The sequence below is a fragment of the Marivita sp. S0852 genome (assembly GCF_046591575.1).
In the GTDB taxonomy this organism is placed as follows: Bacteria; Pseudomonadota; Alphaproteobacteria; order Rhodobacterales; family Rhodobacteraceae; genus Marivita.
Genome location: NZ_JBIQWA010000006.1, coordinates 112717 through 216108, shown reverse-complemented (window position 1 = coordinate 216108; position 103392 = coordinate 112717). Strand labels below are relative to the sequence as shown.

General features: G+C 61.5%; 98 protein-coding genes, 2 pseudogenes and 2 riboswitches (1 of these 102 only partly in view). Of the genes and pseudogenes, 48 read left to right on the top strand and 52 right to left on the bottom strand.

Annotated features, from left to right (window positions below; translation table 11 throughout):
• The 17 genes from ACG74X_RS15170 to ACG74X_RS15090 all read left to right on the top strand — a co-directional run.
• On the top strand, window positions 1–289 hold a 289-nt coding region (locus ACG74X_RS15170), incomplete at its 5' end, for a group III truncated hemoglobin (protein WP_411235927.1).
• Between the two features lie 24 nt (window positions 290–313).
• Window positions 314–868, top strand: coding sequence for a DUF2478 domain-containing protein (locus ACG74X_RS15165; protein ID WP_411235925.1), 555 nt, complete (start codon window positions 314–316; stop codon window positions 866–868).
• A gap of 45 nt (window positions 869–913) precedes the next feature.
• Window positions 914–1402 carry a hemerythrin domain-containing protein gene (locus ACG74X_RS15160; RefSeq protein ID WP_411235924.1) on the top strand — a complete coding sequence of 163 codons (489 nt, stop codon included), beginning with the start codon at window positions 914–916 and terminating at the stop codon, window positions 1400–1402.
• Window positions 1403–1569: 167 nt separating this feature from the next.
• On the top strand, window positions 1570–1959 hold the full coding sequence (locus ACG74X_RS15155; RefSeq protein WP_411235923.1) for a hypothetical protein: 390 nt from the start codon (window positions 1570–1572) through the stop codon (window positions 1957–1959).
• The gene (locus ACG74X_RS15150) at window positions 1956–4157 is read left to right on the top strand and encodes a 4Fe-4S binding protein (RefSeq protein WP_411235922.1); all 2202 of its coding nucleotides are present in this window, start codon (window positions 1956–1958) and stop codon (window positions 4155–4157) included. Before ACG74X_RS15155 ends, ACG74X_RS15150 begins: the two co-directional genes overlap by 4 nt.
• Window positions 4158–4168: 11 nt before the next feature.
• Complete coding sequence (gene nosZ, locus ACG74X_RS15145; protein ID WP_411235921.1) at window positions 4169–6109, top strand: TAT-dependent nitrous-oxide reductase; 1941 nt, start codon at window positions 4169–4171, stop codon at window positions 6107–6109.
• Window positions 6110–6112: 3 nt separating this feature from the next.
• Window positions 6113–7444 (top strand): nitrous oxide reductase family maturation protein NosD, encoded by a 1332-nt coding sequence (locus ACG74X_RS15140; protein ID WP_411235920.1) that lies wholly within the window; start codon window positions 6113–6115, stop codon window positions 7442–7444.
• The gene (locus ACG74X_RS15135; RefSeq protein ID WP_411235918.1) at window positions 7410–8306 is read left to right on the top strand and encodes an ABC transporter ATP-binding protein; all 897 of its coding nucleotides are present in this window, start codon (window positions 7410–7412) and stop codon (window positions 8304–8306) included. The genes ACG74X_RS15140 and ACG74X_RS15135 overlap by 35 nt, the downstream gene beginning before the upstream one ends.
• Window positions 8303–9127: an ABC transporter permease gene (locus tag ACG74X_RS15130; RefSeq protein WP_411235916.1), complete on the top strand. Its 825-nt coding sequence runs from the start codon at window positions 8303–8305 to the stop codon at window positions 9125–9127. Before ACG74X_RS15135 ends, ACG74X_RS15130 begins: the two co-directional genes overlap by 4 nt.
• Entirely contained in the window at window positions 9124–9693 is a 570-nt protein-coding gene (locus ACG74X_RS15125) for a nitrous oxide reductase accessory protein NosL (protein ID WP_411235914.1), read from the top strand. Before ACG74X_RS15130 ends, ACG74X_RS15125 begins: the two co-directional genes overlap by 4 nt.
• A 1-nt stretch (window position 9694) precedes the next feature.
• On the top strand, window positions 9695–10615 hold the full coding sequence (locus ACG74X_RS15120) for an FAD:protein FMN transferase (protein WP_411235913.1): 921 nt from the start codon (window positions 9695–9697) through the stop codon (window positions 10613–10615).
• A gap of 124 nt (window positions 10616–10739) precedes the next feature.
• On the top strand, window positions 10740–11999 hold the full coding sequence (gene mtnK, locus ACG74X_RS15115; protein WP_411235911.1) for an S-methyl-5-thioribose kinase: 1260 nt from the start codon (window positions 10740–10742) through the stop codon (window positions 11997–11999).
• On the top strand, window positions 11996–13099 hold the full coding sequence (gene mtnA / locus ACG74X_RS15110) for an S-methyl-5-thioribose-1-phosphate isomerase (RefSeq protein WP_411235909.1): 1104 nt from the start codon (window positions 11996–11998) through the stop codon (window positions 13097–13099). Before mtnK ends, mtnA begins: the two co-directional genes overlap by 4 nt.
• Window positions 13100–13123: 24 nt before the next feature.
• On the top strand, window positions 13124–14101 hold the full coding sequence (locus ACG74X_RS15105) for a sugar-binding transcriptional regulator (protein WP_411235908.1): 978 nt from the start codon (window positions 13124–13126) through the stop codon (window positions 14099–14101).
• Window positions 14098–14778, top strand: coding sequence for a class II aldolase/adducin family protein (locus ACG74X_RS15100; protein WP_411235907.1), 681 nt, complete (start codon window positions 14098–14100; stop codon window positions 14776–14778). Before ACG74X_RS15105 ends, ACG74X_RS15100 begins: the two co-directional genes overlap by 4 nt.
• Window positions 14779–14793: 15 nt before the next feature.
• Window positions 14794–15873 carry an aldo/keto reductase gene (locus ACG74X_RS15095; protein WP_411235906.1) on the top strand — a complete coding sequence of 360 codons (1080 nt, stop codon included), beginning with the start codon at window positions 14794–14796 and terminating at the stop codon, window positions 15871–15873.
• Window positions 15874–15892: 19 nt separating this feature from the next.
• Complete coding sequence (locus ACG74X_RS15090) at window positions 15893–16048, top strand: hypothetical protein (RefSeq protein WP_411235905.1); 156 nt, start codon at window positions 15893–15895, stop codon at window positions 16046–16048.
• Window positions 16049–16087: 39 nt separating this feature from the next.
• Here ACG74X_RS15090 and ACG74X_RS15085 read toward each other — a convergent pair whose 3' ends face one another.
• From ACG74X_RS15085 to ACG74X_RS15060, 6 genes are all read right to left on the bottom strand, one after another.
• On the bottom strand, window positions 16088–16687 hold the full coding sequence (locus ACG74X_RS15085) for a dihydroxyacetone kinase subunit L (protein ID WP_411235904.1): 600 nt from the start codon (window positions 16685–16687) through the stop codon (window positions 16088–16090).
• Window positions 16684–17685: a dihydroxyacetone kinase subunit DhaK gene (locus ACG74X_RS15080; RefSeq protein ID WP_411235902.1), complete on the bottom strand. Its 1002-nt coding sequence runs from the start codon at window positions 17683–17685 to the stop codon at window positions 16684–16686. Before ACG74X_RS15080 ends, ACG74X_RS15085 begins: the two co-directional genes overlap by 4 nt.
• Window positions 17686–17715: 30 nt before the next feature.
• A complete protein-coding gene (locus ACG74X_RS15075; protein ID WP_411235900.1) occupies window positions 17716–18729 on the bottom strand; it encodes an ABC transporter permease in 1014 nt (337 codons plus the stop codon).
• A gap of 7 nt (window positions 18730–18736) precedes the next feature.
• The gene (locus ACG74X_RS15070) at window positions 18737–19738 is read right to left on the bottom strand and encodes an ABC transporter permease (RefSeq protein ID WP_411235899.1); all 1002 of its coding nucleotides are present in this window, start codon (window positions 19736–19738) and stop codon (window positions 18737–18739) included.
• Window positions 19735–21231 (bottom strand): sugar ABC transporter ATP-binding protein, encoded by a 1497-nt coding sequence (locus ACG74X_RS15065; RefSeq protein WP_411235897.1) that lies wholly within the window; start codon window positions 21229–21231, stop codon window positions 19735–19737. Before ACG74X_RS15065 ends, ACG74X_RS15070 begins: the two co-directional genes overlap by 4 nt.
• Window positions 21232–21300: 69 nt before the next feature.
• Window positions 21301–22290 (bottom strand): autoinducer 2 ABC transporter substrate-binding protein, encoded by a 990-nt coding sequence (locus ACG74X_RS15060; protein ID WP_411235896.1) that lies wholly within the window; start codon window positions 22288–22290, stop codon window positions 21301–21303.
• A 226-nt stretch (window positions 22291–22516) separates the two neighbouring features.
• Here ACG74X_RS15060 and ACG74X_RS15055 point away from each other — a divergent pair, with 226 nt between their 5' ends.
• The 6 genes from ACG74X_RS15055 to ACG74X_RS15030 are packed head-to-tail and all read left to right on the top strand — an operon-like array spanning window position 22517 to window position 29110.
• A complete protein-coding gene (locus ACG74X_RS15055) occupies window positions 22517–23491 on the top strand; it encodes a sugar-binding transcriptional regulator (protein ID WP_411235895.1) in 975 nt (324 codons plus the stop codon).
• A 35-nt stretch (window positions 23492–23526) separates the two neighbouring features.
• Complete coding sequence (locus tag ACG74X_RS15050) at window positions 23527–24339, top strand: sugar phosphate isomerase/epimerase family protein (protein WP_411235894.1); 813 nt, start codon at window positions 23527–23529, stop codon at window positions 24337–24339.
• 15 nt (window positions 24340–24354) lie between these two features.
• The gene (locus ACG74X_RS15045; RefSeq protein WP_411235892.1) at window positions 24355–25368 is read left to right on the top strand and encodes a thiamine pyrophosphate-dependent dehydrogenase E1 component subunit alpha; all 1014 of its coding nucleotides are present in this window, start codon (window positions 24355–24357) and stop codon (window positions 25366–25368) included.
• A gap of 5 nt (window positions 25369–25373) precedes the next feature.
• Window positions 25374–26357: an alpha-ketoacid dehydrogenase subunit beta gene (locus ACG74X_RS15040; RefSeq protein WP_411235890.1), complete on the top strand. Its 984-nt coding sequence runs from the start codon at window positions 25374–25376 to the stop codon at window positions 26355–26357.
• Window positions 26354–27592, top strand: coding sequence for an acetoin dehydrogenase dihydrolipoyllysine-residue acetyltransferase subunit (locus tag ACG74X_RS15035; RefSeq protein ID WP_411235889.1), 1239 nt, complete (start codon window positions 26354–26356; stop codon window positions 27590–27592). The genes ACG74X_RS15040 and ACG74X_RS15035 overlap by 4 nt, the downstream gene beginning before the upstream one ends.
• A 21-nt stretch (window positions 27593–27613) precedes the next feature.
• Window positions 27614–29110 carry an FGGY-family carbohydrate kinase gene (locus tag ACG74X_RS15030; protein ID WP_411235888.1) on the top strand — a complete coding sequence of 499 codons (1497 nt, stop codon included), beginning with the start codon at window positions 27614–27616 and terminating at the stop codon, window positions 29108–29110.
• A gap of 37 nt (window positions 29111–29147) precedes the next feature.
• On the opposite strand, the gene ACG74X_RS15025 is transcribed toward ACG74X_RS15030, so the two are convergent.
• Window positions 29148–29957: an IclR family transcriptional regulator gene (locus ACG74X_RS15025; RefSeq protein ID WP_411235886.1), complete on the bottom strand. Its 810-nt coding sequence runs from the start codon at window positions 29955–29957 to the stop codon at window positions 29148–29150.
• Window positions 29958–30080: 123 nt separating this feature from the next.
• On the opposite strand from ACG74X_RS15025, the gene ACG74X_RS15020 reads away from it, so the two are divergent.
• The 8 genes from ACG74X_RS15020 (at window position 30081) to ACG74X_RS14985 (ending at window position 40774) form a co-directional block, all read left to right on the top strand.
• Window positions 30081–31628 carry a M81 family metallopeptidase gene (locus ACG74X_RS15020; protein WP_411235884.1) on the top strand — a complete coding sequence of 516 codons (1548 nt, stop codon included), beginning with the start codon at window positions 30081–30083 and terminating at the stop codon, window positions 31626–31628.
• Window positions 31629–31663: 35 nt separating this feature from the next.
• Complete coding sequence (locus tag ACG74X_RS15015) at window positions 31664–33274, top strand: ABC transporter substrate-binding protein (RefSeq protein WP_411235882.1); 1611 nt, start codon at window positions 31664–31666, stop codon at window positions 33272–33274.
• A gap of 61 nt (window positions 33275–33335) precedes the next feature.
• Window positions 33336–34277, top strand: coding sequence for an ABC transporter permease (locus ACG74X_RS15010; protein WP_411235880.1), 942 nt, complete (start codon window positions 33336–33338; stop codon window positions 34275–34277).
• Complete coding sequence (locus ACG74X_RS15005) at window positions 34277–35164, top strand: ABC transporter permease (protein WP_411235879.1); 888 nt, start codon at window positions 34277–34279, stop codon at window positions 35162–35164. Before ACG74X_RS15010 ends, ACG74X_RS15005 begins: the two co-directional genes overlap by 1 nt.
• 1 nt (window position 35165) lies before the next feature.
• Window positions 35166–36851, top strand: coding sequence for an ABC transporter ATP-binding protein (locus ACG74X_RS15000; protein ID WP_411235878.1), 1686 nt, complete (start codon window positions 35166–35168; stop codon window positions 36849–36851).
• Entirely contained in the window at window positions 36848–38020 is a 1173-nt protein-coding gene (locus ACG74X_RS14995) for a M20 aminoacylase family protein (protein WP_411235877.1), read from the top strand. The genes ACG74X_RS15000 and ACG74X_RS14995 overlap by 4 nt, the downstream gene beginning before the upstream one ends.
• A 43-nt stretch (window positions 38021–38063) precedes the next feature.
• Window positions 38064–39203 carry a M20/M25/M40 family metallo-hydrolase gene (locus ACG74X_RS14990; RefSeq protein ID WP_411235875.1) on the top strand — a complete coding sequence of 380 codons (1140 nt, stop codon included), beginning with the start codon at window positions 38064–38066 and terminating at the stop codon, window positions 39201–39203.
• Window positions 39203–40774 carry a gamma-glutamyltransferase gene (locus tag ACG74X_RS14985; protein WP_411235873.1) on the top strand — a complete coding sequence of 524 codons (1572 nt, stop codon included), beginning with the start codon at window positions 39203–39205 and terminating at the stop codon, window positions 40772–40774. The genes ACG74X_RS14990 and ACG74X_RS14985 overlap by 1 nt, the downstream gene beginning before the upstream one ends.
• Before the next feature lie 48 nt (window positions 40775–40822).
• Here the strand turns inward: ACG74X_RS14985 and ACG74X_RS14980 are convergent, their stop codons facing one another.
• The 8 genes and pseudogenes from ACG74X_RS14980 to ACG74X_RS14945 form a co-directional block, all read right to left on the bottom strand.
• Window positions 40823–41986, bottom strand: coding sequence for an iron-containing alcohol dehydrogenase (locus ACG74X_RS14980; protein ID WP_411235871.1), 1164 nt, complete (start codon window positions 41984–41986; stop codon window positions 40823–40825).
• 92 nt (window positions 41987–42078) lie between these two features.
• Complete coding sequence (locus ACG74X_RS14975) at window positions 42079–43803, bottom strand: extracellular solute-binding protein (protein WP_411235870.1); 1725 nt, start codon at window positions 43801–43803, stop codon at window positions 42079–42081.
• 74 nt (window positions 43804–43877) lie between these two features.
• A complete protein-coding gene (locus tag ACG74X_RS14970) occupies window positions 43878–44150 on the bottom strand; it encodes a DUF2160 domain-containing protein (protein ID WP_411235869.1) in 273 nt (90 codons plus the stop codon).
• A gap of 115 nt (window positions 44151–44265) precedes the next feature.
• A complete protein-coding gene (locus ACG74X_RS14965) occupies window positions 44266–45072 on the bottom strand; it encodes a carbohydrate ABC transporter permease (protein WP_411235934.1) in 807 nt (268 codons plus the stop codon).
• Window positions 45073–45119: 47 nt separating this feature from the next.
• On the bottom strand, window positions 45120–45995 hold the full coding sequence (locus tag ACG74X_RS14960; RefSeq protein ID WP_411235868.1) for a carbohydrate ABC transporter permease: 876 nt from the start codon (window positions 45993–45995) through the stop codon (window positions 45120–45122).
• A complete protein-coding gene (locus ACG74X_RS14955; protein ID WP_411235867.1) occupies window positions 45995–47083 on the bottom strand; it encodes an ABC transporter ATP-binding protein in 1089 nt (362 codons plus the stop codon). Before ACG74X_RS14955 ends, ACG74X_RS14960 begins: the two co-directional genes overlap by 1 nt.
• A gap of 10 nt (window positions 47084–47093) precedes the next feature.
• Entirely contained in the window at window positions 47094–48182 is a 1089-nt protein-coding gene (locus tag ACG74X_RS14950) for an ABC transporter ATP-binding protein (protein WP_411235865.1), read from the bottom strand.
• Between the two features lie 692 nt (window positions 48183–48874).
• A pseudogene (locus tag ACG74X_RS14945) lies at window positions 48875–49210 on the bottom strand (response regulator); the annotation flags it as partial.
• A gap of 174 nt (window positions 49211–49384) precedes the next feature.
• Here ACG74X_RS14945 and ACG74X_RS14940 point away from each other — a divergent pair.
• The 5 genes and pseudogenes from ACG74X_RS14940 to ACG74X_RS14920 all read left to right on the top strand — a co-directional run bounded on the left by ACG74X_RS14940 (window position 49385) and on the right by ACG74X_RS14920 (window position 52684).
• Window positions 49385–49774 carry a PepSY domain-containing protein gene (locus tag ACG74X_RS14940; RefSeq protein ID WP_411235864.1) on the top strand — a complete coding sequence of 130 codons (390 nt, stop codon included), beginning with the start codon at window positions 49385–49387 and terminating at the stop codon, window positions 49772–49774.
• Between the two features lie 265 nt (window positions 49775–50039).
• Window positions 50040–50510 (top strand): DUF2271 domain-containing protein, encoded by a 471-nt coding sequence (locus tag ACG74X_RS14935; RefSeq protein ID WP_411235863.1) that lies wholly within the window; start codon window positions 50040–50042, stop codon window positions 50508–50510.
• 22 nt (window positions 50511–50532) lie between these two features.
• Window positions 50533–51732 (top strand): annotated as a pseudogene (locus ACG74X_RS14930) (PepSY-associated TM helix domain-containing protein).
• Entirely contained in the window at window positions 51729–51860 is a 132-nt protein-coding gene (locus tag ACG74X_RS14925) for a hypothetical protein (protein ID WP_411235862.1), read from the top strand. Before ACG74X_RS14930 ends, ACG74X_RS14925 begins: the two are co-directional and overlap by 4 nt.
• A 68-nt stretch (window positions 51861–51928) precedes the next feature.
• Entirely contained in the window at window positions 51929–52684 is a 756-nt protein-coding gene (locus tag ACG74X_RS14920; RefSeq protein ID WP_411235861.1) for a hypothetical protein, read from the top strand.
• Window positions 52685–52808: 124 nt separating this feature from the next.
• Here ACG74X_RS14920 and cobF read toward each other — a convergent pair whose 3' ends face one another.
• From cobF to cbiE, 6 genes are all read right to left on the bottom strand, one after another.
• Complete coding sequence (cobF, locus tag ACG74X_RS14915) at window positions 52809–53549, bottom strand: precorrin-6A synthase (deacetylating) (protein WP_411235859.1); 741 nt, start codon at window positions 53547–53549, stop codon at window positions 52809–52811.
• Between the two features lie 46 nt (window positions 53550–53595).
• Window positions 53596–54276: an energy-coupling factor ABC transporter permease gene (locus ACG74X_RS14910; RefSeq protein WP_411235858.1), complete on the bottom strand. Its 681-nt coding sequence runs from the start codon at window positions 54274–54276 to the stop codon at window positions 53596–53598.
• A gap of 54 nt (window positions 54277–54330) precedes the next feature.
• A riboswitch (cobalamin riboswitch) is annotated at window positions 54331–54511 on the bottom strand.
• A gap of 83 nt (window positions 54512–54594) precedes the next feature.
• A complete protein-coding gene (locus tag ACG74X_RS14905) occupies window positions 54595–55908 on the bottom strand; it encodes a cobyrinate a,c-diamide synthase (protein WP_411235857.1) in 1314 nt (437 codons plus the stop codon).
• On the bottom strand, window positions 55901–56695 hold the full coding sequence (gene cobM / locus ACG74X_RS14900) for a precorrin-4 C(11)-methyltransferase (RefSeq protein ID WP_411235856.1): 795 nt from the start codon (window positions 56693–56695) through the stop codon (window positions 55901–55903). The genes ACG74X_RS14905 and cobM overlap by 8 nt, the downstream gene beginning before the upstream one ends.
• A complete protein-coding gene (locus ACG74X_RS14895) occupies window positions 56692–57075 on the bottom strand; it encodes a cobalamin biosynthesis protein (RefSeq protein WP_411235855.1) in 384 nt (127 codons plus the stop codon). Before ACG74X_RS14895 ends, cobM begins: the two co-directional genes overlap by 4 nt.
• Complete coding sequence (cbiE, locus tag ACG74X_RS14890; protein WP_411235854.1) at window positions 57057–58256, bottom strand: precorrin-6y C5,15-methyltransferase (decarboxylating) subunit CbiE; 1200 nt, start codon at window positions 58254–58256, stop codon at window positions 57057–57059. Before cbiE ends, ACG74X_RS14895 begins: the two co-directional genes overlap by 19 nt.
• Between cbiE and ACG74X_RS14885 the strand changes: the two genes are divergently transcribed.
• A complete protein-coding gene (locus tag ACG74X_RS14885) occupies window positions 58255–59010 on the top strand; it encodes a cobalt-precorrin-6A reductase (protein ID WP_411235853.1) in 756 nt (251 codons plus the stop codon). The two genes, cbiE and ACG74X_RS14885, sit on opposite strands and share 2 nt — an antisense overlap.
• Here the strand turns inward: ACG74X_RS14885 and cobJ are convergent.
• From cobJ to ACG74X_RS14835, 10 genes are all read right to left on the bottom strand, one after another.
• Window positions 58983–59735 (bottom strand): precorrin-3B C(17)-methyltransferase, encoded by a 753-nt coding sequence (gene cobJ / locus ACG74X_RS14880; RefSeq protein WP_411235852.1) that lies wholly within the window; start codon window positions 59733–59735, stop codon window positions 58983–58985. The two genes, ACG74X_RS14885 and cobJ, sit on opposite strands and share 28 nt — an antisense overlap.
• Window positions 59732–60463, bottom strand: coding sequence for a precorrin-2 C(20)-methyltransferase (gene cobI, locus ACG74X_RS14875; RefSeq protein WP_411235851.1), 732 nt, complete (start codon window positions 60461–60463; stop codon window positions 59732–59734). The genes cobJ and cobI overlap by 4 nt, the downstream gene beginning before the upstream one ends.
• Window positions 60460–61089 (bottom strand): precorrin-8X methylmutase, encoded by a 630-nt coding sequence (locus ACG74X_RS14870; RefSeq protein WP_411235850.1) that lies wholly within the window; start codon window positions 61087–61089, stop codon window positions 60460–60462. The genes cobI and ACG74X_RS14870 overlap by 4 nt, the downstream gene beginning before the upstream one ends.
• Window positions 61086–62216 carry a precorrin-3B synthase gene (gene cobG, locus ACG74X_RS14865; RefSeq protein ID WP_411235849.1) on the bottom strand — a complete coding sequence of 377 codons (1131 nt, stop codon included), beginning with the start codon at window positions 62214–62216 and terminating at the stop codon, window positions 61086–61088. The genes ACG74X_RS14870 and cobG overlap by 4 nt, the downstream gene beginning before the upstream one ends.
• Window positions 62213–65518, bottom strand: coding sequence for a cobaltochelatase subunit CobN (cobN, locus tag ACG74X_RS14860; RefSeq protein WP_411235848.1), 3306 nt, complete (start codon window positions 65516–65518; stop codon window positions 62213–62215). The genes cobG and cobN overlap by 4 nt, the downstream gene beginning before the upstream one ends.
• Window positions 65519–65523: 5 nt before the next feature.
• Window positions 65524–66582 (bottom strand): cobalamin biosynthesis protein CobW, encoded by a 1059-nt coding sequence (gene cobW / locus ACG74X_RS14855; protein ID WP_411235847.1) that lies wholly within the window; start codon window positions 66580–66582, stop codon window positions 65524–65526.
• 1 nt (window position 66583) lies between these two features.
• On the bottom strand, window positions 66584–66970 hold the full coding sequence (locus ACG74X_RS14850) for a DUF1636 family protein (protein WP_411235846.1): 387 nt from the start codon (window positions 66968–66970) through the stop codon (window positions 66584–66586).
• Window positions 66971–67062: 92 nt separating this feature from the next.
• Window positions 67063–67270: riboswitch (cobalamin riboswitch) on the bottom strand.
• Window positions 67271–67317: 47 nt separating this feature from the next.
• Entirely contained in the window at window positions 67318–69231 is a 1914-nt protein-coding gene (locus ACG74X_RS14845; RefSeq protein ID WP_411235845.1) for a TRAP transporter permease, read from the bottom strand.
• Between the two features lie 67 nt (window positions 69232–69298).
• Entirely contained in the window at window positions 69299–70264 is a 966-nt protein-coding gene (locus ACG74X_RS14840) for a TAXI family TRAP transporter solute-binding subunit (protein ID WP_411235843.1), read from the bottom strand.
• Window positions 70265–70379: 115 nt separating this feature from the next.
• Window positions 70380–71393, bottom strand: a complete 1014-nt coding sequence (locus ACG74X_RS14835; RefSeq protein ID WP_411235842.1) for a LacI family DNA-binding transcriptional regulator — start codon at window positions 71391–71393, stop codon at window positions 70380–70382.
• Window positions 71394–71526: 133 nt separating this feature from the next.
• Here ACG74X_RS14835 and ACG74X_RS14830 point away from each other — a divergent pair, with 133 nt between their 5' ends.
• From ACG74X_RS14830 to ACG74X_RS14795, 8 genes are all read left to right on the top strand, one after another.
• Window positions 71527–72717, top strand: coding sequence for an ABC transporter substrate-binding protein (locus tag ACG74X_RS14830; protein ID WP_411235841.1), 1191 nt, complete (start codon window positions 71527–71529; stop codon window positions 72715–72717).
• A 12-nt stretch (window positions 72718–72729) separates the two neighbouring features.
• The gene (locus tag ACG74X_RS14825) at window positions 72730–73623 is read left to right on the top strand and encodes a branched-chain amino acid ABC transporter permease (protein ID WP_411235839.1); all 894 of its coding nucleotides are present in this window, start codon (window positions 72730–72732) and stop codon (window positions 73621–73623) included.
• Window positions 73620–74528 carry a branched-chain amino acid ABC transporter permease gene (locus ACG74X_RS14820; protein ID WP_411235838.1) on the top strand — a complete coding sequence of 303 codons (909 nt, stop codon included), beginning with the start codon at window positions 73620–73622 and terminating at the stop codon, window positions 74526–74528. Before ACG74X_RS14825 ends, ACG74X_RS14820 begins: the two co-directional genes overlap by 4 nt.
• Window positions 74521–75264 (top strand): ABC transporter ATP-binding protein, encoded by a 744-nt coding sequence (locus ACG74X_RS14815; RefSeq protein ID WP_411235837.1) that lies wholly within the window; start codon window positions 74521–74523, stop codon window positions 75262–75264. The genes ACG74X_RS14820 and ACG74X_RS14815 overlap by 8 nt, the downstream gene beginning before the upstream one ends.
• Window positions 75254–75973, top strand: a complete 720-nt coding sequence (locus ACG74X_RS14810) for an ABC transporter ATP-binding protein (protein WP_411235836.1) — start codon at window positions 75254–75256, stop codon at window positions 75971–75973. The genes ACG74X_RS14815 and ACG74X_RS14810 overlap by 11 nt, the downstream gene beginning before the upstream one ends.
• Window positions 75970–76746 carry an N-acyl homoserine lactonase family protein gene (locus tag ACG74X_RS14805; RefSeq protein ID WP_411235835.1) on the top strand — a complete coding sequence of 259 codons (777 nt, stop codon included), beginning with the start codon at window positions 75970–75972 and terminating at the stop codon, window positions 76744–76746. Before ACG74X_RS14810 ends, ACG74X_RS14805 begins: the two co-directional genes overlap by 4 nt.
• A 2-nt stretch (window positions 76747–76748) precedes the next feature.
• Window positions 76749–77651, top strand: coding sequence for an SMP-30/gluconolactonase/LRE family protein (locus tag ACG74X_RS14800; protein WP_411235833.1), 903 nt, complete (start codon window positions 76749–76751; stop codon window positions 77649–77651).
• Window positions 77652–77787: 136 nt separating this feature from the next.
• Entirely contained in the window at window positions 77788–79254 is a 1467-nt protein-coding gene (locus ACG74X_RS14795; RefSeq protein ID WP_411235832.1) for an MFS transporter, read from the top strand.
• Window positions 79255–79335: 81 nt separating this feature from the next.
• Here ACG74X_RS14795 and ACG74X_RS14790 read toward each other — a convergent pair whose 3' ends face one another.
• From ACG74X_RS14790 to ACG74X_RS14725, 14 genes are all read right to left on the bottom strand, one after another.
• On the bottom strand, window positions 79336–80196 hold the full coding sequence (locus ACG74X_RS14790) for a patatin-like phospholipase family protein (protein ID WP_411235831.1): 861 nt from the start codon (window positions 80194–80196) through the stop codon (window positions 79336–79338).
• A gap of 156 nt (window positions 80197–80352) precedes the next feature.
• Window positions 80353–80574, bottom strand: a complete 222-nt coding sequence (locus tag ACG74X_RS14785; RefSeq protein ID WP_411235830.1) for a hypothetical protein — start codon at window positions 80572–80574, stop codon at window positions 80353–80355.
• A gap of 19 nt (window positions 80575–80593) precedes the next feature.
• Entirely contained in the window at window positions 80594–82234 is a 1641-nt protein-coding gene (locus tag ACG74X_RS14780; protein ID WP_411235829.1) for an L-lactate permease, read from the bottom strand.
• A 58-nt stretch (window positions 82235–82292) separates the two neighbouring features.
• Window positions 82293–82739, bottom strand: a complete 447-nt coding sequence (locus ACG74X_RS14775) for a universal stress protein (RefSeq protein ID WP_411235828.1) — start codon at window positions 82737–82739, stop codon at window positions 82293–82295.
• 72 nt (window positions 82740–82811) lie between these two features.
• Window positions 82812–84473: a gamma-glutamyltransferase gene (ggt, locus tag ACG74X_RS14770; protein WP_411235827.1), complete on the bottom strand. Its 1662-nt coding sequence runs from the start codon at window positions 84471–84473 to the stop codon at window positions 82812–82814.
• A gap of 37 nt (window positions 84474–84510) precedes the next feature.
• On the bottom strand, window positions 84511–84723 hold the full coding sequence (locus ACG74X_RS14765; RefSeq protein ID WP_411235826.1) for a hypothetical protein: 213 nt from the start codon (window positions 84721–84723) through the stop codon (window positions 84511–84513).
• 12 nt (window positions 84724–84735) lie between these two features.
• Window positions 84736–86376 carry an L-lactate permease gene (locus ACG74X_RS14760; protein WP_411235825.1) on the bottom strand — a complete coding sequence of 547 codons (1641 nt, stop codon included), beginning with the start codon at window positions 86374–86376 and terminating at the stop codon, window positions 84736–84738.
• Window positions 86377–86905: 529 nt separating this feature from the next.
• Window positions 86906–87973: a serine hydrolase domain-containing protein gene (locus tag ACG74X_RS14755; RefSeq protein ID WP_411235823.1), complete on the bottom strand. Its 1068-nt coding sequence runs from the start codon at window positions 87971–87973 to the stop codon at window positions 86906–86908.
• 191 nt (window positions 87974–88164) lie between these two features.
• Window positions 88165–89424 (bottom strand): TRAP transporter large permease, encoded by a 1260-nt coding sequence (locus ACG74X_RS14750; protein WP_411235822.1) that lies wholly within the window; start codon window positions 89422–89424, stop codon window positions 88165–88167.
• Window positions 89421–89969 (bottom strand): TRAP transporter small permease, encoded by a 549-nt coding sequence (locus ACG74X_RS14745; RefSeq protein WP_411235821.1) that lies wholly within the window; start codon window positions 89967–89969, stop codon window positions 89421–89423. Before ACG74X_RS14745 ends, ACG74X_RS14750 begins: the two co-directional genes overlap by 4 nt.
• Window positions 89970–90035: 66 nt before the next feature.
• Complete coding sequence (locus ACG74X_RS14740; RefSeq protein WP_411235820.1) at window positions 90036–91025, bottom strand: TRAP transporter substrate-binding protein; 990 nt, start codon at window positions 91023–91025, stop codon at window positions 90036–90038.
• Between the two features lie 28 nt (window positions 91026–91053).
• Entirely contained in the window at window positions 91054–91617 is a 564-nt protein-coding gene (locus ACG74X_RS14735) for a 3-hydroxyanthranilate 3,4-dioxygenase (RefSeq protein ID WP_411235819.1), read from the bottom strand.
• Between the two features lie 128 nt (window positions 91618–91745).
• Window positions 91746–92615, bottom strand: a complete 870-nt coding sequence (locus ACG74X_RS14730; protein WP_411235817.1) for an EamA family transporter — start codon at window positions 92613–92615, stop codon at window positions 91746–91748.
• Window positions 92616–92625: 10 nt separating this feature from the next.
• A complete protein-coding gene (locus ACG74X_RS14725) occupies window positions 92626–93579 on the bottom strand; it encodes a dihydrodipicolinate synthase family protein (protein ID WP_411235816.1) in 954 nt (317 codons plus the stop codon).
• A 156-nt stretch (window positions 93580–93735) separates the two neighbouring features.
• On the opposite strand from ACG74X_RS14725, the gene ACG74X_RS14720 reads away from it, so the two are divergent.
• The 3 genes from ACG74X_RS14720 to ACG74X_RS14710 all read left to right on the top strand — a co-directional run bounded on the left by ACG74X_RS14720 (window position 93736) and on the right by ACG74X_RS14710 (window position 97015).
• Window positions 93736–94518, top strand: coding sequence for an aspartate dehydrogenase (locus tag ACG74X_RS14720; RefSeq protein ID WP_411235814.1), 783 nt, complete (start codon window positions 93736–93738; stop codon window positions 94516–94518).
• Window positions 94519–94524: 6 nt separating this feature from the next.
• Window positions 94525–95469 (top strand): LysR substrate-binding domain-containing protein, encoded by a 945-nt coding sequence (locus ACG74X_RS14715; RefSeq protein ID WP_411235812.1) that lies wholly within the window; start codon window positions 94525–94527, stop codon window positions 95467–95469.
• A gap of 109 nt (window positions 95470–95578) precedes the next feature.
• Window positions 95579–97015, top strand: coding sequence for an NAD-dependent succinate-semialdehyde dehydrogenase (locus ACG74X_RS14710; protein WP_411235810.1), 1437 nt, complete (start codon window positions 95579–95581; stop codon window positions 97013–97015).
• A gap of 137 nt (window positions 97016–97152) precedes the next feature.
• On the opposite strand, the gene ACG74X_RS14705 is transcribed toward ACG74X_RS14710, so the two are convergent.
• The 7 genes from ACG74X_RS14705 to kynU all read right to left on the bottom strand — a co-directional run.
• Window positions 97153–97539, bottom strand: coding sequence for a type II toxin-antitoxin system death-on-curing family toxin (locus tag ACG74X_RS14705; RefSeq protein ID WP_411235809.1), 387 nt, complete (start codon window positions 97537–97539; stop codon window positions 97153–97155).
• Window positions 97536–97760, bottom strand: a complete 225-nt coding sequence (locus ACG74X_RS14700; RefSeq protein ID WP_411235808.1) for an AbrB/MazE/SpoVT family DNA-binding domain-containing protein — start codon at window positions 97758–97760, stop codon at window positions 97536–97538. The genes ACG74X_RS14705 and ACG74X_RS14700 overlap by 4 nt, the downstream gene beginning before the upstream one ends.
• 123 nt (window positions 97761–97883) lie before the next feature.
• Window positions 97884–99365 (bottom strand): tripartite tricarboxylate transporter permease, encoded by a 1482-nt coding sequence (locus ACG74X_RS14695; protein WP_411235806.1) that lies wholly within the window; start codon window positions 99363–99365, stop codon window positions 97884–97886.
• Window positions 99366–99375: 10 nt separating this feature from the next.
• Complete coding sequence (locus ACG74X_RS14690; protein WP_411235804.1) at window positions 99376–99918, bottom strand: tripartite tricarboxylate transporter TctB family protein; 543 nt, start codon at window positions 99916–99918, stop codon at window positions 99376–99378.
• 25 nt (window positions 99919–99943) lie between these two features.
• Window positions 99944–100876, bottom strand: coding sequence for a tripartite tricarboxylate transporter substrate-binding protein (locus ACG74X_RS14685; protein WP_411235803.1), 933 nt, complete (start codon window positions 100874–100876; stop codon window positions 99944–99946).
• A 37-nt stretch (window positions 100877–100913) separates the two neighbouring features.
• Entirely contained in the window at window positions 100914–102527 is a 1614-nt protein-coding gene (locus ACG74X_RS14680) for an alkaline phosphatase family protein (protein WP_411235802.1), read from the bottom strand.
• On the bottom strand, window positions 102524–103392 hold the 3' portion of the coding sequence (gene kynU / locus ACG74X_RS14675; RefSeq protein WP_411235801.1) for a kynureninase. The gene runs 328 nt beyond the window's last position; only the last 869 of its 1197 coding nucleotides appear in the window; its start codon lies off the right edge, out of view; it ends in the stop codon at window positions 102524–102526. The genes ACG74X_RS14680 and kynU overlap by 4 nt, the downstream gene beginning before the upstream one ends.

Here is a 103392-nt window from a genome sequence, read left to right as displayed (position 1 = left end):
TTGGGGTCCGCATCTGGACCGGATGGTCGATTTCTGGTCGTCGGTTGCGTTGATGACGGGGCGGTATCATGGCGCTCCGGTGCCCAAGCATACCAGCCTGCCGATCACCTCGTCGCATTTCAATCGCTGGCTGGCGCTGTTTAGTGAAACCGCGCGCGAGGTCTGCACAGCCGAAGGGGCGGCCCATGTCATGACCCGCGCCGAACGCATTGCGCGGTCCTTGACCATGGCGGTCGAGGACGCACAGCGCGTGTGCCCGCATGCCGCACCGATTCTGCGCCAGACATAGGCTTAACAAAGACAAGGCGATCCAATGAAACTTGCAACACTCACGGGAACCAAGCGCGGTGAAACGGACAGATTGCTCCAATCGGTTGTCGCCCGACTCAAACACGACAAGGTCAGACTTCTGGGGGCTGTGCGCGCGCCCGATCCGGGGTCAAGCGATGCGCATTGTGAAAGCACATTGTCGCTTTTGCCGGACGGGCCGCGTGTGCGGATCACACAGGACCTGGGCGCGGGATCATCGGCCTGTCGGATGGATGCCGGTGCTTTGGAAGAGGCCGTTGGCGTGGCAACCGTGCGGCTCGCGTCGGATGGCGCTGATCTTGTCATATTGAACAAGTTTGGTCTGAGCGAAGCAGAAGGGCGCGGCTTTCGCGGGTTGATCGCCGATGCGCTTGCCCAGGATATTCCGGTTCTTGTCGGGCTGTCCGACACCCATCGGGCGGCGTTTGAAACCTTTGCCGACGGCATGGCAACACAAGTGGCCCCTGACGACACCGCGATTCTGGAATGGTGCCGTGTGGCTCTGGGCCGACCCGACCTGGCACAAGGGGCGCAACAAGACGTGTCCTTGAGGGCCTAACGACGATCCGCGCGGTTCTGCGCGGTGCTTGATATGGAGATTAAGATGAATGATCCTTCCGTACATGATGGTGCTGTGCAACCGACGGACAATCTGGTCGCGCACCTTTTAGAGCATTATCACGCCGGTCACCGGCGTGAATTGCCCCAACTGGTTGCGCTGGCGCGCAAGGTCGAGGCCAACCACGCCCATGACATCAACGCGCCGCATGGTTTGACCCAGGCGTTAGAGCGCATGAAGGCCGATCTTGAACATCACATGCACACGGACGAAACCATTGTCTTTCCGGCCCTTCATACCGGTTGGGTCGGCCAACTGCGCGAAACACTCGAAGCGCTGCGCGATGATCGTGACGCACATCTGGAAACGATGAACAGGATTGCGGCCATAGTGCATGGGTTCCGGCTTCCTTTTGATGCCTGCCGGACATGGACCGAACTTTACGAACGGCTTGGCACCTTTGCTGAAGACCTGGACGAGCATCTGTATCTTGAGGGCCAGTTGCTTTTCTCAAAGCCGTTGCCTGAATCGTAATTCTTTTGCGAATACAACCTTCTGTACGGCAACCCCGCTGTGATGCGGGCTGACATGCCGCTGGTGCAGAAGATGTTTCGCAGGTGCAGCAATAAAAAGCACATCTATGATGTCGCTATTTGCGCTAGATCAAAGTTAGCCTTCGCCAGACCGCATAAATCATCCCTATGCGGACCCTCGTCTCCATATTTGCGCTGACAGTTTTGTCCTTTGCCCTGGTCTTTACCGGCCCGGCATCGCGTAACATGGTGTCGGCTGACACGATACTGGCCGAGCTGTGTCTGGACGGCGTGGTGCAGACGGTGCGCCTGGGGCCAGATGGCCAGCCGGTGTCACCCAATGAGGACTGCGCTCAAGGCCATACGTGTTGCGTCATGGCCGACGATACGACAGAGCCGCGCATTTTGTCGGTGCGGACCGTACGGTACGGGCAAACCGCTGTCGCGCCGTTTGTGACCGGCGCGTCGATCACACGAATTGAATATCTTGCCGCCAATCCGCGAGCGCCCCCGGCACCGCGCATTGGGCAGAGTGACCAAACGGAAATCCACTCATGACTCTTCTGCGTTCCCTTCTTTGGGCATCGATTCTGTGTCTTGGCACAGTCCTGTCCGCGCAACAGACGCAAGCCCAATCCGAACTAACCCGTCTGCTGCCGGATGTCGTTGCCAGCGACGTGGTCGAAGGGGCAACAGGGTTTGGACGCACCCATGACGATCTGCCGATTGTGCAAGTGATGCGCGATCAAGAGCAGATCGGCTGGGCCTTTATCACATCAGATTTCGTCTCGACCACCGGGTATTCCGGCAAACCCATTCACACGATGGTTGCCGTGGATGATGCCGCGCAGGTGATCGGTGTCGAACTTGTCAAACATTACGAACCCATCGTTCTGATCGGCATTCCCGATTCAGAGGTCAAGGCACTGGTGGCGAATTACCGGGGGCTTGATCTGGTGGCCGAGGCGGAATCCGGCGGCACCTCTCACGAGTTGGACATCATCTCTGGTGCCACCGTGACGATCATGGTGATCGACGATTCCATCATTCGCGCCGGTCTCAAGGTTGCGCGACAGTTGGGGTTGGGCGGGCTTGCGGTCGAGGTTGATACCGGACCCCAATTCGAGATCAACCCCGAGGCGACGGCCCCAAGCGACTGGATGACGCTGGAAGGCGACGGCACGCTGCGGCGGTTGTCGCTGGACGTGGGGCAGGTCAACGCCGCTTTCGCCGCGATGGACGATCCGCGGGCCGAAAGACGCGCGCTGACCGAAGCGCCGGAAACCACCTTCATCGAAATGCAGGCCGCCTTGGTGTCACATCCCGCCATTGCCGAGGCCCTTTTGGGGGAGGCGCGCGCAGACAATCTGCAAGCCTGGCTGGACGACGGCGATCATGCGGTCGCGATCTTTGGGCGCGGGCTCTATTCCTTCAAAGGCTCCGGCTATGTGCGCGGCGGCATCTTTGACCGGATCGTACTGATTCAGGATGACATCTCGGTGCGGTTCCGCGACCGGATGCACCAGCGGATCAACGGCATCGACGCGACAGGCGCGCCGCAGTTCAACGAAGCGGATATGTTCAAGATCCCGGCGGATACCGGGTTTGATCCGACCAAACCCTTCCGCATTCAGCTTTTGGTGCAGCGCGAAGTTGGGGCGATCGAAAAGATCTTTACCACCTTCGATCTGGGCTACCGCCTGCCGGACCAGTACCTGCGCTCGGTGGCCCCCGCCCCCGCGCCAGAGGTGCCTGCGGCTGTCACCGATGTCACCACCCAGTCCGAAAGCCAGGCCCATCAGGCCCTGTGGAAACGGATTTGGGCGGGAAAAACCACCGAGATCGCCGTGGTCGGCGTGATGCTGTTCCTGCTCACTGCGGTGTTCTTTTTCCAGAAATTCGCCACCGTGAACGAACGGGTGTTCTTCTGGTTCCGCATGAGCTTTCTGACTGTCGTGCTGGTTTATCTGGGCTGGTACGCCAACGCACAGCTGTCGGTTGTCAACCTGATCGCGCTGTTCAATTCGTTGACCGCCGGGTTCAGCTGGCAGGCGTTCATGCTTGATCCCCTGACCTTCATCCTGTGGTTTGCTGTGGCGGCGGCGCTGCTCTTTTGGGGGCGGGGGGCCTATTGCGGCTGGCTCTGCCCGTTTGGCGCGCTGCAAGAACTGACCAACCGCATCGGGCGCGCGCTGCGCATTCCGCAATGGACCCTGCCCTGGGGTTTGCATGAACGGCTGTGGCCGGTGAAATACATGATCTTTCTCGGGCTGTTCGGCGTGTCCTTGATGAGCATCGAACAGGCCGAGCGTCTGGCCGAGGTTGAACCCTTCAAGACCGCGATTATCCTGAATTTCGTGCGCACCTGGCCCTTCGTGGCCTATGCCGCCGCTTTGCTGATTGCCGGGCTGTTCGTGGAACGGTTCTTCTGCCGCTACCTGTGCCCGCTGGGGGCGGCTCTGGCGATCCCGGCGCGGCTGCGCATGTTCGACTGGCTCAAGCGGTATCGCGAATGCGGCAACCCCTGCCAGACCTGCGCCAATCAATGCCCTGTTCAGGCGATCCACCCCACGGGTGAGATCAATCCAAACGAATGTATCAACTGCCTGCATTGTCAGGTGCTGTACCAGTCCACCACTCAATGCCCCGTGGTCATCAAAAAGCTCAAGCGTCGCGCCAAGGTCGGTGCCGCGCCTGATCTGGGCCGTGACCTGTCCGGGCATCCCAATCAACCAAAGATTCAACCCGCAACCTGAAAGGAACACTCATGTCCGAGGGAAAGAAACTGCCAATCACACGCCGGGGCCTTCTGGGCGCAACGGCCGGGGGTGCGGCACTTGCCGGTGCCATGGGCACCCGCGCCATGCTGACCGGAACCGCCGCTGTTGGCGCGGCCACCGTTGCCGGAACAACAAGCGCAAGCGCTGCAACCGACGGACAGGTCGGACCAGGGCAGCTTGATGAATATTACGGCTTCTGGTCGTCAGGCCAGTGTGGCGAGATGCGCATTCTGGGCGTGCCGTCGATGCGCGAACTGATGCGCGTGCCGGTGTTCAACATCTGCTCTGCCACCGGCTGGGGGATTTCGAATGAATCGAAAAAGATCCTGACCGAAGGCCTGCTGCCCAAGACCAAAGAATATCTGGCTGCCAATGGGCACGAATTCCCGCCCAACGGCGATTTGCACCACCCGCATATGTCCTTCACCGAAGGCACTTATGATGGTCGCTACCTCTTCATGAACGACAAGGCCAACACCCGCGTCGCGCGTGTGCGCTGCGACGTGATGAAGTGCGACAAGATCATCGAGATCCCGAACGCCAAGGCGATCCACGGTCTGCGTCCGCAGAAATGGCCGCGCACCAACTACGTGTTCGCCAATGGCGAAGATGAGGTGCCGATGGTCAATGACGGCCAGATCCTCGATGAGCCGGACAAGTACGTCAACTTCTACACCGCCATCAACGCCGACGAGATGACGGTGGCCTGGCAGGTGATGGTGACGGGCAACCTCGACAACACCGATTGCGATTATGACGGCAAATACGCCTTCTCGACATCGTATAACTCGGAAATGGCGATGGACCTTGCCGGGATGACCGAAAAGGACATGGACCACGTTGTCGTGTTCAACATTGCCGAGATCGAAAAGGGCATCGAAGCTGGTGACTATCAAGAGCTGAATGGCGTCAAGGTTCTGGACGGGCGCAAGGGCGCGACCAACAAATACACCCGCTACATCCCGATCCCCAACAACCCGCATGGCATCAACATGGCCCCCGACAAGGTGCACCTGTGCATCGCGGGCAAGCTGTCTCCCACCGTGTCGATCATCGACGTGCGCAAGCTCGACTCGCTTTTTGAAAGCGATGTCGATCCGCGCAGCGTTGTCGTCGGAGAGCCGGAATTGGGGCTTGGTCCGCTTCACACCTGTTATGACGGCAAGGGCAATGCGTATACGACGCTCTTCCTAGACAGCCAGGTGGTCAAGTGGAACATCGAGAAGGCCAAGCAACTTTACGCAGGCGAGGATGTCGACCCGATCATCGTCAAGAAAGACGTGCATTACCAGCCGGGCCACAACTCGACCGTGATGGGCGAAACGCTTGAGGCGACCGACAAATACTACCTGACGATGAACAAGTTTTCGAAGGACAGGTTCCTCAATGTCGGCCCGCTCAAGCCCGAGAACGAGCAGCTGTTTGCGATCAATGGCGATGACATGACCCTGATTCATGACGGCCCGACCTTTGCCGAACCGCATGATTCCATCATCGTCGATCCGGCCAAGCTAAGCCCGAAATCGGTCTGGGATCGCAACGACCCGATGTGGGCGGATACACGGCGCCAGGCCGAAGCGGACGGTGTTGATCTGGATGATTGGCAAGACACGATCATCCGCGATGGCAACAAGGTGCGCGTCTATATGAGCAGTCAGGCACCGCAGTTCTCTATCGAGACGTTCACCGTGCAACAGGGCGACGAAGTGACGGTCATCGTGACCAACCTCGATGACATCGACGACCTGACCCACGGCTTTACCATGGGCAACCACGGTGTCGCGATGGAGCTTGGACCGCAGGCAACGTCGTCTGTCACCTTTGTGGCGGCGCAGCCGGGCGTCTACTGGTATTACTGCCAGTGGTTCTGCCACGCGCTCCACATGGAGATGCGCGGCCGGATGTTCGTCGAGCCGAGGGCGAGCTAAGCCATGAAGCGTGTCCTGCCCCTGATCCTGACGCTGCTCTTTGCGTTGCCCCTTTGGGCGGACGAGACTGCTGTGCCACCGGGGCAAGGCACGCTTGCCAAAGCCATCGCCGGGGCCGACCCCGGCGATGTGCTGACCCTATTGGAAGGGCGCTACGAAGGGGCGATCACCATTGACCGCCCCCTGACCCTGACCGGCCCCGAAAGCGCGGTGATCGACGGGATGGGGCAGGGCACCGTTGTCACCATCGACGCACCCGATGTGACCGTGCGCGGCCTGACCGTGACCGGATCGGGCATGAACAGCGAAGACCTTGATGCGGGCATCAAGATCCTCAAAGGCGCGGACCGCGCCATCGTCAAGAACAATAAGGTGCTGGGCAATCTGCACGGCGTCGATGTGCATGGCGGGCGCGATGCTCAGGTGATCGGCAACACCATCGAAGGCACACGACAGCGCCGCGTCAATGACCGGGGCAATGGCATCTATGTCTGGAACTCTCCCGGAACGCTGGTCGAAGGCAATTCCGTGCGCTGGGGACGCGATGGCATCTTTTCCAATGCTTCGCGCACCGGCACCTATCGTAACAACCTGTTCCGCGATCTGCGCTTTGCCGTGCATTATATGTATACAAACGATTCCGAAGTGTCGGGCAACGTGTCCATCGGCAACGGCCTTGGCTATGCGATCATGTTCTCAAACAACATCATCGTGAAAGACAACCTGAGCCTGTCGGATATCAGCCACGGCGTAATGCTCAACTATGCCAACAATGCCGAAGTGTCCGGCAACCTCGTGCGAGGCGGGGCGAACCGCTGCACGTTCATCTATAATGCGCACAAGAACCTGATCTGGGGCAACCGCTTTGAAGGCTGCGAGATCGGCATTCATTTCACCGCTGGATCGGAACGCAACGTGCTGACGGGAAACGCCTTTATCGGCAATCGCGAGCAGGTGAAATATGTCGGCACGCGCGATATCGAATGGAGTTTTGAGGGGCGCGGCAATTACTGGTCCGACCATCCCGGTTTCGACCTTGGCGGCGACGGCATCGCCGACAGCGCGTTCCGCCCCAACGACCTGATGGACCATATCCTGTGGTCGCAACCCGCCGCACGGCTGCTGACCGGCGCGCCTGCCGTGCAACTGATCCGCTGGGCGCAATCCAGCTTCCCGGCCACTTTGCCCGGTGGCGTGGTGGACAGCGCACCCTTGATGACCGCACCGCAGATCCCCGTGCCCGAAGACTATACCGCGATGGAGGCCGAGGCCGCCGCGCGACGTGATGAAAGCGATATGAATGACATCGACGTTAACGATCTCTCGTCTCACTAAGACCTTTGGCGGGGTGCAGGCCCTGACCGACGTGTCGCTGTCCGTCGCCCCCGGCGAACGGGTGGCGCTGCTGGGCCATAACGGCGCGGGCAAGTCGACGATGATGAAGATCATCCTTGGCCTGATCGCGCCCGACAGCGGCGACATTTCCGTCTGCAATGCCACACCCGGCGATCCCGAGGCGCGCAGCAAGGTGGCCTATCTGCCCGAAAACGCGGCCTTCCATTCGGCGCTGACCGGGCTGGAGCAGATCACCTTTTACATGCGCCTGCGCGGGGTCGATCCCAAAGGCGCGCGCGATCTGCTGGGGCGCGTCGGTCTTGGCGATGCCGCGACGCGCCGGATCGGCACCTATTCCAAGGGCATGCGGCAGCGCGTCGGTCTGGCGCAGGCGCTGATCGGCCATCCGCGCCTTCTGGTGCTGGACGAACCCACCAGCGGCCTTGACCCGGTATCGCGGCGTGATTTCTACGAACTGCTTGACGGGCTTGCCGCCGAGGGCGCGGCGATTTTGCTGTCGAGCCATGCGCTGACCGAGGTGGAGGCGCGCACCGACCGGCTTTTGATCCTGTCGGGCGGGCGCATGGTGGCCGAAGGGTCTCTGCCCGAATTGCGCAGCGAGGCGGCCTTGCCTGTCGCCCTGCATGTCACAGCGATGAACGGCTACGCGCCCGAACTCATGGCGGCCTTCCCGAATGCGATCCAGACCGATGCGGGCCTGCACCTGACCTGCGCGCAGGACGAAAAGCTGGCGACGCTCGCACGGATTTCCGAGATGCGGGGCAAGGTGGCCGATCTTGAGGTGATCCCGCCCAGCCTCGAAGACATCTACAGCCATTTCAGCCGGAGGGACGGCCAATGATCGCGCGTATCCTTGCCACCACCCGGATCGAAGCCAACATCGCGCGGCGCAACCGCTGGGTGCTGATCGCGGTGCTTTTGATGGTGGTGTTTTCGCTGGTCCTGTCGGCGGCGGGCTCTGCCCCCACGGGCGCTGTCGGCGCGGATCGGCTGTCGGTGGTGGTGGCCTCGCTCACCTCGCTCTCGGTCTATCTGGTGCCGCTGGTGGCGCTGCTCATGTCGTTTGACGCCATCGCCGGAGAGGTCGAGCGGGGCACGCTGCCGCTCTTGCTCACCTACCCGGTGGCGCGGTGGGAAGTGCTGGCGGGCAAGCTGCTGGCGCATGTGATCATCCTGATCGTGGCGCTGGTTGCGGGCTATGGATCGGCGGCCCTGATCGCCGTCGCGACCGACCCCGAGGCGGTCGCCGGTCTGAGCGCGCTGTGGCGGCTTACTTGGACTTCGGTCCTGTTAGGGGCCACCTTCCTTGGCATCGGCTATGCCGTTTCCGCCCTGTCGCGTCGCGCGTCGGGGGCTGCCGGTCTGGCCATCGGCGTCTGGCTGGGCCTTGTCGTGCTGTACGATCTGGGCCTGCTGGCCGCGGTGGTGGCCGACGAAGGCGGGTTCTTTACGACGCAGGTCTTTCCCGCCGCCCTTCTGGCCAACCCGGCAGATGCCTTTCGTCTTTTCAACCTGAGCGCCGCCGAAGCCAGCGCTGCCGCGTCGGGCGTGGCGGGCGCGGCCGGGGCGATTCCGCAATGGCAATCGCTGGCCTCGGTCGCGCTCTGGCCCTTCATCGCGCTGGCCCTCGCCGCGCTGAGTTTCCGAAAGGTGGATGTATGAAACGCCTTATTCCAATGATCCTGATCTCTCTGGCGCTGACCGCCTGCAAGGAAGAGCTGGCGCAGGATGTCACGCCCGTATCCCTGAGCGCCGATGCGGTCGGGCATTACTGCCAGATGACGCTACTTGAACATGACGGCCCCAAGGCGCAGGCGCATCTGGGCGGGCTGCCCGGCGCGCCGCTGTTCTTCAGCCAGGTGCGTGACGTCGTGGCCTATCTGCGCATGCCCGAGCAAAGCCACGAGGTCGTCGCGGTGTGGGTCAACGATATGGGCGCGCAGGATGCGACCTGGGACGCGCCCGGTGCTGACAACTGGATTGATGCCGAGGATGCCCTTTATGTCGTCGGGTCGGATGTGATTGGCGGCATGGGGGCACCGGAACTGGTGCCATTTTCTGACCGCACCGCCGCGCGTGATTTTGCGGCGGATCATGGCGGCGCTGTCATGACATTGGACGAAATCCCGGATGCCGCCGTTCTGGCACCTGTCGAGCTGGTTCAAGACACCGATGACAGCGCGTTTCAGGACCGCCTGCGCGCCCTGTCGGACAAGATGGGAGACTGAGATGACCGCAATATCCCGACGCCGGGCCCTGACCATTCTGGCCGCCGCCACCGCACTACCTACATCCGCCTTGGCGACACCGGACGTGCCATTGCACACATGGCGGGGGCGGGCACTGGGCGCGCAGGCGACCTTGCGTCTGGCCCATCCTGACGCGGCAGCGATCTCTGAAAGGGTTGCGGCCGAAATTGACCGGCTGGAAGACGTGTTCAGCCTGTTTCGCCCGCAAAGCGCGCTGTCCCGGCTTAATCAACAGGGCGTGCTTCCGGCACCGCCGTTCGAGCTTTTGCAATGCCTGTCTTTGGCCGCGCGCGTGCATAATGCAACGGAAGGTCGGTTTGATCCGACAGTTCAACCGCTCTGGCGGGTTTACGCAGAGGCGTCTGTGGCCGGACGCGCAGCGGGCGCAGACGATCTAAACCGCGCGCGCGCGGCGATAGGCTGGGACCGGGTGCGTTTTTCCACCGATGCCATCACGCTTGAACCGGGCATGGCGCTGACGCTGAACGGCATCGCGCAAGGCTTTATCGCCGACCGCGTGGCCGATCTGTTGATTGGGGAAGGTCTGGACAACATCCTGATCGACACTGGCGAATTCCGCGCTCTGGGCGGTGATCCGCAGGGCACCGCATGGCCGGTGAACCTGGCCGCCGGAGGTCAGGTTGCGCTGAAGGCGCGCGCGCTTGCCACCTCGGCACCGCTCGGCACGACTTTTGGGGCGGGGGCAACCGGGGACAGCCATATCCTTGATCCGCGTCGCGGAGCGCCTGTCCCGGCGGTCTGGCACGAGGTTTCCGTATCGGCGGATCAGGCGGCTCTGGCCGATGCGCTTTCGACGGCGGCCTGCCTGTATTCAACCAAGTCAGAGATCGTGACCTGTGTGCAGGCATTCAAGAACAGCCGACTGGAACAGATTTCATAAATTGTGAACTTTCACCACCGGCCAAACGCGAAAGGCGACATTTGTCAAACGAATTGACATAAGCATAAATCATGGGCTAGCCAAATAGAACACGGTGTCGGATTTGAAAGGGAGGAGACTTTTCATGACGACAGGCCCGACATATGAGCCTCTTTCGGTTGACACGTTGACACGCCGTTTGGCCGATGTCGCGGCCCTTGCCGAACACGTTGGGCCAGACACGAAAACCTGGCAGGTCGAGGAAATCGGCGACGGCAATCTGAACCTTGTCTTTCGCGTCACCGGCCCAAATGGACAGGCCGTGGTCAAGCAGGCCTTGCCTTATGTGCGGCTTGTCGGGGACAGTTGGCCGCTGCCGCTGTATCGGGCGTTTTTCGAATACCATGCACTGACTCGGCAGGCCGCGCGCGATCCGGGATCTGTTCCAAAGGTTTACCATTTTGACGAAGCGCAGGCTTTGATCGTGATGGAATTTCTGGCCCCGCATGTCATTTTGCGCCGCAAATTGATCGCCGGAGAATATGTTGACACGCTGGCAGAGTGTCTGGGCACGTTCTGCGCCCGGACCGCGTTTCGCGGCTCTGCGCTTTCCATGACGCGCGAGGATCGAAAGGCTGATGTGGCGTTGTTTGCGGGAAATGTTGAAATTCCGGCAATCACCGAAGCATTGGTGTTCACCGATCCATATTATGACGCCGAACTGAACAGCCATACCGCCGGTCTGCAGCCGGTCATCGCCACCTTGCGCGGCGATGTTGCGCTCAAGGTCAAGGTTCAGCAATTGTTGCAGCGGTTTGTGTCGAACACCGAAACCATGGTGCATGGCGATCTGCATTCCGGGTCGATCATGTCGACCGAAACGGATAGTCGGGTGATTGACCCGGAATTTGTGCAATATGGCCCGATGGGTTTTGATATCGGGATGTTATGCGCGAATTTCCTGATGGCGTATTTCAGTCAACCCGCGCATCGGCAAGACGATCTGACGGCCTATCAGGATTGGGTGCTGGGCGTTATCACTGATCTGTGTCAGACCTTTGAGGCAGAGTTCCGGCATCTGTGGCAGACAGAGCGGACAGGCATCCTCTATCCCGCCGCGGTGTTCGAGGATCAGGGCCACGACAGCACATTGGCCTGCGATGCGGTGCTGGCTGATATCTGGCGCGATGCCTGGGCGTTTTGCGGGATCGAGATGCACCGCCGCTGTTTGTCGCTGGCCCATAACGCCGATTTTGAGGATATCGCCGACACCACCCTGCGCGCCGCCCTTGAAGCGCGCAATCTGATGATGGGTGCCGCGCTGATCCATGCGGCAGATACGGGTCTGGACGCGCAGGCGGTCTGTGCCATGGCCCGTGAGTTTAACGGAAAGGACATCTTATGAAGATCGACGGCACACATTACCGATCCTTGTGGTGGAATTCCGACAAGCATGTTCTTGAAATCATCGACCAGCGCTGGTTGCCGCATGACTTTCGCGTGGTGCCGGTGGCGACGATGCAGGATTTTGCGGATGCGATCTATCAGATGCGGGTTCGGGGCGCGCCCCTGATCGGGGCAACCGCCGCTTACGGGATGGCGCGAGCCATGGCGCAGGATGCGTCGGATGCGAATATGGATGCGGCTTGGGCCTTTCTGGAAAAGACGCGGCCGACCGCGATCAATCTGCGGTGGGCGCTGGATCGGTGCCGCGCCGCATTGCGGCCCTTGCCCCAAAGCGCGCGCGCCGAGGCCGCGCTGGCATTGGCGCATGACATTGCCGAAGAAGACGTCGAGATCAACCGTCGCATTGGGGAAAACGGTTTGGCGCTGATCCGCGAGATTGCCGCCCGGAAACCCGAGGGCACACCGGTTCGCGTGCTCACCCATTGCAATGCCGGATGGCTGGCCACGGTCGATTGGGGCACCGCGACCAGCCCGATGTATCACGCGCATGATGCCGGACTCCCATTGCACATCTGGGTCGACGAAACGCGCCCGCGCAATCAGGGGGCCTTGACGGCCTGGGAATTGGGCGGTCACGGCGTGCCGCACACCTATATCACCGACAATGCAGGGGGGCATCTGATGCAGCATGGATTGGTGGATCTGGTGATCACCGGCACCGACCGCACCACGCGCCGCGGCGATGTGTGCAACAAGATCGGCACCTATCTCAAGGCGCTGGCGGCACATGATAATGGCGTGCCGTTTTACGTGGCGCTGCCATCGCCGACCATCGACTGGACGGTGAGCGACGGTGTGGCCGAGATCCCGATCGAGGACCGCGACACAAGCGAGGTCACGCATGTTCAGGGCACAACAGCGGCCGGAGCCATTGACACGGTCAGGGTCACACCGGACGGCACCGCAGGCGGCAATCCGGCCTTTGATGTCACGCCCAACCGCTTGGTGACAGGCCTGATCACAGAACGCGGCGTCTGTGCCGCGTCCGAAGACGGCTTGGCAGGGCTGTTCCCCGACTTCGCCAAAGCGGCGCAGTAAAGGGTGCCGCCACAGCCAAATCCGATGCCAAAGTCGCGCGGCACTGCCGATCCTGTTCGACTGTCCCCGCGCGATGATGCGCCTTTTGTCGAGGCCGCCTGGCTGTATTATCATGACGGTCTGAACCAGAACGATATCGCGGAACGGATGCGGATCAGCCGGGCAACGGTGGTCAATTACCTGAACGAAGCGCGCAGCCGGGGTTGGGTGCGTGTTCATCTTGACAGTGATGTGTTCCGGGGGCGTCGGCTTGCTGCGGAATTGTGCAAGGCCTACGGTCTGGCCGACGCGCTGGTTGTGCCCGATGACCCGGTCGAGCCAGACGGGGCAGGGCGGGTCACACGGGCGGCGGCGGACTGGCTGCCGCGCCTATTGGAACCCGGTGACAGGCTGGGTGTGTCCTGGGGGGCAACGGTCTATCAGATGGCGCAACAGGTGCCACAGTATCCCGTGCCTGACCTGACCGTGGTGCAGCTTTTGGGCTCGCGTCCCGCTGCGCTGGGATTTGCCGCCGAGGCCTGCACAGCCATTCTGGCGCAGAAGCTGGGCGGGCATTGCGTCAACCTGCACGTTCCGCTGATCCTGTCGAACAAGGCCTTGCGCGATGCGCTATGTGACGAGCCGGTGGTCCGCGCGCAGCTTGAGGCGCTGGCGACCTGCAACAAGACGGTTCTGGCCTGCGGCACCTGTGATGCAGAGGCCCATGTCGTGCGCAGCGGCATTCTGAGCGTGCAGGACATGGCGACCTACCGAGAGAAGGGTGCCGAAGGCGTGGTCTGCGCACGATTGATCGACGCCGATGGTGCTCCGGTCGTCACCGAGGTCGAAGACCGCATGATTGGCGTGACATTGGACCAGATGAAACACAAAGACATGGCGCTGCTGATTGCCGCGGGCCGCGAAAGGGCGCGGTCGGCCCGTGCCGCGCTGGTGGGTGGTTTCGTGACCCATCTGGCGACCAGCACACAGATTGCCCAAGAGCTTCTGGAGGCCCGCAAATGACCCCCGCTGAACCCCTTGCCGACACCAAAACCACCCGGAGTGCGCTCATTGAGGCCTGCATCTGGATGAACGCGCGTCAGCTTAATCAGGGCACCTCGGGCAATATCTCTGCCCGGATCGCGGATGGCATCCTGATCACGCCGTCCGGTGTGCCGTACGAGCACCTTACGCCAGAGGCGCTTGTGACGATCCCGATAGATGCGCCGCCCGGTGCCAATGGCCCGAAACCGTCAACCGAATGGCCGTTTCATCAGGCGCTGCACCGCGCCCGCCCCGACATGCCGGTCGTCCTGCATGCGCATCCGCCCTATTGCAGCGTGCTTGCCGTGCAGCGCCGCAAGATACCGGCCTGCCATTACATGATCGCGGCCTTTGGCGGTGACGATGTGCCCCTGGCGGATTACGCGCTGTTTGGCAGCCCGGATTTATGTGCCGATATGGCGCGGATCATGGCCGACAGGCATGGCTGTCTGATGGCCAATCACGGTGCAACCGTTTTGGGTGAGACGATTGAAAAAGCGCGGTGGCGGTTGGAAGAGCTTGAGACATTGGCGCGCACGTATCTGTTCAGCAGCATTGGCGGCACGCCGCATCTGTTGAGCAAAGAGGAACTTGCCGAGGTGTCGCGCGCGTTTGAAAATTATGGGCCACGCGACACACCGGACACAGACACTTAACCAAGGGGGGACAGGATGGAGTATCGAACGCTGGGACGCACGGGGCTGAAAATCTCGGTCATTACAATGGGCACGTTCACGTTTGGCGGGCGTGGCGATTTCGGGCGCACGGCGTCTCAGGATGTGGACGATGCCCGCAGGCTGGTCGATACCTGCATCGACCATGGTGTAAATATGTTCGACACCGCGAATATGTATTCCACCGGCCTGTCCGAAGAGATTCTGGGCGAGGTTCTGCAAGGGCGGTATGACGATATCCTTGTCACCTCCAAAGCCCGTATGCCCATCGGGGATGGGCCGAATGATCAGGGCGTGTCCCGCTGGCATCTGATCCGAGAATGCGAACGCTCGCTCAGGCGGCTGCGCACCGATCATATTGATTTGTATTACATGCATGAATGGGATGGTCTGACCCCGGTCGAGGAAAAGATGGCGGCGCTGGACACGCTGATCCAGCATGGCAAGGTGCGCTATGTCGGTTGTTCAAACTATTCGGCCTGGCAGGTGATGAAATCCCTGGCGGCGGCCCCAAACTATGCCAGTCGGTTTGCATCACAGCAGATCCACTACACGCTTGAAGCACGCGAGGCAGAATACGAATTGCTGCCGCTGTCTGTCGATCAAGGCCTTGGTGTTCAGATCTGGTCGCCGCTGGCCGCGGGTCTGTTGTCCGGAAAGCACCGTCGTGATGCGGGCTTTGCCGAAGGATCACGGCAGTCTGCCGGTTGGAACGAACCCCCGATCCGTGACATGGAGCGGCTTTGGAACATCGTGGATGTGCTGGTCGAGATCGGCGACGCGCACGGGGTTGAGGCCGCCCAAGTGGCGCTGGCATGGTTGTTGACCCGTCCTGCGGTGGCCTCGGTTGTGGTCGGCGGGCGCAACGTCGATCAATTTGAACGCAACTTCCGCGCAGTCGATCTGGTTTTGTCAGAGGACGAACTGACGCGGCTGAACGATGTCAGCCGCCTGCCGCTGATCTATCCCTACTGGCACCAACACAATTTCGCCCGCCCTCGCTTTGGCCCCGCCGATCAGGCCCTGCACGCCGATTACCCCGATCGCCATTATGGCGGCGAAGACCCGTTGGTGTGATTTCGCGTAAACTCAAAGGATGACGGGGCACAAGCGTCAGCATGATTTCGCGGCTGCGGTGCCGGAGTATCATCGTATACGCACAGCTTTGGGCCCGCTTGGATACACCGCCTTTCTTGTGCCGCGCTTGTCGGTGCATGACCGCTTGAAACTTGTGCTGGATGCATGTCGCTGACGCGGCAGCACTTCTGCTAGGGTCGGGACCGGGGGATGCCTATGTCCCGACCGCTGCCTTCACGACCGACTGCATGGCAAGCATGCCCGGATCGTCCAGGCCGATGCTTTTTTCACCGAAGATGCGGGCGCGGCCTATGGTGGCTTTCTTGGTGCGGAAATCCTCCATCGCCTGATCGACGGCGTGCGCGGCGGCGATGGCTTTGTCGTCGGCCTTGGCCGTGGCGCGGGCCAGGTAATCGAGGCTATCAAGCACGGTTTTGCCGCCAAGCTCTGCCTTGCCGCGCTCTTGCATCTTGTCGCGGGCTGCCGCGATCAGGTCGGGCACAGTGTCGGGGTCAATGCTGTCTTGTCCGCGCAAGGTCTTGGCCGCGCTCATCAGGCCGGTGGCCATCAGAGTGCCATAGGACGATCCCGACGATTTGGTAAACGCCTGCGCACATTGAAATAGTGCCATGCCGATATCCTCCGGCAGATCATCCTTCATGGCCACAATCGCGCGCATGCCACGGGTCATGGTCACACCCAGATCACCGTCCCCCAAAGCCCCGTCAGCCGCATTCAGTGCGTCAAAATCCCGTTCCATCGCGGCTGCGATGCGGTCAATGGCGGATAAAAGCGTGTCGCGGGTGATGGTCATCCGACCCTCCAGAACGCGCAATCGCATGGGGCCTTGAGCAGCGCCTCCAAATCGTCATCCAGCTTGCACAGGGTAAAGGACACGCCCGCCATCTCCATCGACGTGGCATAGCGCCCGACGAGCGGCATGACGATGCTGGCACCGGCCTCTTCCAGCCGGGTTTTCACAATGCGGTAGAGGATATATAGCTCCTCTGGTGGGGTGGCCCCCAAAGAGTTGACCATGACAGACACCCGATCGCCCTTGGTCAGGGGCATGTCGGTCAACAACCTGTCCATCATCTCGCCCGCGATGTCATCGGCTGTTTGCAGTTTGCCGCGCCAGACTCCCGGCTCGCCATGGATGCCCATGCCCATTTCCATCTCGTCTTCCGCAATCTCGAAGGTGGGCTTGCCCGCTTGCGGGACGGTGCAGGGCGACAGGGCGGCGCCGATTGACCGGCAGGCATCGGCGGCTTTCTGGGCCACGGCCGTCACGCCTTCAAGGTCACGGCCTTGCTCGGCGGCGGCCCCTGCCATCTTGAACGCATAGACCATACCGGCCACGCCGCGGCGTTTTTCGGCTTCCTCGGGTGGAGCAGAGGCCACGTCATCGGTCAAAAGCACGGTTGTGCAGGTGATGTCCTCGAACTCGACCAGCTCTCCGGCCATGTCGAAATTCATGACGTCACCGCCGTAATTGCCATACAGGCGCAGCACACCCGCGCCGCTGTCTGCCGCGCGGATCGCATCTGCCATCTGCTCGGCCGAGGGCGACGCGAACACGTCCCCAATCGCGCAGGCATCCAGCAATCCTGTGCCGACATAACCGGTGAACACAGGCAGGTGGCCCGATCCGCCGCCGGTGACGATCCCCACCTTGCCGTCCTTGCCCGGGGTCGCACGCGCCACGACCTTCCCGCTGTCGCCCTGCAGGCGGTAATATTCCGGATGGGCGGCGGTCAGGCCTGCCAGCATCTCGTCGACATAGTCTTCGGGGGTGTTCAGTATCTTTTTCATGTGGTCCTCCTCGCGCCGGGAACGGATGTGTTATTTCGGTGTTTTGGCAAAGCTGCCGCGCAGGGCGGTGACGGCATGGGTGTTGATGACCATGACCAGGATCAGCAGAATTCCCCAGATCAGCTCTCTGGCAAAATTGGACACCTGCAGCATGTTCAACCCGCTGGACAGAAACTGCATCGACAGCACAGCCAGCACAACACCGATCACCCGCCCATATCCGCCATAGGGATTGACCCCGCCCAGCACCGCGATCAGCACGGCCAAGAGCAGATAGGATGATCCGTAATCCGCCTTGGCGGAATTGGCGCGGCTCATGATGATGAGGCCCGCCACCGACGAAAACATCCCCGCGATAACATAGACCTTCAGCAACATGCGGTTGATGTCGATCGCCGCGTAGAGCGCCGCCAGCGGGTTTGCCCCGTACATCGTCACCCGCAAACCAAAGGCGGTGCGCGTCAGGATCAGATGCAGCACGATCGCCAGGACCGCGAACAGGATCAATGGCACCGGAATACCAAGGATCTGCGAATTCCCGATCAGGGCAACGGTATCGGGAAAGCCCATAACCGCGCTGCCGCCGGTCATCGCGATGGCAAGCCCGGTAAAGACCAGCCCCGACCCCAGAGTGGCCAGAATGGGGGGCAGGCCGAAAAAGGCCACCAGAGCCCCGTTCAAAAGCCCGGCCAACGCGCCGATGCACAGCGCTGCCGCCATGGCAAAGATCAACCAGATCGCGGATTGCGACGCTGGCATCGACGGGTCAGAGAACTGGGTCAGGATCACCGCAGCCACGACCGCCGAAAGGTTGGCGACACCCACCACCGACAGGTCAATCCCGCCGGTCATCATTGTGACAGTCATCGCAAGCGCCAGGATCGCGAATTCGGGAAACTGAAACGCCATCGAGGTCAGGTTCTGCGCCGACAGGAAGCGGTCCGGCGACAGGGCCGACATCAGGCCAAACACAAGAACGGCAATCACCAAAAGCCGGAATTCCGGGCTTGAGGTGATGTCTTTGGGATGTGCGTGTGGTGTCATAGTCATGTTATCCTGCGGCAGCAGCAGCCCGCTTGGCACGGTAGGCGGGAACGCCTGTGCCAAGCAGGATCAACAGGCCAATGGTGACCGATTGCCAGGTTGTGGGAATACCCACGACGATCAGGCTGTTTTGAACAATCACGATCAGCGCCACGCCCAGCAACGTCCCGGTCAGCGTGCCATACCCGCCGATCAGCCGCGCTCCGCCAAGCACAACCGCTGCGATCACCGAAAGCTCTAGCCCGACAAGCGAAAACGGATCGGCCATGCGGCCCACCGACCCATGGATGATACCCGCCAGCCCGGCCAATGCGCCGACATAGACATACACGAAGAACTGCGTCCAGGTGACGTTGATTCCGATCCGCCGCGCGCTTTCAACCGATCCGCCAATGGCATAGATCGACCGGCCCAGCATGGTTTTCTTGAGGATGAACCAGGTCAGTATGATGACAAACAAAAGCGCCAGCGCCGCCCAGGGGATGGAATAGAAATTCCCGGCTTCGGTCGTGCCGCGCGCCAGCACCCCGCGCGAAAAATCCCGCATTGCAGGTGGCAGGTCTGAAATCCGCTGTGATCCGACAAAGGTCAGCAGGAACCCGCGAAAGATCGACAAGGTGCCCAGCGTGACGATCAGTGTCGGCAGGCCCAGAAAGGCGATGAAAAAGCCGTTGATTGCGCCCAGACAGGCCCCAAAGGCCACTGACACCGCAAAGATGATCGGCCAGGGGGCCTCGGGCCAGATATTCAGAAATAGTACGGTTGATGCGTACATGGCAAAGACGGCTATGGCGGTAAAACTGACGTCAATCCCGCCAGAGACCAGCACCAGCATCGCCCCGACGGCAAGGATGCCGATCACGATCGACGCGCGCAGCAGGTCCGAGACCGTGGTGATGGTGAAAAAGCGCGGGTCCGACAGGGTTGCAACCACGCAGAACAACAAGATCACCGCCGCGACCAGCGTTTCGTTGCGCGTCCAGAAATCCTTGGGCAGCCATCCGGTCATGATGCAAGCCTGTGTGCCAGATCGTCTTCGGTGACGCTTGCGCCGTCCAACGTGTCGATGATACGGCCATCGCGCATCACCAGAATACGGTGACAGGTGGTCAACAGCTCTGGCAGGTCATCCGAGATCACGATGATGCCAATACCCTGGCCCGCCAGATCACGGATGATGTCGTGAATATCGGCTTTCGATCCGACATCGACCCCAACGCTGGGACCATTCAGGATCAGCACACGGGGCGCGCGCGACAGCCAGCGCGCCAGCGCGACACGTTGTTGATTGCCCCCCGAAAGCGATTGCACCGGGGCGGTGACATCCGGTGCCTTGACCTTGAGCCGCCCAAGCCATTCCGTGGCTTCCGCCGTGAGCGTGGTCATGTTGACAAAACCGCCCGCCGCATGGGCATCAAGCCGCCCGACGGCGACATTGCGCAAAATGGACTGGCTTAGAAACAACCCTTCGGTGAGCCGGTCTTCGGGTACATAGCCGATGCGCGCCAGGGCGGCGGCCTGTGGATCGCCAAGGCGCACCGCGTCGCCATCGACCGCGATGCGGCCCTGATCCGGCGTGACAAGCCCGAACAACGCTTTCGCAACCGACGTGCGCCCACTGCCCAAAAGGCCGGTGATGCCCAGGACTTCACCGGATTTGAGATCAAAATTTATGTCCGAGAATGCTCCGTTTTTCGTCAGACGCTGCACTGTCATCAACGTATCAGCCCCGGCCGGGATCGTGCTGGGCGGCACTTCGGGAACGTCGCGGCCGGTCATGTGATAGGTCAGCGATTGCGTGTCAAAATCGGAGGCAGGCCCTTCGGCCACCTTTTTGCCGTTGCGCAGCACCACGACCTTTTCCGACACATCCAACACTTCGGCCAGTTTGTGGCTGACAAAGATCACGGCGACGCCGTCGTCCTTGAGCATGCGAATAATGCCCTGAAGGCGGCGCACCTCTTTTTCGGTCAGCGCGGTGGTGGGCTCGTCCATGATGATCAATTGGGCGTCAGAGGCCAGGGCCCGGCAAATGGCGACCAGCTGTTTCTGGGCCACGGGAAGCGTTTCGACACGCGCATCAAGATCAATCTGAACCCCGATCCGATCAAGCGCCTTGCGGGCGATGGCGCGGGTGGCGCGGCGTTGAAAGAACCGTTCGTGTTTTGCAAGCTGGGTTGCAAAGGCGATATTTTCGGCAACACTCAGGTTCGGAAAAAGAGAGAAATCCTGAAAAATCACCATTATCCCGGCAGCCGCCGATATGCGCGGGTTCAAAGACGGGTGGTCCTGTCCGGCAATCCGCACAAGTCCTTCGGTTGCGGGTTCCACACCCGATATGATCTTGATCAACGTGGACTTGCCCGACCCGTTTTCCCCGGCAAGGCACACCGCCTCGCCGGGCATGACCGTAAAATCAACCGAGTCAAGCGCAGTGACGCCTGCATATCGCTTGGTGATCGCGCGCAGTTCAATGAACGCGGTGTCCTGGTCTGAAGACATCAACAACCAACTTGAGACTTGTGGTTTCGACAAAGGCAAGGCAGCCGAGGCCGCCCTGCCCCAAAGGGATCAGAACGGATAATCGGCCATGTTGTCCGCGTCGACATTCACCCAAGCCTGACCGTAAATCACCTTGCCATCAAGCGAGATGTTCTCGTATCCGGGCAAGCCCAGATCCATCCCATCGGTGACGGTTTCGCCATTCATCACCATGACGGCCAGCTTGTTCATGGCTTCACCCGCGACAGCAGGATCCCAGAACCCGATCCCGTCAACAGCGCCGGTTTCAAGATACTGACCGGCAATCGACGGCAGAGACGTGCCAAAAACACAGGTGTCATCTTCCATGCCGCGCTCTTCGATGGCGCGCCCGATACCTGCGACATCCGTTGATGCGGACCCCTGCATGCCTTTGATATTGGGAAAGGCGCGCAGGACTTCCTGTGTTTTGGTATAAGCCTGTTCGGCATCGTCGAAAGTTTCGTTCTTGTCACCGACCAAAGTCATGTTGGGATAGTTGGCCTCTTGATGCGCAATCGCGCCATCGACCCATTGATTGTGGGTCTGCGATGTCAGCGAACCAACAAACACCGTGTATTCGCCTTCACCGCCCATGCAGGTGGCCAGCTGTTCCATCAGGTTCGCGCCGAAATCCTCGTTGACAAAGGCTTCCAGATCATAGGTTGTGTTTTCCTGTGCCGCGGCCTCGTGGGTGATCACGGCAATACCCGCCTCCATCGCGCGGCCCAGCACCGGCTCAAGCGCCTCGGGTGACATCGGAACAACGGCAAGAGCATCGACGCCCTGTGCGATCATGTCCTCGATCAGCGCGACCTGTTGCTGCGGATCGGCTTGTGCGGGGCCCACCTGAAACGCGTTCATGCCAGTTTCTTCGGCAAATTTATTGACGCCTTCTTCCATGCGGTTGAACCACTGGATGCCCGCGATTTTGACCACGGTGGCGATGTTTTTCGAATGGCTGTCTGCGGCGGCCGACGTGCCGATCAAAGCGGCGGATGCCAATGCAGCGCTGGCCAGTAATGTGCTTTTGGTCTTCATCTTTTTCCTCCCATTGCCCACTTGTGCGGGTCATTTCCCGATGCGCTGGACGTGTTGGTCGCCCGTGCCGCAACATGGTTTCCGCCACCCCTGGCATAGGGTCTGATCCTCTGCCGCGCGGCGCGTTGAAACACTTGTGCATTGACTGCACAATTGTGACTATATAAGCAGTCAACCGCAGGTCAAGCCGTTTTGTCGCAGACCTCTGAAAGGAGCTGATTGCGTCATGCAGATGCCCAAACGCCAGACCGATGACACGGTCGCGCAAGCCGCCTGGCTGTATTATGTTGGCAATCTGAGCCAGCAAGAGGTCAGCACGCAGCTTGGCGTGTCGCGATTCAAGGTTCTGCGCATGTTGGCGGATGCGCGCGAGCAGGGTCTGGTGCGCATCACGGTCGAACATCGCACCGCGCGCGCGCTGGCGCTGGCGGATCGGCTGGTCACAACATTCGGGCTGACCGAGGCGCAGGTTGCCCCGGTCGGAGAGAGCAACACCGATGACACCCTGGCCCGGAACGCGGTTGCGATACTGGCCAGCGGGTATCTTGCCCGCATCGCCGCCTCTGAAACCCCTGTCACAGTTGGTCTGGGCTGGGGACGGACATTGTCTGCGATGGCCGACAACGTGACGGGCGTGCGCAACAGCGCGTTGACGTTTGTGTCGCTGATGGGGTCGGTGACCTATGCGTCGCACACGGCCCCCGGCGATGTCTGCGTTCGCCTGGCGGCGCAAACCGGCGGGCGGGCGATCCTGCTGCCTGCGCCTTTCGTGACCGACAGCGCCGCCGCCTGCGACGGCATCATGGCACAACGGCTGGTCAGAGAGGCGATGGGCGTGGCGCGCAGCGCGGATCATGCCTTCATGAGCGTGGGCGAATGTCGCGAAGGTTCGATCCTGTTCCAGAGCGATATTTTCAGCGCCGACCAGATCCAGCAACTGCGCGATGCGGATGTGGTGGGCGATTGCTGCGGTGTTTTCTACCGCGCCGATGGAACCGTTGCCGATATTGAACTGAACCGCAGCACACCCTGTGTGCAACCCGCCGACATGACCCGGATGGACACCGTGCTGCTGGCCGGTGGATTGGGCAAACGGGCGGCCACGCTGGCGGTTCTGCGGGCCGGGTTCGTCAAGAAATTACTGGTTGATGAAGGGCTGGCGGTCGCGCTGCTGGCCGAGGCGGAAAAACAGGGGAAGTGATGCAGGGTTTCGGTGTTCATACAAGCATGTGGACCATGTCATGGGACAAGGCGGGCTGCGAAAAAGCGGTGGCGAAGGCGCGGTCTTATGGCATGGATTTTCTTGAAATCGCACTGCTCGATCCGCCAAGCGTGGATGCCGCGCATAGCCGCAAGGTGCTTGAGGCCGCCGACATGCGCGCGGTGTGTTCGCTGGGTCTGCCCAAGGCGGTCTGGCCTTCGCACAATCCCGATGGTGCGGTTGATTTCCTGACCGTAGCACTTGACCAATGTGCGGCCATCGGGGCCGAAGCACTGTCCGGGGTTGTCTATGGCGGCATTGGCGAACGCTCGGGGCAGCCGCCGACGCAGACCGAACTGGACAATGTCGCCGATGCGCTGACGCGCGCCGCACGACATGCCAGAACTTTGGGGCTTCTTTTCGGGATCGAACCGGTCAATCGCTATGAGACGCATCTGCTCAACACAGCGGAACAAAGCGTCAGTATGCTTAACCGGATTGGTGCCGAGAACATGTTTGTTCATCTTGATACCTATCACATGAATATCGAGGAAAAGGGCATCGCCCAGGGCATCATCACCGCCCGCGACCACCTGCGCTATATTCATCTGTCGGAATCCGATCGCGGCACGCCGGGGGCGGGCACCATTCAGTGGGACGAAATCTTTGCAGTGCTGCGGGCGATTGAATTCACCGGTGGGCTGGCGATGGAAAGCTTTATCAACATGCCCCCCGAAATCGCCGTAGGCCTGTCGGTCTGGCGGCCTGTGGCGTCGGGAGAGGCAGAGGTCATGGAAAACGGATTGCCGTTTCTGCGCAACAAGGCGCGGCAATACGGCTTGATCTGACAGGGATGACAAAACATGAAAAATACCACATTGCCACAGCTCTATCAGGACATGCGCCGCGTTCGCACGTTCGAGGAACGGGTCGGAGAGCTGTTCGTGCGGGGCCAATCGGCGGGGTCGATGCTGCATCTGTCGATTGGCGAGGAAAGTGCGGCGGTGGGCGTCTGTGCCGGTATGCGCGACGGTGACACCTTTACCACGCATCACCGCGGACACGGTATCTTTTTGGCCCGCGGTGCCGATCCGAACAGAATGATGGCGGAAATCGCGGGCAAAGAAGAGGGATATTGTCACGGCAAGGGCGGATCAATGCACATCGCGGATATGGGTCTGGGCCATCTTGGCGCAAATGCCATTGTCGGCGGCGGGATACCGGCGGTTGTCGGGGCCGGATTGTCGGCCCGTCACCAGCAAAGCAACGCCGTTTCGGTGGCGTTTTTTGGCGACGGGGCGACCGGGCAGGGCATTCTGTACGAAAGCATGAACATGGCCGCCCTCTGGTCTTTGCCGGTCATGTTTGTGTGCATCAACAACCAGTATGGTATGGGCACCCGGATTGATCAGGCCACCGCCAACCCGAACCTGCACGAACGCGCGGCGGCGTTCGGGCTTGCGGCGCGCACCGTTGACGGGCTTGAGGTCGAAGACGTGGTCGAGGCCGCATCCGACCTGATGGAGGGCGCGCGCGCCGGGCAACCTGCGTTCCTGGCGGTCGATTGCTACCGGTTCTTCGGCCATGCAAGAAAGGACAAATCCCCCTATCGCGCCGAGGCCGAGGAAGACGCGGGCCGCCAGAAAGACCCGGTGCTCAAGGCGCGGGACAAGCTTCTGTCCAGCGGTCTGATGTCGAAAGACGAGATCACCGCGCTGGACGACACAATCGCCAAAGAGATGGACGCCGCAATCGACTACGCCGTGGCCGGGCAAGAGCCGCAGCTGCCGTCGATGTTCCGCGATGTCTATGCCCCGTCAGAGCCGGAACCGGAACCGGTTCAGACCCGTCTTGACCGTGTTCTGGCGCAGGAGTGACCCCAATGGCGATGCAGGAAACCACCTATCGTGATGCCCTGAGACTGGCGCTGAACGACGCGATGTCGGGCGATGACAGTGTCATTATTTTGGGCGAAGAGGTTGGCCGCTATGGCGGTGCCTATGGTGTGACCAAGGATCTTATCACCGAATTCGGGGCTGAACGGGTCATCGACACGCCGATCTCGGAGGCGGCCATTGTCGGCGCCGCGGTCGGGGCCGCGATGACCGGCCTGCGCCCGGTGGCCGAGTTGATGTATGTCGATTTCATCGGCATGACGATGGACCAGCTGGCCAATCAGGCGGCCAAGATCCGCTATATGTTCGGTGGTCAGATTGGTGTTCCAATGGTGCTGCGCACTCAGGGGGGGACGGGCCGGTCCGCTGGCGCACAGCACAGTCAAAGCCTTGAAGCCTATGTGATGCACACACCCGGCTTGCGGCTTGCCATGCCTGCCACGGTGGAAGACGCTTATCATCTGTTGCGCCAGTCGCTGCAACAGCCCGACCCGGTGGTCTTTATCGAACACAAGGGGCTTTACACGATGAAGGGGCAGGTCGATCCCGATGCCGAACCCGCCGGTTGGGGTAAGGCCAGGGTGCTGCGCGATGGCACGGATCTGGTGATTGTGACCTATTCCCGGCAAGTCCATCACGCGCTGGCGGCGGCAAAGGATCTTGAGGACACACACGGGATCTCGGCGTCCGTGGTTGATCTGCGCACGCTGAATCCGCTGGATTTCGACACGATCCGCCCGCTTGTCGAAGCGTCCGGGCGTGCGATGGTTGTGTCAGAAGGCGTGATGACCTGCGGTGTGGCGGCAGAGCTGTCGGCGCGCATCACCGAGGAATGTTTCGACTATCTTGAAGAACCGGTCATCCGGGTCGCGGGCGAAGACATACCGATCTCGGTCTCGCCCCTGCTAGAGCAGAATTCGGTGCCCACCCCGGATTTGATCACCCGAACTGCGCGGACCATGCTGTCATGAGCACGCTCACACGCCTGACCCTGCCGATGCCCCGCCTGGGCGAGACGATGGAGGAAGGAACCATCGCCGAATGGCTGGTGCAGCTCGGTCAAAGCTTTGCGCGGGGCGACCCGCTGATCGAGGTCGAGACCGATAAAACGATGGTGGAATACCCTGCCCTGGGCAGCGGGACCCTGACCAAAATGCTGGTTGCCCCCGGCGACATTGTCAAGGTTGGCACGCCAATTGCAGTGATTGAAACGACCGACAGCTGGGACGGGATCGACGCCGCGTCTGATCCGGTGCCAGAGGCAGATCCTCCGCAAGCGACCGAGGCTGTGCCCGAGGTCTCGCGCGGGGCGGCCCCAAATCCACCCGGTGATGCCAGCCGTCCACGCGCTACCCCTCTGGCGCGACGTCTTGCGAAACGCAACCGCGTGTCGCTTGAGCAGGTGAACGGCAGCGGGCGACGGGGGCGGATCGAAGCTGATGATGTGCGGGCGCTGATCGGTGACACGCCGCACCCAGCGCCTGCTGTGGATCGGTCCGTGCCGGTCGATACGCCGGTCTTTTGCGTGCATGGGTTTGCCGGGCTTGGATCAAACTGGGCCAGCCTGCGCGCTGCCTTGCAGCGTCTGGGGCTCACTTCAAGCGCACCTGATCTGCCCGGACACGGGCGCAACCCTGCTGACGCGATAGATGTGACAAGCCTGATCGACTGGCTGATCGGGCAGTTGCGCCATTACCCACGGCCTGTGCATCTTGTCGGCCATTCGCTGGGCGCGCATGTGGCGCTCAAAGCAGCATTGCACGATCCCGCGCGCGTGTCGCGCCTGACCATACTGGCCCCGGCAGGCTGCGGGCCAGAGATAAACGGGGCTTTTATCTCTGGCATGGCCGCCGCACCGAATATTGGAGAGTTGGCGCATCTGATGCGGTTGCTGGGTCGCAAGGCGGCACAGCTTGATACAGCGGCCTTGTCCGGCCTGTCACTGGATCTTATGGGCCAACGCCTGAGCACGCTGGCCGCCGACGCCGCACGCGGCGATGTGCAACGCATCGACAGTATCGAACCGCTTCGGGCGCTGTCCGAGCAGATCCCGGTGCGGGCGCTTTTTGGGCTGTCCGACACGATCATCCCCCGCGCACATGCGTTTCACTTGCCGCCACGTGTGGCCTGTCACATGCTGGACACCGGGCATATGCCGCATTGGGATGCGACCGAAGATGTCGCACGGATCATCGCAGCGACCTGAGGCAATCAAGAACAGGAGATTGTGAATTTGACCTTTTTTCTGGCAGCCGATGGCGGCACTGAAAGCCTCAGAGCGCGGATTTACGATCTTGACGGTGTGTGCCTGGCCTCGCATGCCGAACCATACGATACCCGGTTTTCGCCCGGCGCACGGGCCGAGCAAAACCCCGACGATTGGTGGAACAGTCTGTGCAAGGCAACGCGCGCCTGTCTGACCGAAGCGGGCATCGCGGGCGATCAGATCGACGCGATGGCCTATGCCACCACCTGTTGTTCGGTGGTCGCCCTCGACGCATCCGGCACACCGCTGCGACCGGCGCTGCTTTGGATGGATGTGCGCGCCGACCAAGAGGCCAAAGCGGTCCTTGCCACCGGCGACCCACGATTGCGCCTGAACTCGGACGGGGCAGGGCCGGTATCTGCGGAATGGATGATCCCCAAGGCGCTGTGGATCAAACGGAACGAGCCCGAGATCTATGACGCGGCAACGACAATCTGTGAATATCAGGATTACCTGACCCTGCGCCTGACCGGCGAGCGCTGTGCCTCTTTGAACAATGTCGGTCTGCGCTGGCATTACGCGAACCGCGAGGGCGGCTGGGCCGAAAGCCTGGTCGCGGCGTTGGGCATGGCGGATCTTGTGCATAAATGGCCTGCGCGGGTTGCCGCCCCCGGCGAGGTGGTCGGGCCATTGACGCCACAGGCGGCCAATGACCTTGGGCTGACGACGCGGACAAAACTTGTGCAGGGCGGGGCCGATGCGCTGATTGGCATGATCGGGCTTGGCGTGTCGCAACCTGGTCAGCTGTGCCTGATCACCGGATCGTCCCACCTGCAATTCGGCGTGACCGAACGACCGTTTCACGCGCCCGGAATGTGGGGGGCCTATGCCGATATCGTCTATCCGGATCGGTATATCATCGAAGGCGGCCAAACCTCGACCGGATCGATCCTCAACTGGTTGCGCCGGTTCGTCGGCGGGCATCTTGATTTTGACGACATGAACCGCAAAGCCGCCCAGCTTGCTCCGGGGGCCGACGGCCTGATTGTCCAAGATCACTTTCAGGGCAACCGGACACCCTATACCGATGCGCTGTCACGCGGGGCGATCACGGGGCTGACGCTGGCGCATGAGCCGCATCACGTTTTCCGTGCCATCATGGAAGGCATTGCCATGGGCACCCGCACAATCCTCGACGCCTTTGCCAAGGGCGGCTATGAGGGCCGCGAAATGGTTGCCGGGGGTGGGGCCACGAATTCGGACCTGTTCATGCAAATCCACGCCGATACCGCAGGTCTGCCAGTGCGTATTCCCGCGTCCAGTGATGGCCCCACGCTGGGATCAGCGATCCTTGCCGCGCATGGGGCGGGGCATTTTGAAACCATTGATGACGGCATTGCCGCAATGGTCAAACCCGGCCGCGTGATCGAGCCGAACCCGGCTGCCGTCGCCGCCTATGATGACATCTACGCCCGCTACTACGCGCTTTACCCCGCGCTTAAACAGGCATTGGCCTAGCGCGCCTGCCCGCAAGCCGGAGATCGCGGGCACATCGCTAGAGGCTGACAATGACTTCGCGAGCAGCGGCAGTGGCAAGCGGGGCCACGTGTTGAATAAAGCTGTCCGGCGTCCATTCCGACAGCGACCCCGCAACATGGATCGCGCCAAGCGGCTCTCCGCTGTCTTGTGTGATCGCCACGCCCAAGGCGATCTCGCCTTGCGCAAACTCTCCGATCACAATGGCAAACCCATCCCTTTGGGCCTCTTTCAGACTGTCCATGATATCATCGACATCGGTCCGGGTGTCACGGGTGTAGCTGGGCAGCGGCGATGGTCCCAAATGCGCGCGGGCGTCCTCTTCTGGCATAACCGCCAGGATGGCACGTCCCCCCGCGGTGCAATAAAGCGGCACACTGTGCCCGACCAGCGTGGCGTAAAACGTCTCTCGCTTGCTTTGCATACGCAGGGCATAGACCAGCCGATTGGCGTGAAACAGGCTCAGATCAACACGTTCCCGCACCGCTTTGCGCAATTCGAGCAGAACCGGCGTTGCCTTTTGGATGACCGGGTCAAGCCGCAGCACATCAAGCGTATGATCCAACAGGCGAATTCCGGGCAAATACCCCTGATCATCGGCGCTGCGCCGCAAATGGCCCGATAGCATCAATGTATGAACAATGCGCTGCGCCGATGACCGGTCAATGGCCGCTTTTTTCGCAATCTCCGAAAGGCTCAAGGGGCCATGAGCGGCATGAAATGCGCTGAGCACGCGCACGGCCTTGGCTGCGGATTTAACGAATAAGCGATCGGACTCTGCCTCGTATTCAAGCGGGTCTGGCGGGTTCGCACGAAAACTTTGGGACATGGGCCGCTCCGGTATTGACGCAGGGGCAAATCTGCCACTACGATCGTGTAGCAATATAGATGTATTGCACAGCGATATACAATACCAAGAATGGCTGCGTCGCGTTAAGGGTGGGAGATATATATGAAAGTCGCCTTTGCTGGCTTTCTTCATGAAACCAACACCTTTGCCCCGTCCAAAGCGGGGCAGGACGCGTTTCGTCTGGGCGGCGGATACATTCCGATGACCCAGGGTCCGGCGATGATCGACGCGGCCAAAGACGTCAATCTGGGAATCAGTGGCGCATTGGACACCGCAGCCCGATTGGGCTGGTCGATTGAACCGATCCTATGGGCCGGGGCCATTCCGTCTGCCCATGTCACGCAATCCGCATATGATGCGATCACTGATGACATCCTTGCCCATATCACAAATGCGGGCGCGTTGGACGGTGTCTTTCTGGACCTGCACGGCGCGATGGTGGCCGAGCATCTGGACGACGGCGAAGGTCAGCTGTTGCGCCGGGTGCGCGCGGTTGTTGGCCCGGATGTGCCGATGGTCGCCGCGCTTGATCTGCACGGCAACATATCCCGTGATATGGTCGAGGCGGCCGATATTCTTGTGGGCTTTCGGACCTATCCGCATGTCGACATGGCCCAGACCGGCACACGCGCCGCGCATCTGCTGAATGATATGATGCGTTCTGGGCGGCGACCGGCCAAGGCGTTTCGACAAATGTCCTATCTCGTACCGATCCCGTTCCAGTGCACAGATCATGCCCCGGCCCAAGACCTGTATGCCGAACTTGACCGGATCGAGGCAGAGGGCGTCACCTCGGCGTCGCTTTTCATGGGGTTCCCGGCGGCTGACATCCCCGATTGCGGCCCCGCCGCGCTGGCCTATGCGCCCACACAGGATCAGGCAGATCGCGCCGCAGACCGTATTGCGGCCAGCTATGCCGCGGCAGAACCTGCCTTTCGCGGACCCACATACGCACCCGACGCCGCGATTGCCCGCGCCTGCGCGGTGGCGGGCACAGGCCCGGTGGTGATCGCCGACACCCAGGACAACCCCGGCGCGGGCGGAGTGTCCGCAACCACAGGACTGTTGCGCGCGCTGTTGACCGCCAAGGCAGAAAACGCAGCGATTGGCCTGATCGTCGATCCCCACGCCGCATCGCGCGCCCATGCGCTGGGGCAGGGCCAAAGCGCGTTGTTTCGCATCGGCGGGCATGAGGGTTTGCCCGATGATATCCCGATTGAAGCGCAGGCCCTGGTCGAAACGCTCTCGGATGGAAAGATCGACGCAACGGGCCCCTATTACGGCGGCACGCGCCTTGATCTTGGGCTTTCAGCCTGTCTGCGGATTGGCGGTGTGCGCGTTGTTATAACCAGTCGGATCGCCCAGATGGCAGATCGCGAGATGTTCCGCTTTGTCGGCATCACCCCCGAGGACATGGACCTGCTGGTGGTCAAAAGCTCGACCCATTTCCGCGCCGATTTCGCGCCCATTGCCCGCGATATCCTGATTGCCTGCGCGCCCGGTCCAATGCCGCTTGATCCGGCGGACCTGCCGTTTACACGGCTGCGCGCGGGGATGCGCCTGTCTCCGAACGGGCCGGACTTTCCGATTGCGTCCCACAATGGGGCGGATACCGATCGCGGCACAACACCTTGCGCCGCTGTCCAATAAACAAAAACGTAACCTCAACCAACATGGAAGACGATATGCTCAATTTAAGATCGGCCCTCAAAGGCACCCGCAACCTGGCCGCGGCGCTGCTGACCAGCTCTGCGCTGCTGGCTCCCGGCGCGCTGGCCGCGCAAGAGGACGAAGTGACCCTGACCGCAGTGATGCATTCGGGTCTGCGTGTTCTGGACCCGGTGATCACCACCGCGCATATTACCCGCAACCACGGCTATATGATTTATGACGTCCTGACGGCGGTTGACGAAAACTTTACGCCGCAGCCGCAGATGGCCTCTTGGGAGGTGTCCGAGGACGGAACCGTCTACACCTTTACCTTGCGCGACGGGCTGATGTTCCATGACGGCGCACCGGTGACGGGCGAAGATGTGGTTGCATCTCTCAATCGTTGGGGTCAGCGCGATTCCGGCGGGCAGTTGATCTTTGACGTGACCGAAAGCCTTGAGGCGACCGATGACAAGACCGTGGTCTGGACATTGACCGAACCGTTCGCGCCGCTGCTTGATGTGATCTCCAAACAATCCGCCGTGCCGCCCTTCATCATGCCCGCGCGCGTCGCGGCGACCTCTGCGGATGAAACCATCACCGAATACATCGGCTCGGGCCCATTCGTGTTCAACAACGACGAATACGAACCCGGCGTGTCGGTAACCTATGAAAAGTTTGACGATTACGTCCCGCGCGAGGAAGAGGCCTCGTGGATGGCGGGCGGCAAGACTGTCAATGTGGACCGTGTGGTCTGGACGACCATGCCTGATGCCCTGACCGCCGTGAACGCCTTGGCAGCGGGCGAAATCGACTATCTCGAACAGGTCCAGATCGACCTGCTGCCGATCCTTGAGACCACGCCAGAGGTGAATGTCGAGGTCCGGGACCAACTGGGGTATGTGACCATTGGGCGGCCCAATCACCTGCACCCGCCCTTCGACAACAAGCTGGTGCGTCAGGCGGCGATGGCTGCGCTTGATCAGGAATCCATGTTGCAAACGATGCAGGGCGATCCGGCCTATTACAATGTCTGCGGCGCGATCTTTGGCTGCGCCACGCCGCTTGGCGACGAGGCCGGTTCCGACATCGTGACCGAAGGGGCCAATATCGAACGCGCGCGGGAGCTTCTTGAAGAGGCCGGGTATGACGGCACGCCGGTCGTCCTGATGGCACCGACCGACGTTGTCGCTCTGATCAACCAGCCCGTTGTGGCCGCTCAGGCGCTGCGCGAGGCCGGGTTCGAAGTCGACATGCAGTCGATGGATTGGCAATCGGTTGTGCAACGCCGCGCACAGCAAAGCCCGCCCGCCGAAGGGGGCTGGAACATCTTCTTCACCAACTGGATGGTGCCCGAGGTGTCCGACCCCTTGATCAACGTGATGGTAAACGGGCGCGGAGATGACGCCTGGTTCGGCTGGCCGAACGATCCCGAGATCGAAGAACTGCGCAGCGCCTTTGTCGCGGCCGACAGCGCCGAGGCGCAAAAAGAGGTCGCCGTGCAGATCCAGGAACACGTGATGGACAACGTCAACTACATCATGATGGGCGAATACCTGATCCCGCAGGCCCGCCGCAGCAACATCGAGAACATGATCCCGTCACCCGTGCCGGTGTTCTGGAACGTGACCAAGTCGGACGGCTGATCCGGCCTTGGGGGCGTGCCGGCCTGGCGCGCCCCATTCCTGCCCCTGGGACATTTATCTGATGCTCGTCTATATCCTCAAACGCGTGCTGGCCACGATCCCGGTCATGCTGATCGTTGCGGTCTTCGTCTTTTTGCTCTTGCGGCTAACACCGGGCGATCCGGCGGCGATCCTGGCGGGCGACGCGGCGACCCCGGCCCAGCTTGAACGCATCCGCGACCGCCTTGGTTTGAACGATCCGCTTCTGACACAGTTTTTCACCTGGATCGGGCAATTGCTGCGCGGCGATCTGGGGGTTTCGCTTTTGTCCAACACCTCGGTTGCGGGGATGATCGGCGACCGGCTTGGCCCGACGATCAATATCGCGCTGATGACCATCGTGATCTCTGTGGTGCTTGCTGTACCGATGGGGGTGATTGCGGCCTGGAGGCACCGGACCTGGGTGGATTTTCTCGTCATGTCCTTCTCGGTGCTGGGCTTTTCCGTGCCGGTCTTTGTCATCGGCTATATCCTGATCCAGATCTTCGCGATCGAGCTGCGCTGGGTGCCGGTGCAGGGCTATGCTGATCCGTCCGACGGGTTCGGCGCGTTTTTCAGCCGCGCGATCCTGCCATCGCTGACGCTGGCCACGATCTATATCGCGCTGATTGCGCGGATGACGCGGGCGTCGATGCTCGAAGTGCTGGGCGAGGATTATATCCGCACCGCCCGCGCCAAGGGCGTGCGCGAAAACGTCGTGCTGTTCCGCCATGCGCTGCGCAATGCCGCCGTGCCGATCCTGACGATCATCGGCACCGGCTTTGCCCTGCTGATCTCGGGCGTCGTGGTCACGGAATCGGTGTTCAACATTCCGGGCATCGGGCGATTGACCGTCGATGCCATCCTCGCGCGCGACTATCCGGTGATCCAGGCCATGATCCTGCTGACAGCGGGCATCTATGTGGTGGTGAACCTCATTGTTGACGTCTCGTATTCGTTCTTCGACCCAAGGATTCGCTACTGATGACCGAGGTTCCCCAATCCCGCCACAGCGCCTTTCAGGTGCTGACCGGCCTCTTTTCCTTGCCTGCAGGCGCGCGGGTCGGCATCGGGCCGATGATCGCTGCGGTGATCCTGCTGGTCATTGTGCTGGCCTCGATCTTTGCTCCGCTTTACGTGCCCTATGATCCGCTGGCGATGAATTCCGCCGCACGGCTCAAACCGCCATCGGATGAATTTCTGCTGGGCACCGACCAGTTCGGGCGCGACACGTTCAGCCGCGTCATGATGGGCGGCCGCATTTCGCTGCTGATCGGCATCGGGGCCGCGCTGGTGTCGGTGGCGATTGGTCTGATTATTGGGCTGGTCGCCGGGTTCTTTCGCGCCGCCGATGGGATCATCATGCGGATCATGGACAGCCTCATGGCGATCCCCGCGATCCTGCTGGCCATCGCGCTGGTGGCGCTCAACGGGCCGAGCCTTGGGTCGGTGATCATTGCGATCACCATTCCCGAAGTGCCGCGCGTGGTGCGTCTGGTGCGCTCTGTCGTGCTTTCGGCGCGCGAAGAGCCGTATGTCGAGGCCGCCATCGCGCTGGGATCGTCCATGCCAAAAATCCTGATACAGCACCTGATGCCCAACACCTTTGCGCCGCTCATTGTGCAGGGCACCTATATCTGCGCCTCTGCCATCCTGATCGAAGCGCTGCTGTCCTTCCTTGGCGCGGGTGTGTCCACTGAAATTCCGACGTGGGGCAACATCATGGCCGAGGGGCGGACCTATTTCCAGATCAAGCCCGGGCTGATCTTCTGGCCCGGTCTGATGCTGTCGCTGTGCATTCTGGCGATCAACCTGCTGGGCGACACCGCGCGCGACATGCTTGATCCGCGTCTGAAAAAGCGGGAGGCGTAAGATGGAGTTCAAATCCCGCGATTTCAGCGACGCGCGCCAGATCCTCAAGATCCGCAACCTCAAGGTCGGGCTGACCGATAGGGCCGAGGCCGCCCCAGTGCTGAACGAGATCGACCTTGATATCCGGGCGGGCGAAACTCATTGCCTTGTGGGTGAAAGCGGATCTGGCAAATCCGTGACATCTCTGGCGGTGATGGATCTTTTGCCCAAGGGCGCGCTTGAGGTGCAGGGCGGATTGATCGACCTTGAAGGCTTTGACATCACCAAGGCCACAGCGGCGCAAATGCGTGACCTGCGCGCGCGGCGCATCGCGATGATCTTTCAGGAACCGATGACCGCGCTCAACCCGGTGTTGCGCGTCGGCGAACAGATCGAGGAAGTGCTGAATATGCACACCGATCTGAGGAACGCCGAGGCCAAGGCACGCACGCTCGACATCATGGATCAGGTGCATCTGCCGGATGTGAAACGCATCTATTCCGCCTTCCCGCACCAGCTTTCGGGCGGCCAGCGTCAGCGCATCATGATCGCCATGGCGCTGGTGCTCGACCCCGATCTGTTGATCGCGGACGAACCCACAACCGCGCTTGATGTCACAACGCAGTTGCAAATCCTCAAACTGATCGCCGAGATGCAGGAACGCCATGGCACCGCCGTTCTGTTTATCACGCACGACATGGGCGTGGTGGCCGAGATTGCCGATACCGTCAGCGTGATGCAGCATGGCCGCATCGTTGAACGCGCGCCGATCCGGGATTTGCTGACCGATCCGCAAGAGGACTATACTCAAAAGCTTCTACGCGCCGTGCCGAACCTTGCGCCACGCGCCGCACGCGCCGGAACGTCCGCAAAAGATGTGATCGCGGTTGATCGGCTGGACATGACCTATGGCGGCGGCGGGTTTTTCCGCAAATCCGAAGGCGTCAAGGCGGCACAGGACGTGTCATTCACAATCGCGCCGGGCCGCACCCTGGGCATCGTTGGCGAAAGCGGGTCCGGCAAATCGACCGTCGCGCGCTGCATCATGCGGTTGATCGACCCGACAGCGGGCCAGGTCACGGTGGCCGGGACCGAGATCGCACAGCTCAGCCGTCGCCAGTTGCAGCCGCATCGCAAGCATTTCCAGATCGTGTTCCAGGACCCGTACCGCTCGCTCAATCCGCGCTGGACCGTGGCGCGCAGCCTGTGTGAAGGGCCGATCAATTTCGGCACCCCGCGCGAAGAGGCAATGGCGCAAGCCGCCGAGTTGATGGAGCTGGTCGATCTGCCGCGCGATGCGCTGGACCGCTATCCCCATCAGTTCTCCGGCGGGCAACGCCAGCGCATCGCCATCGCCCGTGCCGTTGCCATGAGGCCAGATCTGCTGGTCGCCGATGAAGCGGTGTCGGCGCTTGATGTGTCTGTGCAGGCCCAAGTGCTGGACCTGCTCGACGATATACAGGCGCGGTTCGGCGTTGCCATGCTGTTCATCACCCACGACCTGCGCGTTGCCGCCCAGATCTGTGATGAGGTGCTGGTCATGCAAAAAGGGCATGTCGTGGAACACGGGCCAGCCGGTGAAGTGCTGGCCCAGCCCCGTCATGACTACACCCGCAACCTGATCGAAGCTGCCCCCGGCCGCCATTGGGATTTTGCCAATTTCCGCGCGCTGACCGCAGCCCCCGCATTTCAAGGAGCCACCCCATGAGCGTTATCCCCAAGATCGAAGCCTTCGCAAATGACCTGACCGAAATCCGCCGCGATTTTCACGCCCATCCCGAGCTTGGCTTTGAAGAGGTTCGCACCTCGGGCATCGTGGCCGAAAGGCTGCGCAGTTATGGCGTGGACGAGGTGCATGAGGGGCTTGGCGGCACCGGCGTGGTGGCGGTGATCAAAGGCAAAGGCGGCGGCAATCGCCGGGTCGGCCTGCGCGCCGATATGGATGCGCTGCCCATCGAGGAAGCGACGGGTGTGCCCTATGCCTCGACCAATCCGGGGCGGATGCACGCCTGCGGGCATGACGGGCACACCACGATGCTGCTCGGGGCCGCCCGCTATCTGGCCGACACGCGCGATTTCGACGGCACAGCGGTACTGATCTTTCAACCTGCCGAAGAAGGGCTGGGTGGCGCGCGGCGCATGATCGCCGAAGGTTTGTTTGAGAAATTCCCGTGCGACGAGATCTACGGGATGCACAACGATCCCAACATGGAGCCGGGGCAAGTGCGCGTCACACCCGGCCCCGCGATGGCAGGCGCGATGTTTTTTGACATCACCGTCAAGGGCAAGGGCAGCCACGCCGCCATGCCGCACCAGTCGCGCGACCCGATCGTGATTGGCACCGCGCTGGTGCAACAGGTTCAAAGCGTGGTCAGCCGCAACACCCCGCCCACCAAGCCGATCGTGTTGTCGGTGACGAAATTCAACGCGGGGTCTGCCTATAACGTGGTGCCCGACAGCGCGACGATTGCAGGCACGATCCGCTATTTTCACGACGATGTGTGCGACATGGCCGAGGCACGCCTGCGCGAATTGTGCGACGGCATGGCCCGCGCCTACGGGGTCGAGATCACGGTGGATCTGCGCAATATCTTTGACGTGTTGATCAACGACCCGGACCTGTCTGCCGCCTATGTCGATGCGGCCTCTGGGGTCGTCGGTGCGGACAACTCTGCCCTGTCCGAAGATCAGGCCACCGGGTCCGAGGATTTCGCCGACATGCTCAGGGTTATTCCAGGGGCCTATTGCTGGGTCGGTCACGCGGGCAATGTGCCGTTGCACAATCCGGGTTTTGTGCTGGATGACGCGATCCTGCCAGTGGGGGCCTCGATCTATGCCCGCATCATCGAGACGCGTCTGCCCAAAACCACCGCCTGATTTCGCTCATTCCGCAACGCGCCGCCCCAAGGACAAGACCACCATGACCAATCCGCTCGACCTTCCTTTCGACACCGGGGAAATGCTGACCGGGCTCAAGCCCTGGATCGAAACCGAAAGCCCCACCTTTGATGCCGTTGCCGTCAACCGCATGATGGATATCGCGCAGCACGAGATGGCCGCGATGGGCGCGCGGGTGGAGCGTATTCCGGGCCGCGACGGGCTGGGCGACAGTGTTCGCGCAACGATGCCGCATCCCCGGGCGGGCGAGGGCGGTATCCTGCTGCTGGGGCATCTGGACACGGTGCATCCTGTCGGCACATTGGCCAAGCTGCCGTACAAGCACGAGGGTGATATTTGCTATGGCCCCGGTCTGATGGACATGAAAGGCGGCAATTACGTCTATCTTGATGCACTGCGAAAGATCCTTGCCGCAGGCATTGAAACGCCGCTGCCGGTCACTGTCCTGTTCACGCCCGACGAAGAGATCGGCACACCCCTGACCCGTCCCCTGATCGAGGAAGAGGCCAAGCGGCACAAGTATATCCTTGTCCCCGAACCCGCGCGCCCCGATGGCGGTGCCGTGATCGGACGCTACGCCATCGCGCGCTTCAACCTGCAAACGCGCGGAACGCCCAGCCATGCGGGTTGGGCGCTGGCCGATGGCCGCTCTGCCATCGCCGCGATGGCACAGAAGGTGGCCGAGATCGAGGTCATGACCACCGAGGATTGCACCTTTTCAGTCGGTGTCTTTCACGCCGGGCAATGGGTGAATTGCGTGTCGTCGGTTTGCGATGCCGAGGTGTTGACCATGGCCAAGACGCAAGAGCTTTTGGACGAGGGCGTGGACAAGATGATGGCGCTCAACGACGACAGCGGCGAGGTGATCATGGAAGTTCGGCGCGGCGTCACCCGGCCCGTTTGGGAGCCGGAGCAGCCGGGCACGATGGCGATGCTGGCCCTCGCCCAAGACATCGCGGGCGACATCGGGTTCGAGATCACCGGCAGTTCCGCCGGGGGCGGATCGGACGGTAATTTCACCGGGTTCCTGGGCCTGCCGACGCTCGATTCCATCGGCGTGCGCGGCAGGGATCTGCATACGCTGAACGAACATATCTTCGTCGACAGCCTTGTGGAGCGGGCAAAGCTGGCCGCCGGGCTTTACTGTCGTTTGGGGGCGTAATGTCGGACGCGCTGTCGCGGACGATGGAGATCCGCAAACACGTCGTCGAAACGGACCGGGGCGTGGTCGCCTCCCAACACCGGCAGGCGTCCGAGGCCGGGGCAGATGTGCTGCGGGCAGGCGGCGATGCGGTGGATGCGGCTGTTGCCTGCGGCTTTGTCTGCAGCGTGCTGGAGCCCTGGATGTCCGGCCCGGCGGGTGGCGGCGCCGCGATGCACTGGCGCGCCGATACCGGCACGGCACATGCGCTCAATTTCGGCATGCGGTCCCCTGCCGCGCTTCGGATCGAGGATTTCCCACTGTCCGGCGAAGGCATCGCGGGCGATCTGTTCCCTTGGGACCGTGTGGTCGAGGATCGCAATATCATGGGGGCCAAAGCCGTCGCTGTGCCAGCAATGGTCGATGGTCACGCAACGGCGCACGAGCGCTGGGGCAAGATGCCATGGGCCGATCTGCTGGCCCCGGCGATTGCCCATGCCCGCCAAGGCATGGCGATTGACTGGTACGCGTCGCTGATCATCGCAAGCGCCACCCGTGATCTGGCGCGCGACCCGGATGCCGCGGCGCTGTTCCTGCTTGATGGGCACTGGCCGCGTCCGGTGTCGTGGACAGCGCAGACAACAGACCGCATCGACCAAAGCCGCATGGCGGACAGTCTGGACATCATCGCACGCGACGGGGCCGCAGCCCTGCACGGTGGCGATCTGGGACGGGCGCTGGCACAGGACGTGCGCGACAAGGGCGGGTATCTGAGCGATGCCGACCTCAGCGACGCGTGCGCAGAGTTTCACACGCCCTTGACGGTGCCTTATCGCGATGCGCTTTTCCACGTCATGCCCGGGCTGACGGCGGGGCCAACCTTTGCCAAGACGATGGCCCATCTTGCGCAGTCGCACCTGCCCGCAGACCCGGATCAGGCCTATCCCGCCTATGCCCGCGCGTTGCAGGCGGCCTATGAACACCGGATCAACCACATGGGCCATGATGGCGAACCGTCCGACACGCCCGGTTGCACCACGCATTTCTCTGTCGTCGACAGCGACGGAAACATGGTTGCGCATACCCAGACCCTGTTGTCGATTTTCGGCGCGCGCGTGGTGTCGCCGTCAACAGGGTTTTTGTTGAACAACGGGATCATGTGGTTCGATCCGGTTCAGGGGCGGCCCAATTCGCTTGGGCCCGGCAAGACGTGCCTGATGAATGTCTGTCCTGTGCTTGGACAGGCGCAGGGCACCAGGTTTGCGCTTGGGGCCTCTGGCGGACGCAAAATCGTCGCGGCGGTGGCGCAGCTTGCCTCATTCCTGACCGACTATGAGCTGGGACTGGAAGACGCGTTTCATCGTCCGCGCATTGACGTGTCGGGGGCGGGTGCCATCACCGCCAACGCGACACTTCCCGAACCCGTGCTGACCGCACTCAAGCGGATCGCACCGCTTGGTATGGCACGGCCCTCCATGCTGCCCTATTCTTTCGCCTGCCCGGCGGGTGTTCTGGATACGGGGCGCGCGCGGTTCGGCATGACGGAACCAACAACCGCCTGGGGCGACGCCGTCGCAGCGCAGTCCGACTGACGCCATAACGCAATACGCACCCGCCTTAGCCCGATCCAGATCACCGCGCTATCGCGGCACAGCCCAACCGCAAAGCGCATCTGTCAGAATCGCGTTGAAATCCGCCTCATCAGGCGGAACCGGATTGAATTTTGACGATGACGCAGCGCGCGCGGCCATGGCAATGGGTTCGATATCGTCGGGCGATACACCCAACGCCACCAGATCACGAAGACCAAGACGCGCAAAGAACGGCCCCAACGCCGCAGGCGCGTCATCCGGCGTCACATCCAGCGCCGCGCCGATCCACCCATAGACCTGCGCGATTTTTTCCGCCGCCGGGCCGCCATGTGAGACAGCCCGCGCGTTATACGCCAGAACATGGGGCAGGAGGGCCGCGCAAACCGCGCCATGGGGGGCGGCAGTGTGACTGCCGATCACACCGGCCAGACCATGCACCGCACCCAGCCCCGCATTGGCCAATGTGATGCCGCCCACAAGGCTGGTCAGGGCCATGTCATCCCGCGCGCCGGGATCTTCGCCTTGGGCAAGCCGGACAATCGCGGTCAGTCCGCGTGGGATCGCATCGCGGCACAGCGCATCGGTCAAGGGCGAGGCATTGACGCTCAGATACGGCTCGATCACTTGCGTGATCGCATCCAGACCGCTTGAAAACGTCACCTGCGCCGGGGTTTGGTCGGTCAAGGACGGGTCCACAAAGGCGATGTCCGGCACCATCCTGGGGTCTCTGAGGCTGACCTTTTTGCGGGCATCGGGAACACCGATCACGGCGTTTTTTGTAACCTCTGATCCGGTGCCCGCGGTGGTGGGAAGTGCGATCAACGGCAGCGGGTCAGCCTCAAGCGCGCGGCCTTCTCCGACGCTTTCAAGATAGGCGCGCGTCGCGCCCTGCGCCGGGACAAGGGCGGCCACCGCCTTGGCCAGATCCATCGTGGCCCCGCCACCCAGTGCAATCACAACACCGGGCCGGGCGTCACGTGCCAGTGACAGCGCCGCATCGACATCGTCAATCTCGGGTTCCCGCGCGCAGGCAATCGTCGTGATCCGACACCCGGCTTCACTCAGATCCTCAAGAAGCCATCGGGCACGCTCTGCCGATTTGCCATGCACCAACAGCGCAGAGCCGGAGATCCTGGCGGCCGCCTGCGCCGCGCCGCGTGCGATCCCGCGTCCAAACCTTATTTCTGTGGCGGTTGCGAAGCCGAAATGCATGGCAGCCTCTTACATATGTGCGAAACGAAAAGGGGCGGACCAACGCCGCCCCTTTGTGCCAGACCAGTCGCCACAGGCGACCGGGCATGGGCCTAGTTCTGCCAGCTTTCGATCAGCTCGTCATAGGACACGGTGATTGGCTCTTCGTCCTCGTTTTCCAACTTGGGGAAGGGTGCCCCGGGCTGTTCGAACCAATAATCCGCATCCCGCTCTTCGTTCATGACCGGACCAAGATCGCCCTGAACACCAGCGCGTTCAAGACGCTCCATCACGGCTTCTTGAGCTTCACACAAGGAATCCAGCGCTTCCTGAGCGGTCTTTTGACCGGACATGGCATCGCCAATATTCTGCCACCAAAGCTGTGCCAGACGTGGATAGTCGGGCACGTTGGTGCCGGTTGGCGACCAGGCAACGCGCGCGGGCGAGCGATAGAACTCGACCAGACCCCCCAGCTTGTCTTTACGTTCGGTAAAGCTCTCGTGGTTGATCGAACTGTCGCGAATGAAGGTCAGACCGACATGAGACTTTTTCACATCGGCCGTTTTGGACGTGACAAACTGCGCATAGAGCCACGCCGCCTTTGCCCGATCCTCTGGGGTGGATTTCATCAGCGTCCAAGATCCCACATCCTGATAGCCGACCTTCTGACCCTCTTTCCAGTAAACACCGTGAGGCGAGGGGGCCATGCGCCACTTGGGGGTGCCATCCTCGTTCATCACCGGCAGGCCGGGTTCAACCGTGGCGGCGGTGAAGGTGGTGTACCAGAACATCTGCTGGGCCACATTGCCCTGAGCCGGGATTGGACCCGCTTCCGAGAATGTCATGCCAGCAGCGGCCGGAGGGGTGTATTTCTCAAGCCATTCAATCGCCTTGTTCACAGCATAGACCGCAGCCGGGGAATTGGTCGCCCCGCCACGCGCCACACAAGAGCCGACGGGCTGTGAATTTTCATTCACCCGGATGCCCCACTCATCCACCGGCAGACCGTTGGGTTCACCCACATCGCCCATACCCGCCATGGACATCCACGCGTCCGTATAGCGCCAGCCAAGGCTTGGGTCTTTCTTGCCGTAATCCATGTTGCCAAAGACTTCGCCCTCGACCCCCAGATGGCTCAGGTCGCGCCCGGTAAAGAATTCCGCGATGTCCTCATAGGCCGCCCAGTTGACCGGCACGCCCAGCTCATAGCCGAACTGTTCCTGAAAATCGGCCTTGTTCTTTTCGTCGTTGAACCAATCGTAACGGAACCAATACAGGTTCGCGAATTGCTGATCCGGCAGCTGGTAGAGTTTGCCATCAGGACCGGTGGTGAACTGAAGGCCAATAAAATCGTCCAGATCGAGCGTCGGCGAGGTCACATCGGCACCTTCGCCCGCCATCCAGTCGGTCAGGTTGCGCACCTGCTGATAGCGCCAATGCGTGCCGATCAGATCGCTGTCGTTGACATAGGCGTCATAGACGTTTTCGCCCGTCTGCATCTGAGTCTGCAGCTTTTCCACCACATCGCCTTCGCCAATCAGGTCATGCGTGATGTTGATGCCGGTAATGGCGCTGAATGCCGGGGCAAGCACCTGGCTTTCATATTCATGTGTGGTGATGGTTTCAGAAACCACATTGATCGACATCCCCTGAAACGGGGCCGCCGCATCAATGAACCATTGCATCTCGGCTTCCTGCTCTTCCCGCGACAGCGCGGACAGCCCGTTGATTTCGGTATCAAGAAACTCCATCGCGGCCTCCATATCCGCGAAAGACGGCGACGCCAGAAGCCCCGCCACCACGGCAAGAGCCGTGGTCGATTTGAGTGACATGTGCATGTAAGTCCTCCCTAAACAGACTTCGATTTGGAACCGGGGGCATGTCGGCCGCCCCGGCCTCTTGGTGCGCGGCGTCAGACGTATCTGAAAACCAGCGCGGCGTAGACGGCGCAAACCAACAGCGCCCACCATTGGGCAATGTCGGTCAGGCCGAGCCATGCGATATTGATAAACGCCGACCCCAGCAGCGAGATAAACAACCGATCCCCCCGCGTGGTTTCGATCCGCAAAATTCCCATGCGCGGGGTTTCAGGAAACTTGATCGCAAGGATCGTAAAGGTGATGAGCAGCGACGCGATGACCATGAAGAAGATCGCCGTCGGCCATGTCCATGCCATCCAGTCCATCAGCACACCTCCCGTTGAACACAGGCGTCCCCGAGCGTGAGCCGGGGATCTCTGACCAAAAAGATCCTCGGGTCAGGCCCAAGGGTGACGTTGGAGAGGTTAAAATCGTCTTGCATCACACCCTCCCCAGGGCAAAGCCCTTGGCAATGTAGTTGCGGACAAAATAGATCACCAAGGCACCGGGAATGATGGTCAGAACCCCGGCGGCGGCAAGGACGCCCCAGTCGACGCCTGCGGCGCCTTGGGTACGGGTCATGATGGCGGCGATGGGTTTGGCATCCACGGTGGTCAATGTGCGGCTCAGCAGCAGTTCCACCCAGGAAAACATGAAGCAGAAGAACGCCGCGACCCCGATGCCGCTGGCAATCAGGGGCATGAAAATCTGCACAAAGAACCGGCCAAAGGAATAGCCGTCGATATAGGCGGTCTCGTCGATTTCCTTGGGCACGCCGCGCATGAAACCTTCGAGAATCCAGACCGCTAATGGCACGTTGAACAGGCAATGCGCCAAGGCCACGGCGATATGCGTGTCGAACAACCCGACCGAGGAATACAGCTGGAAAAACGGCAACGCGAACACCGCAGGCGGGGCCATGCGGTTGGTCAGCAGCCAAAAGAACAGATGCTTGTCACCCATGAAATGATAGCGGCTGAAGGCATAAGCCGCGGGCAGGGCGACAGCGAGCGAAATAATGGTGTTGATCACGACATAGATCAGCGAATTGACATAGCCCATATACCAGGCCGGGTCGGTAAAGATGGTCACATAATTCTGAACCGTCGGGTTCTGCGGCCAGAGCGAGAAGGACGACACGATCTCGGTGTTGGTCTTGAAGCTCATATTGATGAGCCAATAGATCGGCAGGAACAAAAACAGCAGATAGACCACCATGACAACGGTGGAGCCGCGCAGCTTTGGCATCGCCAGTCGCTTGCGGCGCACCGCAGTCCGGGCCACGATCGCGTCCGTCATCGCTTTGTCTCCGCTTTGTCCAAATTCGTCATGACCGTGTAAAACACCCAGGAAATCGCGAGGATCACGAGGAAATACATAAGCGAGAACGCCGCCGCCGGACCCAGATCGAACTGCCCCAGAGCCATCTTGACAAGGTCGATTGACAGGAAAGTGGTCGAACTGCCAGGGCCGCCGCCGGTCACGACAAACGGTTCGGTGTAGATCATGAAACTGTCCATGAACCGCAGCAGGACCGCGATCAGCAGCACGCCCATCATCTTGGGCAATTCGATATAGCGAAACACCGCCCAACGGCTGGCCTGATCAATCTTGGCCGCCTGATAATAGGCCTGCGGGATCGATTGCAGCCCGGCATAGGCCAGAAGCGCCACCAGCGAGGTCCAGTGCCACACATCCATGACTATGACCGTAACCCACGCATCGAACGGGTCTTGGGTGTAGTTGTAATCGACGCCAATCGCGGCCAGCGTGGCCCCCAGCAGGCCGATATCGACACGGCCGAACACCTGCCAGATCGTGCCGACCACATTCCACGGGATCAAAAGCGGAAGCGCCATGAGAACAAGGCAGACCGACACCCAGACGCCTTTCTTGGGCATACACAGCGCCACCAGAACGCCAAGCGGGATTTCAATGGCCAGAATAATGCCGGAAAAGGCCAACTGACGCTGCAAGGCGTTCCACATGCGGTCGTCGGTCAATAGATCTTCGAACCACATCAGACCGGCCCAAAAGAACTGGTTGTTGCCGAATGAATCCTGCACCGAATAGTTGACCACCGTCATCAGCGGGATCACAGCCGAGAACGCCACAAGGATCAAAACCGGAAGAACCAGGAACCACGCTTTTTGGTTGACGGTCTTTTCCATCACGCCCCCTTTTGTTCAAGTGGCGTCACCCGCCAGTCGTTTTGGTAGACATTCACACGCGCCGGATCGAACACCACGCGGGACATATCGGCACCGATCTCTTGGCCTTCGGGGACAATGACATTGATGTCCTGGCCGAACAGATCGGCGCGCACGATCTTGTGGCGGCCCACATCCTCGACCCGGCGCACCCGCACGGGCAATCCGGTGTCCGCATCGGTCAGCGTCACGAATTCGGGGCGCACGCCGATCTCGACTTTGCCGTCAAGCGCCGGATAGGTGCCGGCAAGCCCGACCTCGCCGGTCTCAAGGGCGGCGCGGTTGCCCAGCACCTGTGCCGGCACAAGGTTCATTCCGGGCGAGCCGATGAAATAGCCCACAAACGTGTGCTCCGGCGTATCAAAAAGCTGTTGCGGGGTGCCCATCTGAACAACGCGGCCTTCATGCATCACCACCACCTTGTCGGCAAAGGTGAGCGCCTCGGTCTGGTCATGCGTGACATAGATCATCGTGTGGCCGAATTGCTGATGCAGTTCCTTGAGCTGGGTGCGCAAGGCCCATTTCATATGCGGATCAATCACCGTCAGCGGCTCGTCGAACAGGATCGCGTTCACGTCTTCACGCACCATGCCGCGCCCCAATGAGATTTTCTGCTTGGCATCCGCCGTCAGACCGCGCGCGCGGCGGTCAAGTTCGGCCTCCATCCCGATCATGGCCCCGATGGTTTGCACCCGGTCCCGGATGTACTCGGCTGGCGCGCGGCGGTTTTTCAGCGGAAAGGCAAGGTTTTCGCGCACCGTCATCGTGTCGTAGACAACCGGAAACTGGAACACCTGCGCGATGTTGCGTTCGGCGGTAGTGGTGTCGGTCACATCCGTATCGCCAAACAGGATCTTGCCCTCAGACGGGTGCAACAGCCCGGATATAATGTTGAGAAGCGTGGATTTTCCACACCCCGACGCCCCCAACAGGGCATAGGCTTCGCCATCGTTCCAGACGTGGTTCATTTCCTTCAACGCCCAGTCATCCGGTGTGCTGGGTTTCGCCAGATAGGAATGCGCCAGATTGGACAGCGTGATCTGTGCCATGTGCCTCTCCTCAGGCGGCCAACGCGTAAGACGCCGGTGCCGCAAGACGGCCATCCTCGTCGAAGATGTAGATATGCGCGGGATCAAGATAGATGCTGATGTCCGCCCCCAACGTCAGATCCCGAACTCCGTGGATCAGACCGACCCAACGCTCGCCATGGTGGTCAATGTGAAGAAAGGTCTCTGATCCGGTGATCTCTGTCACCGCGATCTTGCAGGTAAATTCAAGCGCGTCGCCAGTGTGGCGCTCGATCTCAAGATGGTTGGGGCGAAACCCGGCGATGTAGCGGCCATCGGCCAGCGCGGCCAATCGGCCCTGCACGTCAAGGCGTTGCCCGTCCGCAAACGTGACCTGCGTTGCGGTCTTGGTTATGTTCAGGAAATTCATCGGCGGGTCGGAAAACACCCGCGCCGTTGTTGCGTCTTGCGGCTGGCGATACACCTCGGGTGTGGGGCCGAATTGCGTCACGCGCCCCTCCCATAGAGTGGCGGTGTGTCCCCCCAAAAGAAGCGCCTCTTCCGGTTCGGTAGTGGCGTAAACAAAGATCGACCCGGATTCCTCAAAGATCTTGGGGATCTCCATCCGCAGTTCTTCGCGCAGCTTATAGTCCAGATTGGCAAGCGGTTCATCCAGCAGGACAAGCCCCGCATCCTTGACCAGCGCCCGCGCCAGCGCGCAGCGCTGTTGCTGTCCACCGGACAATTCCAGTGGCTTGCGGTCAAGCATCGGCGTCAACTGCATCATATCCGCCGTTTTCCGGACTGCCGCGTCAATCTCAGCAGCCGATTTCCCCAACAGCTTCATCGGAGAGGCAATGTTGTCATAGACGGTCATAGACGGGTAGTTGATGAATTGCTGATACACCATCGCAACCCCACGATCCTGCACCCGCATCCCGGTCACATCGCGCCCGTTCCAGATCACCTGTCCGGTCGCTGGCACGTCAAGCCCCGCCATCAATCGCATCAAAGACGTCTTTCCAGACAGGGTGGGGCCCAGAAGGACATTCATGGTGCCCGCATTTAGGGTCAGATCCGTAGGATAGATATGGGTGGCGCCGTCGATCGTTTTTGACACGCCGTTCAGTTCCATTCCCATCTCTACTCTCTCCTCATTCCGCACAGACCTTTGTGCGACAGGGCCGTCATTTTTCATCACCCGATCAATCGCGGCGATCCGGTGCAGCCGATCAATGCAGAGGGATCAGAAAAGCCTCTGCCGGGGTATATCGTGCAGTCCGCTCCAGCCAAATGGAACCCTGTGCATTGTCCGCAACAGGTCCACGACCAACAGAAATGAAACCATCCGTGTCGCTTGGGGGCATCCGCCCAGTCCTCCCAATCGCTCAAAGCGTTGCGCACTTTCTTTCGTTTGTCAAAGCCACATTTTCTTTTTTGTTCACTATTGACCGCTAAGACCTTTTACACCGCAGGGCGGAAACGCTGTGTCGGAACTTCCTATTGGTGAGACTGGGAGCGGATTGATTTCAATGTGGTAGAGTTTTCAATTTACGAGACAGCCAAATATTTAGGCACTTAGGTATTTGGAAATGTCTTTCACAAACGGATGATCGTGTTCTGGAAATTTTCGCAACGCCGGGTCTGCGAGGGCGGGGGCCTCTGGCGTTGGATCATCACTATTGGTAGCCGTACTATGGTGTTTCCTACCTTGTTTCGTGGTTTGATTAAACCACCTGCGCATAGCTTGGCAGTTGAAACACAGCCTCGAACCCGTCCGTGCTGCCATGTGGCGGGGAGTGCAACGCGAGCGTTGCTTGCGCCCCATCGGCAATTGCCCGCATAACGTCGCGCAACGGCACCGACCCGTGCCGACAGTTCCGACAGATCGAAAGGCTTGAGCATGTAGTCGTCGGCACCGGCGTTCAGTCCGTCAATACGATCGCTGATCTGGTCCATCGCCGTAAGGATGATCACTGGTGTTACATCGCCCCGCTTTCTGAGCGTGCGCAGGAAAGGCTGTCCGCGACCGTCGGGCAACATCAGGTCAAGAAGGATCAAGTCATAGGTCGCTACATCCAGATATCCCTGTGCGCCATCCAGTCGCGTGGCCCAGTCGATGGAATGCCCATCCGCGATGATCTGATCGCGCACCGCCGCCCCCAGCACCGTATCGTCCTAAATTAGCAGCACACGCATATCTGTTTTTCCTGCTCCGTTTGTCGTCCTTCTATCACCTCTCAAGCTGAAGGACTCCTGAAGCAGAAATAATGCGTACTTCAGGTAGGTGTCAGGTCGACTAGGGATAACGCCACATCAACGCAAACTTTCGGAGATGGAACAATGAAGAAATACCTGATGGCTACAACGCTTTTGATTGGTGTTGGTGCGGCAGGTGTCGCTCTTGCCGATGACGACGATTGTCGGGTGCCGATGGCTGACTGGCAACCGCGCGAAGCCGTGCAGCAAATGGCCGAGGCGCAGGGCTGGACCGTGCGCCGGATCGAGACTGATGATGGTTGTTATGAAATCAAGGGCCGAGATGCCAATGGCCGTGAGATCGAGGTCGAGGTTGATCCTGCCACGCTCGCCGTAGTCGAGTTTGAGTACGAGGATGATGACGATGACGATGACGATTACCGTGGTCGCAACAATGCTGCGCCAGCCGGTTCAGCTGAGCCGCCTTCGAATGGGCTGTTTGCGCCGGACGCAGCGCCTGTCGTTCAGCAGTGATCCGAACTCGGATCACATGAGGCTTGGCCTTAGCGCAACCTGTCCTGGTGACCCTGGCTGCATTTGAAATTGGCGCATCAGCACTTTCATCCGCAAACCTCTCGATTTGATGGTTTGCTGATCGACCGCGTCGTCATCCCAAGCACGGCGGGGTCTTTTTCTGGCCAAACCTGACGCCTGGCTGAAGCAGTTTTCTGTTTCCTGTCAGGAACACATCAGCCCAATCCCACAGACAGGACAAGAAGTTAGAAAATGGAGATTACTGATGAAAACGCTGCTATCCGCCCTCGCGCTGACCGCCGCCCTGGCTGTTCCCGATCTGGCAATTGCCAAACCGGTTACCCTGACCGCAAACATGAACCAGTATGGCGGCGACGGAGCCTATCTCGCGCTTTATGTCACTGATGCAAACGGCACTTATATGGGCAGCCTTTGGATGGCGGGTGGCAAGTCCAAATACTACGAACACCTGAGCGACTGGTATCGTGCGACGGGCGGAAATACCGCCGAGATCAACGGCATCACCGGGGCCAGCGTTGGCGCGGGGCGGCAGTTGAAAATCACGCTCGACCTCGCGGATGCACTGTTTGACGCAGGCTATGAATTGCACATCGACGCGTCTGTTGAAGAGATGCGCGACAGCCCGTCCGAAGTGGTCGTTCCACTGACCACGACTGGCGCGGGTCAGTCGACAGCGGGCCGCCGCTACATCCGTGATTTCACCTACGACATGTAATTTTTCCGAAAGGAGCCTCGCAATGCTGCGTGCTCTGCACAAATTTCCTGTCCGGATCGCGGCCTTGCTGATCGTAATAATGACGCTCAGCGGGGCAGTGTTAAGCGTTCTTCCCGCACTGGAGACGGTGCAGTCCCCCGCGCAGACCGACCCAACGCTCACGGTTGCCACTCTGGCGGATCGCATCGCCATCGCATACCCTGGTGTCGAGCAAATCCGCCGCGCTCCGTCAGGTCAGATCACGGCGTTTTATTTTGAAGCCGGACAGCCCGGTGCAGTGGTCATCGACCCGGCCACTGGCGTCGGTGTTGCGGATTACGAGCCTTCCGCCTTTCAACGCTGGATGACCAACCTGCATCGTTCGCTGTTTCTGGATGACGCGGGGCGGCTTACGGCAGCGGCAGGGGCAGTGTCGCTTCTGGTGTTATCAATCACGGGTCTCATGCTGACAGCAAGGCGGGCAGGGGGCTGACGGCGTTTCTTCTCACGCCTGCGCGGCCCCTTGACAGGGCGGCTGCATGTCGAGGTGGCACGGCTGACTGTCGTCGGACTATTGCTCTCCTCAGCCACCGCACTGTTCATGACCGCGAGCACCTTTGATTTGCTCCCACACAGTAGCGCTCCCGCGTTCCCGACCGATATCAGCGGCCAGACCGGCGCGGTCCCCGGCACCATCGGATTGCTGCGTGACACGCCTGTGAACGCCTTGCGCGAACTGACCTTTCCCTATCCGAACGATCTCACCGACACCTTCAAGCTTAAAACCAATCTGGGCGAGGGATATCTGGATCAGGGAACCGGCGAAGTTCTGGTCTGGGCCGATGCAGGCACATGGCAACGCTTCAATGAAACGATCTACATGCTGCACACGGGACAAGGTCTGGCATGGCTTGGAATGATCCTCGGGGTGATGGCGCTCGGCGCGCCGTTCATGGCCGCTACCGGCGTGATACTCTGGGTGCAAGCGCGCCGTGCGCGCCCCCGGATTTCGGGAAATGTTGCTGCAGGGCAGGCCGACACGGTCCTACTGGTCGGCAGCGAAGGGAGGAGCACATGGGGCTTTGCCGCGACCCTGCATGAGGCGTTGACGCTGGCGGGACACAAGGTCCATGCGGCACCAATGTCGCAATTCGCGCCAAATCGGTATACGGCCCGAGGATCCGTTTGGCTTCGCAGCGTCGAACCCTGTCGCTTCTTGGGCAGATCAAAACCCGGCTCGTGATCTTGGATGATTTCCACCGCACATACAGCTTCAGGAAGCATCAGATGGTCGACTTCCAGAACTTCGTCCATCACCTGATCTCCAAGTACGACATTCGGGTCGTGCTCGCTGGCGCACCCCGTATCTGACGTTGGGCTATGGAAGACGAACAGACTCTCGGTCAGCCGGATCATTTGCAGTATCGCGCTTGTCTTCGATGGTCGATCAAGCAAACCCGGAACGGGTGCGCATCATCGAAACTGACAGTGACCACCATCTGCGGGTTACACACGGTGTAGTCACCAGCCAATCGGCCCCGATGGCAGTCATTGAAAGCGCCCTTGGTCTCACACCTGACCTTTCCGGGATGCTCGGCAATCGCAAGGTTTTGATTGTGGAACGCGGCACCGATGCGCTGATCTTGAGCAAGCTATCCGGCCTATTGACCAGAGGCGACAAGGTGGGGCTATCAGATCACATTTATATGTGGCCTGCGCAGACGTCCACCAAGGCACCGATCTATGCGGCGTTCGCCATCGGCCAGAGATGGAATGCCGGCGTGCTACTCGACACCGATGAAGCAGGCCACCAAGCACACGAGAAAATCAAAGCTATGAACCTGAAAGCATATTCCGACGATACTGGCCATGAGTTTCGGGTGTTCATGCTTGGGGACGCAGCCGGTGTGAAGAAAACCGATGTTGCGATCGAAGATCTGTTTCCAGATGAGTGGTATCTAGATTGCATCAATCGTGCCTACGGACTGGCGCTCAGGCTGGAAGACCTTCCCGAAGATGGTTCAACTTTGATTGCCAAGCGCGTCGAGATGGCCATGAAGCAGCGCCAAGGGCGCGACCTCAAGAAGAAGGATGTCCTCACCGAAATGTTGAAGGACTTCGACAGCTGGAACGAGATCAGCGATCTGCCGAAGGGCACTGCTACTTGTGCAGGGCGCTTGCCCGAGTCTCATTAATTTGGTCTCATTATTGGCGAGTTCCGACACGCTGCGTGGGTACGGCATTATTTTCGCGTAATCAGGGTTATGTAATATGGATGCACAGCAGATGACTGACAGAGGGATCATCCTCCGCAGCCTGTCACGATCTGCGCATCAGATATGTGTCCATGATCCAACCATGTTCGGCACGCGCAGCAGAACGGAGTGCTGGAATCTGCTCGGCGGCGTCTGTCAAGGCACCGTGCCACAACACCTGTTGCGGCATGCCCAGAAAGGCTCCCCACCAGATGGTGATATACGTCGGGTCCAGTTGACGAAAGCTGCAATCCGCATCGAGCAGGACAACCACCGTCTCCGCCTCGGCGGGCCAACCGTGATCGCGCAGGCGTCGACCCGTGGTCACATGAACAGGTCCATTCACCGTGTTCAGCGGGATCGCATGGGCCGCCGTCAACGCCTGAATCGCCGTTATTCCCGGCACAACCCGCATCTGTGGCGGCGGCGACAGGCGCGCGGCGATGCGCAGGGTGCTGTCGTAAAGCGCCGGATCTCCCCATACCAAAAGCGCAACTGGCCCCGTGACACCAGCCGCTCCCAGGGCCGCCTGCCAGCGTTCGGCAATACGGTCATGCCATGCGGCAACCCGGTCTTGATAGGGCAAATTCGGATCGCGGACCGGATATTGAAAGGGAATGATCCGCGCTTTTGTGCCGCTGGCTGCGATAATGCCAAGCCGCAGCTGTGCCAAATCATCTTTATCCGTGCCTTTGTGCGGCACAAGGACGATTGCGGCATCACGAAGCGCCTGCATGCCCGCGCCTGTCACATGGTCAGGGTTGCCAGTGCCGATCCCGATCAGCCAGAGATGTTCGATGGTCATTACAAGCGGACGGATCCGGGCCGACAGGCGGCCCAGATCCCATCGCTTAGGCAGCGTTGTTGTATAAGCGGTGCGTGAACAGGCCGCGAACACCACCGCCCCGCAGCGCCTTGGCCCCGGCCAGAACCGCAAGATCGGCGATCGGTTCGATCACCACGACCAGCATATAGGCCAATCCAAAGGTCCAGACGGCGTTAAGGTTGTCCGCCCCGAACCCCTGACCGTAAAACGCCCAGAACGCCACCCAGGCGACGACACCGCCCTGATAGGCGACTGACATTTTGAACACATCTGCATAAGCCAGATCGACATAGGCGCGATCCCGCGGGATGATCCTGTGAGCCAGCGCATCAATGGCGAAAAGCGGCACCAATAACGTGGTGACGTTGACGAAATACATCGGCAGGTCTGTCGGAGCAAAGAACATGCCCTGCACCAAAAGCCCCAATGCCAGACCCACAGCCGAAGGTGCCGCCCCCAGCAGCAGGAACAGCGTTGTGCCAAGAATGAAATGCACCTCGGACACACCAACCGCGAAATGGGGCAACAGTTCGAAAAACACGAAAACGCCGATTGTGGCCAATACTGTCCGCGTGGCGAAAGATGCGATAGTATGGCTGGATAGATCGTTGGCGATCAGTTTGAAAGAATACCCTGCAGCTGCAGCCGCAGTGCCATAGGCAAATACCATTTTGGCGCCGTCAACGACGCCGGGTTCAATATGCATGAGACACGTCCCTTGTTAAGTCGCCCCTCCGGCGACGGGTGATTTGATGAAGGCAAACGCCTTCGGTTTCACGGCAGGTCTCCTGACTTGCGGGTCAATGCGCGCGGGCCCTTCCCAGCCATTCGGCCAGTGGTTTTGCCATTGCGCTCACCGCTTACAGTTGCGGGGGCAGTCCGGGTCTTTCACCCGATTCCCTTTTAGCCACATGCGTGGCACCGTGTTTTCACGTTACGTCAAACCGCTCTGTCTCGCAAAGGATATTTCCCGTATCAAAGCTGTGACAGCGCAGGGCGCGATCTGAGGCTCGATCAAAATTGGTCATGGTTTTTCTTGCGTGATCAGATGAAAGAAAGTGCCCGACACACGCCCGCGATGCGACCCGGTTTCCGCCACCGGATTGCCATCGGCATCGGCCACCTGCGCCAATGGGGCGTCTGGCTGATCAAGGATTGTGGAATAGTGGTATTCATGGCCGCGCAGCAGCACACCCGGATCGAAGCCCGGCAAGCGGGCCAGCAACCGGGCCTGCCGATAGCCCAGATGGAATTTCCGTTTTTCATAGCTGGTGACCAGACCAAGAAGTCCGGCCATCTTGTGACAGCGGCCCTCCTTGTCGACCAAGGCAGCGCCCAGGGCCATATAGCCGCCGCATTCACCATGCACCGGTCGGGTTTCGGCATGGGCTTTCAGTCCGGCGCGAAATATGTCGGCCGCTGCCAGCCGACCGGCGTGCAATTCCGGATAGCCTCCGGGAAGCCAGACCAGATCAGCACGGGCATCCGGCGCTTCATTCGCAAGGGGCGAAAACGGCAAAACCTCGGCCCCGGCAGCGCGCCAGCCTTTGATGAGATGTGGATAGGTGAACGAAAACGCAGCATCCTGCGCCAAAGCGATCCGCTGTGCCGGCGGGCGGGGCATGGTGCCCCCTGTCTGCAATGACCTGCCACATGCCGCAGCCCGGAGTGCAGCGATATCAACATGCTCGCGCAGAAACGCCGCATAGCCCGCGATAGCGGCGTCCAAGTCCGGATGCTCGACCGCCTGGATCAGGCCAAGATGCCGCTCCGGCAAAGTCAGATCCCCGCGGCGTGGCAACGCGCCCAGCACGGTCAGCCCCGCTTGCTCCATCCCCATCCGCGTCAGCCGTTCATGGCGTGGCGATGCAACGCGATTCAGGATCACACCGGCAAAAGGCAAATCGGGCGCATACATGCGAAAGCCCAACGCCGCCGCAGCAGCAGATTGCGCCTGCCCGCTGACATCCACCACCAGCACAACCGGCCACCCCATCCGCAAAGCTGTCTCGGCACTGGTACCAAACCCGGTCTGGCCGCGCGTGGCCACCCCGTCATAAAGCCCCATGGAACCTTCGGCGACGCAGATATCGGCCCCTTCCGCCTGCCCTGCAATCGCGGTCAGCAGTGCATCATCCATGGCCCATGAATCAAGGTTGAACGACGCACGCCCCGAGGCCGCGAGATGAAACGCCGGATCAATATAATCCGGGCCGGATTTGAACGGTTGGACGGTGATCCCCTGATCTGCCAAGGCCCGCAAAAGCCCCAGCATCACGGTCGTCTTGCCCGTCCCCGAAGATGGGGCCGAGATCATGATACCCGGTGCATCAAACATCGGTGTCGCTCCAACCGGCCCAAGGGCTGTGGGCGCTTTGCGGCCGGTAGCGGCGGTCGTAATCCTTGGCATACAGACAGCTGTCGTCAAAACCTTCGCCGCCCAGGGCAGGCCCGACAAGGATCAGCGCAGTGCGCGTAATGTCCGCATCCATCCGCCCGGCGATATCCGCCAGCGTGCCGCGTATGATCTTTTGGTCCGGCCAGGACGCGCGGAACACGATGGCAACGGGGCATTCTGCACCATAGGCGGGCGTCAGGGCCGCTGTCACATGATCCAGATTCTGGATCGACAGGTGAATGGCCAGCGTCGCGCCGGTGGTGGCGAAATTGGCAAGCGTTTCGCCATCCGGCATCGAAGAGGCCCGCCCGGGCGTACGCGTGAGCACCACCGATTGCGCAAGGCCCGGCAGCGTCAGTTCAACCCCCAACGCGGCGGCAGCGGCGGCAAAGGAGGGCACTCCCGGCGTCACCGACACCGGAATACCAATGTCGCGCAGACGGCGCATCTGTTCGCCCATGGCCGACCAGACAGACAGATCACCGGAATGAAGCCGCGCCACATCCTGCCCCGCATCATGCGCCTGCTGCATCTCTGCGATGATGGCATCCAGATCCATCGGAGCCGTGTTCACGACACGCGCGCCTTTTGGGCAATGGCGCAGGATCTCTTCAGGCACCAGCGATCCGGCATAGAGGCAAACCGGACACGCCGCGATCAGATCCCGTCCGCGGAGCGTCAGCAAATCCGGCGCTCCGGGGCCTGCGCCGATAAAGTGAATGGTCATGTTCCCTCTCCTTCTGCGATGGCGCAGCTCGCCATTCGGTCGGGTGAAATGTGCCGGACCCCGATCAGCCGCGCGCCGGGACCGGCCGCCGCCAGCGCTGCTGCCTCGGCAACGCTGCCGGTGCCATAGGCGGATTGCGACGCGCAGGACTGCGTAAGAGTGACCTGCGCGATCAACTGCTTTTGCGGCACGGGACGCAAGGCCAGCCCCAGCGTTCTGGCCAAAGCGATGAACGCGGCATGACGTGCCTTGATTTCGGCGGTGGCCAAAAGATCGGGCGCAATATTTGCGCCTGCCAGCATAAGCGCCGCGCGCAAACTTTCGATCGTCGCACCGCTGCGAAACCCGAACCCTGCCGCGATCATAACGTCACGCTCCATTGAACCACCGGGTAGCTGGCGGTCCAGCCACGCCGCGTTCCCAACGGCGTCGCCCGTGCCAGTTCGATGCGCAGCATCTCTCCGCCCAGGCCCGCATGGGCCTGCGTCAGCAAGGCTTCGGACTCCAATGTCACTGCATGGGCGACGATCCGTGTGCCCGTGGCAAGATGCGTTTCAAACCAATCCAGCAGCCCGTGTGACACGCCGCCTCCGACAAAAACAGCGTCCGGCACTGGTAAATCGGCCAGGGCCTCGGGGGCGCGGCCCTGCACAACGGCCAGACGGTCCACACCAAGCTGCGCGGCGTTGCGGGTGATCCGGGCCGCACGATCCGAACGCGGCTCTATGGATGTTGCAGCAAGGCTGGGATGGCTGAGCAGCCACTCGATCCCGACAGACCCCGATCCGCCGCCGATATCCCACAAATGCTCAAACGGGCGCGGGGCCAATGCCGACAGCGCCAAGGCACGCATGGGCCGCTTGGTCATCTGCCCGTCGCTGTCGAACCACCCGTCAGACCGCCCACTGGCAACGGACACCACCTGGCCCGCGCCGCTTATGCGGATCGCGGCACAAACCGGATGGGCAAAGGCGAGATCCGGCAAATCCGAGGCAAGCGCGTCTGTGCGCCGTTCGCGCGGGCCACCTATAGATTCGTGAACCACAAAGTCAGACGCTCCGAACCCGGCCTGACACAAATACGCTGCCAGCTCCTGAACCGCCGCTCCATCACGCAACAGCACGATGATCCGCTGTCCGGGTGCAAGCACCGGACGCAGCCGTGCCAGCGGCGCGGCATGAAGCCCGAAACACGCTGTGTGCTCAAGTGGCCAGCCCATGCGCGCCGCCACCAGCGAAAAGGTCGACGGGCCGGGCAACGCTGTCCATTCATGCGGGGCCAGCTGTTGCGCGATGCGACTGCCAGCGCCAAACCAGAACGGATCGTTAGAGGCCAATACCGCCACCCGTTGCCCGCGCAGCCCCAAAAGCTGTGCGATGCCATCGGCAAAGGGCACGGGCCAGGGGATCAGCTTGGCCTTGATCTGTGGCAACAGCCCCAGATGCCGGGTCGGCCCCATCACCACCTCTGCCGCATCAAGTGCTGCAAGGCTTGCGCGCGGCAAACCATCCGGCGCATCTTCGCCCACACCGATGATGGTCAGCCAAGGAGCATCAGCCATGACGAAAAACCTTCTGGTGCTTGGCGGCACAACCGAGGCAACCGCGCTTTGCCAAAATCTGGCGCGTTCGGGCATTTCTGCGACCGTCTCTTTTGCGGGCCGGGTGTCGCAACCGAAGCGCACACCGCTGCCACAGCGCGTGGGTGGCTTTGGCGGCATCCCGGGGCTTTTGGCATATCTGAGCGCCCACGCCATCACCCATGTCATTGATGCAACCCACCCGTTTGCCGCCCGGATGAGCCGCAACGCCGTGGCGGCCTGTGCGCAGGCAGACATTCCACTGATCGCCTTGACCCGTCCGCAATGGCAGCCCGAAACCGGCGATAATTGGACCCATGTGCCGGATATTGCCAGCGCAGTCGCAGCACTGGACCGACCGGCAACGCGCATCCTGCTGGCGATTGGGCGCATGCATCTGACCGCGTTTGCGGTCCATCCGCAGCATTTCTATCTGTTGCGCCTGGTTGATGCCCCGGATACGCCGCCGCCCTTTAGACATTACGAGATCGTGCAGGATCGTGGGCCGTTCAGCATTGCAGGCGATCTGGCCCTGATGACGGCGCATCGCATCGACCTGGTTGTGTCCAAGAATTCTGGCGGCACCGGTGCCAACGCCAAGATCAAAGCGGCGCGGCAGTTGGGGCTGCCTGTTCTCATGATCGACCGCCCGTCGCTTCCGGCGCGGCCCGAGGCCCATTCGGTGTCTGACGTTCTGGATTGGCTCAATCATACGGACACTGACCGGGGCGTGTAGACAAAAGCGGTCCCGGTGCGAGGGATCAACCGCGTGGCGGCGCTTCCGACCAGCACCATGGTCCGCATATCGGCCATGTCCGGACGTGCCTCTGGCAAGGTCACAATGCGAACGGTCTCATCCACCGTCGATACCGCGCGGGCGAATATCACCGGGCGCGTGTCACCGCAGGTTTCGTTAAGAATGTCCAAAGCACGGGCAAACCCCTCGGGTCGTGCCCTGGAGCGAGGGTTATAAAAGGCCATTGCGAAATCGGCCTCTGCCGCAAGACGCAATCGCTTTTCTATAAGTGCCCAGGGTTTCAAATTGTCGCTTAGGTTAATCGCACAGAAATCATGCCCAAGAGGCGCACCGACACGGGCGGCGGCGGCCAACATCGCCGTGATCCCCGGCAGCACCTGAATGTTGAGCGCGCGCCAATGGGGCGGTCCGGCCTCCACGGCCTCGAACACGGCGGAAGCCATTGCAAAGACCCCCGGATCACCAGAGGACACAACCACAACGCGGTGGCCCTTGCTTGCCATCTCAAGCGCGTGACGGGCGCGGTCCAGTTCGACCCGGTTGTCGCTGGAATGCAGCGTCAGGCCAAGGCGCGGCGCGATGCGCGCGACGTAGGGAATATACCCCACCACGTCTGTCGCCTCTGCAAGCGCGTCGGCAACCTGCGGTGTTATCAGGTCGTCTGCTCCCGGCCCCAGACCGGCAATCGTCAGTGACCCGCTCATGGCCGCCGCCCGTTGCCGTGCACCAGCACAATCGAAAAATACGGGGTGACGCGACCCTCCGCTTCGGACAGTTTTTGCACGGTCTGGCCGTCCATGCTGGCATATTCCACCAGCCAGGCCGTCCCGTATCGGCCCGCACGGCGCAGAGCATTGCGCACCTTGTCGATATTGCGCCCGATCTTCATCAGAACCACGGCATCGGCGGCCTTTATGTGACGGACCAGCGTGTCTTCGGGCAGGGTTGCCATCACAACGCTCAACACGTCATCGCCCCATGTGATCGGCTGACCCGACGCTGTCCAGGCGGCTGACATGCCGGTCGTGGCTGGCACCACGTTGACTATGACATCGCCTTTCAACCTCTCATACAGATGCATGAAAGAGCCGTAAAAGAACGGGTCCCCCTCACACAGCACGACAACATCCTCACCATCATTCACAAGGCTGCGCAGATGCGCGGTGCAGTTTGTATAAAACGCCGACAAGGCCGCGTTGTAATCGGGATGCGCGACAGGAATTTCGGTCGTGACCGGATATTCCATCGCAAATTCCACTACGTTTGCCGGCAACAACCCGGCCACCAAACGGCGCGCCCGACCCGGTCGGCCCGCCTTGCGAAAGAACGCAACATGGCGCGCGCTTGTCACCATACGATGCGCGCGGACGCTCATGAGGTCAGGATCGCCAGGACCAAGCCCAACGCCATGTATCGTGCCCTGTCGCGTCATTCCGTGCGGCTCGCGATGGCATTGATCCCGGCGACGGTTATGGCACTGCCGCCCAGACGCCCTTCAACGATACAACAGGGCGCAGGCTGGTCTGTCCAAAGCGCATCCTTGCTTTCGCGCGCCCCGACAAACCCAACCGGGCAACCAATGATGGCCGCCGGGCGCGGGCATGTCGGGTCTTTCAGCATGTTCAGCAAATGAAACAACGCGGTCGGCGCATTGCCAATGGCAACCAGCGCGCCCTTGAGATGCGGGCGCCAAAGTTCCAGCGCGGCGGCGGACCGGGTGTTTGACATCTCGCGCGCCAAATGCGGAACCTGTGCATCCCAAAGCGTGCAGATCACCTGATTGTCGGCGGGCAAACGCGCGCGCGTCACCCCTTCGCTGACCATGCGTGCGTCGCACAAGACCGGTGCTCCGGCCATCAGTGCGGCGCGTGCGGCATAGGCAAAATCCGGCGACAGGCGGATGTGACGCTCCAGCCCGACCATTCCGGCGGCATGAATCATCCGCACGGCAATCGGTTCTTGCTCGGCGGTAAACCGCGACAGATCGGCTTCGGCCCGGATCATCGCAAAGGATTGCGCATAGATTGCGGCGCCATCGGTTTCGTAAGTATAGGTCATTTGGGTCCGTTCATTGCGGCCAGAGCATCGTCTGAGCCAAGCGCGTATCGCTCGGGCGTGGTGTCGGTGCCACCGTTGCGCACCAGATCAAAACGGCCGTCGCGTCCGATGAGTGTGACATCCGCAGGCCGTTGGCGGGCGCACCCCTTGGCGCACCCGGACACGTGCAACCGGCCTTTGACAAAGGGGGCAAGCCGCCGCGCAAGATCGCGTGTTTCCACACTGGCCGACGGGCAATATGGCGCACCGGGACAGGCATCGACACGCATCAAAGGATCATGAAGATCAATGACAAATGCCGCATCGTCCGGAACGGTCCCGCCTTCCAGAAAAAGCATCCGCCAGGGTGTGACACGGATCGCGGGCACGCCCTGCGCCCTGATCACGCGCGCCAGAGCGGTGGCATCGACCTGCCCGAATGGCACACCGATCATCGCGCCCTTGCGCTGCAAGCCGATCTCGGGCGCGGGCGCGCCAGGTGCGACGGGTGTCGTGCACCATTGGGCAGGCAGCGTGGTTTCGGCAATGACCCGTGCCATGCGGCGTCGATCCGGTGTAATACGCGCGGCCAGCCACTCTGCCATCTCGATCAGCGCGGGAATCGCGGTATCTTCGGCAATCGCCCGTCCCGCCAACGCCCCATCGGCGCGCAGGCTCAACCCCGATGCCGTTTGCTCGATCCGGATGTCCGCGCTGTTCTGGGTCAGCACCGGGCGCGCGCCGCAATCCACGGCAAACCCGATTTTGGCAGGCAGCTCCGGCAACTCTGCAAGCCGGGCAAGCAAGGCCTGCGTCAACCGGTAGGTGATGTCCCCCGGCTGCCAGAACGGCGCGACCAGTATGTTGCGCCGCGCTTCGAATGCGGGGTCGGCATCAATCAGGTCCAACCTGGCCAGGGCGGCCACCAGATGCGCGTGATCGGCCTCGGCAACGCCCCGGATCTGCAAATTGGCGCGGTTGGTCAGATCAAGATAGCCATGACCATGGTGCCGGGCCAGATCACACAGACCCAACGCCTGCGCCGCTGTCAATCGGGCCAGGCGCGGACGGATGCGCACCACCAACCCATCGGCGGCCATCATCGGGCGATGGGCACCGGGACACCAGCCCTTGATCACCGCGGTCATGCGCGCGACCCTAGGCTGGCGATAACGGAATTGCGCCGCGTCTGCCAAAGCCCGGCCTCCCGCAGCGCCCTGAACCGGTCTTGCATGGCGCGATATGCCTGCGGGTTTGCGTCCTGCAGAAAGCCCTCTGTTTCCGGATCACCCAGCGTGGCGTCGTGATACAGATCGAACAGATGCGGCGGTACGGCACCAGCCAGATGCGCGAAACTGGCCATGTGATCCAGCGTCGCGGCGATCTCGGCAGCCCCTCGAAATCCGTGCTGTTTCATCCCGTCGATCCAAACCGGATTGGCCGCACGGGCCCGGACGACGCGGGCAATCTCTTCGGTCAGCGCGCGCGCTCTTGGTGTTTCAGGGGTCGTGTTGTCCAGATGATACAGCGCGGCCTTGCCCCCCGTAATGGCCTTTGCGGCGGCAAAACCGGCTTCATGCGTGGCATAATCGCGCGCCAACAGCAGATCGGTTTCGGGCAGATCCTGCGGATGGATAAAACTGTCCGCTTGGGCCACGCGGTCGCGGATGCCAGCCGTGTTACGGGTTGCCACATCGCCGTCCAGCGCCCAGGCGCTTGCACTCAGCCAGGCCAACCCCGCCTCTTCGCGGCCCAGATCGCTGTAATCGTCCAAAGCCGCACCAATCCCTAGCCCAAACTGCCCCGGTGCCGGTCCATAGACCCGCGCCAGATCGCCAAGCGTCACATACGGGTTCCAGTCGGCGGCTTCGTCACGGGCCGCCAGGATGCGCACGGCTTGGGCAAACAATGCCGACAAGGTCGGGAACACATCGCGGAACAGGCCCGAAACCCGCAAGGTGACGTCGATACGCGGGCGGTCCATCTCGGCCAGTGGCAGAACCTCGATACCGGACACACGTTCTGATCCGGCATCCCAGATCGGGCGCACCCCCAGCAAATGCAGCGCCATGGCGAATTCCTCTCCGGCCGTGCGCATAGTGGCAGAGCCCCACAGATCAACGATCAGGCCACGCGGCCAGTCGCCCTCGTCCTGCAAATGCCGCCGGATCAATTCATCAGCCAGCCGAACACCCTGGGCATACGCCGCGCGTGTGGGCACGGCGCGTGGATCGGTTGTAAACAGGTTCCGACCTGTCGGCAGCACGTCGCGGCGCCCGCGATACGGCGAACCCGAGGGACCGGGCGCGATACGCAGCCCCGCCAACGCGTCCAGCAATGCTTGCCGTTCGCCCGCCACCGATTGTGATGTGGCAAAGGGGGCTGCTTCGCGCGGTGTTCGGCCCCAGACATGCAAACCCTTGCCGAACTGGCTTTCCTTGATGTCACAGACAAAGCGGTCGATCTGCGTGATCGCTTCTGCACTGCAACTGGCCCGTTCCAGACCCAGATCGTCTTCCAGCCCGAGTGCCTGCGCCTCTTCACGAATATCGCCTTGCAACCGGTCGCGCCGTCGCGGATCAAGCCCATCGGCGTTGGAGAATTCGTCCAGCAGCGCTTCCAGCCGGATCAGTGGCTCGGGTGTGCCACTGGTGCGCAAAGGCGGCGGAATATGGCCCAGCGTGACCGCACCGATGCGGCGTTTGGCCTGCGCAGCCTCGCCCGGATCATTGACGATGAACGGATAGATCACCGGCAGCGATCCGGTCAGGCATTCGGGCCAGCACGTCGCGGACAAGGCCACAGATTTACCCGGCAGCCACTCTAACGTGCCATGCGCGCCGATATGCACCAGCGCGTCGGCGTGGCGCTGCAACCAGAGATAGAACGCGACATAGCCGTGACGCGGGGTGCGGGCCAGATCGTGATAGCTGTCCTCTCGACCTTCAGGCGTGGCGCGTTCCGGCTGAAGCGCAATCCACACCCGACCGCGCCGGACCGCGGCAAAGTGGAACGCGCCATCCCGGAAAGATGGGTCCGTTTCGGGATCACCCCAAACCTCTGCCAGCGTGTCGCGCAAGCCCTGCGGCAATCGCGCCAACGCCGCGCGATACGCCTCTAACGGCCAGGCGGTGCGGTGCGTTGCCAGGGCATCGTGTAACGGTGTCTCCTCTGTGCCGATGTCATAGCCTGCCATTCCCAGATCGCTCAGGATTGACCTGGCCGATTGCGGCGCATCAAGCCCGACCGCATGACCCATGTTCCAATCCTTGCCGGGATACGTGGACAAAACCAGCGCCACGCGCCGCTTTGCAGCTGGCAATGCGGCAAGCCGGGTCCACCCCTGAACACGATCGGCGATTGCATTGATGCGTTCGGCATCGGCCCGATGCGCAAAGCGGGAATATTGCAAATCCGCATCGCGCTTGCCCGGGTCCTTAAAGCTCGCCACACCAGCCATAATGCGGCCATCGACCTCTGGCAGCACCACATGCATCGCAAGATCGGCCGGCGACAGGCCCCGTTCTGCACCGGCCCATGCCTTGCGCGTCGATGTGGCCAAAGCCACCTGAAAGACCGGCACGCCTGCCACGTCCAGCGGCGACGTGCCCGCCGCGCCTTTGCCGGAAAAGGCGGTTGCATTCACAATCGCCACAGGTGCCAGCAGCGCAACCTGACGGCGCAGCCAGCCCGCAGCCTCGGGTGTTTTGAGCGATGCGGCAAACAGCGAAACCACGTCAAACCCGCGTGCGCGAAAGGCCGCAAACAACGATGTGATGGGCGCAAGGTCAGCGGCGACAAGGTAAGAGCGGTAAAAGACGATCAAGATGCGCGGCTTGCCGGCCCGGGCCGCCTCGGTCCCCAGCGCCTGAACCGGGCAACAGGTGCCCTCCTCGGGTGTCCATGACCCCACCGGCGGCAGGGACACGGTGCTTTGCACCGGACCCGCCTCCAGCCCCGCCGCCTGCGCCATATGCGCCAGCACGGCCTGCGCGGCGACCGTCCCGCCCGTGTCACACAGCCGCGCCAGCCGCGTTAACACAGGTTTGGTCACAGTCGAGATTTCGTCCAGACGGCGGTCTTCGCGCCCGTCAGCGGGCAGCACGGCCAGCGCGATGTGTTTCTGCTGCGCCAGCGCCCGGATCTGTTGCAATCCGTAGGGCCAATACGGCACGCCACCGATCAGACGGACAAGTATGGCTTTGGCACCGCTAAGCGTTTGGTCGATATAGGTATCGACCGACAATGGATGTTTAAGCGCCACGATATTGGCCAGCCTGAGCGACGGCAAACGGCCCTCTGGCCCACCGCCGCGATGCCAGGCCTCCGCGAATGCGCCTAGATCGGAATCCGACAGCGACAACACCACCAGATCCGCAGGCTCTTGCCCCACGTCAAAGGGTGTCTCGCTCTCTTCCAGACCGTGACTTTCGCGAAAGACCACATGCATGGCGGCTACTCTGCAGCCCTGGCAGGGACTGACCGCAGCGCTGTATGGATCACATCCGCGTTGATATCCTCATGTTCGGCAATCACCACCAGCCGTCCCTCGCGGGCCTCGTCAGGGTGCCAGGCGCGGTCAAACTGATGCCGGACACGGGCACCTACGGCTTGTACCAAAAGGCGCATCGGCTTGCCTGCGACAGCGGCATAGCCCTTGATCCGCAGAATGTTGTGATCCCGCGCCAGCCCTTCGATGGACGCAACAAGATCGGCGGGATCGTCCAGTTCCGGGATCGTGACGACAATGCTCTCAAAATCGTCATGTTCATGATCATCAGCCCCGTCATGATGCGACGGGCGCGCGTCCAGATCATCTTCTGCTGCGGCCTCCAACCCCAAAATGATACGCGGATCAACCACCCCTTCCGCCACTTCGACCACAGGCACGGTGCGCACGGATTCTGCCGCGATGATCTCTTTTGCACGGGCAACGCCGACAGGCCCGGCCAGATCGGGCTTGGTCAGCAGGATGATATCGGCGCAAGAGATTTGATCGCCGAACACCTCGGACAAAGGCGTTTCGTGGTCGATGCTGTCATCAGCCAGCCTTTGCGCATCCACGCGGGCCACATCCGTGGCAAAGCGCCCTGCCCCGACGGCTTCGGCATCGGCCAGCGCGATGACGCCATCAACAGTGATCTTTGAGCGGATGTCGGGCCAGTCGAACGCCTTGAGCAGCGGCTTGGGCAAGGCCAGACCAGAGGTCTCGATCAGGATATGATCCGGGCGCGGATCAAGCGCCATCAGCGCCTCGATCGTGGGGATGAAATCATCGGCGACGGTGCAGCAAATGCAGCCATTGGCCAGTTCCATGATGTTTTCCGCCGGACAATCGGGGATGGCACAGGATTTCAGGATATCACCGTCGACCCCCACATCGCCGAATTCATTGACAATCACCGCCAGACGCTTGCCGCCGGGATTTTGCATCAGCTGACGGACCAGCGTGGTTTTGCCGGAACCCAGAAATCCGGTGATGACGGTGACGGGAAGTTTCGCAAGGTCTGACATGTTAGTTCTCCAGTGGGGGAAGACGGGCGACACAGTTACGCTTGAAATGCTCGGGACGTTCGCGCCACGGGATCAGGCCATCCGCGGTGGCGTGATAGCGGAGGGCACCGTCCAGGATCATCTCCGGATCGTTGAGTTCATCGCAATTTGCGAACACATAGGTCCAACGCGCGCCACCCCGCAGCGCGATTGTGCACCCATGGTCGCAGTTTTGCAGACATTCGACGGGCGTTACGCGTATCGCGTGAGGCACCGGCAAACGGCGCATTGCGTCGAACAACACCTGCCCTGGCCAGCGGTCATCGCCGGGATCGTCCCGGCCGCGACGGCACTTGGTGCAAATCAGCAATTCAGTTGGATTTTCTGGCAGTTCTGCCGTGTTTGTCATGGCTCTCGGTCCCATATCGCATGGAACGCGGGAACGGATGGCGAGGATACTCCGGCTGCCGGAATCGCCCCGACACCAGAACACCCCGTCCGGTTTCGTCGTCTTGTGCTGGCAGGTCTCCCGGCTTGCGGATTCAGGGCTCTTGGCCCTACGGTCGATCTGCCTTCCCGGCGGCTGCCAGTGGCGGTGATCGACCTTTCCGGTCACGGTCGCGGGGGCGGCTGTTTTGACCGCGATAGATTGCGGCTCAACATTCCCTTTTCACCTGCAGCTGCAGGCACCAACACAGAAGCAGCATTTGCCGAATCCATTGCCACTGTCAAGAACAAGAACAGGCGCGACATGCGCTAGGCGGGTGCGGTCACCGGGTCGGGCCAGCGCAAGCTGGCGATCAGAACCACGGCGGCCATGATTGAGGCCGTCCAACCCGGCAGCAGGGCAAGCACAGCAATCGTGATCCACACTAGGGCCGAGCCCTTCCGAACCATCCGCACGCGTTGATTGGCCGACAGTGCCGCCACCGCGATCACAAACACGATGCCCGAAAACGCGGCATGTGCGATCTCTGCCGTCCCGCCTTGCAACAGCAAACCGGGATAGGCGATGAACAGCATGGGCAGGGCGTAACCGACCCCTCCCAGGCGCAGCGTGTCGCGCGCAACGCGGGTCCACGGAGCCTGGGCGATGGTCGACGACACAAAGACCGCGACACAGACCGGCGGCGTAATAACCGACAGCGCGGCGTAGTAGAGCACAAACAGATGCACCATCACGGGGTCCAGCCCCTGCTGGATCAAGACGGGCGCAAATACAGCAGCGACCAGCACATAGGCAGCCGAGGTCGGCAACCCCATCCCCGCGATCAGACAAACCACCGCCATGATACTGGCGATGGCCCAGATGTTGCCACCGGCAACGCCGATGATCTGCGATGTTACGGCGATGCCGACACCTGTCAGATTGACCATCGCAACAAAAACCTGCGCCGCGACCAGCAGGATACCAACGATAACAACCCCTTTGCCCCCGTCCCGAAACGCGCGCAGCAAGGTGGCCGCGATTTCCGACAAGGTGCCACCCCCGGCCAAGGTGCCGATGCTATAGGCGACGATGATGCCGATCATTCCGAAACAGGCGGTCAACTGGATCGAATTTCCGTTCCAGATGCCCCAGGCCAGCCCCGCGATTCCCGCAAGGATCGGCGCAAGGCGTTGCCAGTTCAACGCAGCCTTCCAGTCCGGCAGATCGGAGGCGTCCACTTGCCCCAGATTGGTGCGTTTGGCGATCAGATGGATCGTGGTGAAGACACCCAAATAGAACAGAAAGGCCGGCATGAACGCCACAGCGGCAATGGTCCAGTAATTCACGCCCACGAGTTCGGCCATGACAAAGGCTGCGGTGCCCATGATGGGTGGTGCCAGCTGACCGCCGGTCGATGCCACGGCCTCGACCCCACCGGCAAAAGGGGCCGGATAGCGAAGCCGCTTCATCAAGGGGATGGTGAAATTCCCCGTGGTCGCGATGTTTGCGACAGACGACCCGGAGATGGACCCAAACAAACCGCTTGCAATGGTCGCGATTTTCGCCGCCCCCCCGGGGCTCGCCCCACCTGCGCGGGCAGACAGATCAAAGAACGTCTGGCCCGCCCCCGTGTGCAACAAAAGCGCTCCGAACAGGATAAAGGCCGCCAGCGTTGTCGAGGCGATCGAGACCAGCATGCCCCAAAGCCCGCGATCCGACAGGAAAATGACCTCGGTGATGTAGTAGATATCAAAGCCACGATGCCCAAACGCGCCGGGAATTGCGTCGCCGAAAAAGGCATACGCGACCATCCCGCCAACGATGATGGGAAACACCAGCGACGCAGTGCGACGGGCCAATTCCAGGATCACGATCAAGGTGCCAAACCCCAACCATACGTCCAGCGGTTCGGCAAAGGGCAGTTGCACCATGATGCGTTCGAAATTCGCGACCACGTAAATCGCGGACGCAATCACCCAAGCCGCCATCAGAATGTCGATCGCAATACCCAGCCCGCGCCAGCGTTTGCCCTGGCCGGTCGGGTAAAGCAGAACAGCCATGATCACGATCAGGCCAACAAACGACGCGCGCTGAATGAGGGTTTCGAACGCGCCAAAAAAAGAGGTGTAGAAAACGAAAAGGCCAATGCCCACAGCAATCGCTTCGGCCGCGCGCATCCGCAGTGATCGGGCCTCGCTATTCCCGGTCGCCAGACCGGGATCAATATCCTGTGTCGCCATTCCGCCCCCCTTCGCATGGCTCAGCCCGCGCAGACCCCCGCGCGGGCCGAACCGTGTTTATTCTGGTTCAGCTCTCGGGACGCAGGCGATCCGGAACCTCATAGCCATTTTCCTCGAACCAGCGGATCGCACCCGGGTGCAAGGGCGATGTGGCATAGGCCAGGGTCAACTCTGCCAGATTGGCCCCTTGGATGGCCGGAAACGCGGTGACCTGTTCGACATCGTCCTCCATCACGGCTTTGACCATGTCATAGGCCACCTCTTCGGGCAGCTCTGGCCGCGCGGACACGCCGATCATGAAACCCCAGGTCTGGTAGGGACCGGTGTTTTCCATGTCACCGCCGGGCATGTCGACAATGGACAATTCCGGAAGCTGTTCGCGGATCATGGCGATCTTGTCTTCTGGAACAGGCAAAACCTGCACCGGCGTGAATGTCGCGATGTCGGTCGTCAAAGCGTCAAAGCGCGTACCGACTGCCGACTTGATAAACCCGACGGCGCGATTGTCCTTGATTGCCGCAGCCAATTCCCCGTTCGAGCCGCGCACCCATTCGGGTTCAACCCCAAAGAGTGCCAGAACCTCCTGGCTGGTCGCTTCCGTCGAACTGCCGCGCTGGCCGGGGCCAAAGCGCGCACCGGCAAGGTCTTCGATGCTGTCAACACCCGCATCCTGCCGCACGATCACGTTCTGAGGCGCAAGGCTATAGGCCCAGAGCAAAGGTGACTCGATTTGTTCGCCGTCAAAGGTCTTGATCCCGTTGTTGGCGTGAAACAGGGCCGATGTTGTGATCAGACCCACATCCAGCTGCCCGCGCGCCATACGCTTGAGGTTGTCCACGGTCGCACCGGTTTCCACAACGCTGGCCTGATACCTGTCCGGATAGGTTTCATTGATGATCTTCGCGAGCGACGCGAAATACGCGTAATGCGACGATTGCGCGTTCGTTGCGCCAAGCGCCAAACGCTCTTGCGACATGGCGGGCGTGGCCAGCGCCATGACCGCAACCGCGGCGATCTTTGCTAAATGTTTCATTCTCTCCTCCCAAGTTGACGATTGTAGACTAGAGTTTGCATGCACACGAATGCAAAACAATTTTTGTATATTGTTTCAATTCTTTACGAGCTTGGGGCACCCCCTCGCACAAGCATTATCCGCCGGATGTGCGTTTTTTGAGGCTGCAGGGCAAAAGCGTGACGGGGTCGATATCTGGCGGTGTGTCATCGGCAAGCCGATCGCACAGTTGCGACACCATCGGGCGCACTGGAAGGCTGACCGTGGTCAAATGAAAACTCGACCACGCCGCTTGGGGAATGTCGTCAAAGCCGATCACCGCAACATCTTCGGGCACCCGCAGGCCATTGGCGCGCAATCCCGTGATCATGCCGCAGGCGCTTAGGTCGTTGGCGCAGAGCACGGCATCGGGGCGGGGTGTCATGGCGGCAATGTCGGCCGCCGCAACAAAACCGCAGCGTTCTGTGTAATCGCCGGGCAGGATCGCCACCGGGCTTTGTCCCGCATTGGCCAGCCCCTGTTCATACCCGGCCCGACGCTGACGCGCGGTCCATGCGCCGGGCGCACCATCAAGGATGGCAATGCGGCGGCGTCCGGTCTCGATCGCATGGCGCGCGGCCAGAACGCCGCCTTGCGCAACATCCGCACAGACCGCCCCCGTGCGCCCCTGATCGTCGGCCCGGTTGAGCAGATGCACACGCAAACCCGTTTCAAGACAGGCATCCAGAACCCGGTCGCTCACCGCGAAGGAGGTAAGAACGATCTGGCGCACCTCGAAGCGTTTTATGGTTTCGAGTGCAGATGTCAGATCGTCCTTGTCCGCGCCCCCTGTGACCATCTGAAACGACAGCGGGACAAGGCTGCGCGCCTGCATTTCCTGCACCAAAGCGCCATAGAGTTCGGCATGAATAGGATTGGCAAGGCCCGATGTGACCACCCCGACAAACGGTGTCTTGCCGGAAATCAGGGCCTGGGCCATGACGTTGGGGCTGTATCCTAACGCGTTGGCTGTCTTTAATATTTTTTCCCTTTGCTCGGATGACACATAAGCGTTTTCCCGAAACGCCCGCGATACCATTGATCGCGAAACACCCGCCGCCCGGGCCACATCGGCGGCTGTGACCGTCTTTCCTGCAATACGTCCGTCCATCAAACGTTCCTGAGTTGAATAATTCAAGACTTGCCTCTTGACCGTCACGCGTCAAGTCTATTTCAATCACAAACATGATCACGTGTGCAGATCAAGGCTGCGCTCATTTCACACGATCAAGGGAGGATCAACCATGACACATACACTGCGCCTCAGCGCCGTTCTTTTGTCCACAACGCTTGCCGGGGCGGCGTCGGCCCAGGATGCGGAGCCGATCAAGGTGGGCGTGCTGCTGCCAACGACCGGGGGCTGCGCCACCGCAGGCACGCGGGCGCTTGAGGGGCACGAGGCCTATGTGTCACGCCTGAACGCCAATGGCGGCATCGACGGGCGCATGGTCGAAACACTGCACCGCGACAGCCAGTGCAACCCGGCCACGGCCACCTCGGCGGCGCGGGATCTTGTCACCAAGGACGGTGTCGATTTCCTGATCGGGGGTGTGTCCTCTGCCGAAGCGCTCGCCATCTCCGAAGTCGCGCGTCAGACCGAAACGGTCTACATGGCGGGTATCCCGAAAACCGTGCAATTGACCAACGAAGACAACATCCACCCATTCGTTTTCCGCTCGGCTGACAACACCGACAGCGAAGGCAAATCCGCCGCGATCCTTGCCGACCGTCTGGGCTGGGACAAGGTGTGCACCATCCTTCTGGATTATTCCTACGGCCATGACCTTGGCACCGCGTTCGAGGAACACCTGGCCGAATTGCGCCCCGAGGCCGAGATCGTCACGCAAGTCTGGCCCGCTGCCAATGCGGATGATTACGGATCGTTCATCACCGAATTGCTGAGCAGCGATTGCGATGGCGTGTTCTCGGGCATCTGGTCCGGGCGGTTCCCCGGCTTTGCCAAACAGGCCAGCGCGTTCGGGTTCTTTGACCAGTTCGAATATGTCTCGGCAGGGGTTCTGGGCTCGACCAAGTTCCTGGAAAACATGGGTGACGAGATGCCCATGGGCATTTGGACCAACGCGGTCGAAGTGTTCTACTATCCGCAAACCGAAGAACATCAGGAATATCTGGCCGCGATTGAGGCGCAGATCGGCGACACGCCGGATGGCTTCCATGCCACGGGCTATATTGCCATGCAGTTCATCGACGAGGCCATCCGCGCAGCTGGCAGCACCGACAGCCAGGCAGTGTCGGACGCGCTCAAGGGGCTGACGATCAACACATATCTTGGCCCGCTCACCATGCGCGAGGGCAGCCAACAGGCAGATCGCGGCACCTTCTGGGGCCAGATCGGCGAAAGCACGATCGACGGCTACGATGCGCCCGTGCTCACGCAGATCGAGTATATCTCGGCCGATGGCCTGATCGACTAAGGCGCGCGCGTCATGCTGTCGAACCCGATGTTCCTGGCGATGACCGTGCTCAACGGTCTGTCGATGGCGATGGTGCTGTTCATCATCGCCGCCGGGCTGACCTTGATCCTTGGGGTGCTGCGGATCATCAACTTCGCGCATGGCGCGTTTTTCATGCTGGGCGGCTATGTCGCCTGGCAAGTGACCGAAGTGTGGCTTGATGGCGTTCCGGGGGCGTTGTGGATCGGTGCCATCGCAGCCGCGCTTGTTCTGGGCGTTCTGGCACTGGTGGTCGAACGCACGATGCTGAAACACCTGTATGGCCGGGAAGAACACTATCAGCTGTTGTTCACCTTTGCGCTCGTGCTTTTGATCAATGACGCGGTGAAGGTCATCTGGGGCACCGACATCCTGACGATTTCGCACCCCGACAGCCTACGCGGCGCGGCAGATTTGGGCGTGACGTTCTATCCGAAATACCGTCTGTTTCTGTGCGTCTTTGGCGTTGTGGTGGCTGTGTCCCTCTGGCTTCTGGTAGAGAAAACCCGCTGGGGCCGCCTGACCCGCGCGGCCCGCATGGACCGCGAGATGTTGTCGGCCCTGGGCGTGCATGTCCCCACCGTCTTTGCCAGCGTCTTCGTGTTGGGTGCCGCGCTGGCGGGCATGGGCGGGGCGCTGGCCGCGGCCGACCGCTCGCTCTTTCCCGGCATGGATGCCGAGATCATCGTGCAATGTTTCATCATCGTGATCATCGGCGGGCTGGGCAGCCTGTGGGGCGCGTTTCTGGGGGCGATCATGCTGGGCCTGCTCACTTCCTTTGGCACAATCCTTTTCCCGCAGTTTGAGCTGGTGCTGGTCTATCTTCTGATGATCGGCATCCTATTGGTGCGGCCTTGGGGCCTTTTGGGACGCGAGGAAGCGACATGAGAGTGCTTATCCTGGTGGCCCTTGCGCTTGCGGGCTTTGCCGTGGTGCCGGTCCTGTTCGGCGAATACGGCATTTTCCTTGGGGCCGAGATCCTGATCTTCATCCTCTTTGCGCTGGCGTTCAACCTGATGCTGGGCCATGGCGGGTTGGTCAGCTTTGGCCACGCCGCCTATTTCGCCATTGCTGCTTATGGGCTGGCCATCTTGCTCACGACCTATAGCTGGCCCCTCGGCCTTGCCTTTCCCGCAGCGGTCCTGATGTCGACGGCGGTGGCCGTGCTGGTGGGCTATTTCTGCGTGCGCCTGACGGCGATCTACTTTGCCATGCTCACCCTCGCGTTCAGCCAATTGGTCTGGGCCATCGCCTTCAAGGCGGATTTCACCGGCGGGGATGAGGGCTTTGTTGGTGTCGCGATCCCCGCATGGCTCACACAGCCTGTTGCGTTCTACTACGTGACCTTCGCGGTTGTCGTGCTGTGCAGCGCGATCCTCTGGGTCATCGTGCACTCTGCCTTTGGCCGCATCCTGCGCGCCACCCGCGAAAACCCGCAACGCGCCGAATTTCTGGGCGTGCCGGTGCGCCGGGTGCGCCTTGTGACTTTTGTTCTGTCAGGCACCTTCACCGGCGTCGCCGGGGCGCTGTTCACGCTGCTCAACCGCGCGGTGTTTGTCGAATTCGCATGGTGGACCAAATCAGCCGAGGTGCTGATCATGTCCATCCTCGGCGGTGTCGGCAGTTTCTTTGGCCCGGCTTTGGGCGCCGCGGCGCTGATCCTGCTGGACCGCCAGATCACCGAGGTGACGGAATACTGGCCCACCGTTCTGGGGATCATCCTGCTGGTCGTGCTGTTCTTCCTGCCGGACGGATTGATCGGTCTCTTCAAGAAAAGGAAACCCGATGCTTGAAGTGCGTGATCTGGGCAAGAACTTTGACGGCTTCTGGGCGCTGTCCAAGGTGGACCTGACCGTCGAAAAGGGCGCGCGTCATGCCGTCATCGGCCCGAACGGCGCGGGCAAGTCGACGCTGTTCAACGCGATCACGGGATACCTCAAACCGACCACAGGCAGCGTCACGCTGGACGGGCGCGACATCACCGGCGCGGCCCCTGACCGGCTGGTGCGCGGCGGGATGGGGCGGTCGTTTCAGCGGGTGAATGTGTTTCCCGAATTGACCGCCTTTGAAAACGTGCAATCCGCCTTGCTGGCACATCACCGCCGGTTGTGGGACTTCTTCACACCCGGCGACAGCCTCTACCGCGACGAAGCGCAGGCGCTTCTGGCGCAGGTCGGTCTGGCCGAGGACGCGCCGCGCGTGGCGGGCACGCTGGCCTATGGTAAGCAAAAGCAGCTTGAACTTGCGCTGTCTCTCGCCTCGGAACCCAAGGTTTTGTTGCTTGATGAGCCCACCGCAGGCATGTCACCGCAAGAAACGATGGACATTCTGGCCCTGATCAAACGTTTGCAGGAAGAACGCGGGCTGACGCTTTTGTTCACCGAGCACGATATGGAATTCGTCTTTGCCATCGCCACGCGCATGACCGTTCTTGTGCAAGGCACGCCGATTGCCCATGGCACCCCCGAAGAGGTGCGCAACAGCGAAGAGGTCCAGCGCGTCTACCTGGGGGGCGAACATGCCGCTTGATCACACCGCAGAGCCGATCCTTGAAGTGCGCGATGTGCACGCCGCCTATGACCAGTCGCGCGTCTTGTTCGGTGTCTCGCTCAAGGTGCATCCCGGCGAAGTGGTCGCCCTGATGGGGCGCAACGGGGTTGGCAAATCCACCACCTTCCGCGCCATCATGGGCCTGACCCCGCCCAGCGACGGGCAGGTGCGTTTCAAGGGCCAGGACACCACCGGCACCGCGCCGCACCTGATGAACCGCGCCGGGCTGGCCTGGGTGCCCGAGGACCGGCGGATCTTTCCCGAACTCACCGTGCAAGAGAACCTTGATGTGGCCTCGACCCGGTCCAAGGGCGGTTGGAGCGTGTCGCGGGTCATCGGCCTGTTCCCGGACCTTGAAAAACTCATGCAGCGGCGCGGCGGCTACCTGTCCGGCGGGCAGCAACAGATGTTGACCATCGCCCGTGCGCTGATGAATGACCCAGAGGTGATCCTGCTTGATGAACCGTCCGAAGGTCTGGCACCGCTTGTCGTGCGCGATGTGTTCCATCAGGTGCAGGCGCTGCGCGATGAAGGGCTGTCCGTGGTTCTGGCCGAACAGAACCTTGATTTCGTGCTCGATCTTGCCGATCGCGTCTACATTCTTGAGAAAGGTCAGGTGAAATGGTCCGGCACCGCCGCCGAGGTGCGCGCCGACACGGACCTGCAAAAGCGGTATCTGACGGTATGAACTGGGATGTCTACGCCCTGCGCTACGGCGAAAACACCGCCCGCACGCGGCGCGACAGCTTTCCGTTCGATCCCGACCCGGACGCGCCGCACCCGATGGATTTCTATTTCTGGGTGCTGCGGCGCGGGGCAGAGGTGATTGTCGTCGACACCGGCATGTCCTCTGCCGAAGCCACCCGGCGCGGGCGCAGCGTGTTCGAAGAACCACCCGCGATGCTGGCGAGGCTGGGCATTGATCTAGCACAGGTCACGCGCGTGATCCTGACCCATCTGCATTTCGATCACGCCGGGGCGCTCGAGGCCTATCCGAACGCCCGGCTCGAGGTTCAGGCCGCCGAGCTGCGCTTTGCCACCAGCGCGCATATGGCAAACCCGGTGCTGCGCATGCCCTATACCGCCGATCACGTCACCGAAGTCGTGCGCCGTTTGCATGATGGGCAGGTGACAGTGCATGACGGCGACGCGCAGCTTGCCGAGGGCCTGCAGGCGCACCTGATTGGCGGTCACTCCGAAGGCCTGATGGCGCTGACGGTGCAAACACATCGCGGGCGGCTTGTGCTGGCCTCGGATGTGGCGCATTACTTTGAAAGCATCGACAGCGGTGCGCTTTTTGCCATCGTGTCCGATCCGAAAGCCATGGCGCGCGGGCTTGACTGGCTGCGGTCCTTTCCGCGCGACAGGGTCATCCCGGGCCACGATCCGGCCCTGCGCAAACTGTATTCCCAAATCGCCCCCGAGGTCTATGACCTCAGCGCACCCATTCAGGAGGCCTGACAATGCCCGAAGACCATCCCCAAGACGGCCTGCGCCAAACCGCCATTGACGGTGTGATCGCCGAAGGTGAAGTGCTGCGCAGGGTTGCGGGCGGCTTTACCTTTACCGAAGGCCCGATCTGGGACCCGGACAGCGACACGCTGATCTTTTCGGACATCGCCGAAAGCCGCCAATACACGTGGCGCGACGGCACGTTGGATAGCTTTCGCCATCCATCCAATCAGGCCAACGGCAATTGCTTTGATCTCGACGGGCGTGTCGTGTCCTGCGAACATGCCTCAAGCCATTTGGTGGTGCATGATCATGGCGGCAAGCGGGTGCGCGTGCTGGCCTCGCATTTCGAGGGCAAGGAGCTGAACTCTCCCAATGATGTGGTCTGCGACAGCCGGGGCCGCATCTGGTTTACCGATCCGTCCTTTGGCCGTCTGCGCGAGGATCTGGGCATCCTGCGGGACCAAGAGCTGGACTTTCAAGGCGTGTTCCGGCTTGACCCGGACGGCACGCTTGCGGCCGTGGTGCGCGATTTCAAGCAACCCAACGGCTTGTGCTTTTCCAACGATGAACGCCAGCTTTTCATCAATGACAGCTGGGGGCCGCATATCCGGGTGTTCGACGTGACCAGCGATGGCAGCCTGTCGGGGGGCGCTGTCTGGGCCGAGATTACGGGCGAGGGCGAGGGCGTGCCTGACGGCATGAAGGTGGACCTTGACGGCAGGCTCTACTGCAACGGCCCGGGCGGCGTGCATGTCCTTGCGCCGGATGCGACCAAGCTGGGCGTGATCCGCACGCCCGAGAAATCCACGAATTTCTGCTTTGCCCCGGACGGGCTTCTGTTCATCACCGCCTGCACATCGGTCTATGCCATTCAAACGGCTGCGCGCGCGAAGCCGATGAAGCATTCCTGACCCGTAACGCGCCTTTGGTCTAAGCGGTGGCAGACTTGTAGGTCCGCACTCTAATTACCCTGTTTCGCAACTTTTTTGCCGCGCTATACGTTTCACTCAACGGGCCATGGGCTGCGCTGAAAGGAACGTTGTTAAAATGGCTCAATCAACAGCCGAATATTCTGCATCCGATGATGCTACGGAACATGCCTCGGCAGACCCGATCCGGTGGCGCATCCTATTTGTGTTGCTGATCACGATTTTCATGACATTGGTCAGTGTCAGCATCGTGAATGTCGCCCTACCCTCGATCCGTCTGGGGCTGGACGCGTCGGAGTCGGATCTGCAATGGGTGCTGTCGGGCTATGCCCTGACCTTTGGGGTCGTTCTGGTCGCCGCCGGGCGTGCGGGTGACATTATGGGACGCGGCGGGCTGTTCCTGATCGGGGTGGCGATCTTCACCCTGTCTTCGGTTGCCGCCGGGCTTGCGCCCAGTGCGGAATGGCTGAACGCGGCGCGGTTTGCGCAGGGCATCGGGTCTGGGCTGCTGAACCCGCAAGGGCTGGGCATGATCCAGCATTACTTTCGCGGCGACGCCCGTGGCCGGGCGTTTGGCTATTTCGGCACCACGGTCGGCCTGTCCGTCGCCATCGGGCCGGTTCTGGGCGGGCTGTTGATCCAGGTTGGCGGCGCGGATATGGGCTGGCGTCTGACCTTTCTGGTCAACGTCCCCATCGGAGTGCTGGCCATGGTGCTGGGCTGGTTGTGGTTCCCGCGCCCGCTGATCGTCCGCCTGCCGCGTGTCGGCAGCGGCCTGCGCTCGCTTGATCCGGTGGGCGCGCTTTTGCTGGCACTGGCAGTGCTGGCGGTGCTGTTCCCATTTGTCGAGGGCGGCAGCAACGCGCTGCTCTGGGTTCTTTTGCCGGTGGGGGGCGTGCTTGGGGTTCTCTGGCTTCGGTGGGAACAACATTACGTGCGATTGGGATGCCAGCCGATGGTGGACCTCAAGATCTTCTCGACCTCCAGCTTTACCAACGGCATCACCATCATGGCGCTGTATTTCATGGGTGTGACCAGCGTCTGGGTGCTTGTCGCGCTTTATGCGCAAGAGGGCGCGGGCTATACCGCCTTGCAATCGGCGCTGTTCGGCGTGCCAGCCGCCCTGCTGTCGGCCTATGCCGCGCATTGGGCGGGGGATCGGGTCGCGTATCTGGGGCGCAAGGTGGTGATCGGCGGTCTGGTGCTGGCGCTTGTGGGGCTTGCGCTGAGCATTGTGGTTGTGGTGTTGGTCGAAACGCGCGGCATCAGCATCTGGTGGCTGATGGCGTCGCTGTCGTTCATCGGCGTCGCCCAAGGCAGCGTGATCAGCCCGAACCAGACACTGACACTGGCGGATGTGCCGCTCGATTACGCGGGCAGTTCGGGGGCCATCATGCAAACCGGGCAACGCATCGGCACCGCGGTTGGCATCGCGGTGATCACCGCGGCGGTGTTTGTCACGCTGTCGGCGACGTCCTGGGCGGTGGCGGTCTCGGTGGGCTTTGGCCTGATTGCGGTTGTGGTGGCACTGGCACTGTGGATCGCGGTGAAGGACCAACGGCAAAGGGCCGAAACGCAAGCTTAAACCAGAGTCCGATCAGGGCCGATTGGACGTGAAAAAGAGGCTCATATCCACGCTCATTCGGTTCTACCGCGATGTCGCGGGTCAGGCATTGCCCAACATTTCCTCCAGCTGCGCCTTGACCGTTTCGCGGAACGGCGCGGTCCGGGTCAGGATCTCGGTCACTTTCAGAAAATCGAGCGTCTTGAATTGGTTGACGCCGGGGCGCAGCAGGACGCTGCGGTCATGCGCCTCGGACATCTGACGCGCCATGGTCATTTGCATCATCTGCATAAAGGCTGAGACGGCATCGACCTTTGTGGGGCGCGTGCCCCCGTTGCCCACCGGCCCGCCCGACACATCCACAGCAAGGATATGATCGGCTTGGTCGGCCACCACATTCACAGGCACCGGATTGGTTGCGCCACCGTCAATGCAATAGCGCCCGTTGATCGCAACCGGCAGGAACACCGCAGGGATCGCCGCCGACGCCGCAATGGCCTTGCGCAGATCGCCAGAGGTCAGAACCGCATCCGCAGCGGCGTGGTACTCCGTCGCCACAGCGACAAGCGGCAGCGGCAAATCCTCGAAACGGGCAGGCACACGGTCCGGCAGAAACACTGACAGCACGGTTTCAAGGTTGAACTCCCCCACGCGCATACCGCCATCTTGCAGGAAGCTCTTAAAGCTATCGGGGCGGACCTTGAAGGCGTCCGCGATCAGTTGCGTGCGATCCTCGAACCGGGTGAGCGCATAATCCTCGATCTCGGCCCCGGACATGCCCGCGCAATAGCACGCGCCAAGAATGGCACCGATGGACGTACCCGCCACAATTGTGGGTCGGACCCCAAGGTCATCGAACGCCTTGAGCGCATGGATATGCGCCAGCCCCCGCGCGCCACCGCCGCCAAGCACCAAAGCCACCGTCCCGGCCATCGTCACACCCCACATCAAATCCACCGTCACACTGCGCGCGACGGCGTTCTGTGTCCACCGGTCTCTGGCTCAACGTCATTGACATGGTGAAGCGGATCGAACGATCACCTGCCCATTCTGTCCTGACCATCTGGTTCACAGACGTTTGTTTCCGACCGGGTCGCCTATTCATTCGCTCTCCTGCGTTCAGACGCGGTCGTCTTCTGGCAGGCCAACCTTTGTTGGTTCGGGGGTTTTGTCTTTTTCCGGAAACAGCCTGCGCAGCGGAGGCAGGATGCCCCCAAGGACAAGGGCACCCAGCCCGATCCACCACAACAGAGCCGGGCCGCTTGTGGTTCCGATGCTGATCAGCGGGAAAGCGATCAGCAAAAGCACCAGCGAAACACTCAGTGTCAGAAAACGATTCATGTTCGGTTCCCCTTTTGCGTTACGGGATCAGCCAGACAAGCAGCATGGTGGCGGCCCCGGTCAGGGCTACGGCCACAAGTGTCCAGGGCAGGGTCTTGCGCAGGATTGCACCCTCCTGCCCCGCGATGCCTGCGGTACTGGCCCCCAGCACCACGTTGGCGGGCGCAATCGCGTTACCGATGGCACCGCCTGCGGATTGCGCGGCGATGATGCTGGCTTCCGGCAGGTCTTTCAGCTCTGCCACCGATTGCTGCAGGTCCGAGAACAACACGTTGGACGACGTGCTGGAGGATGTCATAAAGGCCCCCAGCGCGCCGATGCTGCTGGAGGCAAAGGCAAAGGCCATGGCCGGGGCAACGGATGCGATCCCGAGGGCAAGCACATCGTTCTGGCCCGAATGGTTCATCATCTGTGCCATCGCCAGAAACGCGATCACCGGCACAGAGGCGGGAACCGCATCGGCAAAAAGCGCGCTGGTGATGGAACGGTCTTCTGGTGCCTCGCCCTCGGCCCGCGCCTGCGCGGCGTAATACCCACGGGCCCGGTAGATCCCCCAGGTGGCAAACGCCGTGATCAAAAGGAACGTGCCGGGATGGGTCAGCGGGCTAAAGGGCGAATAGGGCGACGCGGCTTCGCGCAGGATGCCATAGCCGGTGGTCACGGCCGGGAACGGCAGGCCCACACTGAACACGCCAAGCGCCTGATTGATTGGTTCGATCACCAGCGCACCGATGGTCAGAACGGTCAACAGCACGTAAGGCAGGAACGACATGGCAAAGCCCATGGGCGCCGCTGTCTCGGCTGTGTCATGGCTGCGGTCGTTCCGCATGGCCGGGCGGTCGGTGATGCTGTCGGGCATGTCGGCATAGCGTTTCCAGCGCGACAGAGGGTACAGCGCGAGCAGGGCAAGCGTGGCCGGAATGAAGGTGGACAGAACCGGATCAACCAGCGTCATCACCGCCTGCCCGCCGCCATGAATCACCGAGATGATCAGCACCAGCGGCCAGGCATGGCGCAGCGCAGGCCCGCGCCCGTACATCCAGACCACGGTAAACCCGCCAAGGACCACCGGGATAATGAGCAGCAAACCCGTCTGGAACGCGACGGCGGCCTGATCGGCCAGGTCAACCACCTGCAATGTGGCCAGCCAACCCACCGCCAAGGTGCCAAAGAACTTGGCCCAGACATGCGCGATGATCGGGAAAGCCACCGCATAGATGGGGCGGACCCCAAAGGCCACCAGCAAGGGCGCGACCACGGCAATCGGGGTGCCAAAGCCTGCAATCCCTTGCAGGAAGGACGAAAACACCCAGCCAAGCGCCAACACAACGAACAGCTCATTGCGGCTGAACTTGGTGATCCCCTGCCGCAGCGCCTCGTAGCCGCCGGCCTGATCTGTCACCTGATACAAAAGCAGCGCGGGCCAGACGACATAAAGGATGAACACGGCATCCCAGATGCCCTTGGCCCCGCCCACGGCGAGGGTTTCCAGCGGGGTCTGGAACGCGAACAGCGACACCGCCGCTGCGGTGAACATGCCAAACATCCCCGCCTGCGGCGCGGTCCAGCGCAGCAGAACCATCAAAACCATCAAAACGAGGATCGGCAAAAGCGCGTAACCCCACTGTAAAAGATCAATCGGAATTTGAGTGTCGGTCATGTGCCCATGTCCTTTGTACGGTCTGTCGTCGGTGTTTTTGTATCGCGGGGGAGGGCGATCAGCGGATGACCAGCACCGGAACCGAGGTTTTGACCAACACTTCCGATGTCTGGCTGCCAAGCAGCATCTTTTGAACGCCGCGACGTCCGTGTGACGACATCACGATCAAATCGCACGCCTTCAGCCTTGCAGTGCGCACAATTGCTTCCGCCGGAGAGGTATCAATCTCATGCGCAAGGCCAGCCTGGATCCCGTGTTCCTCGGCGCGCTCCCTGAAAACCGCGAAGCGTTCTTGTGCCTTGCGTTCAAGCTGCTCCTCATAACGGTCAGTGGCTCCTTTGACACCGGCCATCCAGGCGGCTTGTGCCGCATCGGGTTGCATCGGCTCTGACACGGTGAGGATTGTGAGTTTCGCATCAAGCGACTTGGCCAGGGACACCGCGTGCTCTAGCCCCTTGAGCGCAAGCTCGGAGTCGTCTGCTGCTACGAGAATATGTTTGTACATTGACCTTTGCTCCCAACTTGTCGGCCCCACTCCCCCCCGGACATCTGCGATGGTCGGGGGGCGACGGGTTCTCTAGTATCCTATCGCGCAGCCATCGCCGCGCGGGTCGGCCCCGCCTTCGTAAAAGCCGGTATCGGCGTTCCAGCGGATCGCCTGGGCGTGGCCCACGATGCTGTCCCAGCGGCCCACCCGTTTCACTGGCTGGCCGCGCGCGATGAGTTCGCGCAGCACGTTTTCCGGCACATCGGATTCAATCCACAGATCGCGCGACGCCATCCCCCATGTGCGCCCATAAAGCCAACGGGGCGCCTCGATCGCCTGTTGCACGTCATAGCCAAAGTCGATCATCCGGGTCAGCATCGCGGCCTGCGTCTGCGACTGCCCTTCCCCACCCATTGTGCCATAGGCAATCGCCGGGGTGCCGTCCTTCATCGCAAGGGCCGGAATGATGGTGTGAAAGGTGTTCTTACGCGGCTCAAGCCGGTTGGGGTGGTTTTCATCCAGCGCAAAGAAGCTACCCCGGTTCTGCATGATGATGCCGGTGTCGCCCCCCATCACACAGGCGCCGAAATCGTAATAGGGCGACTGGATTTTCGACACCATCATCCCATCGCTATCGGTCACACAGAAATAGACCGTGCCGCCCTTCGGGGCGGATTTGTCAAACTCGGTGCCATAGCGCAGGCCGGGCACCGCCTCGTCGTCCGTCAAGGCACGATCCGCCTGGATCAGCTTGCGGCGCTCGTCGGCGTACTCTTTACTCAGCAACTTATCCAACGGGATGTCGACAAAATTGGGGTCGGTCAGCCATTCATCGCGGTCCGCTGCCGACAGTTTCAGCGCCTCGGCCATATGGTGATAATAGTCGGGTGTGTTGTCGCCCCAGCTTGCCACATCGTAGCCGTCCAGCAGGTTGAGAAACTGAATGGCCGTCATGCCCTGCGTGCTGGGCGGAAGCTGGTAGATATCATATCCCCGGTAGGTCGTCGTGATCGGATCGACCCATTCGGCCTGATACTCGGCGAAATCCTCTGCGCGCAGCGGCGATCCTTCGGGCTCCAGCCCAGCACAGATACGTTCGGCCAGCTCGCCCTCGTAAAACCCCGCGCGCACGCCCTTTTTCGCGATCAACTCCAGCGTATCTGCCAGCTTGGGCTGCGCAAGGGACTCGCCGTCGCGCATCGGTTTGCCGTTGGGCGAAAAGGTTTCCGCCATGCCGGGGTCCTTTTTCAGCAGATGCTCATCTGCGACCATCCAGTCCGCCAGGGAGCGCGTGACAGCAAAGCCATTGCGCGCGTAGTGAATGGCGTCTTCGAACAGGTCGGCCCAGTCGAGCTTGCCATAGCGGTCATGCGCGATGCGGAACCCGTCCAATGCACCGGGCACCGTCAGCGCGGCAAGTGGCCCCCGGTCGGGGATGCGGTCGGTGTGGCCTTTATCGTTGTAAAATTCGATGGTGGCCTTGGCCGCCGACGGGCCACTGGCACGGATCGCCTCTACGTCCTTGGCCTTGCCCCCGGCAATCAGCCAGAACCCATCCCCGCCAATGCCCGACATCTGCGAATAGACCACAGCCATCGTCAGGTTCAGCGCAATCGCGGCATCCACGGCGCTGCCGCCCTGACGCAGGGCTTTCATGCCGGATTCCGAAGCCAAATAATGCGGCGACGACACCATGCCGCGTGGGGCGTAAACAGGCGGGCGTCCAGTGCGGGGTCCGAGTGCGTTGCTCATTGTATCAGTCCTTTCGAATTGAGGAGTGTGCCTTTGGTCAGGAATCGTTGTCGGTCGTGGCGGGTGGCGCACCAAGGATCAGCCGTTGCGCCGGCGGGATCAGTCCGCCGCAGATCAGCGACAGCAGGCCCAGCCACCACAGCAGATCAGGCCCGGTGGTCATCCCGATGCTGATCAGCGGAAACGCCGCGACCAGCAGGAAGAACGACAGGCTCAGATAGGCGAGCCGGTTTCGGAAAAGGGTCGTCATCGCCTGTCCTCCTTAATTGCCGAACATGACCATCAGGACGGTCGCGCCCCCGGTCAGCACGAACGCCGCAAGGGTCCAGGGCAGGGTCTTGCGCAGGATGTCGCCTTCGCGGCCGCTGATCCCGGCAGTGCTTGCCCCCAGAACAACGTTGGCGGGGCCAATGGCGTTCCCGATATTGCTGCCCGCGTTTTGCGCCGCCAGAATGGTCGCCACGGGCAGCTCTTTCAGCTTGGCCATCGTCTGTTGCAGGTCAGAGAACATCAGCGTGGAAGACGTGCTGCTGGACGTCGCAAAGGCCCCGATCACGCCGATGCCGTTCGCCATGAAGGCATAGACAGTGGCCGGTGCCACGGCGGCAATCCCGTAGGCCAAAGCCTCGTTCTGGCCCGAATGATCCATCACCCGCGCCATCACCAGAAACGCGATGATCGGCACAGAGGCAGGGATCGCACTGGCAATAAGGCCACCGATGATCGACGTGTCTTCGTCGGGATGGCGGGTCTGCCACGTCTTGTAATAGCCGCGCAGCGTGAAGATCACCCAGGTCAGCACCGCCGTCAGGGCCAGGCTGGTGCCCGGGTTCTGCAAGGGCGCGATGGGCGAATAGGCGTCAACGGCTGCATTCACGATGCCATAGCCGGTGGCGACATCGGGAAAGGGCAGACCAACGGTAAACCGGCCCAAAGCCTCGGCAAGAGGATCAATGAGCGCCGAGCCAAGGGTGATCAGCGTCAACACACCATAGGGCATGAAGGACATGGCCAACCCCATCGGCGGCGTTTTCTCTGCGATGTCGCCGGTCATGTCGCCCCTCATGGCCGGGCGCACCGGAATATCGGTGCTGGGGTCCGCATAGCGCCGCCACCGCGACAGCGGATAAAGCGCCAGCATGGCCAGCGCCGCCGGGATGAACACACCCAGAACCGGTTGAAACTGCACAACCAGAAGCTGCCCCACCCCCTGAATGGCCGAGATGATCAGGATCAGCGGCCAGGCATGGCGGATCGCGGCCCAACGTCCGTACATCCACACAATGGTAAAGCCGCCCAAAAGCACCTGAATGATCATCAGCCCGGCGGTCTGCGTGCCCATCGCGGCGGTCGTGGCGGCGTTCAGATCGACCACCTGCAACGAGGCGATCCAGCCAAGCCCGAGCGTGCCGTAATACTTGGCCCAGATATGCGCGATAATGGGGATCGCCACCGCATAGACAGGCCGCATCCCGATGGCGACCAGCAGCGGCGCCACCACCACGATCGGGGTGCCGAACCCGTCGATCCCTTGCAGGAATGAGGTGAACACCCAGCCAAGCGCCACTACGATGAACAGCTCATTGCGGCTGAAACTGACGATACCCTGACGCAACGCCTCGTATCCGCCGGCCTTGTTCATGACGTGATACAAAAACAGCGCCGCCCAGATCACAAAGAGGATCGGCGCGGAATCCCACACGCCCTTGGCCCCGGCCGCAGCAAGGGTCTCAACAGGCGTCTGGAACAACAGCAACGCAACCGCAGCCGCCACAAACATGCCCGTGGTGCCCGCCTGCTGCGCCGTCCAGCGCAATTGCACCAGAAGAAACGCCAAAATCAGGATCGGTGCCGCCGCCGCAAGCCAATGCAGCAGGTCTATGGGGATCAACGTGTCTTGCATGATCTTCTGTCCTCACCCGCCAAGTCTCAGGATCTGCAGGTGTGGGCAATAACGGGCACCGGCTTTCGTTTGGGGCCAAGCCTCGAAAGACTTTGAAAAGCAAGCAGTGCAAGCGCGTTCAAGGACAGGATTTCAAAAACATAGACAGACATCTGAGCGAACCTCCGAATTCATGAGGGGGCCGACGGCCCCTTCATCTGTCCAAGCTTCACACATCTTCAGCCCAAGCCGATTAACCGGCGTTAACTTGTGACGACAATCCTTCCGATCAGCCCTGTGACCGGCAAGGAAGTGCCGGAATGCCGGCTGCACATGATCATGATTGGAACGGTGTTCTGGATGTCTGGTTTCCCGCAGAAAGCGCCCTCGATATCGACGCAAAGACGCATCACGCACGACAGCCCTTAGCGGATGCAGGGCGGTGCCGATGATGCGATCCGAACCCGGCGTTCAGTCAGGTGGTCCACTGCGCTGACGCTTTGTGCCAATGTTGCCGATAGCACCCGGGCAGACCGGGCGTGCCGCGCAGCTAGACGCGCGCGACGATTGATCCCATCAGGTTTTGCAGATCACCGAAATATCCAGCCGACCGGGCCGGACGGGTCGGGTCAGAGGTGATGGCGATGGTCAGCCCCACATCCGGCACAACCGCCAGAATTTGCCCGCCATAACCACGGCCATAGGCCGCCCGTTGACCGCCGATGCGTGTCAGGAACCAGCCATACCCATATCTGTCGCCGCTCCATTGCGAACGGCCACGCGGCTCCCAGCTTGTGCTGATCCAGGACGCGGGAATAACTTGCGCACCGTTCCACTGTCCTTCGGCCAGAACCATCTCACCGACCCGTGCAAGGGCGCGCGGAGACAGGGCCATCTGGTTGCCGCCCATGTAATTTCCCTGCGGGTCGCGGTCCCAGGGCGCGATGTCAATGCCAAGCGGGTCGCCCAGCCAGTCGCGCGTCAGGCTTAGCAGATCGCGCCCCGTCACCCGGGCCAGCACCGCACCCAGCACATGCCAGCCGCCCGTTGAATAGATAAAGCGCCCGCCAGGCCGGGCGACAAGATCGCGCGTCAGAACATGGTCGATCCAGTCCGGACTGGCCACCCAGGCCCCATAGGCCCCGCCCGAGGTGCTGGCCAAACCCGTTCGCATCGACAACAGATCGCCGACAGTGATGGCGTCGCGCGCATCCCCGGTTGCGGGGCGTCCCAAAGCCGAAAGCACCCTGACCTCTGGCCCGGCAAGCGCACCGCGCTCAATCGCGACCCCCGTCAGCAAGGCAAGCAGGGTCTTGGAGACAGATTTGACATTGGCAGCTGCATCAAGCCCACCACCCGCAAAGGCCCGTTCGAAAACTGCCTCGCCGTTGCGGCGCACAACAATCGCGTGCAACTGGTCCAGTTCACCGGCAAGGGCACCTATTCCGTCGCCCTCGCCTTCTTGCGCCGCGACGGGCATCGACAGGAGTGCGGGTGACGTCAAAGCGGACAAACTCAGACCCATCGCGCCCCGCCGTGTGAGATACCGCGCGCCCTTGGGTCCAGTGCCAATGGGTTCGGACAAACCTGTCGGCAAAAGCGGTTTGTTTTTCTTCATGCCAGTCTGACCAAAAATCATTCGTTATCGCCCCTTCCACCCGTGCCTCTTGTTGTGGGGGTCAAATATGATGAACCGCCCAAAGATGGCATGGCCCCAAACGGCTTCGTGAAGCGGCGGCAGATTGCTTCCGCATGTAACACCGCTTTTCATTTCCGCCTGCTTTTAGTGTCAGTCGGGATGCGTCGCCGTTAAATGAGGGCCGTCGACAGCCACGGGAACCGGCTGAGCATCACCAGAATAAGGGTCACAGCCAACAGAAACGGCCACAGCGACCGCAGGATGCGGCCGGGGGACGCGCCGCTCATCGACGACGCGATATAGAGGCCGACGCCCACAGGCGGGGTCAGCAGGCCCAACACCAGATTGAGGCACATCACCACGCCGAACTGGTAGGGGCTGATGTCGTAATCGTTCATCGCGATGGGCAGCAGGATCGGCGTGATCAGGATGACCGCGGCGATGCCGTCGATCAGCATGCCCACCAGCAGCAGGATGCAGTTGACGATCAGCAGGAACAGGAACGGATCGCTGGTGATCGACGTGATAAGCGCAGCCAGCTTTTGCGGAAGGGCCTCGTAGATGATGACCCAGCCAAAGACATTCGCCGCAGCGATCATGAAAATGATCATCGACGCATTCACCGCCGTGCGCCGGAACATTTTCAGCAGGGAGCCGGGCTTCAACTCCTTGTAGATCAGCCAGCCGACCACAAAGGCGATAAGCGATGCGATGGCGGCGGATTCGGTCGGTGTGGCAATGCCGAAAAGGATGCCGCCGATGATGGCAATCGGGATCAGCGCGGCGGGCAGGCAGGACAGAAGCGCCGATATCGCCTCCTGCCGTGTGAACCAATCGCCTTTTGGGAACCCTTGGATGAACCCGATCACCGCGATCACGAGGGCAAAGCTTGTCGCAAGAAGCAGACCGGGCAGGATCCCCGCCAGAAACATGTCGCCGATGGGGATCTGCGCCAAAACGCCGAAAATGACGAACATCATCGAGGGCGGAATGACGGGGGCCAGAAGCCCGCCCGCCGCAGTGGTCGCGGCGGCAAAGCCGGTGTCGTAGCCTTCCTTCTCCATCTCGGGCGTCATGGCGCGGGCCATCACGGCAATCTGTGCGGTGGCCGATCCGATGATGGCGGCCATGAACATGTTGGCAAGCAGGTTGATATAGGCCAGCCCGCCCCGGAACCCGCCGACAAAAACGCGCGCGGCGTTGATCAGGCGGCGCGTCATGCCGCCTTCGTTCATCATCTCTCCGGTCAGCATGAACAGCGGGATCGCCAGCAGGCCGTAGTTTTCCAGCCCCGAGAACATCTTTTGCGCGAAGCTGTCGTACAGGACGGTGTTGCCGCTTTCCCAGATATACCAGATCGCGGTCAACGCCAGCACCAGCGCGACCGGCACCGCGATCAGCAGTTTGAAGGCAAAGATCAGCGGTGTCATTGGCTGGCCTCCGCGTCTTCGAGACGGCCGGGGCGGTGACCTAAAAGGTTCGCGAGGCTGTGCAGCGTGGCACCAAGGGCAAAGAGCCACATCACGCTCCAGATCCAGACCTTTTTGATGCCGAGCGTCGTTGTCGGTTCGTCATAGATGAAATTGAAGGTCGCCCCCTGAAACGCCGACACATCAAAGCCCTGCCGCGCCAGATCCAAGGGCGCGAACCAGCGCCAGCAGAACCAGAGCATGAAGAGCGCAAATCCCAGCACGATCAGATCGACCAGCTTGGCGACCACCCTGCGCACGGCCGGCGGCAGCGCATCGGTCACAACCGTCACCGCCACGTTGTGCCCATAGTGCAGCGCGGCGGAGGCACCGAGGAACGTCATCCACGCCATCGCGTAGATAGCCAGTTCATCGACCCAGAACAGCGCCGCACCAGCCGCGCGGGTGATCACGTTGAGCAGGATCAAAACGGTGATCGCAGCGCCCAGCAGCGCCGCTGCCGTCACCTCGACCCGCGCCCATGCCGCCGATGCGCTGCCCAACATATCGCGTTCCCCCTTCACAAAAAAGAAGGCGCAGGACCCCTGCGCCTCCGGTGCAATACGGTGCCCTTACTGGCTGGCCGTGTCCTCGGCGACCTTGCGCAACTCATCCAATGTGGCGGTCTTGTCGGCCCATGTCGCGTTCCATTGATCGACGGCATCACCAAAGAAATCGCGGTCGACCTTGACATAGGTCTTTCCGGTGCCTTCGATCTGGTCAAGCCACCCCTGTTCGAGCTCGACATAGGTGTCGATGGTGCTGTCCAGATGCTGTTCCATCAGCTCTGCAATCAGCGCGCGGTCCTCCTCGGAGAGGCCCGCCCAGACCCGGCCCGACACAAGCCCGACCATCGGGAACATCATGTGATCGGACTGCAGGATCGTGTCGGCATGGTCGTAGTATTTCAGCGCCCAGATCAGTTCGGCATCCATGTCGATCGCGTCCACCTGACCGTTGGCGAGCGCGTCATAAACCGCGGGCAAGGGCATGGGTGTCGGGGCCGCCCCGATGGCGTTGTAGAAATCGAGGATCGGATCGAACGGCGTGATGCGCAGCTTGAGCCCGGCAAGATCTTCCGCCGAGTCGACTTCCCCCCGGCTGACGATCTGGCGCAGCCCCGCCATGCCATAGGCCACGCCGACGACACCCGCCTCGCGCGGCAACTGATCCAGCATGCCTTTCGCCGTATCGCTGCGCAGGATGCGCCCGGCATGTGCGATGTCATTCGCCAGATAGGGCGCGTAGAACGCGCCGAAATCGGTGACGCGGTTCGACACTTCGGCGACGGTCATGAACGCCATGTCCAGCGCGCCGGTCTGCAACTGTTGCAGCATCTCGGCCTCGTTGCCCAACTGGCGGGCCGGAAAGACGGTGACGCTGTGCGCGCCGTCGCTCGCCTCTTCCAGTTCGGTGCCGAACGCCTCTGCCGCCTTTGTCCAGACATGCGAGGGCGGGGTGATCAGGCCCAGCCGGAAATCCTTGGCGCTGGCGGCGCTGGCGGTCACGAGGGCAAGCGCGGCAAGCGCCGCGCGGCCCAGTGCGGTGATGGTCTGTGTCATGGCGAACTCCCTGATCGGTATTTGTTATTTATAGCTGAACCCAATCGGCGGGCGGCTTGCCCTTGCCGGGGTGGATTTCGCCGCAATTGGGGCAGGTCCGTGCCTCGGTGCTACTATGGAACTTCTCGTAGATCACGGGCAGCGCCGACACGATCCCGTCCGGGCCTTCCAGCGTCACTTCCTCGCGATGCACCAGCCCCTCGCAGTTGAAGCAATACCACTCGAACCCTTCTTTCATCCCCGGCTGACGCGGCGCTTCAACGACAATGCCGATGGAGCCTTCCTGCGGCCGCTGCGGCGCGTGGCGGGTGTGCGGCGGCAGCATGAACACCTCGCCCTCGCGCACCGGCACGTCATAGATCTTGCCGCCATCGGCGATCTTGAGCATCATGTCGCCCTTTTGCTGGAAGAACCATTCCTCCACCGGGTCATCATGGAAATCGACGCGCGTGTTGGGGCCGCCAACGACCATGACGATCATGTCGCCTTCCTTGTGCAGCAGCTGGTTGCCCACGGGCGGGCGCAGTTTGTCGGCGTTGTCTTCGACCCATTTCTTGAAATTGAACGGCTTGAGCGTCGGATGATTGGACATGTGCATTCCTCCTGCGTGCAGTGCGCCTTCGGGGTGAGGCGGATATTCAAGTCAAAGGTTAGGCCAATTCGCGCCGGGCAAAGACCTATTTCAGAGAAATCCGTTATCGGGTTTTCCGATACCGAGCGCTACCACACCATCAAAGCCGTGCCCACCACCGCCACCCCCGCCGGGAGGATCAACCGCCACAGACCCGCCGCAGGTCGGCCAAGCAGTGCCACGCCCAGAAGCGCGGTGAAGAACACCTCAAGCGATCCGAGCGTCGCAACCACCACCACCGATGCCGATTTGAGCGCGAAGAACTGGAATATCTGCCCGGCGCTGAGCGCAAATGCGGTGAGCCAATGCCACGGCCCGCGATCGACAAGCAATGCGCGCACCCGGCCCCGCGCCAGCGCAGCGGACAGCATCCAGATCATGCCCGCCCCCGCGCCGATCAACGTTCCAAGCGCCGCATCTGGCAGCCGGTCGAGCCCGCCGCTGCGCAGCGCGTAGGACATTGCATAAAACGCCGCCGATCCGACGCCGAGCCACCAGCCACCTGCAGCGCCGCCGCGCGGCTCCGAGGGCCGTCCGATATAGATAAGGACCGCCGCGATCACCAATACCGCGCCAAGCAGGGTTTTCGCGCCCGGAACCTCGGCCAGAAAGATCACGCCGAGCGGCAGGGCGAAAACCGGCGTCAGACGCCGCAGCAGGCTGGTGGCGACCGGCCCGATCTGCTCGGTCGCGCGATACATGGTGCGGCGGCCCAGCACCATCGAGAAGAGCCCGGCGGCGATGAAAATGGCGATGGGCAGCACGGCACCGGGCGTGGCCAGGGACGCCGCTGCCACCTGCCCCCATCCCAGCCAGAGCGCGCCCGACACCGCGGCTGTCACCGCGACCGAGAGGAACACGCCATTGTCGCCTTGCGCCGTGGCCTTGCCCCGCACGATAGTGACCCCCGCCAGCCCGTAGGCCAGCGCGGCCAAGAGCGCGAAGCCCTCGCCCGTCATGGCGTTTGCGTCAAAGCTTCAGCCCGCAGGTTTCGAACGCCTCTTTCGTCGCGGATTTTTCCGCCTCGGTCAGCTCCAGCATCGGATGGCGCACGCGCCCGCCGACCTGCCCCAGCAGTTCCTGCCAATACTTGCCATGCGCGGTGGGCTTGCCGCCGGGCTTGGTGCTCTTGATCGCTTGGCGCACCGGATCGAGGCTGTCGCGCACGCGGCGCGCCTCGTCGAATTTCCCGGCAAAGGCCAGTTCGGTATATTCGTGCATCCGCCGGTCGTTCTTTGTCTGCAACTGGTAGGGCGGCGAGGAGCAGAGATAAAGCTGCCAGCCAAGCTCCTCGATATTGTCGAGCCAGTCATCCTCTGCCGAGGTGGAGACGAGGATCTTGTCGCCCACCATTTTGGTCAGGCGCGCATACATCTCGCGCGGGACGGAATACTTGATCGCCATGATGTTGGGCAGTTCCGCGATCCGGGCGCAGGTTTCCGGCTCCATCAGATAGCCGCTGTCCGGATGGCTCCACATCGCTATGCCGATATCGAGCCGGTCGCAGAGGTGCTTGTAGTAATTATACAGAACCTCCTCACGCTCGTGGCAGAAGCTAAGCATGGGCGCGTGAACGACAACGTAATCCGCGCCGCAGTCCTGCGCGTGGCGGCCAAGCTCAAGCACGGTGTCCACGTTCTGATCCGAGATCGACATGATCGTGCCTGCGGTGTCGCCGCATTCATCCGCCGCGATGGTCATGTTGCGCTTGCGCTCGTCCAGCGACATGGACCAGAATTCGCCCTGCTTGCCGGCGATGAACAGACCCTGAATGCCCAGATCGTCGATCCAGTGGCGGATGTTGCGGCGCAGGCCCGCCTCGTCCAGCGCCAGATCCTCGTCGAACGGGTTGAGCGCGGCTGCCCAGATGCCGCGCATGTTTTCGCGGGCATAGGCCTTTGCGTCGTGCTTTGCGTATTTCATGGTAACGGCTCCGAAAGATCGTGGCGGTTGGTTTGCGCCCACTTAAGCGCCGGGCTGGCAGGAAAGCCAATCGGAAGGGCTGGAATTGGGTATCCAAAATTTCTATAGCAAACAGCTTGGGGTTTCGATTATAGATGGCGAAAACTGGAGACGCGCATGAAAATCGGGATCATCGGCGAAGGGGCCATCGGGCGCTATGTGGCGGACAAACTGCGCGAAGGCGGTAACGGTCCGCACGCCATCCTCGTGCGCCCTGCCCGGCTGAGCGAGCCGAATGACACCGGCGCGGCGCGTGTCAGCAGCGTGGGCAATCTGCCGCCCGATCTAGATTTGATGGTCGATTGCGCCGGACACGCCGCGTTGATCGACCATGGCGCGGCCATTCTGGAGCGCGGGATCGACCTGATCACGGTGTCGCTGGGCGCGCTGGCGGATGCTGCACTGGAACAAAGGCTCACTGATGCCGCCCGCGCTGGCGGCGCGCAACTGCATCTGGCAAGCGGGGCCATCGGCGCGCTCGATTGCATGCAAGCCGCGCGTGTCGGCGGGTTGACCGAGGTGATCTATACCGGGCGCAAGCCGCCGAACGGCTGGCGCGGATCACCCGCCGAGGATCGCATTGATCTGGACGGGCTGACATCTGCGACCACCCATTTCGACGGCACCGCGCGGCAGGCCGCGACGGAATACCCGAAAAACGCCAATGTCGCCGCCGCCGTGGCCATCGCCGGGATGGGCTTTGACGCCACCAAGGCGCGGCTGATCGCCGACCCCGATGTGACGGCCAATATCCACGAGATCGAGGCAAAGGGCGCCTTCGGCAGTTTCACCTTCCGGATCGAGGGCAAGGCCCTGCCCGACAATCCGCGCAGCTCCGCGCTTGCCGCGATGAGCGTGATTTCCGCCATCGAGCGCCGCCGCGCCGCGATCACGACGTAAGCCGCCATGGTGTCCAATCACTCCCGCATCGTCGACCGCGCGCTGACCCGGCTGAAACTGCGCCAGTTGCGGCTCTTGGTGAAGGTCGGCGAGCACGGCAATATCCAACACGCCGCACGCGATCTGGGCATCTCGCAACCGGCGGCGACCAAGATGATCCAGGATCTGGAGATCGATTTCGAGGTCCAGCTTTTCGAGCGCACCAATCGCGGTGTCGTGCCGACGGTGTTCGGCGAGGCGCTGATCCGGCACGGCAAGCTGATCTTTGCGCAGGTGTCGAACGCCGCGCAGGAACTGGACGATCTGAACGAGGGCAATAGCGGCCGGGTCGTTGTCGGCACCTTGCTGGCCGCGTCCCCGACTCTTTTGCCGCGCGCGATAAAGCGGCTTCTGCACACCCGGCCCAATGTTGCGATCAAGATCGTCGAGGGCACCAACGAGGCGCTGATGCCCGCGCTGCGGTCGGGCGAGATCGACATGATCGTGGGGCGTCTGCCAAGTCACCGGCACCGGTCCAGGATCGAACAGGAAACCTTTTTCGACGAGCGTGTGATGGCCGTCGCAGGCACGCAGCATCCGCTCGCCACAGCCACCAACGTCTCGTTCGAACAGCTCAAGCCCTTCGGCTGGATCTTGCCCCCCATCGAAACCACTCTCCGGCGGCAGACGGATCAGTTCTTTATCAAACAGGGGCAATACCTGCCGACCACGGTGATCGAGTCGGTGTCCTACCTGGCCAATCGCTCGCTGCTTCGGTCCCATGACCTTGTCGGTCTGCTCCCGGCCCATGTCGCGGCGCTCGATATCGAGGCGGGGCTATTGTCGGCGATTGATTGGGATGTTCCGTTCGGCGGGCGGCCCGTGGGTGTCTCTTATCGCGGCGGCAGCAGCCTGTCCCCGGCCGGAAGCGCGTTTCTGGAGGCTTTGCGCGAGGAAGCGGCCACGATTTGAGGCGCGGCTAGTATCATAGAAACCGATATCAATATCCATTCAATTCCATTGAGGCGATTGCCACATCCATGTGACCCTCGGCAAGAAAGCATGAATTCAAGAGGGCCTCATGAACACTTATCCGGACCTGAAGCTGTATATCGGCGGCGCGTGGCGCAAGACCTCTGACGACATGGCTGTCGTCAATCCGGCGACGGAGGCCGAGATCGGCCGTCTGCCCAAGGCCCAAATCTCGGATCTCGACGATGCGTTGAGCGCGGCGGAGGACGGCTTCCGTCTCTGGCGGCGCACCGCACCGCGCGGCCGGGCGGATATCATGCTGAAGGCCGCCAAGCTGCTGCGCGAGCGGCAGGAAGAGATCGCGCAGTCGATCACCGCCGAACATGGCAAACCTTTGGCGCAAGCGCGGCTTGAGGTGATCCGGGGATGCGAGTTCATCGAATGGGACGCGGGCGAGGCCGTGCGCACCTATGGAAGGGTGATCCCCTCCGCGCATGGCGTGCGCTATATCGTGCATCACGAACCCGTCGGCGTCGTGCTGGGACTGTCGCCCTGGAACTTCCCGATGAGCCAGCCCTGCCGCAAGATCGCCGGGGCTTTGGCAAGCGGGTGCTCCATCATCCTCAAGGCGGCAGAGGAAACCCCGGCTGGCGCGCAGCATATCGTCGAGGCGTTCCACGATGCGGGCCTTCCGGCGGGCGTGCTGAACCTCGTCTTTGGCGAACCGGCCGAGATCTCCAGCCACCTGATCGCCCAAGACCCGGTGCGGCTCGTTGCCTTCACCGGCTCGACAGCCGTGGGGCGTCACCTGACCACGCTGGCCTCGGAGAACATGACGCGCGTGTTGATGGAACTGGGCGGCCACGCGCCGGTGATCGTCTGCGAAGATACCGATGTCGAAGCCGCCGCGCTCAGCAGCGCGATCCGCAAATACCGCAATGCCGGGCAGGTCTGCACCTCGCCGACCCGGTTCTTCGTGCATGAGAGCATCTATGAACCCTTCGTTGACACCTTCGTCAAACGCGCCAAGGCCACCGTTGTTGGCAATGGCGTCGAGGACGGCGTTGAGATGGGCCCGCTTGCCAATGACCGCCGCGTGCCCGCTCTTTCCGCGCTGGTCGAGGATGCGCGCGCCAAGGGAGCGGAGGTTCTGGCCGGTGGCGGGCGGCTGGGAAATCAGGGGTATTTCTTTGAACCCACGGTTCTGGCCAATGTGCCGGACGATGCGAATGTGATGCAGGAAGAACCCTTCGGGCCGCTTGCCGTGATCAACCCGGTCGCATCGCTGGACCACGCAATTGCCAGGGCCAATTCCACGCCTTTCGGGCTGGCCGCCTACGGCTTCACCAACCGCGCGGATTACATCGACCGCATGACGGACGAGGTCGAGGCGGGCAACCTGTCGTTCAACACGCTGGAGGCGTCCCTGCCCGAAACGCCCTTCGGAGGCGTCAAATCCAGCGGTTACGGGCGCGAAGGCGGCACCGAAGGGCTTGAGAATTACATGAACGTCAAGAATATCTCGCACAGCATGAAGATCGTCTGAACCGGCTTCATGTGATCACCCTGGGTCCAAGCCAGCCCGGCGGTCCAGCCGCTGACGCGATGTGTTGAACGCCTCGCTGGAGAAGCAGCGGGGCTTGACAGATGACGGTCAGGGTCTGTCGAAGAGATCGTCGAGGTTCAGAGCGGGGTCATTCCGCCCAAGAGCCACTTGGCGAACCCTGCCTCGCTGACGTGCCCCGAGGCAAGATCTTCCATCATCTTCACACCCTCAACCGGCGGGGGCCGGAAAGAGTAGCCGTTAAGCCGCAGAAATGTGAGCGCAGTCACGAAGGCCGTACGCTTGTTTCCATCCACGAAGGCATGCGCCTTGGCAATGCCGAAAGCATAGGCTGACGCGATCTCTGCGAGGCCCGCGTCCGTATATGCGGCGAGGTTCATCGCCCGTGCGCAGCCCATCTCCAAGAGCGCTTGATCCCGCATTCCGGATGCGCCGCCATGGCGGGATATCTGTCGATCATGAATGATACAGACGGCGGAGAGCGGAACCCAGATTGGCTCGGTCAAGCAAGAGCCTGAAGCAGATCGCGGTTCTCATCCATGACGATCTCTGCCGCCGCCAGAGCAGTCGCGACCGCAGGATCGTGTGGTGTGATTTTCAGGCTGCCATCATCGCCGCGGATGACGAAAAGCGTATCCCCCTCTTTGGCGTCGAGCATCGTCAGCATTTCGGTTGTCAGGGTCATGACAGCGGAGTTGCCGACTTTACGGATCTTGGTCTCAATCATCACATCGCCTCATTGGATATATCTAAGTATATACGCCAGATGTCGTGAAAAGCAAACTTTCACATTTGCCGTCAGGCGCGGGCCCAACGGCCCGCATTTCGTGGGGCACCCGCGCCCCGAATGTCAGGTACAGCGTTCACGATATTGCTGCACGGCAGAGCGTGCCGCAAGGATCAGCAACCCGATGATCGCCAGGATCAGAACCGCCGAGATCGGACGATCAAAGAGATCGAGCGGCGACTGAATGCGCGTCATGGCACTGCGGAACTTGGCTTCCATGATGCCGCCCAGAACCATGCCGAGGATGATCGGCACGATCGGGATATTCAGCCGCTTGAGGATAGCACCGAACAGGCCAAAACCCGTGGCAATCAGGCAATCGGTGAGCGAGTTGCGCAGCGAATAAACCCCGACGAAGGAAAACATCAGCACCAGCGTTCCGACGATCCGGTTCGGAATGGCGATCACCCGGATCAGGGTGCGGGTCGAGGCAAGCAGGAACAGAAGCGCAAAGACATTGAGCAGCAGCAGTGCGATATAAAGCGCCATGACGAAATCCATCTGCTGCGTCAAAAGCTGCGGCCCCGGCACGACATTGTGGACATAGAACACCGCCAGCATCATCGCGGTCAGGCTTTCGCCGGGCACGCCAAGCGCCAGCAGCGGGATGAGCGCAGCGGCCGGAACCGAATTGTTCGCCGCCTCCGACGCGATCAGCCCTTCGGGCGCGCCCTTGCCGAACTCCTCGGGCGTTTTCGAGGTGCGCGAGGCATAGGAATAGGCGACGAATTGCGACACGAATTCACCCACGCCCGGAATGATCCCGATCCCGACACCGGCGCTGGAGGACACGGCGGCGACGCGCTTGTGCTGCCAGAATTCGCGCATGGCGCTGAAGATGCTGCCGCTCACCTTTTGCGGCTCAACATGTTTGTCCGACCCTGAGAGCAGCAAAAACGCCTGGCTGAGTGCGAAAAGCCCCAACACGACGACAACGAGGTTCACGCCCGAGCTGAGCCAGGATTGTCCGAAGGTGAAGCGCTGGGTGTAATTGATCGGCTCCATCCCGACCGTGTTCAGCAGGATGCCGAAACAGGTCATCATCCCGGCGGCAAAGACCTGGCCGCGATGGGTGAGGATCATCAGGATGATCCCGAACAGCGCGGCAAGAAAGATCTCGCGCGATCCGAACATCGGCGCGACCTTGGCCAGCACCGGCATGAGCAGCACCAGCGCCACGATGGACACGACCGCGCCGAAGAACGAGGCAGAATACGCCAGCCCCAGCGCGCGCTGCGCGTTCCCGCTGCGTGTCATCGGATAGCCGTCATAGGTGGTGAGCGCGTTGACCGCCGTGCCGGGCGTGTTCATCAGGATCGCGGGCAACGCACCGCCATACATGGACGATCCGTAGATGCCCAAAAGCAGCGACAGCCCCACGAGCGGCTCGAAGATGAAGGTGGTCGGCAACAGGATGGCGATGGCCACGGCGGGGCCGACACCGGGAATGGCCCCGATGACGACGCCGCCGACCGAGCCGATGAGCAAGGCCACCAGCACCGCCGGTTGCATCAGAAGATCGAGCGCGGGCAGCAGGTTTTCCATGATCGGTCCCTCAGAGATAGACGATGAAGAAATTGCGGATGCCCGCCGGGAACAGCTCGTAAAGCGCGCCGCCGGGGACGTTCACGCGCAGCCCCGTCTTGAACAAAAGCACCGTGCCGACGCCCATGAGAACCGCGACCAGCATCATCCGTTTGCTGCGATAGCCGCTGCGCCAAACCAGCGCGACCGCCATCAGGATGCTCATCGGCAGGTAGCCGAGGATCGGCACGAGCAGCACATAAAGGATGAACCACCCGGCGAATTCGGCAAAGCCCAGCCAGACACGCAGTTCCTTGAGCCGGCCCGGAATACGCGGCGACATGACGGAGCCGAGCAGGTTCAATGCGGAGAATACGACCATCCCGACCACTGCAATACCGGGCCAAAGCGTCGGTTGTGCGGACCAGGCGGTGAACTCCGCCGGCGTCGTTTGCGACGGGAAGCTGACGAGCAGGAAGAGGGAGAAGACCAGCATCGCCACCGCGAACACGAAATCTCCGCGCTGCCGATCCCGGCGAAACATCTTGAGAATTCTGTTCGGCAATGGGGTCATGCTGTCTCCTCCCGCAATTGTCGGCTTACTTTAGAAGCTCGTTGATCACCGCCAGCGCCGCCTTGTCCGACGCGATCCGCTCCTGCGCCTGTTCCTGGGTCGACCATTCGATCAACGCGCCGGTCTTTTCCGCGATCTCCTGCATCCGGTCGGAGGCCACCGCGCGCTGCGCAACTTCGGTGATCTTGTCACGCACGTCCTGCGGCGTGTCCTTGTGCACGAACAGCCCGTTCCAGAGCGACAGGTTCAGATCCGGCACGATCTCGGTCACCGCGGGCGCGTCGGGGGCCAGCGGCAGGCGGGTATCGCCGAAGGTGGCCAGCACGTTGACGCTGTCCATGCAGGGCAGGATCGTCTGCACCGTCACGGTGATCAGATCGGCATCGCCCGAGGCCAGCGTGTTGCAATCCAGCGCATCGAAAGCCGCGTGCGAGGCCAGTTCGATCCCCGTTGTCTTGGCCAGCGCAAAGGTCGCGCGTGTCGGCAGCAGACGCGCCCCGAAATGGCCCAGCACGACGGCGTTGTCCTGCGAATACTCCGCCAGTTCCTCAACCGTCTCGAAGGGAAGGTCGCCGCGCGCCGCGATGACAAAGGGATAGGTCAGGTAAATGCCCAGCGGCTCGAACGGGTTGGGATTGAGATCGGGAATGCCGACCTGATCGCCGAAAGCCGGGATCGCGTTGACCAGAGCGCCGACCGTGTAGCCATCGGCGGGCTGCTGCGCGACATAGACCGCGCCGGGGAAAGGCCCGCCGCCGCCGCCGGGCTTGTTGAGCACCGCCGAGGCGACATCATAGGTGTTCTGAAATTCGTCCGCGATGATGCGCGTGGTGATGTCCGCCAGATCGCCCGGAGGCCACGGCACGACGAAAGAGACAGGCTTTTCAGGGTATTCCGCCAATGCGGCAAGGGGTGACAACGCCGTTGCTGCGGCGAGGCCAAGGGCTTTGAGTTTCATGTCTTCTCCTCCATTTGATGAACGTGGTGGCCCAGCGTCAGGACCTGCCTTTCGGCGCTTTCTTCGCGCGTGCCACATCCGCTTCGTCCCAGACCCCGATCCAGATGCCTTCATCCTTCTCGATCTCGGTCAGCTGATCGACGCGGGCATCCGTCATCGTGGTGCGGGTGCGCAGCCGCTCGGTCCAGCGCAGCAGCGCGCCGCCAAGCCGGTCGCGGGTGGCGGCATGGGCGGGATCGGTGCCAAGGTCAGTGAATTCCTGCGGATCGGTCTCAAGATCGAACAGCATCGGGCGGAAGCCGGTGACATGCACCATCTTCCAGCGCCCGTCGAACACCATCACCGCGCGGCTGTCCTTGATCGCGGTGCCCAGCAGGATGCGCGCCTCGCGGAAGGCGAAATCGTATTCCGACACGGCAATATCGCGCGCCCAATCCGGCGCGCCATGCACGAGCGGCATCAGCGAATGACCTTCCAGAATGTGATCCGGCACCGTGCCGCCGGACGCCTCGATAAAAGTCGGCACGAGGTCGATCGCTTCCACCAGATCGGTGTTCACCTGCCCGCGCGTCGCGTCGGCGCGGCTGTCCGGATCGACCACGATCAGCGGGATGCGCACGGATTGTTCGTGAAACAGCTCCTTTTCGCCCAACCAGTGATCGCCCAGATAATCGCCGTGATCCGAGGTAAAGACGATCAGCGTCTCGTCCAGCTTCCCCGCCGCTTCCAGATGGCGCATCAGCACCCCGATTTGGTCGTCGATCTGGCTGATGAGGCCCATATAGGCCGGGATCACCGCCTCGCGCACATCATCGCGCGCCATGCATTTCGAGGTGCGATGCGCCTGATAGGCGGCAAGCAGGGGGTGCGGATCGTCCCGCTCGGCCTCGCTGCGCGTGGCGGGGGGCACGTCATCGGTACCATAGATCTCGTGATAGGGCGCAGGCGCGATATAGGGCCAGTGCGGCTTGATATAGCTCAGATGCAGGCACCACGGATCGTCGCCCGCCTGGTCGATGAACTCCATCGCGCGGGTGGTGGTGTAATTGGTCTCGGAATCCTCGGCCTTCACGCGCGCGGGCAGCCTTGCGTTTTTCATCAGCCAGCCGGACAGGATCGTGCCATCGGCGTCCTCGGCGGAATTGGCCCAGTCCTGCCACGGGTTTTCGCCGTCATAGCCCTTTTCGGCCAGATAATCGTTGTAATGCGACGGAACCTTGCCGCCCGTGGGATGCACGCCATCGAGCCTGTCCCACACCTCGAACCCGCATTCCGCCACCAGCGCACCGATCTCCGAGGATTTGGTCAGGCCAAGCCGCTGCATCCCCTCGATATCGGCGGTCATATGCGTCTTGCCACACAGCACCGTGCGCAGGCCAAGCGGGCGCAGATATTCGCCCAAAGTCCGCTCGCCCAGCTTCAGCGGCACCATGTTCCAGGTCGATCCGTGGCTGCGCACATAGCGCCCGGTGTAAAAGCTCATCCGGCTTGGCCCGCAGATCGGCGATTGCACATAGGCGCGGTCGAACCGCAGCCCGCGCGCCGCCAGCGCGTCGATATTCGGCGTGCGGATCGACGGATGGCCCGAGCAGCCCAGATAATCCCATCTGAGCTGATCGCACATGATGAAGAGGATGTTCCTCCGGCTCATGTCACCAAAGAGCGTTTCTGGAACCGCTCTTCTTTGTAGCGCTCTTCCTTGAGGATGCGTTCGAGCTTGTCGACTGCGCCCAGAATATCCGCCTCGTTCACGAAAAGCGGCGTGATGCCAAAGCGCATCACGTCAGGCGCGCGGAAATCGCCGATTACGTTGTCGGCGATGAGCGCCTGCATCGCGGCATAGCCATGCTCGAAAGCGAAGGAGACATGGCTGCCGCGCGCCTGCGGATCGCGCGGGCTGACCAGTTTCAGACCGGGACACCGCGCCTCGACTTCGCGGATGAACAACTCGGACAGATCGACCGATTTGGCGTGCACCTCGTCCATATCGACCTGATCCCAGATATCGAGCGCGACCGACAGCAGCGCGAAAGACGCAATCGACGGCGTGCCGATGCGCATTCGTTCGATCTTGCCCGGCATCGGGCGGTAATCGGTGTCGAAGGCAAAGGGCGCCTCGTGACCATACCAGCCCGACAGGAACGGCTCGACCGTCTCCAGCAACCGGGGTGCCACATAGATAAACGCCGGCGCGCCGGGGCCGCCATTGAGGTATTTATAGGTGCAGCCGATGGCGAAATCGGTGTCCGTTCCACCGACATCGACCGGCACAGCCCCCGCCGAATGGGCCAGATCCCAGACCACAACCGCGCCTTTGGCGTGTGCTTTTTCAATGATTGCCTTCATATCATGGCGGCGGCCCGTGCGGTAATCGACCTCGGTGATCATCACCACGCCGACCTCTTCGGTGATGCTGTCCATCACGTCCTCGGGATCGGGCGTGCGCAGCTCGTAGCCTGCATCCTTCAGCTTGATCAGCCCTTCGACCATGTAAAGATCGGTGGGAAAATTGCCAT

What these genes read in the sequence shown, in the direction of transcription:
- ACG74X_RS15080 (WP_411235902.1), bottom strand. Translation starts at nt 17,685, where the DNA reads ATGAAAAAGATACTGAACACCCCCGAAGACTATGTCGACGAGATGCTG.
- ACG74X_RS14835 (WP_411235842.1), bottom strand. Translation starts at nt 71,393, where the DNA reads ATGGACGGACGTATTGCAGGAAAGACGGTCACAGCCGCCGATGTGGCC.
- ACG74X_RS15025 (WP_411235886.1), bottom strand. Translation starts at nt 29,957, where the DNA reads ATGTCCCAAAGTTTTCGTGCGAACCCGCCAGACCCGCTTGAATACGAG.
- ACG74X_RS15155 (WP_411235923.1), top strand. Translation starts at nt 1,570, where the DNA reads ATGCGGACCCTCGTCTCCATATTTGCGCTGACAGTTTTGTCCTTTGCC.
- ACG74X_RS15005 (WP_411235879.1), top strand. Translation starts at nt 34,277, where the DNA reads ATGACCGAGGTTCCCCAATCCCGCCACAGCGCCTTTCAGGTGCTGACC.
- ACG74X_RS15035 (WP_411235889.1), top strand. Translation starts at nt 26,354, where the DNA reads ATGAGCACGCTCACACGCCTGACCCTGCCGATGCCCCGCCTGGGCGAG.
- ACG74X_RS15070 (WP_411235899.1), bottom strand. Translation starts at nt 19,738, where the DNA reads ATGACCGGATGGCTGCCCAAGGATTTCTGGACGCGCAACGAAACGCTG.
- ACG74X_RS14725 (WP_411235816.1), bottom strand. Translation starts at nt 93,579, where the DNA reads ATGAAATACGCAAAGCACGACGCAAAGGCCTATGCCCGCGAAAACATG.
- ACG74X_RS15045 (WP_411235892.1), top strand. Translation starts at nt 24,355, where the DNA reads ATGAAAAATACCACATTGCCACAGCTCTATCAGGACATGCGCCGCGTT.
- ACG74X_RS14720 (WP_411235814.1), top strand. Translation starts at nt 93,736, where the DNA reads ATGAAAATCGGGATCATCGGCGAAGGGGCCATCGGGCGCTATGTGGCG.
- cobF (WP_411235859.1), bottom strand. Translation starts at nt 53,549, where the DNA reads ATGACCATCGAACATCTCTGGCTGATCGGGATCGGCACTGGCAACCCT.
- ACG74X_RS14885 (WP_411235853.1), top strand. Translation starts at nt 58,255, where the DNA reads ATGACGAAAAACCTTCTGGTGCTTGGCGGCACAACCGAGGCAACCGCG.
- ACG74X_RS15105 (WP_411235908.1), top strand. Translation starts at nt 13,124, where the DNA reads ATGCCAAAGTCGCGCGGCACTGCCGATCCTGTTCGACTGTCCCCGCGC.
- ACG74X_RS14680 (WP_411235802.1), bottom strand. Translation starts at nt 102,527, where the DNA reads ATGAGCCGGAGGAACATCCTCTTCATCATGTGCGATCAGCTCAGATGG.
- ACG74X_RS14780 (WP_411235829.1), bottom strand. Translation starts at nt 82,234, where the DNA reads ATGACCGACACTCAAATTCCGATTGATCTTTTACAGTGGGGTTACGCG.
- cobW (WP_411235847.1), bottom strand. Translation starts at nt 66,582, where the DNA reads ATGTCAGACCTTGCGAAACTTCCCGTCACCGTCATCACCGGATTTCTG.
- ACG74X_RS15010 (WP_411235880.1), top strand. Translation starts at nt 33,336, where the DNA reads ATGCTCGTCTATATCCTCAAACGCGTGCTGGCCACGATCCCGGTCATG.
- ACG74X_RS14850 (WP_411235846.1), bottom strand. Translation starts at nt 66,970, where the DNA reads ATGACAAACACGGCAGAACTGCCAGAAAATCCAACTGAATTGCTGATT.
- ACG74X_RS15040 (WP_411235890.1), top strand. Translation starts at nt 25,374, where the DNA reads ATGGCGATGCAGGAAACCACCTATCGTGATGCCCTGAGACTGGCGCTG.
- ACG74X_RS14985 (WP_411235873.1), top strand. Translation starts at nt 39,203, where the DNA reads ATGTCGGACGCGCTGTCGCGGACGATGGAGATCCGCAAACACGTCGTC.
- ACG74X_RS14980 (WP_411235871.1), bottom strand. Translation starts at nt 41,986, where the DNA reads ATGCATTTCGGCTTCGCAACCGCCACAGAAATAAGGTTTGGACGCGGG.
- ACG74X_RS15165 (WP_411235925.1), top strand. Translation starts at nt 314, where the DNA reads ATGAAACTTGCAACACTCACGGGAACCAAGCGCGGTGAAACGGACAGA.
- cobI (WP_411235851.1), bottom strand. Translation starts at nt 60,463, where the DNA reads ATGACGCGACAGGGCACGATACATGGCGTTGGGCTTGGTCCTGGCGAT.
- ACG74X_RS14805 (WP_411235835.1), top strand. Translation starts at nt 75,970, where the DNA reads ATGAACTGGGATGTCTACGCCCTGCGCTACGGCGAAAACACCGCCCGC.
- ACG74X_RS14950 (WP_411235865.1), bottom strand. Translation starts at nt 48,182, where the DNA reads ATGGGAATGGAACTGAACGGCGTGTCAAAAACGATCGACGGCGCCACC.
- ACG74X_RS14775 (WP_411235828.1), bottom strand. Translation starts at nt 82,739, where the DNA reads ATGTACAAACATATTCTCGTAGCAGCAGACGACTCCGAGCTTGCGCTC.
- ACG74X_RS14955 (WP_411235867.1), bottom strand. Translation starts at nt 47,083, where the DNA reads ATGGCACAGATCACGCTGTCCAATCTGGCGCATTCCTATCTGGCGAAA.
- ACG74X_RS15135 (WP_411235918.1), top strand. Translation starts at nt 7,410, where the DNA reads ATGACATCGACGTTAACGATCTCTCGTCTCACTAAGACCTTTGGCGGG.
- ACG74X_RS14910 (WP_411235858.1), bottom strand. Translation starts at nt 54,276, where the DNA reads ATGCATATTGAACCCGGCGTCGTTGACGGCGCCAAAATGGTATTTGCC.
- ACG74X_RS14745 (WP_411235821.1), bottom strand. Translation starts at nt 89,969, where the DNA reads ATGTTGGGCAGCGCATCGGCGGCATGGGCGCGGGTCGAGGTGACGGCA.
- ACG74X_RS14870 (WP_411235850.1), bottom strand. Translation starts at nt 61,089, where the DNA reads ATGACCTATACTTACGAAACCGATGGCGCCGCAATCTATGCGCAATCC.
- ACG74X_RS15020 (WP_411235884.1), top strand. Translation starts at nt 30,081, where the DNA reads ATGAAAGTCGCCTTTGCTGGCTTTCTTCATGAAACCAACACCTTTGCC.
- mtnK (WP_411235911.1), top strand. Translation starts at nt 10,740, where the DNA reads ATGACGACAGGCCCGACATATGAGCCTCTTTCGGTTGACACGTTGACA.
- ACG74X_RS15120 (WP_411235913.1), top strand. Translation starts at nt 9,695, where the DNA reads ATGACCGCAATATCCCGACGCCGGGCCCTGACCATTCTGGCCGCCGCC.
- ACG74X_RS14815 (WP_411235837.1), top strand. Translation starts at nt 74,521, where the DNA reads ATGCTTGAAGTGCGTGATCTGGGCAAGAACTTTGACGGCTTCTGGGCG.
- cobN (WP_411235848.1), bottom strand. Translation starts at nt 65,518, where the DNA reads ATGCATGTGGTCTTTCGCGAAAGTCACGGTCTGGAAGAGAGCGAGACA.
- ACG74X_RS14795 (WP_411235832.1), top strand. Translation starts at nt 77,788, where the DNA reads ATGGCTCAATCAACAGCCGAATATTCTGCATCCGATGATGCTACGGAA.
- ACG74X_RS15075 (WP_411235900.1), bottom strand. Translation starts at nt 18,729, where the DNA reads ATGACACCACACGCACATCCCAAAGACATCACCTCAAGCCCGGAATTC.
- ACG74X_RS14845 (WP_411235845.1), bottom strand. Translation starts at nt 69,231, where the DNA reads ATGGCGACACAGGATATTGATCCCGGTCTGGCGACCGGGAATAGCGAG.
- ACG74X_RS14995 (WP_411235877.1), top strand. Translation starts at nt 36,848, where the DNA reads ATGAGCGTTATCCCCAAGATCGAAGCCTTCGCAAATGACCTGACCGAA.
- ACG74X_RS15000 (WP_411235878.1), top strand. Translation starts at nt 35,166, where the DNA reads ATGGAGTTCAAATCCCGCGATTTCAGCGACGCGCGCCAGATCCTCAAG.
- ACG74X_RS14730 (WP_411235817.1), bottom strand. Translation starts at nt 92,615, where the DNA reads ATGACGGGCGAGGGCTTCGCGCTCTTGGCCGCGCTGGCCTACGGGCTG.
- ACG74X_RS15090 (WP_411235905.1), top strand. Translation starts at nt 15,893, where the DNA reads ATGACGGGGCACAAGCGTCAGCATGATTTCGCGGCTGCGGTGCCGGAG.
- ACG74X_RS14960 (WP_411235868.1), bottom strand. Translation starts at nt 45,995, where the DNA reads ATGGAAAAGACCGTCAACCAAAAAGCGTGGTTCCTGGTTCTTCCGGTT.
- ACG74X_RS15125 (WP_411235914.1), top strand. Translation starts at nt 9,124, where the DNA reads ATGAAACGCCTTATTCCAATGATCCTGATCTCTCTGGCGCTGACCGCC.
- ACG74X_RS14785 (WP_411235830.1), bottom strand. Translation starts at nt 80,574, where the DNA reads ATGAATCGTTTTCTGACACTGAGTGTTTCGCTGGTGCTTTTGCTGATC.
- ACG74X_RS14965 (WP_411235934.1), bottom strand. Translation starts at nt 45,072, where the DNA reads ATGCCAAAGCTGCGCGGCTCCACCGTTGTCATGGTGGTCTATCTGCTG.
- nosZ (WP_411235921.1), top strand. Translation starts at nt 4,169, where the DNA reads ATGTCCGAGGGAAAGAAACTGCCAATCACACGCCGGGGCCTTCTGGGC.
- ACG74X_RS15050 (WP_411235894.1), top strand. Translation starts at nt 23,527, where the DNA reads ATGTCATGGGACAAGGCGGGCTGCGAAAAAGCGGTGGCGAAGGCGCGG.
- mtnA (WP_411235909.1), top strand. Translation starts at nt 11,996, where the DNA reads ATGAAGATCGACGGCACACATTACCGATCCTTGTGGTGGAATTCCGAC.
- ACG74X_RS14695 (WP_411235806.1), bottom strand. Translation starts at nt 99,365, where the DNA reads ATGGAAAACCTGCTGCCCGCGCTCGATCTTCTGATGCAACCGGCGGTG.
- ACG74X_RS14905 (WP_411235857.1), bottom strand. Translation starts at nt 55,908, where the DNA reads ATGTTTGATGCACCGGGTATCATGATCTCGGCCCCATCTTCGGGGACG.
- ACG74X_RS14760 (WP_411235825.1), bottom strand. Translation starts at nt 86,376, where the DNA reads ATGCAAGACACGTTGATCCCCATAGACCTGCTGCATTGGCTTGCGGCG.
- ACG74X_RS14820 (WP_411235838.1), top strand. Translation starts at nt 73,620, where the DNA reads ATGAGAGTGCTTATCCTGGTGGCCCTTGCGCTTGCGGGCTTTGCCGTG.
- ACG74X_RS15015 (WP_411235882.1), top strand. Translation starts at nt 31,664, where the DNA reads ATGCTCAATTTAAGATCGGCCCTCAAAGGCACCCGCAACCTGGCCGCG.
- ACG74X_RS15055 (WP_411235895.1), top strand. Translation starts at nt 22,517, where the DNA reads ATGCAGATGCCCAAACGCCAGACCGATGACACGGTCGCGCAAGCCGCC.
- ACG74X_RS14740 (WP_411235820.1), bottom strand. Translation starts at nt 91,025, where the DNA reads ATGACACAGACCATCACCGCACTGGGCCGCGCGGCGCTTGCCGCGCTT.
- ACG74X_RS14940 (WP_411235864.1), top strand. Translation starts at nt 49,385, where the DNA reads ATGAAGAAATACCTGATGGCTACAACGCTTTTGATTGGTGTTGGTGCG.
- ACG74X_RS14710 (WP_411235810.1), top strand. Translation starts at nt 95,579, where the DNA reads ATGAACACTTATCCGGACCTGAAGCTGTATATCGGCGGCGCGTGGCGC.
- ACG74X_RS14975 (WP_411235870.1), bottom strand. Translation starts at nt 43,803, where the DNA reads ATGCACATGTCACTCAAATCGACCACGGCTCTTGCCGTGGTGGCGGGG.
- ACG74X_RS14895 (WP_411235855.1), bottom strand. Translation starts at nt 57,075, where the DNA reads ATGGAGCGTGACGTTATGATCGCGGCAGGGTTCGGGTTTCGCAGCGGT.
- ACG74X_RS15095 (WP_411235906.1), top strand. Translation starts at nt 14,794, where the DNA reads ATGGAGTATCGAACGCTGGGACGCACGGGGCTGAAAATCTCGGTCATT.
- ACG74X_RS14920 (WP_411235861.1), top strand. Translation starts at nt 51,929, where the DNA reads ATGGTCGATCAAGCAAACCCGGAACGGGTGCGCATCATCGAAACTGAC.
- cobJ (WP_411235852.1), bottom strand. Translation starts at nt 59,735, where the DNA reads ATGAGCGGGTCACTGACGATTGCCGGTCTGGGGCCGGGAGCAGACGAC.
- ACG74X_RS14825 (WP_411235839.1), top strand. Translation starts at nt 72,730, where the DNA reads ATGCTGTCGAACCCGATGTTCCTGGCGATGACCGTGCTCAACGGTCTG.
- ACG74X_RS14715 (WP_411235812.1), top strand. Translation starts at nt 94,525, where the DNA reads ATGGTGTCCAATCACTCCCGCATCGTCGACCGCGCGCTGACCCGGCTG.
- ACG74X_RS15100 (WP_411235907.1), top strand. Translation starts at nt 14,098, where the DNA reads ATGACCCCCGCTGAACCCCTTGCCGACACCAAAACCACCCGGAGTGCG.
- cbiE (WP_411235854.1), bottom strand. Translation starts at nt 58,256, where the DNA reads ATGGCTGATGCTCCTTGGCTGACCATCATCGGTGTGGGCGAAGATGCG.
- ACG74X_RS15065 (WP_411235897.1), bottom strand. Translation starts at nt 21,231, where the DNA reads ATGTCTTCAGACCAGGACACCGCGTTCATTGAACTGCGCGCGATCACC.
- ACG74X_RS14750 (WP_411235822.1), bottom strand. Translation starts at nt 89,424, where the DNA reads ATGACACCGCTGATCTTTGCCTTCAAACTGCTGATCGCGGTGCCGGTC.
- ACG74X_RS14755 (WP_411235823.1), bottom strand. Translation starts at nt 87,973, where the DNA reads ATGAAGAAAAACAAACCGCTTTTGCCGACAGGTTTGTCCGAACCCATT.
- ACG74X_RS14970 (WP_411235869.1), bottom strand. Translation starts at nt 44,150, where the DNA reads ATGGACTGGATGGCATGGACATGGCCGACGGCGATCTTCTTCATGGTC.
- ggt (WP_411235827.1), bottom strand. Translation starts at nt 84,473, where the DNA reads ATGAGCAACGCACTCGGACCCCGCACTGGACGCCCGCCTGTTTACGCC.
- ACG74X_RS14735 (WP_411235819.1), bottom strand. Translation starts at nt 91,617, where the DNA reads ATGTCCAATCATCCGACGCTCAAGCCGTTCAATTTCAAGAAATGGGTC.
- ACG74X_RS14810 (WP_411235836.1), top strand. Translation starts at nt 75,254, where the DNA reads ATGCCGCTTGATCACACCGCAGAGCCGATCCTTGAAGTGCGCGATGTG.
- ACG74X_RS14800 (WP_411235833.1), top strand. Translation starts at nt 76,749, where the DNA reads ATGCCCGAAGACCATCCCCAAGACGGCCTGCGCCAAACCGCCATTGAC.
- ACG74X_RS15160 (WP_411235924.1), top strand. Translation starts at nt 914, where the DNA reads ATGAATGATCCTTCCGTACATGATGGTGCTGTGCAACCGACGGACAAT.
- ACG74X_RS14830 (WP_411235841.1), top strand. Translation starts at nt 71,527, where the DNA reads ATGACACATACACTGCGCCTCAGCGCCGTTCTTTTGTCCACAACGCTT.
- cobM (WP_411235856.1), bottom strand. Translation starts at nt 56,695, where the DNA reads ATGACCATTCACTTTATCGGCGCAGGCCCCGGAGCGCCGGATTTGCTG.
- ACG74X_RS15150 (WP_411235922.1), top strand. Translation starts at nt 1,956, where the DNA reads ATGACTCTTCTGCGTTCCCTTCTTTGGGCATCGATTCTGTGTCTTGGC.
- ACG74X_RS14990 (WP_411235875.1), top strand. Translation starts at nt 38,064, where the DNA reads ATGACCAATCCGCTCGACCTTCCTTTCGACACCGGGGAAATGCTGACC.
- cobG (WP_411235849.1), bottom strand. Translation starts at nt 62,216, where the DNA reads ATGACCGCGGTGATCAAGGGCTGGTGTCCCGGTGCCCATCGCCCGATG.
- ACG74X_RS14765 (WP_411235826.1), bottom strand. Translation starts at nt 84,723, where the DNA reads ATGACGACCCTTTTCCGAAACCGGCTCGCCTATCTGAGCCTGTCGTTC.
- ACG74X_RS15085 (WP_411235904.1), bottom strand. Translation starts at nt 16,687, where the DNA reads ATGACCATCACCCGCGACACGCTTTTATCCGCCATTGACCGCATCGCA.
- ACG74X_RS15130 (WP_411235916.1), top strand. Translation starts at nt 8,303, where the DNA reads ATGATCGCGCGTATCCTTGCCACCACCCGGATCGAAGCCAACATCGCG.
- ACG74X_RS14690 (WP_411235804.1), bottom strand. Translation starts at nt 99,918, where the DNA reads ATGACCCCATTGCCGAACAGAATTCTCAAGATGTTTCGCCGGGATCGG.
- ACG74X_RS14840 (WP_411235843.1), bottom strand. Translation starts at nt 70,264, where the DNA reads ATGAAACATTTAGCAAAGATCGCCGCGGTTGCGGTCATGGCGCTGGCC.
- ACG74X_RS15140 (WP_411235920.1), top strand. Translation starts at nt 6,113, where the DNA reads ATGAAGCGTGTCCTGCCCCTGATCCTGACGCTGCTCTTTGCGTTGCCC.
- ACG74X_RS14935 (WP_411235863.1), top strand. Translation starts at nt 50,040, where the DNA reads ATGAAAACGCTGCTATCCGCCCTCGCGCTGACCGCCGCCCTGGCTGTT.
- ACG74X_RS15060 (WP_411235896.1), bottom strand. Translation starts at nt 22,290, where the DNA reads ATGAAGACCAAAAGCACATTACTGGCCAGCGCTGCATTGGCATCCGCC.
- ACG74X_RS14700 (WP_411235808.1), bottom strand. Translation starts at nt 97,760, where the DNA reads ATGATTGAGACCAAGATCCGTAAAGTCGGCAACTCCGCTGTCATGACC.
- ACG74X_RS14685 (WP_411235803.1), bottom strand. Translation starts at nt 100,876, where the DNA reads ATGAAACTCAAAGCCCTTGGCCTCGCCGCAGCAACGGCGTTGTCACCC.